General features: G+C 46.8%; 118 protein-coding genes, 1 pseudogene, 3 riboswitches and 1 other annotated feature (2 of these 123 cut by a window edge). Of the genes and pseudogenes, 49 read left to right on the plus strand and 70 right to left on the minus strand.

Annotated elements, in window-relative coordinates:
* From GI364_RS14340 to GI364_RS14355, 4 genes are all read right to left on the minus strand, one after another.
* Window positions 1-114, minus strand: the 5' portion of a protein-coding gene (locus GI364_RS14340; RefSeq protein WP_198849946.1) for a hypothetical protein. The gene continues 63 nt to the left of window position 1, outside the view; the window shows 114 of its 177 coding nt (coding positions 1-114); the start codon lies at window positions 112-114; the stop codon falls past the left edge of the window.
* Between the two features lie 193 nt (window positions 115-307).
* Entirely contained in the window at window positions 308-871 is a 564-nt protein-coding gene (locus GI364_RS14345; RefSeq protein WP_255524684.1) for a DsbA family oxidoreductase, read from the minus strand.
* A gap of 491 nt (window positions 872-1,362) precedes the next feature.
* A complete protein-coding gene (locus tag GI364_RS14350; RefSeq protein ID WP_198849948.1) occupies window positions 1,363-2,055 on the minus strand; it encodes a hypothetical protein in 693 nt (230 codons plus the stop codon).
* Window positions 2,052-2,594 carry a TlpA family protein disulfide reductase gene (locus GI364_RS14355; RefSeq protein ID WP_198849949.1) on the minus strand — a complete coding sequence of 181 codons (543 nt, stop codon included), beginning with the start codon at window positions 2,592-2,594 and terminating at the stop codon, window positions 2,052-2,054. The genes GI364_RS14350 and GI364_RS14355 overlap by 4 nt, the downstream gene beginning before the upstream one ends.
* A 131-nt stretch (window positions 2,595-2,725) precedes the next feature.
* On the opposite strand from GI364_RS14355, the gene GI364_RS14360 reads away from it, so the two are divergent.
* The 4 genes from GI364_RS14360 (at window position 2,726) to GI364_RS14375 (ending at window position 6,237) form a co-directional block, all read left to right on the plus strand.
* Window positions 2,726-3,022: a metal-sensitive transcriptional regulator gene (locus GI364_RS14360; RefSeq protein WP_198849950.1), complete on the plus strand. Its 297-nt coding sequence runs from the start codon at window positions 2,726-2,728 to the stop codon at window positions 3,020-3,022.
* 26 nt (window positions 3,023-3,048) lie between these two features.
* Window positions 3,049-5,478 (plus strand): heavy metal translocating P-type ATPase, encoded by a 2,430-nt coding sequence (locus tag GI364_RS14365; protein ID WP_255524452.1) that lies wholly within the window; start codon window positions 3,049-3,051, stop codon window positions 5,476-5,478.
* 59 nt (window positions 5,479-5,537) lie between these two features.
* Complete coding sequence (locus GI364_RS14370; RefSeq protein WP_198849951.1) at window positions 5,538-5,744, plus strand: heavy-metal-associated domain-containing protein; 207 nt, start codon at window positions 5,538-5,540, stop codon at window positions 5,742-5,744.
* Window positions 5,745-6,057: 313 nt separating this feature from the next.
* A complete protein-coding gene (locus GI364_RS14375) occupies window positions 6,058-6,237 on the plus strand; it encodes a hypothetical protein (RefSeq protein ID WP_198849952.1) in 180 nt (59 codons plus the stop codon).
* Between the two features lie 14 nt (window positions 6,238-6,251).
* Here the strand turns inward: GI364_RS14375 and GI364_RS14380 are convergent, their stop codons facing one another.
* Window positions 6,252-6,545, minus strand: a complete 294-nt coding sequence (locus tag GI364_RS14380) for a Dabb family protein (protein ID WP_198849953.1) — start codon at window positions 6,543-6,545, stop codon at window positions 6,252-6,254.
* Window positions 6,546-6,684: 139 nt separating this feature from the next.
* On the opposite strand from GI364_RS14380, the gene GI364_RS14385 reads away from it, so the two are divergent.
* Window positions 6,685-7,254: a hypothetical protein gene (locus GI364_RS14385; RefSeq protein WP_198849954.1), complete on the plus strand. Its 570-nt coding sequence runs from the start codon at window positions 6,685-6,687 to the stop codon at window positions 7,252-7,254.
* A gap of 36 nt (window positions 7,255-7,290) precedes the next feature.
* Here the strand turns inward: GI364_RS14385 and GI364_RS14390 are convergent, their stop codons facing one another.
* A complete protein-coding gene (locus GI364_RS14390) occupies window positions 7,291-7,611 on the minus strand; it encodes a hypothetical protein (RefSeq protein WP_198849955.1) in 321 nt (106 codons plus the stop codon).
* 295 nt (window positions 7,612-7,906) lie between these two features.
* On the opposite strand from GI364_RS14390, the gene GI364_RS14395 reads away from it, so the two are divergent.
* Genes GI364_RS14395 through GI364_RS14400 form a run of 3 tightly spaced genes read left to right on the plus strand, consistent with a single transcriptional unit; the run spans window position 7,907 to window position 8,699 of the window.
* Window positions 7,907-8,341, plus strand: coding sequence for a MaoC/PaaZ C-terminal domain-containing protein (locus GI364_RS14395; RefSeq protein ID WP_198849956.1), 435 nt, complete (start codon window positions 7,907-7,909; stop codon window positions 8,339-8,341).
* Window positions 8,338-8,472, plus strand: coding sequence for a hypothetical protein (locus tag GI364_RS25145; protein ID WP_255524453.1), 135 nt, complete (start codon window positions 8,338-8,340; stop codon window positions 8,470-8,472). Before GI364_RS14395 ends, GI364_RS25145 begins: the two co-directional genes overlap by 4 nt.
* Window positions 8,469-8,699: a hypothetical protein gene (locus tag GI364_RS14400; RefSeq protein ID WP_198849957.1), complete on the plus strand. Its 231-nt coding sequence runs from the start codon at window positions 8,469-8,471 to the stop codon at window positions 8,697-8,699. Before GI364_RS25145 ends, GI364_RS14400 begins: the two co-directional genes overlap by 4 nt.
* A 67-nt stretch (window positions 8,700-8,766) precedes the next feature.
* On the opposite strand, the gene GI364_RS14405 is transcribed toward GI364_RS14400, so the two are convergent.
* Window positions 8,767-9,954: a D-alanyl-D-alanine carboxypeptidase family protein gene (locus tag GI364_RS14405; protein WP_198849958.1), complete on the minus strand. Its 1,188-nt coding sequence runs from the start codon at window positions 9,952-9,954 to the stop codon at window positions 8,767-8,769.
* A gap of 139 nt (window positions 9,955-10,093) precedes the next feature.
* Window positions 10,094-10,178, plus strand: a riboswitch (cyclic di-GMP riboswitch).
* 74 nt (window positions 10,179-10,252) lie between these two features.
* On the opposite strand from GI364_RS14405, the gene GI364_RS25410 reads away from it, so the two are divergent.
* From GI364_RS25410 to GI364_RS14425, 4 genes are all read left to right on the plus strand, one after another.
* The gene (locus GI364_RS25410) at window positions 10,253-10,420 is read left to right on the plus strand and encodes a YgiT-type zinc finger protein (RefSeq protein WP_370541780.1); all 168 of its coding nucleotides are present in this window, start codon (window positions 10,253-10,255) and stop codon (window positions 10,418-10,420) included.
* Window positions 10,421-10,543: 123 nt separating this feature from the next.
* Window positions 10,544-11,497 (plus strand): GGDEF domain-containing protein, encoded by a 954-nt coding sequence (locus tag GI364_RS14415; protein ID WP_198849960.1) that lies wholly within the window; start codon window positions 10,544-10,546, stop codon window positions 11,495-11,497.
* 84 nt (window positions 11,498-11,581) lie between these two features.
* The gene (locus GI364_RS14420; protein WP_198849961.1) at window positions 11,582-12,370 is read left to right on the plus strand and encodes a trypsin-like peptidase domain-containing protein; all 789 of its coding nucleotides are present in this window, start codon (window positions 11,582-11,584) and stop codon (window positions 12,368-12,370) included.
* 110 nt (window positions 12,371-12,480) lie between these two features.
* On the plus strand, window positions 12,481-13,068 hold the full coding sequence (locus tag GI364_RS14425; RefSeq protein ID WP_198849962.1) for a thymidine kinase: 588 nt from the start codon (window positions 12,481-12,483) through the stop codon (window positions 13,066-13,068).
* Between the two features lie 238 nt (window positions 13,069-13,306).
* Here GI364_RS14425 and GI364_RS14430 read toward each other — a convergent pair whose 3' ends face one another.
* From GI364_RS14430 to GI364_RS14450, 5 genes are all read right to left on the minus strand, one after another.
* Window positions 13,307-13,918: a DUF2087 domain-containing protein gene (locus tag GI364_RS14430; protein WP_198849963.1), complete on the minus strand. Its 612-nt coding sequence runs from the start codon at window positions 13,916-13,918 to the stop codon at window positions 13,307-13,309.
* Window positions 13,919-14,148: 230 nt separating this feature from the next.
* Window positions 14,149-14,664: a ferritin-like domain-containing protein gene (locus GI364_RS14435; protein ID WP_198849964.1), complete on the minus strand. Its 516-nt coding sequence runs from the start codon at window positions 14,662-14,664 to the stop codon at window positions 14,149-14,151.
* 120 nt (window positions 14,665-14,784) lie between these two features.
* Window positions 14,785-15,825 carry a ribosome small subunit-dependent GTPase A gene (gene rsgA / locus GI364_RS14440; RefSeq protein WP_233095803.1) on the minus strand — a complete coding sequence of 347 codons (1,041 nt, stop codon included), beginning with the start codon at window positions 15,823-15,825 and terminating at the stop codon, window positions 14,785-14,787.
* A gap of 403 nt (window positions 15,826-16,228) precedes the next feature.
* A complete protein-coding gene (locus tag GI364_RS14445; protein ID WP_233095804.1) occupies window positions 16,229-17,176 on the minus strand; it encodes a DMT family transporter in 948 nt (315 codons plus the stop codon).
* A gap of 133 nt (window positions 17,177-17,309) precedes the next feature.
* A riboswitch (FMN riboswitch) is annotated at window positions 17,310-17,458 on the minus strand.
* Window positions 17,459-17,527: 69 nt separating this feature from the next.
* Window positions 17,528-18,421, minus strand: coding sequence for a DNA-3-methyladenine glycosylase family protein (locus tag GI364_RS14450; RefSeq protein ID WP_198849965.1), 894 nt, complete (start codon window positions 18,419-18,421; stop codon window positions 17,528-17,530).
* Between the two features lie 174 nt (window positions 18,422-18,595).
* On the opposite strand from GI364_RS14450, the gene GI364_RS14455 reads away from it, so the two are divergent.
* Window positions 18,596-19,177, plus strand: a complete 582-nt coding sequence (locus GI364_RS14455; protein WP_198849966.1) for a hypothetical protein — start codon at window positions 18,596-18,598, stop codon at window positions 19,175-19,177.
* A gap of 111 nt (window positions 19,178-19,288) precedes the next feature.
* Here GI364_RS14455 and GI364_RS14460 read toward each other — a convergent pair whose 3' ends face one another.
* Window positions 19,289-20,587, minus strand: coding sequence for a WD40/YVTN/BNR-like repeat-containing protein (locus GI364_RS14460; RefSeq protein WP_198849967.1), 1,299 nt, complete (start codon window positions 20,585-20,587; stop codon window positions 19,289-19,291).
* 79 nt (window positions 20,588-20,666) lie between these two features.
* On the minus strand, window positions 20,667-21,287 hold the full coding sequence (locus tag GI364_RS14465) for an FMN-binding negative transcriptional regulator (protein WP_198849968.1): 621 nt from the start codon (window positions 21,285-21,287) through the stop codon (window positions 20,667-20,669).
* A gap of 94 nt (window positions 21,288-21,381) precedes the next feature.
* Between GI364_RS14465 and GI364_RS14470 the strand changes: the two genes are divergently transcribed.
* Window positions 21,382-22,986: an APC family permease gene (locus tag GI364_RS14470; protein WP_198849969.1), complete on the plus strand. Its 1,605-nt coding sequence runs from the start codon at window positions 21,382-21,384 to the stop codon at window positions 22,984-22,986.
* Window positions 22,979-23,668 (plus strand): class II glutamine amidotransferase domain-containing protein, encoded by a 690-nt coding sequence (locus GI364_RS14475; RefSeq protein WP_198849970.1) that lies wholly within the window; start codon window positions 22,979-22,981, stop codon window positions 23,666-23,668. The genes GI364_RS14470 and GI364_RS14475 overlap by 8 nt, the downstream gene beginning before the upstream one ends.
* Window positions 23,669-23,764: 96 nt before the next feature.
* On the opposite strand, the gene GI364_RS14480 is transcribed toward GI364_RS14475, so the two are convergent.
* The 3 genes from GI364_RS14480 to GI364_RS14490 form a co-directional block, all read right to left on the minus strand.
* A complete protein-coding gene (locus tag GI364_RS14480) occupies window positions 23,765-24,088 on the minus strand; it encodes a hypothetical protein (RefSeq protein ID WP_198849971.1) in 324 nt (107 codons plus the stop codon).
* A 93-nt stretch (window positions 24,089-24,181) separates the two neighbouring features.
* The gene (locus GI364_RS14485; RefSeq protein WP_198849972.1) at window positions 24,182-25,213 is read right to left on the minus strand and encodes a DUF2332 domain-containing protein; all 1,032 of its coding nucleotides are present in this window, start codon (window positions 25,211-25,213) and stop codon (window positions 24,182-24,184) included.
* A gap of 36 nt (window positions 25,214-25,249) precedes the next feature.
* Complete coding sequence (locus GI364_RS14490) at window positions 25,250-25,807, minus strand: hypothetical protein (RefSeq protein ID WP_198849973.1); 558 nt, start codon at window positions 25,805-25,807, stop codon at window positions 25,250-25,252.
* Between the two features lie 533 nt (window positions 25,808-26,340).
* Here GI364_RS14490 and GI364_RS14495 point away from each other — a divergent pair.
* A complete protein-coding gene (locus tag GI364_RS14495; RefSeq protein ID WP_198849974.1) occupies window positions 26,341-27,561 on the plus strand; it encodes an MFS transporter in 1,221 nt (406 codons plus the stop codon).
* An 83-nt stretch (window positions 27,562-27,644) separates the two neighbouring features.
* On the opposite strand, the gene GI364_RS14500 is transcribed toward GI364_RS14495, so the two are convergent.
* The 4 genes from GI364_RS14500 to GI364_RS14515 form a co-directional block, all read right to left on the minus strand.
* Window positions 27,645-28,598, minus strand: coding sequence for a hypothetical protein (locus GI364_RS14500; RefSeq protein ID WP_198849975.1), 954 nt, complete (start codon window positions 28,596-28,598; stop codon window positions 27,645-27,647).
* The gene (locus tag GI364_RS14505) at window positions 28,588-29,091 is read right to left on the minus strand and encodes an RNA polymerase sigma factor (RefSeq protein ID WP_198849976.1); all 504 of its coding nucleotides are present in this window, start codon (window positions 29,089-29,091) and stop codon (window positions 28,588-28,590) included. Before GI364_RS14505 ends, GI364_RS14500 begins: the two co-directional genes overlap by 11 nt.
* A 268-nt stretch (window positions 29,092-29,359) precedes the next feature.
* Window positions 29,360-30,184, minus strand: a complete 825-nt coding sequence (locus GI364_RS14510; RefSeq protein ID WP_233095805.1) for an ABC transporter permease — start codon at window positions 30,182-30,184, stop codon at window positions 29,360-29,362.
* On the minus strand, window positions 30,181-31,200 hold the full coding sequence (locus tag GI364_RS14515) for an ATP-binding cassette domain-containing protein (protein ID WP_198854039.1): 1,020 nt from the start codon (window positions 31,198-31,200) through the stop codon (window positions 30,181-30,183). The genes GI364_RS14510 and GI364_RS14515 overlap by 4 nt, the downstream gene beginning before the upstream one ends.
* 301 nt (window positions 31,201-31,501) lie before the next feature.
* On the opposite strand from GI364_RS14515, the gene GI364_RS14520 reads away from it, so the two are divergent.
* Window positions 31,502-31,936, plus strand: coding sequence for a DUF4395 domain-containing protein (locus GI364_RS14520; RefSeq protein WP_198849977.1), 435 nt, complete (start codon window positions 31,502-31,504; stop codon window positions 31,934-31,936).
* Between the two features lie 964 nt (window positions 31,937-32,900).
* Here GI364_RS14520 and fetB read toward each other — a convergent pair.
* Together fetB and GI364_RS14530 are read right to left on the minus strand one after the other, a co-directional pair.
* Window positions 32,901-33,668, minus strand: a complete 768-nt coding sequence (fetB, locus tag GI364_RS14525; protein ID WP_198849978.1) for an ABC transporter permease — start codon at window positions 33,666-33,668, stop codon at window positions 32,901-32,903.
* Entirely contained in the window at window positions 33,665-34,492 is an 828-nt protein-coding gene (locus GI364_RS14530) for an ABC transporter ATP-binding protein (protein ID WP_233095806.1), read from the minus strand. The genes fetB and GI364_RS14530 overlap by 4 nt, the downstream gene beginning before the upstream one ends.
* A gap of 151 nt (window positions 34,493-34,643) precedes the next feature.
* Here GI364_RS14530 and GI364_RS14535 point away from each other — a divergent pair, with 151 nt between their 5' ends.
* From GI364_RS14535 to GI364_RS14545, 3 genes are all read left to right on the plus strand, one after another.
* On the plus strand, window positions 34,644-35,366 hold the full coding sequence (locus tag GI364_RS14535; RefSeq protein WP_370541781.1) for an ABC transporter ATP-binding protein: 723 nt from the start codon (window positions 34,644-34,646) through the stop codon (window positions 35,364-35,366).
* Complete coding sequence (locus GI364_RS14540) at window positions 35,363-36,394, plus strand: ABC transporter permease (RefSeq protein ID WP_198849981.1); 1,032 nt, start codon at window positions 35,363-35,365, stop codon at window positions 36,392-36,394. Before GI364_RS14535 ends, GI364_RS14540 begins: the two co-directional genes overlap by 4 nt.
* Before the next feature lie 103 nt (window positions 36,395-36,497).
* The gene (locus GI364_RS14545) at window positions 36,498-37,142 is read left to right on the plus strand and encodes a TetR/AcrR family transcriptional regulator (RefSeq protein WP_198849982.1); all 645 of its coding nucleotides are present in this window, start codon (window positions 36,498-36,500) and stop codon (window positions 37,140-37,142) included.
* A 189-nt stretch (window positions 37,143-37,331) separates the two neighbouring features.
* Here GI364_RS14545 and GI364_RS14550 read toward each other — a convergent pair whose 3' ends face one another.
* The gene (locus GI364_RS14550) at window positions 37,332-37,823 is read right to left on the minus strand and encodes a DinB family protein (RefSeq protein ID WP_198849983.1); all 492 of its coding nucleotides are present in this window, start codon (window positions 37,821-37,823) and stop codon (window positions 37,332-37,334) included.
* 371 nt (window positions 37,824-38,194) lie between these two features.
* On the opposite strand from GI364_RS14550, the gene GI364_RS14555 reads away from it, so the two are divergent.
* From GI364_RS14555 to GI364_RS14570, 4 genes are all read left to right on the plus strand, one after another.
* Window positions 38,195-38,611 carry an MBL fold metallo-hydrolase gene (locus tag GI364_RS14555; protein WP_198849984.1) on the plus strand — a complete coding sequence of 139 codons (417 nt, stop codon included), beginning with the start codon at window positions 38,195-38,197 and terminating at the stop codon, window positions 38,609-38,611.
* Window positions 38,612-38,697: 86 nt separating this feature from the next.
* Complete coding sequence (locus GI364_RS14560) at window positions 38,698-39,150, plus strand: MBL fold metallo-hydrolase (RefSeq protein WP_198849985.1); 453 nt, start codon at window positions 38,698-38,700, stop codon at window positions 39,148-39,150.
* A 204-nt stretch (window positions 39,151-39,354) separates the two neighbouring features.
* Window positions 39,355-39,756 carry a hypothetical protein gene (locus tag GI364_RS14565; RefSeq protein WP_198849986.1) on the plus strand — a complete coding sequence of 134 codons (402 nt, stop codon included), beginning with the start codon at window positions 39,355-39,357 and terminating at the stop codon, window positions 39,754-39,756.
* A 94-nt stretch (window positions 39,757-39,850) separates the two neighbouring features.
* The gene (locus tag GI364_RS14570) at window positions 39,851-40,342 is read left to right on the plus strand and encodes a hypothetical protein (protein ID WP_198849987.1); all 492 of its coding nucleotides are present in this window, start codon (window positions 39,851-39,853) and stop codon (window positions 40,340-40,342) included.
* 505 nt (window positions 40,343-40,847) lie between these two features.
* Here the strand turns inward: GI364_RS14570 and GI364_RS14575 are convergent.
* The 10 genes from GI364_RS14575 to GI364_RS14625 form a co-directional block, all read right to left on the minus strand.
* Window positions 40,848-41,312: a helix-turn-helix domain-containing protein gene (locus GI364_RS14575; RefSeq protein WP_198849988.1), complete on the minus strand. Its 465-nt coding sequence runs from the start codon at window positions 41,310-41,312 to the stop codon at window positions 40,848-40,850.
* 730 nt (window positions 41,313-42,042) lie between these two features.
* A complete protein-coding gene (locus GI364_RS14585) occupies window positions 42,043-43,239 on the minus strand; it encodes an MFS transporter (protein WP_198849989.1) in 1,197 nt (398 codons plus the stop codon).
* Between the two features lie 71 nt (window positions 43,240-43,310).
* A complete protein-coding gene (locus GI364_RS14590; RefSeq protein ID WP_198849990.1) occupies window positions 43,311-43,817 on the minus strand; it encodes an RrF2 family transcriptional regulator in 507 nt (168 codons plus the stop codon).
* Between the two features lie 193 nt (window positions 43,818-44,010).
* Window positions 44,011-44,265, minus strand: coding sequence for a DUF2164 domain-containing protein (locus GI364_RS14595; RefSeq protein ID WP_198849991.1), 255 nt, complete (start codon window positions 44,263-44,265; stop codon window positions 44,011-44,013).
* Window positions 44,266-44,515: 250 nt separating this feature from the next.
* The gene (locus tag GI364_RS14600; RefSeq protein ID WP_198849992.1) at window positions 44,516-45,301 is read right to left on the minus strand and encodes a sulfite exporter TauE/SafE family protein; all 786 of its coding nucleotides are present in this window, start codon (window positions 45,299-45,301) and stop codon (window positions 44,516-44,518) included.
* Window positions 45,302-45,376: 75 nt separating this feature from the next.
* The gene (locus GI364_RS14605) at window positions 45,377-48,367 is read right to left on the minus strand and encodes a molybdopterin-dependent oxidoreductase (RefSeq protein WP_198849993.1); all 2,991 of its coding nucleotides are present in this window, start codon (window positions 48,365-48,367) and stop codon (window positions 45,377-45,379) included.
* 141 nt (window positions 48,368-48,508) lie between these two features.
* On the minus strand, window positions 48,509-50,077 hold the full coding sequence (locus GI364_RS14610) for a 4Fe-4S dicluster domain-containing protein (protein WP_198849994.1): 1,569 nt from the start codon (window positions 50,075-50,077) through the stop codon (window positions 48,509-48,511).
* 176 nt (window positions 50,078-50,253) lie between these two features.
* A complete protein-coding gene (locus GI364_RS14615) occupies window positions 50,254-51,144 on the minus strand; it encodes a LysR family transcriptional regulator (RefSeq protein WP_198849995.1) in 891 nt (296 codons plus the stop codon).
* Window positions 51,145-51,159: 15 nt separating this feature from the next.
* A complete protein-coding gene (locus GI364_RS14620) occupies window positions 51,160-51,666 on the minus strand; it encodes a hypothetical protein (RefSeq protein ID WP_198849996.1) in 507 nt (168 codons plus the stop codon).
* Between the two features lie 15 nt (window positions 51,667-51,681).
* Window positions 51,682-52,269, minus strand: a complete 588-nt coding sequence (locus GI364_RS14625; RefSeq protein WP_198849997.1) for a hypothetical protein — start codon at window positions 52,267-52,269, stop codon at window positions 51,682-51,684.
* A 627-nt stretch (window positions 52,270-52,896) separates the two neighbouring features.
* Between GI364_RS14625 and GI364_RS14630 the strand changes: the two genes are divergently transcribed.
* From GI364_RS14630 to GI364_RS14640, 3 genes are read left to right on the plus strand one after another with little or no spacing between them, the layout of a single operon-like run.
* Entirely contained in the window at window positions 52,897-53,301 is a 405-nt protein-coding gene (locus GI364_RS14630; RefSeq protein WP_198849998.1) for a DsrE/DsrF/DrsH-like family protein, read from the plus strand.
* A 35-nt stretch (window positions 53,302-53,336) separates the two neighbouring features.
* Entirely contained in the window at window positions 53,337-53,594 is a 258-nt protein-coding gene (locus tag GI364_RS14635) for a sulfurtransferase TusA family protein (protein WP_233095807.1), read from the plus strand.
* A gap of 2 nt (window positions 53,595-53,596) precedes the next feature.
* Entirely contained in the window at window positions 53,597-54,745 is a 1,149-nt protein-coding gene (locus tag GI364_RS14640) for an MBL fold metallo-hydrolase (protein ID WP_198849999.1), read from the plus strand.
* A gap of 389 nt (window positions 54,746-55,134) precedes the next feature.
* On the opposite strand, the gene betB is transcribed toward GI364_RS14640, so the two are convergent.
* Genes betB through GI364_RS14660 form a run of 4 tightly spaced genes read right to left on the minus strand, consistent with a single transcriptional unit; the run spans window position 55,135 to window position 58,647 of the window.
* Complete coding sequence (betB, locus tag GI364_RS14645; RefSeq protein ID WP_233095808.1) at window positions 55,135-56,625, minus strand: betaine-aldehyde dehydrogenase; 1,491 nt, start codon at window positions 56,623-56,625, stop codon at window positions 55,135-55,137.
* A 27-nt stretch (window positions 56,626-56,652) separates the two neighbouring features.
* Window positions 56,653-57,009 carry a Rieske (2Fe-2S) protein gene (locus tag GI364_RS14650; protein ID WP_198850000.1) on the minus strand — a complete coding sequence of 119 codons (357 nt, stop codon included), beginning with the start codon at window positions 57,007-57,009 and terminating at the stop codon, window positions 56,653-56,655.
* Entirely contained in the window at window positions 57,006-58,097 is a 1,092-nt protein-coding gene (locus GI364_RS14655) for an amidohydrolase family protein (RefSeq protein WP_233095809.1), read from the minus strand. Before GI364_RS14655 ends, GI364_RS14650 begins: the two co-directional genes overlap by 4 nt.
* Window positions 58,090-58,647: a GbsR/MarR family transcriptional regulator gene (locus GI364_RS14660; RefSeq protein ID WP_198850001.1), complete on the minus strand. Its 558-nt coding sequence runs from the start codon at window positions 58,645-58,647 to the stop codon at window positions 58,090-58,092. The genes GI364_RS14655 and GI364_RS14660 overlap by 8 nt, the downstream gene beginning before the upstream one ends.
* 318 nt (window positions 58,648-58,965) lie before the next feature.
* On the opposite strand from GI364_RS14660, the gene GI364_RS14665 reads away from it, so the two are divergent.
* Entirely contained in the window at window positions 58,966-59,880 is a 915-nt protein-coding gene (locus GI364_RS14665; protein WP_198850002.1) for a glycine betaine ABC transporter substrate-binding protein, read from the plus strand.
* Window positions 59,881-60,076: 196 nt separating this feature from the next.
* On the opposite strand, the gene GI364_RS14670 is transcribed toward GI364_RS14665, so the two are convergent.
* Window positions 60,077-60,973 (minus strand): NAD(P)/FAD-dependent oxidoreductase, encoded by an 897-nt coding sequence (locus GI364_RS14670; protein WP_198850003.1) that lies wholly within the window; start codon window positions 60,971-60,973, stop codon window positions 60,077-60,079.
* A 279-nt stretch (window positions 60,974-61,252) separates the two neighbouring features.
* Here GI364_RS14670 and GI364_RS14675 point away from each other — a divergent pair, with 279 nt between their 5' ends.
* Both GI364_RS14675 and GI364_RS14680 read left to right on the plus strand, forming a co-directional pair.
* Window positions 61,253-61,744, plus strand: coding sequence for a dihydrofolate reductase (locus GI364_RS14675; protein ID WP_198850004.1), 492 nt, complete (start codon window positions 61,253-61,255; stop codon window positions 61,742-61,744).
* Window positions 61,745-61,817: 73 nt separating this feature from the next.
* On the plus strand, window positions 61,818-62,585 hold the full coding sequence (locus GI364_RS14680) for a MerR family transcriptional regulator (RefSeq protein ID WP_198850005.1): 768 nt from the start codon (window positions 61,818-61,820) through the stop codon (window positions 62,583-62,585).
* Window positions 62,586-62,765: 180 nt separating this feature from the next.
* Here the strand turns inward: GI364_RS14680 and GI364_RS14685 are convergent, their stop codons facing one another.
* From GI364_RS14685 to GI364_RS25415, 12 genes and pseudogenes are all read right to left on the minus strand, one after another.
* Window positions 62,766-63,602 (minus strand): bifunctional 5,10-methylenetetrahydrofolate dehydrogenase/5,10-methenyltetrahydrofolate cyclohydrolase, encoded by an 837-nt coding sequence (locus tag GI364_RS14685; protein ID WP_198850006.1) that lies wholly within the window; start codon window positions 63,600-63,602, stop codon window positions 62,766-62,768.
* A 67-nt stretch (window positions 63,603-63,669) separates the two neighbouring features.
* A riboswitch (ZMP/ZTP riboswitch) is annotated at window positions 63,670-63,748 on the minus strand.
* 124 nt (window positions 63,749-63,872) lie between these two features.
* Complete coding sequence (locus GI364_RS14690) at window positions 63,873-64,310, minus strand: DUF1330 domain-containing protein (RefSeq protein ID WP_198850007.1); 438 nt, start codon at window positions 64,308-64,310, stop codon at window positions 63,873-63,875.
* Between the two features lie 416 nt (window positions 64,311-64,726).
* Window positions 64,727-66,058 carry an MFS transporter gene (locus GI364_RS14695; RefSeq protein ID WP_370541782.1) on the minus strand — a complete coding sequence of 444 codons (1,332 nt, stop codon included), beginning with the start codon at window positions 66,056-66,058 and terminating at the stop codon, window positions 64,727-64,729.
* A gap of 89 nt (window positions 66,059-66,147) precedes the next feature.
* A complete protein-coding gene (locus GI364_RS14700; RefSeq protein WP_198850009.1) occupies window positions 66,148-67,506 on the minus strand; it encodes a hypothetical protein in 1,359 nt (452 codons plus the stop codon).
* Window positions 67,507-67,617: 111 nt separating this feature from the next.
* A complete protein-coding gene (locus GI364_RS14705) occupies window positions 67,618-67,935 on the minus strand; it encodes a hypothetical protein (protein ID WP_198850010.1) in 318 nt (105 codons plus the stop codon).
* 599 nt (window positions 67,936-68,534) lie between these two features.
* Window positions 68,535-69,332, minus strand: a complete 798-nt coding sequence (locus GI364_RS14710) for a hypothetical protein (protein ID WP_198850011.1) — start codon at window positions 69,330-69,332, stop codon at window positions 68,535-68,537.
* 419 nt (window positions 69,333-69,751) lie between these two features.
* Complete coding sequence (locus tag GI364_RS14715; RefSeq protein ID WP_198853857.1) at window positions 69,752-71,038, minus strand: IS110 family RNA-guided transposase; 1,287 nt, start codon at window positions 71,036-71,038, stop codon at window positions 69,752-69,754.
* 320 nt (window positions 71,039-71,358) lie between these two features.
* Window positions 71,359-71,604: a hypothetical protein gene (locus tag GI364_RS14720; protein WP_198850012.1), complete on the minus strand. Its 246-nt coding sequence runs from the start codon at window positions 71,602-71,604 to the stop codon at window positions 71,359-71,361.
* A gap of 166 nt (window positions 71,605-71,770) precedes the next feature.
* A complete protein-coding gene (locus tag GI364_RS14725; RefSeq protein WP_198850013.1) occupies window positions 71,771-72,310 on the minus strand; it encodes a DUF1572 family protein in 540 nt (179 codons plus the stop codon).
* A 178-nt stretch (window positions 72,311-72,488) separates the two neighbouring features.
* Complete coding sequence (locus GI364_RS14730; protein WP_198850014.1) at window positions 72,489-73,334, minus strand: arylamine N-acetyltransferase family protein; 846 nt, start codon at window positions 73,332-73,334, stop codon at window positions 72,489-72,491.
* A gap of 41 nt (window positions 73,335-73,375) precedes the next feature.
* Window positions 73,376-73,897 carry a hypothetical protein gene (locus tag GI364_RS14735; protein WP_198850015.1) on the minus strand — a complete coding sequence of 174 codons (522 nt, stop codon included), beginning with the start codon at window positions 73,895-73,897 and terminating at the stop codon, window positions 73,376-73,378.
* Window positions 73,898-74,215: 318 nt separating this feature from the next.
* A pseudogene (locus GI364_RS25415) lies at window positions 74,216-75,776 on the minus strand (spore germination protein).
* A gap of 148 nt (window positions 75,777-75,924) precedes the next feature.
* Between GI364_RS25415 and GI364_RS14750 the strand changes: the two are divergent.
* Entirely contained in the window at window positions 75,925-77,055 is a 1,131-nt protein-coding gene (locus GI364_RS14750; protein ID WP_198850018.1) for an ATP-binding protein, read from the plus strand.
* Between the two features lie 87 nt (window positions 77,056-77,142).
* Here the strand turns inward: GI364_RS14750 and GI364_RS14755 are convergent, their stop codons facing one another.
* Window positions 77,143-78,216: a GGDEF domain-containing protein gene (locus tag GI364_RS14755; RefSeq protein ID WP_198850019.1), complete on the minus strand. Its 1,074-nt coding sequence runs from the start codon at window positions 78,214-78,216 to the stop codon at window positions 77,143-77,145.
* A gap of 246 nt (window positions 78,217-78,462) precedes the next feature.
* Here GI364_RS14755 and GI364_RS14760 point away from each other — a divergent pair, with 246 nt between their 5' ends.
* Together GI364_RS14760 and GI364_RS14765 are read left to right on the plus strand one after the other, a co-directional pair.
* Window positions 78,463-79,131 (plus strand): Crp/Fnr family transcriptional regulator, encoded by a 669-nt coding sequence (locus GI364_RS14760; protein ID WP_198850020.1) that lies wholly within the window; start codon window positions 78,463-78,465, stop codon window positions 79,129-79,131.
* Window positions 79,132-79,202: 71 nt separating this feature from the next.
* Window positions 79,203-80,030, plus strand: coding sequence for an FTR1 family iron permease (locus tag GI364_RS14765; RefSeq protein ID WP_198850021.1), 828 nt, complete (start codon window positions 79,203-79,205; stop codon window positions 80,028-80,030).
* 7 nt (window positions 80,031-80,037) lie between these two features.
* On the opposite strand, the gene GI364_RS14770 is transcribed toward GI364_RS14765, so the two are convergent.
* Window positions 80,038-80,604, minus strand: a complete 567-nt coding sequence (locus tag GI364_RS14770; protein WP_198850022.1) for a hypothetical protein — start codon at window positions 80,602-80,604, stop codon at window positions 80,038-80,040.
* 61 nt (window positions 80,605-80,665) lie between these two features.
* Entirely contained in the window at window positions 80,666-81,937 is a 1,272-nt protein-coding gene (locus GI364_RS14775) for an APC family permease (protein ID WP_198850023.1), read from the minus strand.
* Window positions 81,938-82,051: 114 nt separating this feature from the next.
* On the opposite strand from GI364_RS14775, the gene GI364_RS14780 reads away from it, so the two are divergent.
* Complete coding sequence (locus tag GI364_RS14780) at window positions 82,052-82,954, plus strand: LysR family transcriptional regulator (protein ID WP_198850024.1); 903 nt, start codon at window positions 82,052-82,054, stop codon at window positions 82,952-82,954.
* Between the two features lie 317 nt (window positions 82,955-83,271).
* On the opposite strand, the gene GI364_RS14785 is transcribed toward GI364_RS14780, so the two are convergent.
* From GI364_RS14785 to GI364_RS14820, 8 genes are all read right to left on the minus strand, one after another.
* A complete protein-coding gene (locus GI364_RS14785; RefSeq protein WP_198850025.1) occupies window positions 83,272-83,505 on the minus strand; it encodes a hypothetical protein in 234 nt (77 codons plus the stop codon).
* A gap of 180 nt (window positions 83,506-83,685) precedes the next feature.
* Window positions 83,686-84,141 carry a DinB family protein gene (locus GI364_RS14790; RefSeq protein ID WP_198850026.1) on the minus strand — a complete coding sequence of 152 codons (456 nt, stop codon included), beginning with the start codon at window positions 84,139-84,141 and terminating at the stop codon, window positions 83,686-83,688.
* 131 nt (window positions 84,142-84,272) lie between these two features.
* Window positions 84,273-84,833: a DUF1697 domain-containing protein gene (locus GI364_RS14795; RefSeq protein ID WP_198850027.1), complete on the minus strand. Its 561-nt coding sequence runs from the start codon at window positions 84,831-84,833 to the stop codon at window positions 84,273-84,275.
* A gap of 59 nt (window positions 84,834-84,892) precedes the next feature.
* Window positions 84,893-85,549 carry a hypothetical protein gene (locus GI364_RS14800; RefSeq protein ID WP_198850028.1) on the minus strand — a complete coding sequence of 219 codons (657 nt, stop codon included), beginning with the start codon at window positions 85,547-85,549 and terminating at the stop codon, window positions 84,893-84,895.
* Window positions 85,550-85,821: 272 nt separating this feature from the next.
* Complete coding sequence (locus GI364_RS14805; RefSeq protein ID WP_198850029.1) at window positions 85,822-86,448, minus strand: alpha/beta family hydrolase; 627 nt, start codon at window positions 86,446-86,448, stop codon at window positions 85,822-85,824.
* Window positions 86,449-86,635: 187 nt separating this feature from the next.
* Window positions 86,636-87,163, minus strand: coding sequence for an MFS transporter (locus tag GI364_RS14810; protein WP_198850030.1), 528 nt, complete (start codon window positions 87,161-87,163; stop codon window positions 86,636-86,638).
* Window positions 87,164-87,488: 325 nt separating this feature from the next.
* Window positions 87,489-88,514, minus strand: coding sequence for a tryptophan--tRNA ligase (gene trpS, locus GI364_RS14815; RefSeq protein WP_198850031.1), 1,026 nt, complete (start codon window positions 88,512-88,514; stop codon window positions 87,489-87,491).
* 158 nt (window positions 88,515-88,672) lie between these two features.
* Window positions 88,673-88,933 (minus strand) — a binding site (T-box leader).
* Window positions 88,934-89,019: 86 nt separating this feature from the next.
* Window positions 89,020-89,178, minus strand: coding sequence for a hypothetical protein (locus GI364_RS14820; protein WP_198850032.1), 159 nt, complete (start codon window positions 89,176-89,178; stop codon window positions 89,020-89,022).
* A gap of 518 nt (window positions 89,179-89,696) precedes the next feature.
* On the opposite strand from GI364_RS14820, the gene GI364_RS25420 reads away from it, so the two are divergent.
* From GI364_RS25420 to GI364_RS14840, 4 genes are all read left to right on the plus strand, one after another.
* Entirely contained in the window at window positions 89,697-90,155 is a 459-nt protein-coding gene (locus tag GI364_RS25420; protein ID WP_370541783.1) for a CPBP family glutamic-type intramembrane protease, read from the plus strand.
* A gap of 79 nt (window positions 90,156-90,234) precedes the next feature.
* Window positions 90,235-90,672, plus strand: a complete 438-nt coding sequence (locus tag GI364_RS14830; protein ID WP_198850034.1) for a hypothetical protein — start codon at window positions 90,235-90,237, stop codon at window positions 90,670-90,672.
* A 160-nt stretch (window positions 90,673-90,832) separates the two neighbouring features.
* Window positions 90,833-91,438, plus strand: a complete 606-nt coding sequence (locus GI364_RS14835; RefSeq protein ID WP_198850035.1) for a hypothetical protein — start codon at window positions 90,833-90,835, stop codon at window positions 91,436-91,438.
* A 230-nt stretch (window positions 91,439-91,668) separates the two neighbouring features.
* A complete protein-coding gene (locus tag GI364_RS14840) occupies window positions 91,669-92,349 on the plus strand; it encodes a hypothetical protein (RefSeq protein ID WP_198850036.1) in 681 nt (226 codons plus the stop codon).
* A 192-nt stretch (window positions 92,350-92,541) separates the two neighbouring features.
* On the opposite strand, the gene GI364_RS14845 is transcribed toward GI364_RS14840, so the two are convergent.
* Window positions 92,542-93,132 (minus strand): TetR/AcrR family transcriptional regulator, encoded by a 591-nt coding sequence (locus GI364_RS14845; protein WP_198850037.1) that lies wholly within the window; start codon window positions 93,130-93,132, stop codon window positions 92,542-92,544.
* Between the two features lie 177 nt (window positions 93,133-93,309).
* On the opposite strand from GI364_RS14845, the gene GI364_RS14850 reads away from it, so the two are divergent.
* From GI364_RS14850 to GI364_RS14865, 4 genes are all read left to right on the plus strand, one after another.
* Window positions 93,310-94,164: an MFS transporter gene (locus GI364_RS14850; protein ID WP_198850038.1), complete on the plus strand. Its 855-nt coding sequence runs from the start codon at window positions 93,310-93,312 to the stop codon at window positions 94,162-94,164.
* A 742-nt stretch (window positions 94,165-94,906) separates the two neighbouring features.
* Window positions 94,907-95,128, plus strand: a complete 222-nt coding sequence (locus tag GI364_RS14855; protein ID WP_198850039.1) for a hypothetical protein — start codon at window positions 94,907-94,909, stop codon at window positions 95,126-95,128.
* A complete protein-coding gene (locus GI364_RS14860; RefSeq protein ID WP_198850040.1) occupies window positions 95,125-95,334 on the plus strand; it encodes a hypothetical protein in 210 nt (69 codons plus the stop codon). Before GI364_RS14855 ends, GI364_RS14860 begins: the two co-directional genes overlap by 4 nt.
* A 582-nt stretch (window positions 95,335-95,916) precedes the next feature.
* A complete protein-coding gene (locus GI364_RS14865; RefSeq protein WP_198850041.1) occupies window positions 95,917-96,846 on the plus strand; it encodes a tyrosine-type recombinase/integrase in 930 nt (309 codons plus the stop codon).
* Window positions 96,847-97,317: 471 nt separating this feature from the next.
* Here the strand turns inward: GI364_RS14865 and GI364_RS14870 are convergent, their stop codons facing one another.
* Entirely contained in the window at window positions 97,318-101,523 is a 4,206-nt protein-coding gene (locus tag GI364_RS14870) for an NACHT domain-containing protein (RefSeq protein WP_198850042.1), read from the minus strand.
* 668 nt (window positions 101,524-102,191) lie between these two features.
* On the opposite strand from GI364_RS14870, the gene GI364_RS14875 reads away from it, so the two are divergent.
* Together GI364_RS14875 and GI364_RS14880 are read left to right on the plus strand one after the other, a co-directional pair.
* The gene (locus GI364_RS14875; RefSeq protein ID WP_198850043.1) at window positions 102,192-103,322 is read left to right on the plus strand and encodes an SEC-C domain-containing protein; all 1,131 of its coding nucleotides are present in this window, start codon (window positions 102,192-102,194) and stop codon (window positions 103,320-103,322) included.
* A 690-nt stretch (window positions 103,323-104,012) separates the two neighbouring features.
* Window positions 104,013-104,978 carry a DGQHR domain-containing protein gene (locus tag GI364_RS14880; protein ID WP_198850044.1) on the plus strand — a complete coding sequence of 322 codons (966 nt, stop codon included), beginning with the start codon at window positions 104,013-104,015 and terminating at the stop codon, window positions 104,976-104,978.
* Between the two features lie 414 nt (window positions 104,979-105,392).
* Here GI364_RS14880 and GI364_RS14885 read toward each other — a convergent pair whose 3' ends face one another.
* Together GI364_RS14885 and GI364_RS14890 are read right to left on the minus strand one after the other, a co-directional pair.
* A complete protein-coding gene (locus GI364_RS14885; RefSeq protein WP_198850045.1) occupies window positions 105,393-106,808 on the minus strand; it encodes an ATP-binding protein in 1,416 nt (471 codons plus the stop codon).
* 137 nt (window positions 106,809-106,945) lie between these two features.
* A complete protein-coding gene (locus GI364_RS14890) occupies window positions 106,946-107,647 on the minus strand; it encodes a hypothetical protein (RefSeq protein ID WP_198850046.1) in 702 nt (233 codons plus the stop codon).
* Window positions 107,648-108,028: 381 nt separating this feature from the next.
* On the opposite strand from GI364_RS14890, the gene GI364_RS14895 reads away from it, so the two are divergent.
* A complete protein-coding gene (locus tag GI364_RS14895) occupies window positions 108,029-108,823 on the plus strand; it encodes a hypothetical protein (protein WP_198850047.1) in 795 nt (264 codons plus the stop codon).
* A 2-nt stretch (window positions 108,824-108,825) separates the two neighbouring features.
* Here GI364_RS14895 and GI364_RS14900 read toward each other — a convergent pair whose 3' ends face one another.
* On the minus strand, window positions 108,826-109,233 hold the full coding sequence (locus tag GI364_RS14900; RefSeq protein WP_198850048.1) for a hypothetical protein: 408 nt from the start codon (window positions 109,231-109,233) through the stop codon (window positions 108,826-108,828).
* A 214-nt stretch (window positions 109,234-109,447) separates the two neighbouring features.
* On the opposite strand from GI364_RS14900, the gene GI364_RS14905 reads away from it, so the two are divergent.
* Window positions 109,448-109,660, plus strand: a complete 213-nt coding sequence (locus GI364_RS14905) for an AbrB/MazE/SpoVT family DNA-binding domain-containing protein (protein ID WP_255524456.1) — start codon at window positions 109,448-109,450, stop codon at window positions 109,658-109,660.
* 407 nt (window positions 109,661-110,067) lie between these two features.
* Here the strand turns inward: GI364_RS14905 and GI364_RS14910 are convergent, their stop codons facing one another.
* Window positions 110,068-111,264, minus strand: a complete 1,197-nt coding sequence (locus tag GI364_RS14910) for an IS256 family transposase (protein WP_198850049.1) — start codon at window positions 111,262-111,264, stop codon at window positions 110,068-110,070.
* 321 nt (window positions 111,265-111,585) lie between these two features.
* Here GI364_RS14910 and GI364_RS14915 point away from each other — a divergent pair, with 321 nt between their 5' ends.
* Window positions 111,586-112,026 carry a hypothetical protein gene (locus GI364_RS14915; protein WP_198850050.1) on the plus strand — a complete coding sequence of 147 codons (441 nt, stop codon included), beginning with the start codon at window positions 111,586-111,588 and terminating at the stop codon, window positions 112,024-112,026.
* A gap of 18 nt (window positions 112,027-112,044) precedes the next feature.
* The gene (locus GI364_RS14920) at window positions 112,045-112,641 is read left to right on the plus strand and encodes a hypothetical protein (RefSeq protein ID WP_198850051.1); all 597 of its coding nucleotides are present in this window, start codon (window positions 112,045-112,047) and stop codon (window positions 112,639-112,641) included.
* 75 nt (window positions 112,642-112,716) lie between these two features.
* Here GI364_RS14920 and GI364_RS14925 read toward each other — a convergent pair whose 3' ends face one another.
* Both GI364_RS14925 and GI364_RS14930 read right to left on the minus strand, forming a co-directional pair.
* A complete protein-coding gene (locus GI364_RS14925; protein WP_198850052.1) occupies window positions 112,717-113,001 on the minus strand; it encodes a hypothetical protein in 285 nt (94 codons plus the stop codon).
* Window positions 113,002-113,122: 121 nt separating this feature from the next.
* The gene (locus GI364_RS14930; protein WP_198850053.1) at window positions 113,123-113,740 is read right to left on the minus strand and encodes a hypothetical protein; all 618 of its coding nucleotides are present in this window, start codon (window positions 113,738-113,740) and stop codon (window positions 113,123-113,125) included.
* Between the two features lie 694 nt (window positions 113,741-114,434).
* Here GI364_RS14930 and GI364_RS14935 point away from each other — a divergent pair.
* A protein-coding gene (locus GI364_RS14935; RefSeq protein WP_198850054.1) for an SIR2 family protein crosses the window boundary here: on the plus strand, window positions 114,435-115,343 show its 5' portion. It continues 252 nt past the right edge of the window; 909 of the gene's 1,161 nt are visible here — the first part of the coding sequence; the start codon lies at window positions 114,435-114,437; its stop codon lies beyond the right edge, outside the window.

Raw genomic sequence — 115,343 nt, forward strand, 5'->3', positions numbered from 1 at the left:
AGTCTTATCACCTTTCTGAAATTCACGTCTGATTGTAATGACATAACCCGTAACTAGGCCCGCAGTCACAAGAATGGTCAGTTTTTTCTTTTGATTGGATTTTTGACCAGCCACCTGTCACCACTCCCTCCTACAGGAGATGCGCTACAAGCAAAGATTGTACACAACGAACATCCTTGCACCATGTGCTTCGAGGTAAATGGACGCAGCCGCGAATGGAAACGGGCTGATCTGCTGCCATGGGAAATATGACAGCAAATCAGCCCTCAGGCAGAATGGCCACGTCCTCAAGATTTCCAGAAATCCATCATTGTGTGCCGGAGTTTTGTTCCAGTTGCCTAAAGGCCTGTCGAAATACTTCCGGCGGCTGTGCACCCACCAATTTGTAGGTATCGTTAATAATAAACGTTGGCGTTCCCGTAACCTCATACATTTGCCCTTCCTGTTGTGCCGCATACAAACGCTGTTCATAGCGCCTGTTGGAGAGAGCATTCTGCAACCTTGGGACATCTAACCCAGAGAGGCGCGCTACCTCGTACAACACTTCATCATCACCAATGTCCCTGCCATCCCGAAAGTAGGCTTCGAAAATCCGCTGATGGAATTCGTGAAACCGGCCTTCGTCGCGTGCAAACTCACTGGCTTGCAAAGCGTTTCTGGAATTCGCTAAGAGATTCAGCTTGCCAAACGTCAGACCGTACGGAGTCCCCATCTCTTGCAAACGTTGCGTCATCGCATCCGCTTGCTCAGGCGGGAAACGTCCCGACAAATCCGTTCCCTGTTTGGGGGTGTCCGGGTGAATTTCGTAACTAATCCATTCATCGGTAATGAAAAACTCTTTTTTCAATGACTCGACAATCCCGTTGCCGATATAACAAAATGGTCATATATAATCTGAAAAAACCTTGACTCGAAACTCCATCTTGTCACTCCTTAAGCTTGTACATTTCATTCCTTATACATTGAATTCTAAAACCGGCCATGTCAAATATGTGCACTAGCTTACTGTCGTGTCGCAACGATGAGGTTTGCCAGATTTCGGCCAAAACAAAACGGCGCACCGAATTTCGGCACGCCGTCCGCGGACATTCTCAGATTGAATCAGTACGCGGGAGTAGTTGTGCATGTAGTTGTAGTCCCGTAGGGAATCAACAACATGAAGAGCACAAAGATAATCAGGAAGACAATGGCCCAACGTGTATAGCCTCCCAAAACGCCTCCGTCATACATTCTGATTCCTCCCTCCGTGCCAAACTTACACACATGGTATGGCATCGTCTTCTCAGTCGACACGGCGTGAGCACAGAGGCAAGCAGCGGGTTCACGGAAAGATTGAACTGACACAGGTCTGGAGACAATCGGCTATTCGGCAGTGTTTGGTTGCGTCTCCGTTTTTCTGGTAAAGCCACGCACAAAGCCAATGTACCCTGCCCCCATCACACCTACATAAACCCACTGGGCTGGAGTAAACCACAGCCATACTACCGTTTGGGGAACAATCATGGATGACGCGAGCAACAACAGACTCACCCCAATCCAAACGAATCCGACAACATATTGTTTAGCGCTGCTCTTTAACGTAATGGCCCACATTAAGAGAAACCCAATTCCTCGGACAACTGCCTCCAAGCGAAATGGATGGAGTGAGGTGGCTGTGAGGAATGCAAAAACAAGTATGCCCCCAAAAAGGAATGCTCTCGAACCAAGTAGTATGACCTTCGCCTGATGGAGTTCCTTATTTCTATAGAACTTTAATGACAAGTACCCTGCAACAGCCAGAACTCCGATAAACCACCCGTACCTAGACGATCCGTTTACCATTGACAACACATCATTTTTGATATTGAAATCAAAGCCGACGATGAGTCCAGCGACAAATCGGTTGAACAACACGTACGCAAAAAACACATCCGACACTAGACCAAGAATCGGTCCAACTGGTTCGCTTGGACGCACTTTAGATAGCATCCTTAAATACAGCCAGACACTCAAACATCCAATTCCTAATGCTATCCAGTCAGCGGGGATTCTCTCATAGATTGAATACAGACTCACTTGGCTATCCTCTCCAGTTCCGAATAGAGGGTTTTGTGGGACAAGGGGCCCAAATTCTTCCCAACAATAACGCCGTTTCTATCGACGAAGAAAGACGCGGGCAATGCGACAATATCGTACTTTCTTGCTGCCGCCCCAGTTGTGTCCAGCGCAACGGGCCAGTTCATGCCGTACTTCTTCATAAATGCCTTTGCATTGGACAACGTATCTTGTGAAGTTGCATTAATGCTTAAGAAAATCACCTTGCTGCCAAACTTCTTGTACACTTGTGCAATATCAGGCGACTCAAGTCTGCAGTATGTGCACCAGGAAGCCCAGAAATTAATGAAAACAGGTTTGCCCTTTAAATCGTTCATTGATATGCTTCCGTTCGGAAGTTCCTTGAGCGCAATCGGCGGCATTTGATACCCTACTTTTGGTGCATATGCAACGGTAGTCACTTGTGTTTTCGAGACAGGTGTTCTTTCGGTTGTGCCCACCCACACAACAAACATCAACAGCAATAATCCTAACAATGTGGACATGACTTTTTTCTGCACGGGTTGCCCTCCTGAGATTCATGACAATTTCTCGAATACAAAGAAATCCCGCCTCGATTGTATCATAATAGCTTGACATACCATACCTTACGGGGGTACCGTTAGGGAAACCGTAAAAGTGAGGCGTAGCCATGGAACAGATACATGTAGGTCATTCATATGCGGAACAGAGTACCGATTTACAGAAGCGACTGCGACGCGTTGAAGGGCAAGTCAGAGGCCTTCAAAAAATGATTGATGACGGTCGCTATTGTGTGGATATTCTAGTGCAAATTGCGGCCGCGAAAAACGCCCTTCATCAGGTTGGGCTAACCATACTCGATGCACATACCCGTGGGTGCGTAGCTGACGCAATCACTAACCAAGAGAATGAGAAGCAAAAGATTGACGAATTAATGGACGTCATTCGCCAATTTACTAAGTCATAACTCCTGTCGCAAGAGGAGGCGATATCGTGCCTGATGTAAAAGCAGCAGAGAACAAACCCAATAAGGGATGGACAGTACCCGTTGAAGGCATGACATGTGCGGCCTGTGCTGCACGGATTGAGAAGACAGTTTCAAAACTGCCGGGCATCCAAGATATCAACGTCAATTTGGCCTCGGAGCGGGCCAGCTTTGTCCTGGATGAAGGGACTTCCTGGAAAGACGTGGTCCAGCGAATTGAAAAAACTGGATACTCCGTGCCTTTCCGAGAAGTGGAATTGGATATTCAAGGAATGACGTGTGCAGCGTGTTCAGCACGAATTGAGAAGGTTGTCGGTCGTCTCGACGCAGTAGAAACTGTAAATGTCAACCTTGCTTCCGAAAAGGCTCACATCCGGTATGTTCCCGGAATCATTGAAGAATCAGCTCTCATCGGAGCTGTTGAGAAAGCTGGATACAGTGCCAAACTTGCATCTGAGACGGCTGCTGAAGAAGAACGCCAACGTAAACAGCGAGAATATCGACGTGATGTACTCAAATTTTGGGGCTCTGTAGCCCTAACTTTGCCGCTTGTTATTCAATTATTTACTGCAATGTTTGGCGGTCCGAAATTCCTCCCGAACTGGTTTGGCTGGATTTTAGCCACTCCTGTTCAGTTCTATGTAGGCTGGAGATTTTACAAAGGTGCCTACCACTCCCTGCGCGGCGGTGCCGCCAATATGGATGTGCTAGTGGCCCTTGGAACTAGTGTCGCTTACGTCTACAGCGTCGTATTGACACTCGTGGGGAGCGCCAATGTGTATTTTGATTCTTCGGCCACTGTCGTAACCCTTATTTTCATGGGAAAACTACTTGAAGCAAGAGCTAAAGCAAAGTCAAGTTCCGCCGTGGAGAAATTGGCAAAACTCGGTGCCAAATCCGCACACCTTGTAGAGGATGGAAACGAGCGCGATGTGCCTGTTGAAGACCTGAAGGCTGGGGACGTTGTGCGGGTGCGTCCTGGAGAGAAAATTCCTAGCGACGGTGTGGTTTTAGATGGCTCAACAGCAGTCGATGAATCATTCCTCACGGGAGAATCTCTACCTGTTACAAAGCAATCTGGAGACAGCGTCGTTGGTGCTGCTGTCAACCAAAACCAAGTGTTTACGATGAAGATCACGAAAGTAGGGTCAGACACAGCTTTAGCTCAAGTCATTCGCCTTGTCGACCAAGCACAAGGATCGAAAGCACCCGTGCAACGCCTCGCAGACAAAATTTCGGGCGTGTTTGTGCCGGCAGTTCTTATCGTGTCTCTGCTAACCTTTGTCTTGTGGTGGGTATTCGTAGGTTGGTCCGCAGCCCTGATTGCTGCCGTCGCGGTACTGGTAATAGCGTGTCCGTGCTCACTTGGACTTGCAACACCAACTGCGATTATGGTTGGCACAGGAATGGGAGCAGAAGCCGGCATCCTTATCAAAGGCGGCGAACACCTCGAACTCGCCCACAAACTTACGACAGTCGTGTTTGACAAGACGGGGACCATTACCAACGGTACTCCTGAGGTCGTGGATACGTGGGTGGCTCCGACCGTAGATGAAAAGACAATGCTTGAAGCTGTCACCTCTCTTGAAGCACAAAGCGAACACCCATTGGGGTCCGCGGTTGTTAGACACGCTGAAACAGCGGGTATCCTCCCCCTCCCAATCACAAATGTTCGGGCGACTCCAGGAAAAGGTATCGAGGGGCAGATGGGTTCAGATGTCATTCAAGCCGGGAATAGAAAATGGTTAGAAGAAACCAGGGTAACAGGTTTCCCAGACGCGGTCGTCTCCCGCTTTGAACATGCCGGTCGAACGGCAATTACCGTTGCTCGAAACAAAATGGTGATTGGAGTACTGGCAATCGCTGACAAAATTAAGCCTGAGGCCGCCAGTACGGTTCAACAGCTGAAGTCCCTCGGCATTGAAGTCTGGATGATTACGGGCGATAACGAGCAGACTGCACAGGCAATTGCCAAGGAGGCTGGCATTGATAATGTTATGGCCGAAGTCCTGCCATCGGAAAAATCTGCGAAAATAGACCAACTGAAACAGAATGAACAAATTGTTGGAATGGTCGGTGACGGAATCAATGACGCCCCTGCCCTTGCTGCAGCCGACATTGGCATTGCCATGGGCACAGGTGCGGATGTCGCACTTGAAGCTGCTGATATTGCTCTCATGCACAGCCGGACACAAGGCGTAGTGGAAGCAATTCTTTTGTCCAAAGCAACCATGCGTAAAATTCGACAAAATCTATTCTGGGCGTTCTTCTACAATGTCTTGGGAATTCCACTGGCAGCTGCCGGTATCTTAAGTCCGATTATTGCTGGTGCAGCAATGGCATTCAGTTCTGTAAGCGTGGTGTCCAACAGTCTGCTCTTGCGCAGAACGAAACTTCGCAAGGAGGTGAATGCGGACACATCCCATACGGCGGCTTGATGCTTTTGTGAAGATATGAACGGCCCTAGACATCTATTTAAACAAAAGGAGATGTTCGTGTGACAACAGCGACAATTACGGTAAAGGGAATGACTTGCAACGGGTGTGTAAATTCCGTGACGAAGGCATTGACATCGGTGACAGGTGTTCAAGACACAGTGGTCAGTCTAGACGCAGAAAATGCCAAGGTAACCTTCGAAGAGACACAGACGAGTCTGCAGGCCTTAAAGGACGCTATTGAAGAGGCTGGCTACGACGTCGAATAAAATTCACCTGCCCGGCACCTATTGATGTGACGACTGCCCTCGTTGGGACGGACGCCATCATACGAAGAAAAAATTATAAACGATGAGCGGTTGTCCAAGCGGTCCTACAGGAGGACGCAGGGCAACCGCTCTATGTTTTGCTGCTTGTTCTCTTTGAGATGTTGGACTCCTCTTTGTCTTTCAATTTTTCCAGAATTGTTACTTCCAACAGTGCTTCCCCTTGCCGCTGCTGCCCGCTTCGTCATAACAGGTGAATAAACCTGTGACTGGCGGGAATCCTGAGTATAAGTCTTGTGCAAGGGAGTGAAGCCGAATGTTTTGGCCCTTTCAAAAACTGACCAGAGTGCCCATGGAGACTTCTCATGATGAGAGCCTGGAATCCTACATCAGTCATGCCACTGCCGACGGTGCATATTGGGACGAAGGTTCCCCATATGGAAATGCACAGCATGTGACTGACCCTGATAGTAGTAACAGCAAAACGACGTCGTAGACAGCAGAACCAAGCTAGACCTCAAAGTCCAGAGACATGCTTTCCTTCAAGCCAACCTCGGACATATATTGCTTGACGGCTTCATGTTTTGGATGCGGCGCATACTTTTCCAAAGCCGCTTTGCTGACAAACCGAGCACGCAGTCCAACATCGAACCCCTTGCTTCGCTCGGAGAAGTTATGTCCGGCATTGTAGTCGACAATTCCTGCAATCTCATCTTTCAATCCTACTAGTCTGCGAATCACCTCGTCTTTTTGTTCCTTGGTTGTGCTTTCGTCAAACTTGAGCCATACCAGATGTTCTATCACAGAAAATCCCCCTATCCTTCAAGATTCTTGCTGCACAATTTCTGCTGCGATTCTGGTCTTTTCATAAAACTAGGGTTGCCGCAACTTCTACCAATATATAATATCGTAGTTACATTGATAACGTAAGGATGGACACTAGGTGCCACAGCGCAAACTTTTTTTAAAAACGCTGCCTTTTCTAATCGGTGCGGGTGCACTTTTTGTTGCAGTAGCCGATACATTTAGTCAGCCCCAAGCTGCTCCTGTCAAAAGCCATTACAGTGTACAATTTTCAATTCGTCAGCCGCAAGCTAAAGGTGCCACATCTGGACAGACTGTGCAAACCTCTATTGAACTGCATATTAGGAAATGGGATCCAAACTATGACAAGACACGTTACCAAGTATTCCTTATTTTTACTTCTGTAAGTACAAATGTCATGGACGTTTATGACAATTCATCTGGTAAGTTTGTGTTCGGAGGGTGGTACAACTTTGGCGACATCAACAGAATCCTGAAACAGCACAAACTGAGTCCTGTACCAAACAATGAAGGCGAACATACGTGGCTCTATGTATCTTCACAAGCGCCCTTCTCCAGCCGTATCATTGCCACAACGCGAACAGTCCCCCAGGCAACGAATTGGAGAATTGCTGTCATTGCGGAACAACGACAGAATTCAAACATTTCCATCCTTTGGAGCAAAGTGTATCGCCCGGCGTCGCCATAGCAGGGCTGCAGAATGCTGCGCAGCCCTGCATCAGGCTTACCAGAACCAGAGTCCCCACAACACATAGATAATTAGAAACGAAACAGCCCAGCGACCCCAGGCACCGTAGCCGTAGGCTCCGCCGTATCCTCCTCCAGGATATCCGCCGCGACCGTAGCCGCCCCATGCCAATGCAACATCCAACTTTCGCTCGTCAGCGTCGTCCAGTGCCAAATCAACCGGGATATACTGTTTGGGACTCTTAATGATTGCTTTGGTTGCGGTAACTCGCTCAATAACACCGCGGTGAACTCCATACGGAGTTCGCAACTGGACCCATTTACCAATATGCCTTTCGCATTCCGCTCTCGTACACATACTGGTACACCCCCTCTTTGCTGACATACACCAGCATATGATTGGGGTCTGCCAATTTCGCGGGATGGACACCCAGGACATCTACCTGTTTCTCTTAATCGTCTACAGAACGGATGGGACACTTGTTATTGGCATATTCGGTCTGGTCTGCAGGCGTTAAAGCGTGACTCTAGAACTGTTCGAGCGTCCAAACAGTTATCGGTCCTGAGACATGCTGTGATTCTTTCTGTAGCAGTGAAGAAGTGGTAAGGTATGGTTACCAGTTAACTGCAATCACAAGAAAGGGGATAACAGCTTGTTTGTTGAAGAATTTAAAGCAGGGCAAACATTCCGGTTGAAACCAGTCTCGCTGACCTCAGAAGATATTAAGACGTTTGCGATGAAATACGACCCCCAACCCATCCACATAGATGAAGAATTTGCGCGGGAGGGACTGTTCCGGGGGATCATTGCTTCAGGGGTACATACACTGAGCGTCATATGGAGCGAATGGATTAAAACAAATCGATTTGGTACAGAAATTATTGGAGGCAAAGGACTTGATTTTGTGCAATGGTCAGCCCCAGTCCGACCGGGTGATATCCTAGATACTACTGTAACTGTCGTTGAGGCAACGCCATTTGATAAAAAACAGCGGGGGCTTCTTGTACTGCGATTTGACGCTGTAAACCAGCATGGAACAAATGTCCTTAGCACCCAAGCACGTGCCTATTTGAAGAGCCGATTATGACAGGCGTTACTGCTAAAGAAGTTACTGCTAAGGAAGTTACTGCTAAGGAAGTTACTGCTAAGGAAGTTACTGCTAAGGAAGTCAGGATAGACGCTACATACAGACACGAAAGAAGGAAAAACGCGGTATGAAAACACTAACAATTTCCAACCAGTACCTCAACCCGGTCTGTCTGCCAGGAATGGGAAGAAGCATTGAACTATCAGGACTAGATGAGTCAGAATTGATAGACATCCGACATGCCTACACATCAGGACAACTGTACATTCAATTCACAGAGGAACCCGACGAGCCACACCGAGTGATTAACTTGTGGGCAAACCCTCATTCACCCCAAATTACATTATTCATTAAATAGCAGGGGTAAACCTCCCTGCACTGTGGCTATCGTTAAGGTATCAATACAATCAATGTAATTAATGCAATTAATGCAGGATTCTCCACAACAAGCCAGGGTCTTTATAAGTTGACTCCGGCATTACTTTGACTAGGTAGCTGTTATTTGGAGTCTTCACAGTAAGTTGACCTGCTGTGACACCTTGGTGTAAGTGTCTGTAGTCGGTCTCTAGTTTGAGCGTTTGTGAAATATGCTCACCCGGAACGACACTGATTGTTAGGCTTTGTTCCGCCACAAGCACAATGCGTTGGCCCCATGGAAAGGTGATGTTCCCAACGCGTTGGCCCTTGCGGACAAGGGTTTTGCTGATTAAGTTTGCCTTAGCTATGTGAAGGAGTTTAGGAGTGACTTTGAAAACCTTCGCCAGTGGCGGTGAAGACCTTTGACCAAGAATGACACTAATTAAAAGTATAGACTTGTGGTTTTGACTCAAACGTTGTGCAGCCGCAAGGTTTCCTCCTGCTTGAGATGTATTTCCTGTTTTAATTCCAACAATTCCGTCCGTCCCCAACAACATATTGTAATTGTATACAGTCCCTGCCACGGGCACACTAGCACTCTTCTGGGACACTATCTCTCTCAAGACCGGAAATGTCATGAACTTTGCGGCCATAAGCCATTGGTCTTGTGCATCACTTATCGTCTTTGGATCCACACCACTCGTATCTGCATAGTGCGTGTGAATCATGCCCCAACTCTCCGCCGTTGAATTCATTTTGGCAACAAACTTGGGCACGCTGCCGCTCACCCACTGTGCTAGTTTCGTTGCAATATTGTCTCCGGACGGTATCAAAAGGGCTTCTAATGCCTGTCGTTCTGTCATTGTTTCCCCATTTTTAATTTGAACAACCGAATCTCCATTCGCGATATCACTGTGTAGAATTTGCACATCCCTCTGATTGAAGTGAATTGACGGACCCGATTGGTTCTTCCCTAAAGGATGAGCTTCGATAACAAGGACTGCCGTCATCATTTTTGTTAGACTTGCAATGGGCGCAGATGCCTGATTGCTGGATTTCATGAATACGCCTCCGAGACTTGGTACGCCCAGCGCATATTCTCCCTCTACAAGGACAGGTTTTGGTTTCTTTTGTTTCCAATCAATCTTCTCTGAATGTACATTTTGCTCTAGAGTGCCAGCGCGAACAGGCAAACTCACTTTAAACGTTGCCAGCAAAATAACAGCCAGCAGTAGCAAAACTAACCATCTTCTCATGTGCCTTATCATTACTCCTGTCTGTTCTTTTCATACCTTGGCTAAGCATATGTCATGTCATAGCATCGCGAGAGTCAAAATCGCATGTCTTGAATCATAGTATACCTATTGCAAAAATGGTACACTAAAATTACACAATCAGTTTCAAAGGTAAACCGTTCCGAAAGGACGGGACACAAAACCACGGGGCTACGGCCGTTGGCTAAGCTCGCCGGGTTGCCGTCAAACGGACGTGGTATGAGTGTATCCTATGACGGATGCACTCTTTTTTCAGTGGCATGCGTGAGAAAGGGGTATAATGGACCAACAATCGTGGTGCATCATCTGTAAAGAGCTCAATTTCAGTAGAAGTATGTCTAGAATATTTTCAACTGGGTATAAACGAATAAGGAAGACTGATTATCCGCTCGGAATATGTAAGCGGTGTAGTGAGAAACAAGCCATAAGAAACACTCGGGCAGATTAAAAGGCAGATTCTCACTTCCATGCAGTGATTGTGTTCGTCATCGACTCTCACGCCAAGCACCTTCACTTTGAAAACCGTACTTTTTCGACTGTAGCGAAAGGGTTGGAAAAAGGGGCTGAAAGGTTGGACCGGCTAAGAGACCTCATCGAACAATCCCGACACTGGGCGTCCGCAAATCGCGGACGTACACTGTTTAAACTCGTCGCCGAGTTTTTTCAGCAAACCTTCGGTCTTGACGCAGGACTGTTTGTCTATAAAAAGCAATTTATCCTTGAAGGCAATACCCCGAATCCTCAGATATATCATCCCTGGGGGCTCAAGTACTCGGCAGCAGAGTTGAGCTCTGTACTTGAAGAAAATGCCTGGATCAAGGAGGTAAATTGCCACTTCCGAGAAGGATGGAGACCCACGCATCAGTTACCAGACCCGTGGAGGTCTGTTTGGTCTGACTCACAAATTGAGTTTGTAGGGTCCTGGCCGCTTATTGTGAAAGGACACATCGCAGGCGATATCGTCGTTGGCCAAAAGTCTCCGTCCGCCAAGACAGACGAAAATCTCATGTCACTGTGCTCTACTTACGTGTCGTTCGTTCTTGAAATGCTGTCATTGCGTCGCATCGCCGAGTTTCACAGCCAACATGAACCCTTGACTGGACTGCTGAATCGACGGGGTTTTGAAGAGCGGTTTCACGAACTGGTCGGCACTAAAATGGTGGATAGTTCATTACTCATTGGTATATTAGATGTCAACAACTTTAAAGCCATTAATGACAACCACGGTCATATCAAAGGGGACGCCGTGCTCCAGGAAGTCGCATCCGTTCTAAAGAAACATATTGGCAGCAATGGCATGTGCGCTCGCTTTGGCGGCGACGAGTTTGTATTTGCTCTACACTCACTCCATGATGATGACAGTGCCGATTGTGTTGCTCGTGAAGTAACTGCCCTGTTTTCTCATAGAGACTACAGTGTCAGTGTTGGTTGTGCAGTATGGAACAAAGATGGAACCGACTGGTCATCATGTTTTAGAATTGCTGACAAGCGACTTTACAAAGGAAAAGCCCTCGACACGACCTAGCAACAACCTAATGACATAACCTTGTTAACACAACGACGGATAAGTCAATAGGGACTCACAAAGGGCTGATAGAGAGGGCTGGTAATGAAGCTTCCACTAAAGGAGAACAGCCAATTACAACGCTATATCGTTTCTTTTTACCGCTGGCTGATGATTATGGTTGTTGGAGGGCTTATTACGATAGTAACAACACATCTGACGGTGCAGAGTCATCACAGCCAAAAACCATATCAGATGTTAACTGTCAAACCGTCGGGCTACTCATGGGCGCAGGTGCGTAAAAGAACTGCCGATGCAGTCGTGAAAATCAAGACGTATACCAACGGGATGGGAGTTCCCGGTACAGATTCTAATGGGACTGGCTGGGTTACAAAAGGCGGCTATATCATAACTTGCTATCACGTGCTGAGCGATAAGCATTATACTATTACTATCTATCCATATCTAAATGGACACAATCTATCTGACAAAGTATGGTACCGAGCGAAAGTGGTTAAGGCAAATGAACGGACAGATCTCGCACTTTTAAAAGTGATTGGCCAGCCTTCAACCCCATTTGCAACCCTATCCACAGCCTCCGGAGTAAATGCTCCAGGAAGTCATCGTTTAGTTCTGGGATTCCCCCGCAGCAACTCCCTCTACTCTCTGATGACCCGTACCGGGCTTCCTCACTTTGTTTCAATGGAACCTCGACCGCCTCTTGTGTACGCTATGAATAACATGGATCCTTCGCAGGCTGCCGGTTTGTCCGGCGCTCCTGTGTTGAATCATTCAGGCAGAGTTGTTGGTATTGTGGACGTGAGACAAGGTAACAATCACAAGACAGTTAGCATGATTCCCGTTAAATACCTGAGACAGTGGAACATACATTGAGAGAGGGACTTGTCCTCCTCCACTTCTCTTACTTTCCTAATAGGTTGTGGTAACATTAGTTGCGAAATACAAAGAAACATGAAACACGCCACTAAGGGAGAGAAGAGCACGTGTCCAAGCTTTATTTTCGCTTTGGAGCAATGAATGCATCCAAGAGTGTACAACTGTTAACTGTGGCATATAACTACGAAGAGCAAGGAAAGAAAGTTTTGTGTTTTACTCCGTCTACTGACGACCGATATGGCCATGGCAAGATTACTTCAAGAGTGGGGATTTCGCGTGAGGCTCTGATTGTCCATTCAGAGACGGATATGTTTACGATTGTAGAACAAAATCCTGTTGACTGTGTACTCGTCGACGAAGCACAGTTTTTAACTCGAGAACACATTCAACAACTTGCGAATGTAGCTGACGACCTGAATACACCCGTCATGTGTTATGGGCTTTTAAAAGACTTTAGGAACCAGTTTTTTGAGGGCAGCGAGGCACTTGTATTACTGGCAGATTCCATTGAAGAAATCAAAACCATATGCGAGCACCATAACTGCGGACGGAAAGCAACAATGATTTTGAAAATCGAGAATGGTATGCCAATCTATGATGGGCGGCAAGTAGAGATTGGAGACGCACAGTACCACTCCGTCTGCCGATTTCACTACTTCCATCCTCAGGGAATCGTTACAAAGCAAAAACACTAGTTGACAGCTTCCCAATTCGCCCTTATTTCTTTCATGACCCATTTATGCCGCTATCCAAGCGTAGCTAGTGCCCATATGGCCCCAACAAGTCGGTATCTCTGTGATTTCTCGAGGTAACAGCGAGGCATGGGAAAGCCTCTCAATGAGCAAAGGCATCTGGAGCAAAGGCATCTCGCGTGCGGAGATAGGTATCATACCTATCTCTGTGCTGAGTGAGAATGTTCCCTTTCATTTAATGCTACAGTGCACGCCAATCCGTCCACATTTCTCTCGGATTTAATTCATAGACGTTTTTCTCCCTGTACATGAAATGGTTGATGATAAATTCCCTCCGAATTGTGCAATAATCCTCGTGAAATCTCTTAATGTAATCATTAATCTCGTTTTCCGCATACTTACGTCCCGGTTCTAGCTCTTTAATCATATGCTCAAAAACCACTAACTTTCTTTTACGCTGTGCGGGAATTTGTTTCAAGACGCCGTCCAGCGTGAAGAAGTTGTTTATCACAGAGCTTTCAAATTCACTGTTTTCGGCTTTTTTGTTTTCCATATCTTCATCCTCCAATTTCACAGCGGGATCACAAAAAAACGCTTTTAATATGGCCTGTGCGTTTTGTTTGAACAACTGCTCATTAAGCGCAAAATAAATGGTGTTCTTATCCCGTTTCTCCCGCACTATACCCGCGTTTCTTAACTTCATCATGTGATGCGTAATCGTCGGTGCCGAGAGGCCAAGTTTTCCTGCCAGCGCCTGCCCATGCAGTGGACCATTTCTTAACAGGAATAAGATTCGAATCCGCGTTGGGTCAGACAGTGCTTTGTGGTAGGTAACGAGTTTATCCAACTGCATGTGCCTTTTCCTCCTTGCAAAATCAATTTCACCATCTAAAAACTAATTAGCCATATAACTAATTAGAATAATATCAAATTTCAACATGGAAGTCAATTATGACGTTTTAGAACGAAAAAATGGCCGCCTTGAGCGGCTGACAAATCGTTGGAGGAAACTTTTCAAGAGTTATCCTATATAGGCGTGGATTCTCTCCGTCCTAAAAGCAGCGGCTTTTCAGTAGATGCCCACTAGTGGTGCAGCAGCTTGTTCCAGATATACGTGAACCATACAGAATGCCTTCCCTCATCGTGAGAGGCGTACATGAGAACTTGGCTTATACGAGCATCAGGAGCATAAGGACTTGTTTCCTGGTAGAATTTAGAGTCGTTTAACTCGTCTTGGATGGAGTCTTCAATCCCTGTCTCGAAGCTCTTTGGTAACGGCCTGTCTGTCAGCGACGGCCTGAGTCCTCTGGAGAGAGTTGCATAGATGTGTGACAGTCTTTGAAAATGGGTCGATTCGTCATAACGAATCGACTCCAAAATGTCCTTGAAATTTTCATCTCGCGTCATATTCACCAACGCACCGTACGTCCGCAGTGCGTTATACTCTCCGTCAACAGCCTTATCCAGACGACTCAGTAATTCAGCTGCACCACTTGTCATACCGTGTGCTGACGCTGGCCAAACAGACGGATCTCCATAACCGGACCACCCAAGTACGCCATACCGATTAGATTCATTTGAAATATCTCTGTATATCACCGTTCATTCCTCCTACCCGAATCTCTCCAGTGATATCAGCCTATGCATACCGCCGAAAGTGCGTGACATCCGCGTAGTCCACACCCGCCCTCACAGTTCTTGTCTCACTTGGTCAAGATTTTAGTGATTTCTCACTCTACAGTACTTTCCTTTCCCTTTCAGACGCTCAAGTCTTCTCTTTTTCTCTTCAGTCCTCTGCCACTCTCGTTCCATTTTGCTGTAATTCTGGAGTCTGGTCACAGAAAGAGTGCCAGATTCAATGGCTTCTTTCACTGCACAACCAGGTTCTGACTGATGAGTACAGTTACGAAATTTGCATTGTCCGGACAGTTTCTCAATGTCGGAAAACACGTTCTCCAAGCCATCACTCGCATCCCACAACTGCAGTTCTCGTATACCCGGCGTATCAATCATCATCCCGCCGTCCGGAAGTAACAGCAACTGACGGTAAGTCGTTGTGTGGCGTCCGCGTGCATCACGCGCTCGAGCAGCTTGAACAGTCTGTACGGGTCTCCTCATGAAGTGGTTGATGAGTGATGATTTTCCTACTCCGGAAGAACCTAATAGCACCGTTGTCGTCCCTTCCTGCAAGTAAGTGTTCAGTCGTTCCAAGCCTACCTTAGTTACAGAACTCACTGCATAAACAGGAACTCCGACAGCGACCTGCTTCACGTCATCAATTCTGTTGTCTACAGCATCACACAGGTCGGACTTCGTAAGAACGACAACCGGAGAAGCCCCGCTCTCCCATGCGGCCAATAACATACGTTCAATGCGCCGCACATTAAAATTGGCATCAAGACCTGTTACCACAAACACCGTATCCACATTTGTTGCAACAATCTGTTCTTCCGTCACGAATCCCGCCTCCTTGCGAGAAAACGTACTCATACGCGGAAGTATAGAATGGATGCGGGCAAAGGAAGCGGTTGTCACCTCGGAAGCTGTGACGACCCAGTCGCCCACCGCAGGAAAATCACCGCGATGCTTCGCCGTGTGCTGCAACTTCCCGGTAACCACTGCCTTCACCGGGCCACGCTCCGTATACAAATCATAGACACCTTTCTGTTCCGCAGCGACTCTCCCGACCTGGCCTTGCTCGTGAATCGTTTGAAATGCACGTTCTTGAACTTCAGACCATCCTAAATTCTTAAGATTCACACGTATTCCTCCATTAAAACAAAATAAGCCACAGGCAACACACCTGTGGCTGCAACTGTGGTGGCAAGGACCTCAGCTGCTTATGTCAATCCCGAAACGATACCTAAAGTACCTTCGCTACACGGCATAGCACAAAGAAAAGCCTCAGGCTTCATGCTGCCCAAGGCTCTGTACCTTGTGTTAACTTTTGTATGGGCAATGCAGCATGTTATGGCTGCGGTTCGCCATTGATTGCATTGCAGATCTCAAGGCAAGTCAAAATTTCTTTCACCCGTACAAGGAAAGCGTGGACAGCTGTATGAAATTCTCTAAACGTACGTATCGGAGATTTTTCATAGTCTACCACTTCCCTTCCTGAAACTCTGGCCTCATCATACAACACTACATTCATGCTGGCAACATTTCACGAGACTCCCTCGAGTTGGAGAGTTGCACCACGTTTTGCCGGCGTCTTAGATAACTGCAAGACCGCCAGCCATACAACGGCGAAACCGAGCCACTGTCCACCAGAAATGGATTGATGCAAGATTGTCCAGTTCAGCAACAGACCCACAGCCGGGAATGCCAGCTCTGCCAGCGTAGCATAAGACGCCCTTGTGCCCCGCAGGCCGAAGTAATAGATAAGTAAACTTAACAAACTAGGAACAAGCGCCTGAAAAAGAAGATTTATCCACACGGGTGGCACCGTGAATGCAAAGCCGACCTCTGGCCAGTGAGGGCTGCTCAATACGGTTAGTGTTGCAAGCAGCGGTATAGCAACAACAAAACGTAAACTCGTAACTGTCGTGAAGGATACTTTCGCTACCAAACGTTTGCCCATGACGGTTGAACCGCCCCAAAGAATGGCAGCACCAGCGGACAACACGGCACCCGTCATTTTATGTGCGCTCATACCAGTAGTGGGAATATGAAAGCCAAACGTCAGTAGATAGGCCCCACCCAAGGCCGCAATGAACACAGTCCAAAAATTCTTAGTTAGCCTCTCTTTCAACACTATGGCAGCCAAGAGCACCGCAAAGACCGGTTGCAGTTTTTGCATCAGCAACACAACATTGGCGTTACCAGTGTTAAATGCAGCCGTGAACAGTACAGAAGCGACTGCTGATCCGCCCCACGCGATGAAGAGCACCGCAAACCAGTCACCTACATTTAGTCGTCTCAGTTCAGTACGCTTCCATATAAGGACGGGCACGGAAAACACCATCAATAACAGGTGTTCAAACAGTACAATCTCGATGGAACTAAAGTGATGCAACAGGGCCACAATCAGAACTCCGTCCAATCCCCACATGCCAGCCCCTAAAGCAATCAGCCAGACTCCACTGTTTCGTGTATCTTTAAAGCCGTTCACCAATTCAAAAACCTCCCGCTAAAACGAGGATTTGAATTGAACCTCCTTCGAAGATCACGTCACACAAAAAACCCGAGTATACAGCACTCGGGGCGCACGTGGAAGACAGCGTGACACTTTTGTCACACTGCAACTTCACCTTCTCCCATCCGGACTATACCGTCGGCTTTGGAATTTCACCAAATCAGTCGTCTACAGACGTTCTCAGAAGACGAGTCGCGGGCTCCATTGCTGCGCAATGTCACCGCCGGTCGGGAATTTCACCCTGCCCCGAAGGTTCATATTCAACTATGTAAAGTGTAGCACAAGACAAGACACAGAAAATCGAATGATGATGAACATTTTTCAAACTCAAAGCAGGCTCTGCCACAGATAGTAGGTGGCATAACTTCGATATGGGGACCATTCTTCAGCAAATTCCCTTACTTCAACTTCCTTAGGCCTATAAGAAAGACTGTAAAGTTTCTGAAGGGCATTCTGAATTCCGATATCCCCCGCAGGTATTAGGTCTTCTCTTCCCATACCGAAGAGAAGAAAACACTCGACCGTCCACCGGCCAACGCCTCGAATGGCAAGCATTTTTGCGAAGACTTGCTCACTTTCCATTGACCACAGGTCATCCAAATCAACTTTTCCATCCACAACCAATCGCGCAAAGTCAATCACGTACTCTGCTTTCCGTTGGCTAAATGATTGCTGACGCAACTCATCGTAGGACCAACTTGCAACGGTCTCTGGCCCAGGGAATACGGGGATGACCTCATCGTGCCAGTTCACGGCTTCGTCATTTAGCTTTACGAGCCTTTCTACAAGCGTTGCCGCAAACTTCACATTCAGCTGTTGCCCAATCACGATTCGAACCATCGACTCAAACAAATTGCTATCTTGAATCGGACGCAAGCCGCGAAACCGTTTGAGTAAACCTTCCCATCGTTTGTCATGAGACAACGTTGAATAAAAACCGGCTAAATCAGAATCCATGGCAAATATATGTCTCAATTGCCGAACAACCTGTTTATTTTCGGCTTCAGATAAATCATCAGGGTACTCTGCTTGTAGCACAGTATTATCTATCGAACCCACTCCCCATACCGTCACAGGTATGAGTTTGCCTAAGAGCCTTAATACCGTGGTATACGAATTGGTCTCTGCATTAACTAAGGCAACCCCTGACGGACGCGACAGCGGCCGCTTCAGCATTTCAGAAAAGTGAAAAGGCGTGTCCGGAAGTAATTGCATTAACATAAACTCACCCGCAATCCAGTGAAATAGAGTATTTCATACGAGTCTCACAGAACTTTTATTGATAAACCGGAACAAACACAATTCTCAGTTGCAATACAAGGTCTCTAGCCAACTGTACGTTGCCGCTTCATTTGGAATTGCATCCTATACACGGAAAACAGGAGGGTGGAATAAATGATATTTGACATGATAAAGCGTTTCATGCGCAAGAGCGACGATGAGGCAGAGGACGACAGCCAGGAAGGGACTTCTGGTCTCTCTAGTGAAGGCAAGACGCCCCAGTCAAATCCTGGTTTTGCATTGCCAAACCAAGGTTCTGTTCTCCCTGTACCTCAACGCCAATCCGGTATACAGTCTCAACAACAGCTTCGGCAGCCCCAACGAAGGCCAACTTTTAAGGGACCTGCTCACCCCAGAAACTCTGCGTATCCAGGGCAACCACCAGTCGGCATCGAAGGCTCCCCTAGACAACGTCGACCACAGGGAGCCGGCGCAGGCGCACCGATGCACACAGGACCGGGAACGCAACCGTATCCATTAGCAGCACCCGTCACAATGATGCCTCCGCAAACTCTACAACCGCGCCGACAGCAATATGTAGACGCTTGGGGACGTCCAATCCCCGTGCAAAGACCACGCCCTGGATACCCTATGCCATTTCACCCTAGTCAGAATCTCCCTGGTTTGAGTCGCAGACCGCAAAGACCAAGACCAGATTTTCGCCAGCCTGGAGGCCCTCCCCAAGGACCTTGGTGACGCGACCAGTCCGACGCATCGCAGGATTATACAACAACATTGGGGAGCGTCACCAAACATATCTGTACTGTGTCTCGCCTTACCATTTGTTGAAGGTAGGTGGTTGAATTTTCAGCCACCGTGTTTGCCTTTGTACAGCACATTGTTTGGGTCAACTAAGTTGGCGAACTGCCAAGATGCGCCTTTGTCCAGTGAAATAAAACGTGCCATCACTTTTCCGCCTTCAAAGTCACCCTCCGGACCCTGGTTCACCAGCATCACGCCTTCCTGCCCATTGAAGGTCGGCATCTGCGCAACCGTAAAGACGCCTTGGTACTGCGGCGGGACGGGCACTGTAACCTTTGACCAAGTCTTCCCTTCATCGGTTGTTCGATAAAGGACAGGCATTGCTGGATTCCCGCGTGATCCGAACGATTCAAAACCAATCTGTTTACTAATAAACCCTCCGCCTGTCAAGAGATAGCCAACTGGCGCACCGCCCGTTTCGACCCAATGTCTACCGCCGTCGGTGGTTGTGAAGACAATGTTTCCTTCCTGACTCATCACTCGTCCGCCGCTGAGAATGACGTGACCGTCATTCTTGGATGTAAAATCTATCAACCGCATACGCACACCTTGAATGACTGCTGGCAGTCGTGATTTATGCCATGACATTCCCATATCAGATGACATCAGCACCCAAGAGTTTTTTCCGTCTGTAGCGATGAATGCTGTTCGCTTGGGTGTTATGATGTAGCTGCCCTTAATGAGTGCGTTTTTTGCGCCGCTGTAATCCCCAGCGTACAAATTCTGGTATTGAACCGGTACGGAAGTCCAATGCTTTCCAGCATCATATGTCACTGATAGATGTTGATGCGGAAACTTGTATGTATCCGTTCGACTTGGAACCTTGATGCCTGCTGCTTTTTGGTACTGGTATTTAACCGGCGGCAGACCCGCCACTGTTGACTGGGTTGGTTGAATCTGCTCAAGGGTGTATTGCTTTGGCCCTGTCTTATGAATGCGCAGCGTCCACTGAATGTTTTGGATTAACCCCTTCCTACTTACATGGCCCCAACTGTGATGAGTCGACCAGATGCCTGCCGTAACATTCACCTTGAATGTCACTCCAACAGCAAACGTATTCTGATTCCCAGCAAGGACTTGGATTCGAGTGTAGCCTGGGAACGTAATCTTTTGCCATCGGTTGGTACTAGCTTTCTCATATTGCTTCATATAGGCAAACCAAAGACGGTAGCCGACCCTCTCCTGCGACTCGTTTAACTTCGTAGTAACTGTCAAAGGAAGCGAACGATTCAAGTTTTCATGATAAAATTTCAAATAATAGATGACTGCCCCTAGCGTGGCCAGCAGCAGAATAGATGCAGCCGCAAAGAGTCTCTTCCAATGCTTACTCGACCTCACCATCAAGTTGAGAACCTCCAATTCCGCCGTGGGCCATACAGCTCCAGTAATGGAAAGTGGGGCTCAAGCTGCCGTGAAAAACTCCTCAAAACACCTGTGGACGATGAGTACGCATCCATTTTGCAACCTGAGTGGCGTCCTCGTTTTCCAATTTCTCAAGTTCTGTAACAATCGCTTTATAGTCCCGGTCATTCCGGTTTTGACTCATTTTTGCCGAAGACTGTATGGAAGTGATTTCAATTTCAAATACAACAATACCATTTATTTTATTTTGGAGATACTCAGAACCAAAGGTTTCCCAGGTTCTTCCGTGTGCTCTGGTAGATTCGTAACGTCGCAACAGGGATCTCATGTAAATTTCTAATTCGTCTCCACCGATAATGCGGGAAGTTCCATAGGCATGTACCGCCAAATAGTTCCACGTAGGCACATTCTCTGCTTCATACCAACTTGAAGAAATATAGCTGTGTGGGCCTTGGAAAATGAGTAAGACATTTGAGTTGCCTTCTAAGGTGACTTTCTGCTCGTTCCCGTAAGCAATGTGCCCTAAAGCGTAAGTCTTCCCATCTCTTTCACGAATTTCAATCGGAATGTGTGTCGCAATGGGACGACCCTCATCGAGAGTTACCAGTACCGCGAACGGGAACGACCTCATCATTTCAATTGCCTCATCATCATCAAGACGGTACGGCTTTGGTATATACATAAGTACGCCTCCAAATGAAATGTTTGTATATTATAAAAGTTAAGAATAATATATAATTTATGCATCCCACGAGTAAAGGAGTGAACAGACTACAGTGGACAATAAACAATACCTCAAGAAAAATCTAGGTTTCTGGTCATTGACTGCAGCGGCTCTAGGTGGAGTCATTGGTTCTGGCTGGCTGTTTGGCGCTTGGAAAGCAGCCCAGTTAGCCGGGCCTGAATCGATTATCACGTGGATTATTGGCGGCATTGCTATGCTTCTCGTCGGACTTGTTTTTTCTGAACTGGGAATGGTGAAACCTGAATCGGGGGGTCTCGTTCGTTATCCACAATACTCCAACGGTTCGATGGTGTCCGCAGTAATTGGCTTAGCCATCTGGTTTGGGTTTGTCGCAAACCCTCCGACCGAAGCGTCTGGTGTCGTTCAGTATGTCAGCAAGTTTTGGCCGGCGTTGTACGACAAAGGTAATGGGCACTTGACGTTCATCGGAATTCTATTAGCCATCGTACTCATGGCGGTGTTCGTCGTCATTAATTATTTTGGTGTGAAGCTATTTGGGCAGGTCAACACCTTTGTTACGACTCTGAAGTTTATCGTTCCCGTGTTGACAATTATCTCCCTTTTCATCGCGGGATTCCATGGCAGTCACTTTAGTAAATATGGTGGGTTCGCTCCTTATGGTGCTGGTGCCGGACTGAGCGCTGTTGCGACGGCAGGCATCATTTTTGCCTACACCGGATTTCGTAATGCGATTGATTTGTCTGGAGAAGTTCGTAATCCACAGCGTAATGTTCCACTAGCTATCCTAACTACCATTTTGATTTCTATTGTGCTCTACATCCTGCTGGAAATTACATTTCTCGGAGGCGTTCCTGCAAAAGATTTGGCTCACGGGTGGAGTGGTGTCAATTTGCGGTCTCCGTTTCTCGACGTGGCCTTGGGGCTTAATCTCATGTGGCTCTACTGGATTCTGGCAGCAGATGCTGTGGTGTCCCCGGCGGGATCAAGCTTCTCCTATACCGCAAGCAACGCACGTAATGTCATGGGCTTGGCGAAGAATCGTTTCTTTCCGCGTTTTTTTGATGACGTTAACCCAAAATGGGGCGTTCCCACTCGCGGGCTCATTCTAAATTTTGTTATTGGTTTGTTCTTTCTTGTCCCCCTAAAGAGCTGGTATGGAATTATTTCTTTAACAGGTGTCATTGCTGTGTATGCCTTCTCGGTTGGTTCTATATCAGTGATGGTGTTTCGGCGCGTCGGCCTGTCTAAGGGTAAGACTATCAAAGGCATGAGCGTATACGCGCCACTAGCGTTTATGGTCTCAACGTTAATTGTCTACTGGGACAAGTGGAGCAAACTCCAATTCTCCATCTACGTTCTCATTTTCTGCTTTATCGCCTATGGAATCTCCCATGTTTATCACAAAAACGATATAGCGGAGATTCGCGGCGGTTTATGGCTCATTGTGTACTTCATTGTGATTCTAGCATGTGCAGGAATTGGAAACTTTGGAGGACTTCATTTGATTCCTGAACCATGGATGTCCATCATTGTGGCTGTTCTGTCACTTGGCATTTATTATTTTGCTGTTGCGAACGGAGTTTGGTACATGAAGACGAAGAAAGGACTCGTTTCTCAGTTGGAGACCGAAATCAAAGCTGACACTTTCGGCGAAGGCGTGCAGCCTCATGTGTGAACTCCTCTACTTAGCCAAACATTCGCCCTTCCCGCTTGCCGATGTTTTGCCATGGGCAGTGTCCGTTGAACACTTCGGCATCGCTGGTTTTGGGTGGGGTGTCTCATGGGTTAGTCCCAATGGACATCTACATCACTTTGTTTCTGCTGGTACTTTAGAGGCGGAATACAAGAACCAGATGAAACTCGCACCAAAGGAAGCAGTCTCGTGCCTCTTTCATCTGCGTCGACCGTCCTTTTTTAAGACATTGACTCCGGAAAACGGGCAACCATACTTGGACCCTGGCCGCTTTGCCTTTGCTCACAACGGATTTTTTCAGAATCACAACGAGTTTAGAGACCAATTTAAAGACAACATTCAAGGCGAATCGGACAGTGAAATAGGCTTCCTGTTATACCAGAAATACTTGAATCACATGGGAACAATTGACGCGCTGGAGCAGGTTGCTTCAGAGTTGGTTGGTATCGGAAGTGCCAATGTTATGCTCTTAGACAGTGAGGGACGGGGATATGCCCTGGGCAGAAACCGGAGGAGAAATCGTATTTTCCAACTTGTTGGTGAGGGCTATTTTGGCGCTGTTACTGAGATGCACAGTCAGGACAGTGAATTGCTGCATCGGGTGTTCCCACAATTCGACATCACAGATGAAGTAACAAGTGCCGCAGAAATTCGCCGGAAGTAGAAGGGGAAGTCTGTAGTTTTCGGGCAATCATAAGACAGTGTGCCAACGTATGGCTGGCACACTGTCTTATGTCTTTCTAATCTGGTTTACAAAAAACTAGTAAAAGCCGCGGTGAACGGGCAATCCGGGTCTATGTCCGCCTGGAACTACGGGCCGTCTAGCACCTATGCCTGGAGGTCTCGTGTAGCCACCCGCGGCGCTCCCCGGACCCCCGAGTGGAGGAAGTCCTGTGACTGCACGCTGTGGACCCCTTCCATATGGTGTCCCAGGCCTAGGGACACGTGCACGGCCGGCCGCAGCGCCCGCTCTGTTTTCCTGAGCTGCGATGGAAAACAGGACAATTAAAGGTAGAATACACTGCTCGACCTCGGCGTTATCACTCGCCGAATGTGTGCCCAACAGCGAAATCTGTTTTGACATCTAAACCACCTTCCCCCTCGAATACCGTTAGTGTATTCCAGACACTGCTTGGCGGGTGGACTGAAGGACTGTCCGTGTGAGAAAGACGTCAGGCTAAGAACTGAAAGACCAGTCAAACCAGCGGCCGTGCCCATCAGTATCACCAACAATCTCGTGAGACTCGTTGCCGTCAATAAATGAATCGAGGTGCAACCTGCCCACATCCGTTATGTTGTTGTAGAGGTGAAGTACGTCTTGCTTGCCGCCGATATGCCGAACAGTATCTAGGAGTTTAGCTTTCTGTGCTTCAGAAAACTGATTTGCCACATGAGTATGGAAGATACATAGCACTGACTCGTCAGGGGATTGTCCGGCCACTCGCGGCAGTAAGGAAATGGCATCCCCCTCAATTAACTCTGCAGATTGAGACTGAAAGCAATCAGCCGCATTTTCAAAACACTCCATTCTGTCCGCGTGTTCCGGCCATATGAGCGCCTTTAACCATATGTACTCGTCTTCCTTTGATAGGTCGACTACATGCAAATCGATTCCAATTCTTGATACTACAGGCGGACTGGTTTTTGGTAGGCGAGGCAGCGTACCATTTCTCAATTTCGCAGATAAGTGAACCGACGAGTCCATGTCTCCATAGGTCTCTTCTGTGCCATAGGAGTAATTGTATTTGTCCCATAAGAGCTGTAATCCAGCACTTGTACCCAACTCTACAAGAGCCAATGGTCTTTTTACTTTCTCGTAAATAGAGCAAAAACTTGGATACAGATAAGTGCATCTTCTCACTTCGTTGGTTTGCACACGTCTGCTTTGAAGAATCTTAATAATTTCGCTACCGTGTTGCAGGCAAAAGTCCTTAAAGGGAAGAAACGAGCCCTCCGGACTACGTGGATTCTTAGCTAGACTCGCATAGTACTCTCCAAGTTCATGCTTCACACCTAACAACAATAGATAGTGCACAGAACCCAAAAACAAGTTGGGAACAGGTTGCCCGGAGGAGCAAAACGAACTTAGTGCGAGCAAGTCCCCATCTTCACTAATCTGTTGCGACAAGAATTCATATAGCGGTGATGACCCTTTACATTCATGCTCAGCAAACCGTTTGAATCTCTCAGCTAGTAACTTCTCATCCACTCAAGTTCCTCCTCACACAAAACAAGACGTTGACGCTTAGAAACCTGCATTCATCTTCGCATTTTTCAAGACCTCATTTGCCACCTCAATCACTTGTGATTTGCTGAATGCAGTTGGGGGTTCAAAGCATCTCATTGTGACAATGACGGATGGCCGGTGAGTCAGTCGGGTTGGAATAATGAATAACAGCTGCTGTTGTATCACCGCCTGTCCTCCCGATGTCGTAAAATAGTACCCCTTCAAACCTTGACTCAGCCCCACAAGGTCCTTTGACGACGCCGAAATACGTCCGTGTGGAGCTTTCTTCTCACGAATGGAAAGCGTGGTGTTCGCTCCAGAAGTATAGCCCGTTTTGGCATAGTCCAACAGGAGTTGCGATGATGAACTGGTGACACGTTTCAGCACCATGCCAGCAGGCAGTGCGTAAGGGACGTAAAACACGATTGGTGACGTTACGGAGGCCGATCCGGTGGATTCAATATGTTTAGCCGCTGCCTGATTTCGAGGACTTGGACTCTCTGTACATCCAACCATGGCAGCGCACGCCACGAGCGTTGCTGCTATTCCAAAAACCTTATTGTGCATGTTTCTCACGAGATGATCATTCCTCTCAGCGCAATCTACCAAGATACTGGTCTTCTACCCTTGTACCCTTTGGCCCTTGCGACAATCTTCCATATTGTAACACTGCTTGAGACGCGATTTTGGAATGGGCATAGAGAACAGAGCAAACTCTCCTCAAATTGTTGGACAGTCCCCTGGAGACGCATACTCTGTCTTGGAAGGAATGCTCAAAAGCGCGTATTGACACTCCAACGAGCATACGCTAGTCTAAACTGAGTATTGTAGAGAGGAGTGTTAAAGGGTGCTGATGAATCCGCCTGCGTGGCAGTTTTACATCCGCAAATTCGGACCGAAGTCAATGCCGAATGGGACAGATCTGCCCTGTTTCGGCGGTTCATTGAGCATGCTTGCACTCACCGGCTAATCTCCTGCAACGAGATTTTGGATTCGGATTACGTAAGCATTTAATGTTCAGTTGCCGTTCGGGGTATGTCCCTGAGCGGTTTTTTCATGGATAGGACAAAACAACCACGAAAATAGAACTGAGCGGAGGATACAGCAGGATGACACAACCGAATGACAGTAGTAAATTGAGCCGCAAGTTGACTAGAGCCCAAATTGGACGCAAAAACATCGCAGTTCTTTATACCTATTCCGGAATTTCTCACCTGTGGTTCGACGGCGGCCTCTGGGTCGTATATTTTCAGCACAAGGGTCTTTCCTTGTTTCAGGTGGGATTACTGGAGGCTGTACTTCACCTTGTGGCAGTTGCATCTGACGTACCCATCGGGATTTTTGCGGACAAAATTGGCTGGAAGCGCTCACTGGGTCTCAGCACTGTTGCCGGTATTATCTACACGGTACTCTGCCTCTCTTCGGCAAGTATTTGGCTCTTTGTTGCAGCTTTTGCAGCACGCGGTTTACAAATCACGTTGACCAATGGCAGCGATGCTGCGATTGCCTATGAATCGACTGTCTGGGCTGGCATGAAAGATAAATACTTGGCGATTTCAGGTCGACTGTTTGCCATAGGACTCATTAGCATGGGGATTGCAGAGGCCGTCGGCGGAAGCCTTGCAAACTGGTCCTGGTCTTCGATTTACGTGGCTTTCACTATTGCCAATGTTTTGTCTTTCATTGCTGTGTTGTTTATCCGTGAACCGTGGGAGGCTCGCATAGGTGCGAATGAAACGCGGCTGTCGGCACTGACCATCACAGTAGAGGCTGTGCGTTTTGCCCGACGCAGCAAAGCCTTTGCCAAATGGATTGTCTTTAGTACGATTCTTTCCGGCTTTACGGCCACTTTTTCCTTCTATGGACAGTCCCTGCTCCTGCACGCAGGGTGGAGCCTAATCGGTCTTGGCGTCTTGACGGGGGCGGAAAACGGAATTGGCGCAATTGTAAGTTGGATGACGCACCGGATTGTTCGCCGCTTCAGTGAACCTGCCACGATGACGGCGTCCGGCATATTGGCCAGTATTGGACTCCTGGCCTTTGCCTGGATTCCCGGCATGTTGTCCGGCGCAGGCTACCTGTTGGGCTCCGCCGCAGACAACCTGTCTTATCCCTTGATAGACCAAGGTCTCAATCGCATCGTTCCATCCGCGCAGCGTGCAACCCTTTTGTCTGCACATTCCACTGGATTCTCACTGTTCATGATTGCAGGGTTTCCACTGTTTGGAGCCGTTGCACAAAAAATCGGACTGGTTCACACGGCTTATTTGGTCAGCATAGTTGGTGCCGTCTGCATTCTCGGTGTCACATGGTGGTGGCGACGGGAATAGCGCCGTGCTCTCATTCACTGCCAGTCTCGAACCGAATGCTCGAAGGTCTATATCCCAAAGGAAATTGTGTCCGACCAGATGTGTTAATTAAAGGAATGTATCAATTTGCCCTTAGCATTGTAGCCCTGAATGTTTCTAAGTCCATACGTAGTTCCTGATTGGGGCTGGAGTTGAACGTAACTATACGCGTGGTCTTTGACGGGCACGGTGACCCTCTGTCCACTCTGCAGAGTGATAACTATCTGCGTGATGGCGAAATCGGGTACTACTCCGCTCCACCACATGAACTGATTCTTACGATTCGGAAGACCGCCGCCGTAACCAATGTGTTGGAAGTATTTATTGAATGTGTACCTAAGGAGCGACTGGGCTGTAATTGTTATGTCGGGCGACATAGATTTCATAACCAGTTCCCAGTTACCATTGGCCGCTTTTTGTGCGATGACATCCGCGACATGTTTTTGATTGTGTTTCAGATACGTACAAAATACAAAAGCGTAGTTGCCTTTGATCTCACTCCAGCGAATCACCAAGTGCGAAATGCTTGATGCAGCTTTGGAGGTCGACAATGCACCGTTGGGGCCTGTGGCGGAAGACTGCTCGCTCCCTGCTGTTGTACCGGAACTCGAGGAACTTCCGGCCGGCACAGTCACACTGCTGCTTGAATTTGAAGAGGAATGATAAGCAAAAAAATCGACGAGCATTTTCCGGAACTGAGGCGTATCCACGGGTGTTGGTATCACACTTCCACCAGGCCCGGCTTCGGTTTCGGTAAACATCGAATTGATTCTGCGAATTGCCCGTTGCTTATGGTAATACATGGTTCCTCCTACAACCGCGCCCAGCACAAGCACCGCTGCCCCGACCGTCAATGCCGTCTGTTTCCAACGTCGGAATCGCTCAAAATGACCTCTGCTGCGGCCTCTGCCGAAGCGCTGGTCTCTGGCCCGTGCCAATACCCGCATCCTTCGGTCCTCGGTCAACTCATGCGCAGGAAGAGATTGTATCTGTTCTTTCAGCTTATCGTCAAAGCTCACTAGCCAACACCTCCTTTTGCACTCGTTCCCCCAATTTCATTACGGCCCGGCGATACCTGGCTTTAGCGGTCACTTCAGGGATGTTCAAGACGCGGGCGATTTCTCTGAACGACATCTCCTGGTGCAATCTCAGTATCACTACTTCGCGTTGCGGGCGCTTCAGGGTCAGGACTGTTCTCCAGAGAGCATGACCTGTAATCGCCTCGATGGCACTCTCTTCTGCAGAAGCTGAGACGTCTGAAGCGTACTCCCGAAGCTGGTGATGTCCCACTGGAATGACTCGACGAATGAATGCAGATTTAAAATGGTCCTTACACCGATTTCGAGCAATCACAAACAACCATGTCTTATAGGACGACTTTCCTTGAAAAGAATCCAAGTGCTCATATGCACTAATAAAGACGTCTTGGGTCAGGTCATCAGCCGCAGTCACGCTGCCTGCAGTCGCATAGATGTAGCTCCAAATCCCGCTCCAATACTTTGTCATCAGCATATCTAAAACCGCATCGCTGTCACGATCCGCTCCGATGGGTTTTCACCCCTTCCGCCTGACTCTTCTTTTTATAGACGACACAGACCTTTGTTTGGATACACAATTTGCATCACTGTATAAATGTACATGAATAATCGAAAATCCCCCGGCAGACCTATACCGGAGGATAAACTGGGTTGCTCAGGTTATCAACTCGCAGCCGCACAAAGGACTGGCGTCTGCTCATCGAGATCGTCGACGCTTCATTCGTTCTCTTGTATCTTCATTCCTATGTTCGCCTCATATAGGCACGTACTGTGAGCGGTGCAAATATAGCCACAACAACGGCTGCGCCAAGAAGGGAAATGGATAAATCCGATCCAATCGATCCGGTATTCGTAAGGTCCCTCACCGCCGTCACCAAATGTGAGATTGGATTAATGTCCACGAACCACTGCAACCAGTGCGGCATGGTCTTCACAGGTACAAAGGCGTTGGATAAGAACGTGAGCGGAAACAAAATCATCATAGAAATGCCCTGCACACTCGAAGCGGTTCTGGCGATGACACCAAAGAAAGCGAAGATCCAGCTCATTGCCCATGAGCAGACAATAACAAGGATGCCTGCAACCACCACATGCCCCAAGCCGCCGTTGGGACGATAGCCCATCACATATCCCATGGAAAATGTGAGTGTTGTTGCAATGGCATATCGAACTGTGTCAGCCAACAATGCTCCCGCCAACGGTGAAATCCGTGCAATTGGCAGTGACTTAAACCTGTCAAACACGCCCTTATCCATGTCCTCTCGGAGTTGCACACCCGTTACGACGGAAGTTGTAATGACGGTTTGTACAAGGATTCCAGGAATAATCACAGGCAAGTAGCTTTGTACGTTTCCTGAAATCGCACCACCAAAGATATAAGTAAACATTACGGTGAAGATAATCGGTACAAATGTGACATCGAACAACTGTTCCGGCGTGCGCTTAATCTTTAGCAGTCCCCGGTAGGCCATGGTAAATGAGTGACGCAATGACAGCCCAAAACTTGCATGGTTTTTTAGTTTCCGGTCTCGTACAGGAACAATCCGCTGCGTGGTCTGCGTCGTCACGATAAAATCACCCCTTTGTCACTGGCTTCATCCGAACTCTTCTTCTCGTCTTCAACCCCGTGACCGGTAATACTTAGGAACACTTCATCCAGTGTTGGCTTTTGTACGCTCATCTCAGTCAAACGAATTCCTTCTTTACGAAGGGTAATCAATAAGTCAGCAACCCTGTCAGCGTCTTTCATGGGTGCCGTGATTCTCCCTGTGTCCGCATTGACAATAGCTGTGACACCCAACACATCGTAAACCGCTTGGCTGACTCGCTCCAGATGGGCGCTGTCCTCCACGTGGAGTTGTAGCGATGAGTCGCCAATGGAAGCCTTCAGTTCGTCGGCGGTGCCTTCGGCGACGACGCGACCGTGATCGATGACAGCAATTCTGTCTGCAAGTTGGTCGGCTTCGTCCAAATACTGGGTCGTTAACAATACGGTCGATCCGTTTTTCACAAGTTGCCGGATAGTCCCCCACATTTGTGCGCGTGTTCTCGGATCAAGACCAGTGGTCGGCTCATCCAGAAAGATGAGCGGAGGTTGCGCAATCAAACTCGCAGCCAAATCCAGCCGACGTCTCATACCGCCGGAGAATTTTTTCAGCGGACGCCGGGCCGCTTCCGTTAACCCAAACTCCTCCAGCAACTCTGCCGCTTTCTTCCTCGCTTCCTTGCGTCCGAGTCCAAGCAGCCTCGAAAACAGAACCAGGTTCTCTGTCGCACTCAGGGTTTCGTCAACAGACGCATACTGCCCCGTTACACCAATGAGCTGCCGAACCACATGCGGTTCCTTCAGCACATCATGTCCGAAAATCTTCGCAGAACCCCCGTCTGGACGCAACAAGGTTGTCAACATTCGAATCGTTGTTGTTTTCCCCGCCCCGTTCGGCCCAAGTACTCCATAAATCGTCCCAGCCTTGACCTTTAAATCAACGCCGTCCACTGCCCGATTGGTACCGAACACTTTTACCAGTCCGTTGGCTTCGACCGCCAAGGTCGTCTTATCAATTCCCGTTTGTTTCTCATGCAAGTCCAGTTGGTACGTGTCTTGAGTTCTCACCGTGTTCCTCCTTTTTGCAAAACCTTATCTATCGGCACGCCAAGTTAAATTACATGCGATACAAACAAGATACCCTCTTCTAATCTATTACACATCCGCCGACAGTCGAGTCGCATATCAGACTTTAGTCTGAGACATTCATTGTCTCTTGTAACAGGATAACCTAATTAATTTGTACATTGGAACCTGCTTTCCCATATTGACAAACGGAACTCGCAAATGGATAATCGGATCAATAATCAAATTAATCCGATATGTTAGGTGTGATTTAATGATGAAGACGGCTTCTATACCGCGACCGCTCGTCCGTACAAACCAATGGACAATCGTTTTAACCGTCGTGTTTTCTCTTACCCTGCATGTTTACTGGGTTTTGTTCATTCCTCTTTTGGCTGGACTTATGGGACTGGTATTTCACTTTAATCCAATTATGAGGGGCGCGAAATTATTCTTAAGGAAAGCTCCCTCAGACTATGTTCCCGAAGACGCGCAGCAACAGCAGTTTAACCAGTACATTGCTCTAAGCTGTTTGTTCCTTTCTCTGTTAGGCTTCACGTTCCACTGGATAATTGTAGGCTATACTTTTGCCATCCTAGTAGCATTAGCAGCGTTTGTAGCAATCCTCGGATTCTGTGTTGGGTGCTTTATTCGATTTCAGTGGTCACAATACCGTTACCGCCGTCAAGCCCGTGCACAGCAAGGCTGATTACGGTTTGCAAATTTGCCGCACACGTGACGTGCTACAAGGCTTACTTAAATTTGGGTGTCCAGTTTCCATGAAACAGCATGTTCCGCCGTATTGACCAAATGCCAGGGTGAGTCTGTATGAGTGGCGGCAGGAGAGGTGTAGGCTGCAGTTGCCGATGCTGGCAGAGATACACCAGGGTCATGCAGCATTCCTCTCATATCCATGGTCCCGGTCCTTGGTTAGTGATCCTTTCGCTCCCTATCGCAAGCCTGGTCAAATAATAGTGATCGATTCGATCACTATTCCAATCAGCCGTTCACATTAGGGATCCCGTTGCGCCCTATCACCCACGTCCCCCCTGCCTCCACCGATATTAGTGTCCATTCATGACACTAATATCTTTGCCAGGTAGCATTAGCGATCTTTGAGATCATTATCGCATCGCCACTTCGGCCGATAGGGATCTTTCGAGTCACTAATCGCCTCGCTGCCCCCTGACTCGCCGACGCCTGACCCGGCCAGCCAGCTTCGGCAGTAACCCAGCGGGACCCGCGAGTGCGAACGAGATCGGCGAAAAAGACATGCGGAAAAAAATGCTCTTTATGAACTCAAAACCCGCTAAAAGGATAAATGTGGCAGTCCCCAAGCAGCGGACATTGATGCGGTCGTGAATCTTGGCGAGTTCGTACCTCATGACGTTGGTTAGTGATCCTTTCGCTCCCTATCTCGAGCCTGGTCAAATAATAGTGATCGATTCGATCACTATTCCAATCAGCCGTCCACATTAGGGATCCCGTTGCGCCCTATCACCCACGTCCCCCCTGACTCCACCGATATTAGTGTCCTTTCATGACACTAATATCTTTGCCAGGTAGCATTAGCGATCTTTGAGATCATTATCGCATCGCCACTTCGGCTGATAGGGATCTTTCGAGTCACTAATCGCACCGCTGACCTAGCCTGACCTAGCCGGCTTGGCTTGCTAGGCCTCTTTTCGCTGCAACGACTCGATAACCTGCTGGTGCCGATTAAAGAGCGAATCTTGCGTCAAAATCCCTAGGGTTACACTGGTTAAAGCTGCGGCGCTCAATAAGGCGAAAATAATCAGCAATTGGTAACGCACCGCTTGAATTGGATCTGCACCGCCAAGAATCAACCCGGTCATGATGCCCGGAAGTTGCACAAGTCCAATGGTTTTCATCGTATCTATTGTAGGAATCATACTGGCCTTGATGGAATGCTTGACAACGTGCTGTGCAGCCTGATGAGGAGCAGCGCCCAGTGAGAGCAGCACGTTAATTTCCTCCTTTCGAGCACGGGTCTCAGAAGCCAGCCGATTGAGAAACAGAGATGACAGCACCATCGAGTTCCCTGTCATCAGTCCAGACAGTGGTATTACATATCTCGGTTGCCATGGAATGATATGCACAATCAGCAAAAAACCAACGGTAAAGACTGTCGTCAGCGTAATCGCAATAGCGAGTCTCCACCAAATCCCGCGAAGACCCTGCCCTCGATTTTTAGCGTTCATAACGGCTACCCCAATCATGAGGAGAACCATCAGAATGGTGTAAACTGGTGTTTTCGCAGTAAACACGAACTTCAGAATATAGCCGACAGCAAGCAACTGTATGGTCGCACGAATCACAGCTATCACCAAATCGCGCTCAATACCGAGTCGTCTCCACACAGCCACTATCAGGGCGAGGGCAACAAAGGCGAGAGTAAATCCCAGCGACACAAAGCTCATTTCATAGACTCCCCTTCCGATTTGAGTTGAGGAGTCTCAGCGGTGGTTGCCTCTGACTGTACATCATCCTTTGAGTCAACATGGCTGACATCTCCGCCATGTTGCTGCAGTAAGAACGTTCGAGTCCTGCCGTCCTTAGGGTCCGTAAACAGTTGTTCCGACGGACCCGTTTCCACCAATTCTCCATCTTCGAGGAACCAAGTCTCAGTACTCTGTCGACGTGCTTGATGTAAATGATGTGTTACCCATAAGGCAGTTCCTCCAGTATCTTTTCTCCAGTTCATTATCAGAGACTCAACAATTTGTGTCGAAGTGGGATCAAGAGCAGACGTCACCTCATCCAACAGCAGTATCTTCGGGCGGTTGGCCAGGGTTCGGGCTAAAGCAATGCGCTGCTTCTGCCCGCCTGACAGTTCTTCAGCGTTTCGTGACAGCCAATTCTGAGGCAAATCCAGTGCGTGAAGCCATTTCTGCGCGTCATCAACTTTTTCTCCGCGTAATTTGGGCCCCAAATTCAAGTTATCGTAAACTGTCCCGGGAAATACCGTCGCAGTCTGAAACACCATCCCCACAGTTCGTCTCAATTGCGGAATAGACCATTCGCGAATCTCTTTGCCCAGAACCACCACTTGGCCGGCATCGGGGGTCAACAACAGGTTGCATAGTGACAAGAGTGTACTCTTACCTGCCCCAGAAGGTCCTACCAATGCAAGTGTTTCCCCTTCAGGTACACTACCTGTTATGTTCTTAAGAACCAACCGAGTTGTCTCGCCCTCAACAAATTTCTTATCAACACCATGAAACTCAATCACTGATGATTGCACTATGTAACCTCCATCCTGCACAGTCCCACAAACCCTACTAGAATGTAGCATGACTCACGTGCGGAATCCATCTTGACAACTCCTTTGTCTTGCTGGTATGTTAGCAGCAAAAGTGAGTGAGTACTCACATTCTATAATGGGGCGTGATGGGGTGACGAAGAGTGTTGAAGTACGCCATGTACATCGAACATTCGGAAAGAAGGTTGTCCTTCGAGATATCAGTCTAGACGTCGACAAGGCTCAGATTTTCGGTCTTCTCGGACCCAGCGGATCGGGCAAAACAACACTTGTCAGATTGATTGCTGGATTAGATAAGCCGACTGCCGGAACGGTCTCGGTAAGCGGCGTGCTCATGCCAAAACTCTCGATGCTCAGAACCATCGGTTATATGGCGCAATCGGACTCACTGTATACGGAGCTCACGGCTATGGAAAACTTGAAGTTTTTTGCCTCCCTCTATGGCCTAAAGGGAAGTGCTAAACAACTGCGCATAAACGAGGTACTGGAATTAGTGCAATTGTCCGATGCCAAAAAGCAGCTTGTATCCGCCTACTCAGGCGGCATGAAACGGCGGTTATCCCTCGCTATATCCTTGCTCCATCGACCTCGAATTTTAATTCTGGATGAGCCCACCGTAGGTATCGATCCCGTTTTACGCCTCTCCATCTGGCACGAACTCCACACTATGAGTGAGACAGGTACCACAATTATTGTCACCACGCACGTCATGGACGAGGCAGAGAAGTGTGACAGGTTGGGGATGATTCGGGATGGGGAGTTGATTGCAGCGGGATCGCCAGAAAAGATGAAACAAGAAACAAACAGTGCATCCATTGAGGAAGCATTCCTCTACTACGGAGGTGTTCCGAAATGAGGGTATTCGCACTGGTTGCACGCATCTGGCATCAGTTTTTGCACGACAAGCGAACAATCGCCCTGATGCTTCTCGCGCCGATTCTTATCTTGACCTTGATTTCACTTGTCTTCAATGGCAACACGTATCATCCCAAAATCGGTGTTGTAAACGTTCCACCCCCCATCAAGCAAAGCTTGATTCAGCAAAAGGTACAGGTATCGTCCTACGCAACTGCTAAGAATGCCATGGAAGCCCTGAAGTCTCAACGGCTAGATGCTTACATCAGTGGCGGTGACGGCAGACCAACTGTTGTGTTGGAGGGCAGCGATCCTTCCAAAAACAAAGCAGTAATTCTTACTGTGCAAAAATCGCTGCAGATCCTCTCTGGAAACTCGGCGTCACAAGTACTGCCAAAAATACAGTACTTGTACGGGTCTGGTGACATGTCCTCTTTTGACAACTTTGGACCTGTGCTGATTGGCTTTTTTGCCTTCTTCTTTGTCTTTCTTGTTGCAGGAATTTCTTTTCTCAAAGAAAGAACCACAGGCACCTTAGAGCGCCTCATCGCCACACCCATTCGGCGATGGGAAATCGTCGCCGGGTACGTCGTGGGATTTGGTGTGTTCACTGCCATTCAAGCGATTTTAATTGCCTGGTTTTCAGTAGACGTGCTCGGTATGATGATGAACGGGCAACTCGTCTCATTGCTTGTCGTGACGCTGCTTCTGTCTATGAGCGCCCTCACATTAGGCATCTTTCTATCTTCCTTTGCAAACTCCGAGTTTGAGATGATGCAGTTTATTCCGCTCGTTATCGTTCCTCAGGTTTTCTTTTCCGGGCTGCTGAATATGGATAGCATGGCGACGTGGCTTAGATGGTTAAGCAAACTGATGCCGCTGTACTATGGAGCAGATGCCATGAGGAACATTATGATTCGAGGACAGGGCCTTCTCTCTTTGAAAAGGGATCTGATTGTTTTGCTGGCATTTTCAGTTGTTTTTATGACACTAAACGTCATCGCGCTACGTAAATACCGAAAAGTGTAGCACGTTTTTTGATAAACTAAACCAATGTAAGTACTATGCGGCATACGACCAGACAAACAATTAAGCGAAACCCGGAATTTACAAAAGGAGACCAAGCGCTAACATGGAAGAGTGGGTGTCCTCTCTGATTGAGAGCAATAAGGAAGTCAAAATGACAGAAAAGCAAGCAAAGATAATCGAAGCTGCCGTGGAAATGTTTGCGGAACAGGGGTATTCGGCAACTTCGACAAGCCAGATTGCCCGCAAGGCTGGAGTGGCCGAAGGTACCATTTTCCGTCACTACAAGACGAAAAAGGATCTCCTCATCTCCATCCTTGCTCCCACTCTATCGAAGTTTTTTGGCCCCTTTGTTATCCGAAACTTTAAAAAGGTTGTAGACACGGACTATGAGAACTTCGAAGACTTTCTACGGGCTCTCATGCGCAACCGATTGGAGTTTGCAGTAAAGAACGCAGCTGCACTCAAAATTCTGATTCACGAACTGCCTTTCCATCCCGAACTGAGAGCCGAGTTTACGGATCACCTGTTTCCGCGGGTATCTGGGCGGCTAGAGTTTATCATTCAACATTTTCAGGAAAGAGGAGAACTCATTGAGTTGCCTCCGTTCACCCTCATGCGCATGGCAGCCAGTACCATGGCAGGCTACATCCTGACAAGGGCAGTCATTATGCCGGAAAGTGAATGGAATGATGAAGAGGAAATTGAGCGAGTCGTGCAGTTTATCATGCACGGTTTAACGCCTCACTAACAAGACGGGTAAAAACAATCCTGTTCGACAAAAAATAGAGTGGTGGATTGGTAGAGCGGCGGATTCACATGATAAGAACTCCCTGCACTGCTGGGTGGAGAAACGAGAGTTCCTGTATACCTCGGATGCGGCGAATAGAATAGTCTAGCATCCCCACGCAATGCTTGAGTCGGGCACAGACGATTACAGTTACAGTCCGCCCAGACTGTCGTCAGCCGGCGGAGTGTATCCTAAGTATTTTGCCATGATGAGGATTTGGCCCTTATGATGGAACTCATGTGTCTGTACATGCGTGAGGAGATAAAGGGGTGTTACTACCAAGACCTCGTTCTGCCATGGCACTTCCAATGTAATCTCCTCAAACCATTTGCCATCGTATTCAGCCAAGAACCATTTGACTAATTCGTCTACCTTCGAAAATCGGTCACGAACACTTTGAAGGTCGGCTCTTTGAACTTCGTCCGTAGTCGCTGATTGATATGCGCCGGGATTCCGGCGCACCATCTCACCAAACCAGAACTGGTAGGAATCTGCCACGTGGAACTGGGTCGCGATGATTGTTTCATGGCCAAAGTATGGAACCTTCTGCTGTAATTTATTTAGCGGGATCCCTTCCAAAAACCCAAACATCCTACCACGCGCCTTGCAAATCCAATCATACTGTTGCCTTCCGATATCCATACCATACCGCTCCGTCCATAGCTTACTACGTATTGACGGCTCGCTCGTTGCGATAACCGCCATAGTGAACAATTGCGTCTCGTCCACCAACGATCGATGGCCTCAGCGCTTTGTCCGTAACCAATGCTGACCCACTTCATGCCCTAATTATAAACTATGCTAAAAATTCCACCAGAACTGTCATTGTAATTACCAAACTTGGGCATTCCAACATTCATTTTGGCGTGGTGCCTGACGTTTAAAACACAGGACACGACGATTCTCCATTCACAACTGATTTACTCTTTAGTCAAATAGTTGTTCCAGACCTTTCTTGACTATACGATGATTTGTGAAGCCTTGTAAACGAGTACCGATAGGAGTTGAGATCAATGACGGTATCTAAAGTTAAGGAAACAACTAAGCATTTTACGGTGTATCTAGTCGCCGACGGGGTGTATGCAGCCATCGCCAATCAGGGAACTGGAGCAATGGCGAATGCTGGATTTGTCGATACTGGAGAAAGCGTCGTAGTGTTCGACTCCATGAACACACAGCAAGCAGCTGCCGAGCTGAGACAAGTAGCGACTGTGTTGACAGGAAAGCCAATATCGCATTTGATCAACAGCCATTGGCACGGAGACCACGTTCGTGGAAATCAAGCATTTCGTGATGTCGATATTGTGGCTAGTAATCAAACAAGAGAGTTGATGCAGGAGATTCATCCCGCACGTATAGCTAAGCAGCAAACCGGTATTCAGGAGTTCAAAGACTATGTTTTACACTCGAAGCAGAACGCGGGAAGCTGAGGAATGAAGCAGAGTCAGAAGAGCTTAGAAACCAGATTTCTACGCTGCACGAGATTATACAGTCTCTACCGACACTGCAGCTTGTGTTGCCCACAGAGACGTTTGAGTCTAAGTGGTCATTCCAAGGGACTGCCCGTGAAGTACAGTGTCATACTCTTGGCGGCGGACATACTGCATCTGATTCACTTCTCTATTTACCCAATGAAAGAATCTGTTTTGTTGGTGATTTGATTGCTATCCAGAATCACATGTTGGTAGTAGACGGAGATATTCACTATTGGATTAGCATTCTCGAGAAACTGAACCAGTGGGACATTGATACAATTGTCCCGGGACACGGACCTGTTGGAGGAAAACAATGGATCTCGCAAGCGCAGGTCTACCTCCAGCATCTGTTGGACCAAGTGAACACGCTGAAACAAGAGGGGCGTTCGACGAAGGAATTGAGTTCTACTGTTATGCCTGAAGCTTACCAAGAGTGGTCTGCTAAGGAACTGTACACTAAAAATCTTCAACATCTAGGTGAGAATATAAGTTGATTAGCTGTAACACGTAAGTGCTTCTCGACTTTACGTTGCGCTTCATGAAGAAGGACCATTCGTCATTCCTGAATAATAATGCATTTTGGAATGATAGCCTTTATTGGAGTTTCGGGCAGCATAGTTGAGGATGCATGCGGAAGCAGACATTAATGGACATGGTTGGCGAGCAATCATTCGTTACTCATGGGGGAGTGACTGAGTTTGGATATGAAGAATATTAAGACAAATGGATTCTTTCCGCCACAGTTCACGGATATATATCTGCTCGATGGGTTGAGCAGTATTTCGTATACTGTCGAAGTTAGAGATGGAGAGGTAACATTGGTTCAACTAGACACTACCAATGAGATAAGGCGAGAGGCATTGAGCAGTATTGGAACCATACTACCCGTTTCGCTTATCAACGACCAATACTTGTATTTTATTTTGCAAGGTAACGATCGATCGGACATTTGCCGCATTTCACATAGTTCCTTACTCGTTGAGAAATGGTCAAATACAGAACTCCTTCAGGATTTCGATATGTTTGAGGCGACCGATGACCGGTACATCATCTTTCGTTCGGAAGAGTCCGAGCGTCAAACTGCCCCCCTCCGGGGGTGAGTCGGCTCCGGCTCGGGCTTATTCTACAGATCAACCTGTCACGTTTCTTGACTCAATATCGTCACATTTGTAGCACTAATCAGAGGTGATCAATGTGAAAAAGAGGTTAATTACGCTTAGTTTTTCTGCTGTTGCAGCCTTGTCGCTGGTCGGATGTTCAACGACAAATAGTTCAACGCAGGCATCCAATAGCACAACAAAACAAATGACGGTGAAGACTGACAGGTCCTTGGCGATGTTGCCAAACAGTTACTTTCAAGCCAATGCAACTGTCGATAAATTCTTGAATGATTGGTTGACTCTCGATTCCAAGGACGGTATCGCATTATTAAACTCAAAGGCCAAGCAAGGTAAAACTACTACTCAATTAGAGCAATACTTTGCACAGGTGCCTCCTAGTCATTTAAGCTATGAAGTCGTTGGATACAAAAAAGTGTCTGATACCGAATATCAATTCAATGTGTGGATGTACGGTTATGCCCCAGGGACTTATGGACCGAAGGGACAACCCCGTCCAAGTCCCAGAACACTTACTGTGGTGAAACAAAACAACAAGTGGTCTGTCAACAATCTGCCTAGATTTTGAGTAGAGTTTACTGAACAAAGATTCCTACTATGATGAGGCACTACGATGCGTTTCCTTTGTTCATCTCTCTATTTTAAGCCCGTGCAGTGGCTCAACTGGATGCTAATGGCGCTGCCAGGCGGGGTCACTGGAGCAGTCAGGCAGTTAGTGACTGGAAAGATCCCTATTCGTTGAAGTGATGCGGCGATTGTGATCCCGATGATCCCTAAAGCAACTTGCGCAAAACCTTAGTGTCATAAATGGGCACTAATATGGGGAGGCACACGGTGGGACGTTGGTAATAGTGAGCGACGGGATCCCTATTTCAGGCGGCCTATTGGAATAGTGATCGCGATGATCCTAATCGCTTCGTGCACATCGTGATAGGGAGCAAAAGGATCCTTAAGCAGCGAAACCCTAAATTCATGACGTCGAGTGCGCCACAAGCTGATGGCGGATTAGCTGGGGATCTACTCCTTGGGGTACCCGTCCCCAAGCTTGCGGCTAGGGCGTCACGAGAGTCCTGTTATGATTGGTTTGTGAACTCGCCGACTGAAGACAAAATCCGCCCAATAAAAGTTGGGTTACCCCACAAGATGTAGCGTCCTTTTTTGGTGTCCTTATCGTAGAAGTACTGTGATTTCGCTGGACCGTAATCGTGGTCTTCATTCATATGTCTCATGACAATCTTGGCTATCTCAAATGCTTCCTCTTTGTCATCTACGTGGCAATCGAGAACGGCACAAACTTGAAGTTTTCCTGTTACTTGTCCGTTAAAACCGTCAATGTACGATTGTACGTCATCGATAGCGTTGTCGTGCAACTCTTTCGCATTTCCTCCCATAAACATGTCTGCATCCTCCTTTCGAATTCTCCATTCTCTGCCCACCTTAGTGGCTCTGAGTTGTCCTTCTCGAATATAGCGTCGAACCGTTCTTGGATGCATGTGGAGTACCTGTGCAAATTGATCAACCGTGAAGAATTCGTTCAATCACCACGCCTCCTAATGTTCATTTGAACATATTGTATCTTATTATTACATATTGTATCTTATTATTACATATTGTTCTATAAAATTTTCTGAAGGGAATAAAATGTATCTTTGAGGTATCAAAGGGTATCTGGAAAAGACGTAGGGAGATGTATGCCTATGGGACATTAGGGACTTTAGCGACACAAGGTTTGAGAAACGGGCACCTCCAAGCAAGATGGCAACTAACATGATGATGCGAAAGGCGGGTGCCAAAATCATCACTCCTTAGCAACGATGAAATGATATACATTACATATGTAAATCATATAAATACTACCATAATATACGACAATACATGTGCGGCAAATCCTACTCTATGAACGGGCCTATTCTTCAGTTCCAATAGCCCGGTTTCTCATCTAAGTTCTAGGGGTAGAATGCAAGTATGGCCCAGATACCCATCGTGCCAAACATCAAGAACAACACGGCGGAGAAATACGCAGACACCCGCTGTGAACGTGATCCGACCGTGATGCCCCAGTGAATGAAGAATGACCATAACCCGTTTGAAAAGTGAAATACAGCCGCCACGACACCGATAAGCATGAACCACAGCCCAAAAGGATTCTCGACGATACGATGCATTAGCTGAAAGGTTGGCGGGTGTCCGCTAAACCTTGTTGTAATAAGGTGATAAGTGATAAAAACAAAATGTCACCTCAATTCCTACCGATTAACCTGGGTAGTTCTATTCATGAGAAGATGGAAGCTCAGTTGTCACAGTGTCCTTCCTTCTGACAAAGATGAGCAACCCGCCCGTTAATGCAATGACAGCGCAAATGAGTGGAAGTACACTGAAAGTCCATTTTGTAATGACCCAACCGCCAAGCAGGGACCCCAGTGTAATTCCAGCATAAAGGGCCGAGTTGTTCCAGGCCATTGCCATACCTCGTCGTTCTGAGAAGCGTTGCGCTAGCCAGGACTGAAATGCAGGAAAGAATGCATACCCGGCAAATGCCCATAAGAGAAGAAGTGGAAATAACCATACCCTCGAATGAAATAGCAGTGCTGCCAACCCGAGCAAGAGTCCAAGGCCAACTAAACTGATGGTCGAAACTCGTCCTGCACCCCATCGGTCTGAGAGACGACCTCCGGACAAACTACCTATCGTCGCACCAACGCCGTATACGATGAGGGCAACTGCAATCAACCCAGGTGAAAAGTGAGAGAAGAGTCGCAACCCCGTCCCCAAGTATGTGTATAACCCGTATACGGCTGTCCCCCAAAATGACATGATAATTACGTCACCTAAGACATTTCGCAGTGTTCCGCCAGTTGTACTTTTTGAGAGGGATGGTTGTCTTGGCTTGCGTTTGCTCGCTGGCCAGATTCTTTGATTGAACAAAACCAGTGCCAGACTGATGACCGCCAAGCCTGCAAAGATGACTTTCCATCCGGTGACCTGAGAAACGAGCGTTCCAATGGGGGCCCCTGTCCAGAGCGCCATCAGCAGGCCAGAACCGACGATGGCGAGCCACCCTCCCCGGCGCTCTGCCGGAGCCACATCTCCTGTAATTGCATAAATGGAAGGTGTGACGGCAGCTGCGCATAGTCCAGCTAAGACGCGACTCATAATAAGCAATGCAAATGACGGAGCTAAACTCGTGAGTACATTCGCTACGGAGAAGCCCAGCAACCCAATAACAATCGTCTTTCGTTTTCCGAACCAATCGGATAAAGTACCCAACCATGGGGCACTCACCGCATACATGGTGGAAAAAGCCGCAACCATCCAACCAGCTTCACCAGGGGTGACAGAAAACTGTTTGGAGATTGAAGGTAACAAGGGTGAAACAACAAACAAATCGGTTCCAACCATAAAGAGTGTCAACCACCCGGTTGCAATCCTCAAACTCTGAATCCTTTGTTCCATCCTTTGTTCCATCCTAGTTGCCTCCTTGAAACGCTGTTATTATAGATATTTGTTATCTGTAATAAGAGCGAAAAAAAGCGGGATCACCGCCGTATGATTGCCTGCTGAAACCAGCGCGATGTAGCTTCTTGACGCTCACGGGGGATTTTTTCATTTAATTCTTTTTGCAACCAAGCAAGAGACTTCCCCTTCAGATACTGTCTCATTTGTTCCTCCGCATCAGTCATAACCACTTTAATGGCACAGGGAGCGCATCTAATGTAATCTGGCATCTCTTCACCCTGCAACAACACGCAATTTTGCCTGACTTCCTGACATTGAAAGATGGGCGTTGAACCTTCAATGGCCTCGACGACGTCCCAAAACGAAATATGCTCAGGACCCCTTGCAAGCTGATAACCACCTTTAACACCTGGCATGGAGCGAATGATACCTGCTTTTGCCAATTTAGTGAAAGACTTCGATAGATACGTCTCCGAGACGCCCTGGTAAGTTGCGAGATCCTTGATACTGATGCTTGACCCACTTGGGAGGTCGATGAGATATGTTAAGCAATGGAGTGCATATTCGACACCGACACTGTACTGCAAGACCATCACCTCATCATTACAGATAACATGTATCTATAATAGTTCTATTCAAAAAGGAAGTCAATGAGTCAACGGTAACCGTCTTCTCTTCTCCTCAAAGGGCACACCCTCAAGAGGCGCTGCATTGTTAAGCCGAAACCCGGTCCATTAGGTGGTTCCTACTGCGAGTAGCAGTCTGTACAGATATCGAAGTTTACCTGGTGCCTTCTACCGGACGGCGCAATGCGTAGACTTCTTCCTCGACCCGCTCCATCTGGTCCATCACGACACCCCGGGCATCGTCCAGCGCCCGATTGTAGATGAACGGTCCAAGGTGTTTTATCATAAAATCCAGCAAATTATCTGCAGCCAGTTCGCCGATTTCTTCTGATCTTTCTGTTTCAAAGTAGGACTGAATGCTTTCAATTAAAGAACGCCTTTGTTCAGGAGACAATTTAAGCAGTACCATAAGTTTTTCCTCCTCGCAGGGTCCACATATCTCTGCTATGAAACACCAAGGGTGGATACATGCATTCAACATACCACATATGTTCCAAAACTAGTGTTGGCAAAAAAGGGACAACAATAAAAAGCTGTCCACGCCAGGTACAGGCGACTTTGGACAGCTTCTTTCCCATGGCATATTGTTTTGTTCCCCATGTTGCATTGTTGGCATGTTGCATTGTTGGCATCGCGGCGACACATGTCGCTTCAGGCTGTTACAAATGCAGTACCTGGACCCACACTTTTATCGTGGCAGCTACAATCAACAGGCTTAGCACCCCTCGGAGGACGGAGACATTCATCATGCGGCTCAGTCTGACCCCAATCGGAGCAGCCGCGATGCTGCCCACAATCACAAACAGGCTGGCCAGCAAAGAGATGTGCCCGGCGAGAAACTTGCCGGATGTTGAGCCAAGGGCTGCGAGAAACGTGATCATTAGAGATGATCCGATAGCAACACGGGTTGGAATCTTAAGCACCTGCAACATGATTGGGACCAGCAAAAACGCTCCCCCTAAACCCGCAATCCCACCTGCTCCGCCCACCAGCAGGGCTGCTATGAAAGCAATCGGCTTGTTAAACTGAATTTCCTCCATTGGCAGACTTTCCACCGTGCCTCGCCTTGGCACAAACATTAGTATGGCTGCAAAAGTGGCCAATACTGCGTAGACAATGTTGACAACGTCGCCTGACATGTAGCGTGCTCCATAGCCTCCAGCAAAACTGGCAATCAGCATGGTAATCCCCATAATCATGGCCAGCTTGGGATGAACTACCTTGTGTTTTCGCTGGGCAATCACGCCTGACAGCGTTGAAAACATGACTTGTAGTGCGACGATACCTGCAACAAGGTGCGGAGGATAGTTTCCGACCCCGAGAAGGCTAGGGAAAAACAGTAACATCGGATAACTTACAACAGCTCCGCCAATACCGAGTGTTCCGGACAACAATCCTGCGATTATGCCAATACCAATGAGGGTGGCGATTAATCCAGCGGTCATTGTATCCTCCCTTTGCCGCGACGACGACCCCATGTGGTCGCCCGTCGCAGCTGATTGACAGTTTGCCTTTCACTGTTACTCAACCACATCCCGCATACCGACCGTGCCCTCCGGCATCACATACGCATCCGGATGAGGCTTCAACGGGCGAAGCATCCATACCGGTCGATAGAGTCCCCCCGGTCCTGGGGCAGGCCGAGTCAATTGCAACCACTTCTCAAAAGCTTGATAGGCCTTCTTTGTATCCACTTGAATCTCTCCATAGTGCCTGCCGCCGCTGACCTTCTCGATGTGAATTCGCTGATGCCAGCACATCATACCGCTGATAGGATCCGGTTGTACGGGAAAGATAATGTTCTGGTGCACACCGCCGTCTGTCCACCAGACGCGCTGTGTATCTGGATCGGTGCTCTTCCATGGCTGAGGCCCATGAATCTGCTGAATTTGCCAATTTCCATTTGTACCTTCGTTCATCTTGACTAAAGCGGAGTTCCACCTGTCACTGCCCGTTGTTTCATGAAGCCTCCAGCGACCGAGGTGGTGAGACATGGCGATGACGCCTGGTTTAATCCCTTCGGTCACCCATACTTTGTCAACCAAAGAACCGATTTCCGTTGTAATTCGTACCTCGTCACCCGTCGTAACGCCCAACTTCCTTGCGTCAATGGGATTGATCCACACCGGATTGGTATGAGCCGTTTCGTGGAGCCATTTCGCACCATTCGTCCGACTGTGTATCAAAGTAGGCAAACGGAACGTTGGGAGCAGCATGTAGTCGCCCTTATCATTGTCAATGCTCTTGTGATGGACCTGGCTGACAATGTGAATCATCTCATCCCGTTCCCGTTTGTCCCTCGGATAGATAGGAATGGCGTATTCCGGCCAGCCCCAATCGCGCAGAGTGGTTGAGAAAAACTCCAACCGCCCGGAAGGCGTAGGAAATCCTTTGACTGCATGCCCATCAACCATGACACCGGCACGAAACTGGCCTTGCTGATTTTTAAAGGGTCCTGGCATGGGCGCATGATTCGCGTTATGCGGCGGCTTGTCGACCCAGACTCCCGGCTCGAGACCCGCCATGCTTTCGCCTTCCGGCGGCTCAGGCCTGACGTCGGCATCCTGCAACACATCATCGTCTAACTTACGTCTGTGTACAGCCAGAACATCCTTGGTAATCTCGAACGCTGCATACCGTTGCATGTACTCCATTGGAGTCATGTCTTCTGCCGCGGCAGCTTCCGGCAGACCAGGAACTGCATTTTCAAAAATCCACTGATAGTATTCATAAACCGTAATTTTCTCACCGGGACGGTAAGGTGATTCGAAGTGCTGGCGGATGCCGAGTTTTCCGTCGGGGTCGATGCGCCAGGACAATTCAATCCAAAACTCATTTTCCTCCCACACCTGACCTGGATTCGCGTCCCGAGTATCATGAATCTCCTCGCCGCGCCGTTGCTTTGCAACCCGCAGCACCGGCTGACGAAAGCCAATCCACTGGGCCGCATGGGTCTCATAACTGTGCAGGTCATGGCGCTCCGTTGCCAGGCCCATGGGTAATACGTAGTCTGAGAACTGGGCTGTTTCCGACCAAACAGGAGAAAGTGTCACGTGACAGCCGACTTTGTCTTCATCCTGAAACATTTCAATCCAACTGAATCCATCAGGGAATGTCCAGACCGGATTCATAACGCGGGTGAAGTAGACTTCCATCCGCTTTTTGCGCTTCTTCAAAATATGGGGCAGCATAAAGCTCATTTCGAAATAGGACAGGGGATACTCACGCGGCCAATGGTTTTCATTCCACTCCCGGATTGGCGCCGGGGCAGTGTTCCGAGCCGGAACGAATTTGACCCAGGTATTGGGTATCGTGCTTCCCTCTTCCCCCACGGCACCCATCAATACGTTCAGAAACATGAGCGATCTCGATATCATCCAACCGCCTCGGTGCCCAGCCGCGGCATTGCGCCAAATGTTACTCGCGAACGCAGTTCCGGCTTTCGCAATTTCATCCGCGATGTCGCGCAGTTGCTGAGCAGGAACCCCAGATTCCTCAGCTGCCCACTCCGGTGTGTAATGGCTGTAGATCTGCTTTATGACATCCACGAAATCCTCGAAGGTCTGCGTCTGTGGAATCGCCTGAAGGAACTGGCGCCGTTTTAAGTCCTGTAAATACTGGCGATCCGCTAAGAATTCCCTCCAGTTGGTCCACTGCCGCACAAACTCGTGGTTAAATCTATCTGTTCGAATCAACTCATTTGCAATCGCGAGCAACAAAGCAGCTTCCGTTCCCGGATATGGAGATACCCAGTAGTCTGCCTTTGACGCCGTGTTGGACAAACGCGTATCCACAGCCGCTATCTTCGTTCCCTTCTGCTGTGCCTCGATAATACGCTGCGCATTTGGGTTGAAATAATGGCCCGCTTCAAGATGAGAGCTCATCATAAGAATGAATTTTGCATTGGAGTAGTCCGGAGACGGACGGTCCATTCCCATCCAGAACGCATAGCCGGTGCGCCCGCCTGATGAACACACATTGGTGTGCGTTGAATTCGCGTCGAGTCCCCATGCTTTCAAAACTCGTTCCGTATATTCATCCTCTCCAGGCCGCCCCACGTGGTAGACGACTTCATCCTTTCTCCCGTCCAGAATGCTTTTGCGAATCCGGGCTGCAATATCGTCCAGGGCCGCTTCCCAAGATACCCGTTCCCAGTTGCCTTCTCCCCGTTTACCAACACGTTTCATCGGATGGAGAATTCGTTCCGGATTCGTCATTTGGCTGACAGTGGCAGGCCCTTTGGCACAATTGCGCCCGCGGCTGGCTGGGTGCAGCGGGTGCCCTTCCAGCCTTCTCACTTCTCCTGTTTCCTTATCGATATACGCCAACAACCCGCAGGCTGCTTCGCAATTAAAACAAACTGTCGGAATTAGCTCATAGTGATGCACTTTCCTGCGCGGCCACACCTTGGCGTCCAGTTCCTGCCAATCATCCCAATCCGCCGGCTCAGGGTGTGACCTGAGGTGACCAAAACCTTTTGTCAATTCACGATGCTTTTCCTGAATACTCAAACGTACACCCCCGTTCTGACCAACTCCGCGGTAAGCCTATCGCTGCAAGTCGATCAATCATCCGTTTCTACGACCGTTTCTGCTATCCGCGCGATGCCTGCTCGCAATTCTGTTGCGCGCGTGTCCGATTTACCAAACCTGTTAACTGAGCGGTACAGATTGCCCTGCCTGCACGTACGCATGTTCGTAAGCCAGCAATCCAACTAAGGCCAAAATTGCTGCAACCGCCGGCAAAGCCATGGATGTCACAAATATTCCGAACAGTGTGGGCAACGCCGCTCCAACAATAAATCCAGTCCAATAGAATCCCTTATACTTGCCTGCAAGCATCTGCTTGGCGGCCCGTCTCGCGTGCTCAGTCGTATGAGGTATCATCAGTTCACTGAGAACAAAGCCCAAGTGTACGACCACAGACGCAAGCAATGTGGCATGCACAATGGTGACACCAGCAGCAGACAGCGGGATAAACAGGGCGAGAATAGAGTATGCTGCGGAGCCGGCAAGGGCTGCCTGCGAAACGAAATGAATGGGGAGAGCGGGATTCTGCCAAAGGTCACGTCCCTTGGCCTGAGACAGCAAAAATGCAGTGTACATGGCTGTCAGTGCACCCAGTACAATCCCGAAAATAGAGACGCCAATGTTGGCTGAGGTGATACCGGCAATTCCCAGAATAAACTGGACCAATAAGACCAAGCTGTAGGCCATAATAATGAACGAGCCCTTGACCAACCAGGATTTCCACTGCGGTCTCGTGAAAATTCGGATAAATCTCATTGGATGCTGCAAGTCAGCAATTAGCAAAACGCCTGTAACAGCCAGGAAGAAGCCGCCTATGACAGATGACGCAAGTTCCCACATTGGCGAAAGCGCCTGCCCTGAAAACGCGAGAATGGCAAACATGATAAACACACCCGAGGAAATCGATTTCGTCCAGGTGTAGGTTGAGACTTCCCAATGCCAAGGGGAATTGTGCGGTACATCGTAGGCCAAGCGCGCTGCGGCCACGGTATGCTTCGGTTGTGCAGCTTTGGTGGAATGAACCGGATAGCCTTCCTTTTCTTCTGCAGAGTAGTGCATGCCTGTGTATTCCGATCTCGTCGGATTCAAAGTATAGTCACTAGCATCCACATAAAAGACCTTTGGATTTGTACCTTTTTCCGGTTTGCGCACCTCTGCTTTATTACGACTGATAAGCTGCAGCACTTCGCTGTCCGGGTCATTTAGATTCCCGACAACAATGGCTTCAACCGGGCACACAATGACACAGGCTGGTTCCAAGCCCTGGTCGATGCGATGTGCACAAAAGTTACACTTTTCAGCACTGCCGACGTCAGGATTAATATAAATGGCGTCATAAGGACATGCAGCGATACATGCTTTGCAACCAATGCATACATCCCTGTCAAAATCAACAATCCCATCGTCTCGTTTAAACATTGCTGTCACGGGACAAATGGGAACACACGGGGCATCGTCACACTGATTGCAACGAGTGATTTGGAATTGCCTGCTCACTTCAGGATAGGTTCCAACTTCAACCTGTTTGACATAAGTGCGGTTCACACTAAGCGGTACGTCATGCTCCATCTTGCAAGCAATGGAACAAGCGTGACAACCAATACACGTCTCTTGGTTAATCACTTTTCCCCATCGAATTGGGGCCTCGTTGTCTGTGGTTGCAGCGGAGTTTACAACGTCCAGTTCTACCACAGCACTCCCTCCTTTTGGACTATCGTGGGATGGTTCAAGCGTACCACTGTCCGTTTGAAGGGAGGTAATGCAAAGGTTGCATAGCGGTATTCCACTGCAATGTGCGGTCAAATACGAGGGCTGTTCAAATACAAGTGCGGTTCACATACAAATGGCAGTTACATCCAAAGTACGGGTCAAACCTGACGCTGATAAAGGAGTGTGAGCAAATCCTTCACAAGGTACTTTTCATACCGTTCCTGCCGTTCAACTACGTAAAGAAACCGAGAAATTCGAAAATCTTGAATGGAAACCTCCTTGAGACGTCCGGCTTGGAAATCCCGAGTGCTGGCCAACTTGGATAGAAATGCAATTCCAAGGCCCTGTTCCACTGCTGATTTAATCGCTTCTGTGCTGCCGAGCTCCATGGCAATCGTGAGCGACGACAATATCCCGGCCTCTTCGAGAGCGGCTTCTGTCACCTGCCTTGTGCCTGATCCTTCTTCACGAAGGAGGATGGGTTGACCAACCAGGTCTTCCAGTTGAATGGACTCCCGCTGTGCAAACACATGTTCACGCCCGCACAAGAGTACGAGTTCGTCTTCTCGCCACGGATCCACCTTCAGGTCATTGACGGAATCAACCAGTCCCTCGATGAGGGCGACGTCGATGCGGTGGCGAACGAGATCGTCCAAGACATCAGCCGTATTGGCAATTCTCATTCGAATTTCGGCCTGGGGGTGCATCCGCAGTACGCCGCCCAGAATTTCCGGCAACAGATACTCTCCAATGGTCAGGGTGGCACCAACGGAAATTCCACCGCCTTCACTGCGCAGACGCGAAAGTGCGTCCTTCGCGTTATCGTGACAGTTGAGCATGTCACAAACATAGGGATACAGAGTTCGCCCAAGGGTAGTTAGTGACAGACCGGTAGCACTGCGTTCGAGCAGTAATCCGCCGTACTCATCTTCAAGTGCCTGCAGATGCCGACTTGCCGTGGACTGGGTCATATGCAGAAGTTGGGCTGCCTTTGTAATACTTCCGTACTCAATGGCGGTACGGAAGACTCTGTGACTCTCTAAGTGCATTTCTGTCTCCCCCTGTCAATCGGCAGATTGAGCAGTCTCTTCTAGACACGACGCCACACGCAACAGCAATTCCTTTGGCATGGATGAATCGGCTTTGCCGCCCGCAGGCTCTGCTTGCGACGTTGCAGGCAGTGCCGCATCCTTGAACAGACGCAACTTATCCACAATATCCTCCCCCTCTGAAGCAGGCAGAAGAAAGGTCACTTGCTTATTTGTGTCAGCAGGAGATGAACCGTATCTCACCTTAATCAGTTCCGGTCTCCAAGCACAAAGGACTTTCCACACTTCAACGGCCTCATCCGGTGAAGTCGGCAGTTGTTCCGGCAAATAGAGTTCTGCTACCTCCTGCTTAGAGAAGAGATATAAGACCAGACAGTCTTCCTGCTCCAGAGAACCAACTCCCCAGCGAATCTCATCAACGACATTAGCGGATAAGGGCCACTTTGTACCGATTTCCGGTGTTTCCTCCCAGAACACAAGAGCTCCGTCTGACTGACCAACTGCATCTGGAACAATTTTCATCCCACTACCTCCGTTTCAGTTTCTCTCTTGCCCAAACAATTGCTCTGATTCAAAGCGACGAATGTCATACTCGTCCCTGTCGGTTTTAATGCGTGCTTCGTAAATCAACGTGTAGATTTTCTGCTCACTGCCAGACCCAAGGCTGTCCAAGTCATTGCCCTTTAGCAGGCTGCTTGCAGAAAACTCTCCTCCTCCCCCGGTTCCCCCAGTGACCCAGATATCCAACGCGTATAAATCATCGCGACTGGGTTTATGTCCCTCGAGGGCTGCTTCATTCACATCCGGCGGAATGCGAAAATACGCCTTCGCCATTCGCACATTTTCTCTCACCAACTCAAAATAGTACTCCCGTCCCTCAAACGGAGGGGATAAATACATAGCATGTTGGAATAAGTGCAATTGGACCGGCGTTGTAGAAATCTGCGCATCCTGATTGTGTTGCTGCAGAATGTAACCGTTGAACAGCGTCGCCTTGACGCCGAGTTCAGCAAACATCCCGCGCCATTCTTGATAGCCAATATCCGACCCTAAATCGAATTCCATAAAACCAGCATCCTTGTTGACAATGGCTTCCGTCCTGGACTCCATTGGTACAAATGACATGACAGCAGTCCTCCCAACAACTAGTGAGTGCGCACATTCTGCTGTACAATCACTTACAGAACGCGCCAGTCCTACATACGTGCTACACAAGCACTTCAAAAGCACCAAAAAAGCGCGAGTAAAGTACTGAAAAAGATGGAGATGGAAAACGAGAGAGATAAGAGATTTACCAGTCACGACAGCATTGACATGTAGCTAGAACCTTACTGGAATTGTACATCAAACTCTTCTGACATCACAGCATTCCACTCATCACTGACCTGATACAAATACCCAAGGTCGTTTATAACTTAACATTATAACTGGAATGTTTTCCTAATCAATTATGAAATACCACGTTCAGCATTTCGAATTTATGTAATAGTATATACCTAAATTTCCTTGACATCGCAGTTTCAACCCACCTCAAACTGTTACCTAAGTCTGAACTAGACTTCTGTGCGATTTTTCTCGCGGCATAAAATACCCTACCCAGCAAGGTATTTACAAACTAGAGCAAGGTATTCCCGCAAGATTCCTCGTGCGGAGCGAAAGGGGGATAGAGCAGACCGGCCAAACTCTGTAAACGCTTACAGTTTGTCCAACTCGCTTACGCTTTGTCCAACTCATTGAAGGGGGCACTATGCCATGTCACAAAAGAAAAGTCGAGTCGCGATGATTGCTTCTGGTGAAGGACTTGAAACTGCCTACAAAGTTCTGAATGTTGCTACTGCAGCAGCAGCTAGTGACGCCGAAGTGACAGTGTTTTGTACGTTTGACGGTTTGATGATCATTCACAAAAACGCTTCAGAGTTGCTGAAACTGAGTCCCAGTCATGAACACTTGGCTGAAGGCTTTAAAAAGGCCAACATCCCGCCTGTGTCTGACATGTTGGAAATGGCGAAAGAATCCGGTGTCACGTTTATTGCTTGTCAAATGACGATGGATGCAATGCAAATTACGAGGGATGACCTGATTGACGGAATTGACGTGGGAGGCGCCGCTGCGTTTCTGGACTTTGCCTTTGACGCAGATATATCTGTCACTTTTTAATCTATCTTATCTTTCGAAACTACGGAGGGATTACATTGACACAGTCCAATTACACAGTCGCAAAGAGTGTCGATTGCAAAGGTTTAGCGTGCCCGATGCCGGTAGTTCGTGCGAAAAAAGAGATACGAGGACTGGGGAACGGTGACATTTTAGAGATATTAGCCACAGACCCCGGGTCTGTCAAGGATATTCCTGCATGGGCCAACCGGGTTGGTCACGAGTTCCTGGAGACAGTAGATGAGGACGGTCTCTTCAGACATTATGTGAAAAAATCGCAGAAGGAGGAGGCGTAGTCATGACAGAATCTACATCCACGCAGAAAATGCCGGTGCCAAAGGTTTTTGAAGAAATCATGGACCACAAACCGTTGTTTATCCTCGACGTTCGCAATGAGGAAGATTATGGCGATTGGAAGATTGAAGGCGACGCTGTTACCTCCATCAATGTGCCCTACTTTGATTTGCTGGACGATCTCAAACCGTTGGACGAGAAGTTGCCGGAAGACCAGTCGGTGCTCGTCGTATGTGCGAAAGAAGGATCATCAGAATATGTGGCAGAACAGTTGCGCGAAGAAGGTCGAACAGATGTCTTCGTGATGGAAGGTGGAATGAAGGGCTGGAGTCAATACCTCCACCCCGTAAAAGCAGGAGATTTGCCCAACGGCGGCAGTCTATACCAGTTTGTCCGTGTCGGCAAAGGTTGTCTGTCTTATATGATTGTGTCAGGAAAGCAGGCACTGGTGGTGGACGCAGCTCGAATGACAGATGTCTATGAGCACTTCGCCAAAGACCTCGGAGTTTCCATTGAGCATGTCGTCGATACGCATCTCCACGCCGATCACATTTCTGGCGGTCGAAAGCTAGCTGCCAGCACTGGCGCACGCTACTGGCTTCCGCCGGGGGATGCAGAGCGCGTCACGTACGACTACACCCAGCTGGCAGACGGAACGACTCTCTCCGTTGGGTCTTCAGGCGTAAAGGTTCGTGCACTTGCAACCCCCGGACACACGTCAGGAAGTACCAGCATTGTCGTCGATGACAAATATCTGCTGTCAGGCGACACGCTCTTCGTACAGTCTATCGGTCGCCCCGATTTGGCCGGTAAAGCCGGAGAATGGGCGCTAGATTTGTACTCTTCCTTGCACGAAACCTACCACAATTTAAGTCCAGATTTACATGTACTTCCGGCACACTTTGCTACTACGGGCGAACTCGATGACAGCGGCCGTGTGATGGCGAGACTAGGGACATTGTTTGAGCGCAACAGTTCACTCGGTGTCGACGACAAAGCTGAGTTTGAACGCATGGTGACTGAGAATCTGCCGCCTCAACCGAATGCTTACAGAGAAATTCGCGAAGTGAACATGGGACAGCTTGAGGTAGACGACTCGGCCAAGTTGGAGGAAATGGAAATCGGGCCAAACCGTTGTGCCGTCAGTGATTAGCCGTCAGCGCTTAGTGCGTGTTTAAAACGAAAAATCATTTGAAAAATCATTTAAGGACATAGGCTTCTATACAGGCGCCTGCATACCAGGGGCATATGTTACTATGTGTAAAAATTCGCTGAGGAGTGCGTTTTAGATGAACATGATGTACTCCAGGTTTTTCAAACTGATGGCCGTCGGCTTTTTTGCAGTAGCCTTTGCTCCAGTGATTTATTCGTACTACCGCAAGGCGTAGAAGGTTGTTAGGACGCAGTCACTCGGCATTGGGAGGCTGGGGCAACCGAGTCCCTCTAACGGCAAACGCAGAAAGCAGCGTGGTCTTTAGCACGCTGCTTTCTGTCCGTTTCCCCTTCATTTCACAAAGAGCGGCTCTGTGATCTGCCCTACGCCTACACGCCAAACCAATTCATCGGCTTTGGTGCATGATTTTGAAAAACATGTTTCAGCTCCGTGTATTCGTCAAGTCCGGAATGTCCCAACTCACGACCAATCCCAGATTGCTTGTAACCTCCCCACGGTGCTTGTGCGAAGTAGGGGTGAAAATCATTAATCCAGACCGTTCCCATGCGCAGTGCGTGTGAGACACGCTGCGCTCTGTCGGCGTCAGTCGTCCACACTGCTCCTGCCAGTCCATAGATGGTATTATTCGCTTTTCGCACAGCGTCCTCCTCGTCGACAAACCGCTCGACTGTGAGAATCGGACCAAAGGTCTCCTCCTGCACGACCCGCATGGTTTCTTGGCAGTCTATAAACAGAGTCGGCTCAAAGAAGAATCCGTCCTTCAGTTCCGGAGATTCGGGTCGCTTGCCGCCGAGTACCAGAGAAGCACCTTCTTTCTCAGCAATGTTGACGTAGTGCTCAACTTTGTCCAAATGTTCCCGGGAAATAAGCGGACCCATTTGCACAGTATCGTCAAATCCGTCTCCTAGTCGAATCTTAGGAATTCTCCGTTTTAATTCTTCAACGAACCTGTCGTGAATTTCATTTTCTAATAACAGTCTTGCACCAGCAGAGCAGACTTGACCTGCATGAAAAAATACTGCGTTTAACGCGTAATCCACTGCCGTGTCAAAGTCCGCATCAGCAAACACAATATTGGGATTCTTTCCGCCGAGCTCCAAGGCAATTTTCTTAAAGTTTCCGGCCGCAGCCTTCATAATTTTCCGGCCCGTGGCTCCGCCGCCGGTGAAAGAGACCAAGTCGATATCGTCCGATTCAGACAACGCTGCACCAACGGAATGCCCAGGTCCCGTAAGCACGTTAAACACACCGCGAGGGATTCCTGCCCGCTCCGCTAACTTGGCCAGTTCGAGAGATGTCAGGGGTGTCAGTTCACTGGGCTTGAGAATCACGGTGCAGCCGGCAGCCAGGGCTGGAGCAATTTTCCACGCGGCCTGCAGCAATGGGTAGTTCCAAGGTGTGATTTGGGCACAGACACCAACCGGTTCACGTACAACCATACTACTGGAATGCTCAATTGGAGACGCAATCGCTTCTCCGCCCGATTTGTCAGCCAAACCGGCGAAGTAGCGAAACACGTTAGCAATATCCTCCATATCAGCGAGACTTTCCATCAGGGTCTTCCCGGTATTGAGCGTCTCTATTTGCGCAAACCTTTCTCGCTCTTCTTGCAGCAATTGTGCAAGGCAAAACAGCTTACGACCCCGTTCTGCGGCCGGTAAATGGGGCCACTTTCCTTTGTCAAAGGCCTGTCTCGCTGCCTCCACTGCAATCTGGACATCTTCCAGGCCAGCTTCTTCTACCTGACCAATCACTTTCTGGTTAAAAGGGTTAATGATGTCCCTCTTCTCACCCGTTTTTGCACAAATCCAGTCTCCGTCTACATACATTTTCGCTTCGATTTCATCAATTGTTACCATATCAGCACTCCAAACTATTAGACAGGTTTATCGAACTACAACGACACGGTCATCTTCAATTTCAATTTGGAAGCGCGGAAGGCAACGAGCGGGGTCGGCCAGCATTTGACCCCCATTTACAACATCAAACTCTCTTCCGTGCCAGGGGCAGCGGAGAATTTGTCCTTCACGTTCATACCTGTACTCTCCAGGTGTATCCGTTGGCACAGGCGCACCACAAAGCATTCCGTCAGCTAATGAAGCACCTTGATGCAGACACCGGTTGGAGAATGCATAGAATTTACCTTCGAGAGTACGGCACAAAACAATTGGCAGTTCACCAAATCTTGCCTCTTGCATCTCTCCAGGGTTCACGTCTGAAGTTTTGCAGACCACCTGCCTCACTGCCTTCCACCCCCCGGTAATTTCTCGTACATCGCCTTCGCGTTGGTTGAATATATTTTTTCTTTCAATGGAAAGTCTAGAGACGGTAACGCGCGAATAGGAGAATCGTAATCCCAGTGTGGATAGTCGGTCGAAAAACAAATCATATCTTCCGACTCCAGTCCCTCAATGACCCGCATAAAATCCTTGCGGTTCATTTCATCCATTGGCTGAGTCGTAAATCGAATATGATTGCGAATAATTTCACTTGGCATCCGCTTAATCCAAGGCACTTCGTGCCGAAGGTGCCGATACTGCTCATCCATTTTCCTCATTAGAAAAGGGGCAAATGTAAATCCGCCTTCAATCATCAGCACTTTTAAAGCTGGAAATTTCTCAAACACACCGTTAAAAACCAAATTAGTGACCTGCATCATATGGGCAGTCGGAATCATAGTGTGCCATTCGATAAAGTACCGCGGAAATTTTCCATAGTACACCGGCGGTTCATTGTGATGCATCCCGACAGCGAGCCGGTGCTGTACCGCAGCTTCAAAAATTGGGTGATAATAGGGGTCTCCCCAAAGGGTGTCATCTAAAGGAAGCAAAACCTGCACCATTTTGGGATGTGACCCGACACGATGAATCTCGCGGACGGCGGTCTGTACATCCTTTGCGGCAATATGCACTGAACCGTACAACCTTTCATCCCGTTCCAGCCAGTGTTCAATCTGCCAATCATTATAAGCAGAGGCAAGTGCGGCTCCCATCTCGTACCATCCGTTCATTGACGACGGAGATGGGTCCAACGCTCCGGTTAAAATTCCAAACTCATGCCCGCCCGAATCCAACAGTTGCTGTTTCATGAAGTCCAAATCAGACCCCGCGGGCCGCCCGTCACTGAGTCTCGCGTCCGCCCGGTCCAACCCTGCAATGGCCGGCTGGGTATAAGGCAAATGCTTCTCCTGCTTCCACTCACAATCCAAAATGTAGCGACGCCATGGGTCTTCCAAATAGGGAAGCAAATCCGCGTATTGCACGCGCTCATGAATGTCAGTATCCACCAGGCGTATTCCTTTTGGTTTTTCCAACATTAGTGCTTTACTCATGGTTGCTCGCCTCCCCGTGTACCGCTTGAGTTGGAATAGGTACATTGATATCCCCGCGTTCAAACGCATCAGTTAACTCTCTCAGCCAGAGATAGTATGTGGTTGATTCACTTAGTATTTTCAAATCTTCCTCTGCACGAGTCTGAAGTTCCTCATTATCTGTATCCTGCAGAATCTTCCTTATCTCAGCCTCACTTTGACGAATTGCCCTTAAGTTCAATTCCGACGCTCTTCTCCAGAGTTTCGTGAAGTATTCAATGAAGGAAGTAAACTGACTCCTCTCCACTTCATACAGGTCTTTGCGCACTCCGGGCCGAAATGCCTTTCTCACAAGCTGTAAACGTGCTAGTTCTCGAACACCAGTGCTCATGCTGGTCTTACTCATTCCGGTCTCTTTACACATGTCTTCTAAGGTAAGAGGTGCCTCTCGAAAAATCATTGCGCCGTAAAGCAAGCCCACAGATTGATTCAACCCGTACATACCCATCGTTTCCGCCTGAGCTTGCGAATAGTGGCGCCTGGCGTGTTCAAGTTCGTCAAATCCCGCCATCTACTATCACCGCCAATTTTACAAATCAATTTGTACAGTATAAACTGTATGAACAGAATGTAACATGGTGTTTTAGGAGGTGCAAGAGCAAACGGAGTCATCTTTCGAAAATTAAGTGAATATAAAAATGTTGTGACTACAACCATCGTGAGGCTACAACCGCGACGATTTGCTATGTCGTTTGCCAAAGGTAACCTTACAAACGTAGGGTTTCCACAATCACCTATTATTACGCAGAAGCATGATTGACAAAGGATTCATCAACAGAAGACAGGAAAATTGAATGGATAACACAACACAAAGGGGTATTTGTACAATATGAACAGAAAGTTAGGCTTAATTTTGTCCGGAACAGCGCTCTGTGCCGTTGCAGTCACAGGATGCGGTACACAGAACCAGACATCAAGTCAAAATTCTTCCGTTCAGCAAAATTCGGCGCAGGGCTCGTCAACGGGATCGGCTAGTAAATCCATCACGATTGGTTACATCAACTGGTCTGAGGACGTCGCAACCACATATCTTTGGAAATACTTGCTTGAACAAAAGGGCTATCAGGTTCACCTTAAGACTGTATCTTTAGGTCCGATGTTTGTGGGCTTGTCTAAAGGCGGCATCGATCTCTTCTTCGACTCTTGGCTCCCCGAACAAAACCAATATATCAGCAAATACAAGTCTAACCTTGCAACCATTGGAAAATGGTACAAGGGCAAGACAAGAGAAGGTTTTGTGGTACCGACCTACATGAAGAATGTAAACTCCATTTCGGATTTGAACAAAGTCAAATCAAAGCTTAATGGGAGAATTGTAGGGATTGGTTCAGGTGCCGTAGAGATGAAATTGGCGAAGAAGGCCGTAACCACGTACGGGCTTAAGGAGAATCTGATTTCTAGTTCTGCCCCGGCTATGCTGAGTGCCTTGAAAAAAGCATACGGTCAGAAAAAAGACGTTGTTGTCACACTCTGGAGTCCGCACTGGGCATTCGCAAAATATCATTTGAAATACTTGTCTGACCCGAAGCAAGTGTTTGGGAAACCCGGATGGATCCAGGGAGAAACAAATAAAAAGTGGCTCAACTCACACCCGCAAGCAGCGAAGTGGCTGAAGAACTTTAAGATTACGCAGAAGCAACTGGGAACTTTGGAGGAAGACATCAACAATTCGAAATCCAAAAATGCGGCTGTGAAAAAGTGGGTTAGCAACAACCAGTCTCTGGTAAAAAGCTGGATGAGCTAATCTGACAACCTTACTCATTTCCGAATCATCTTCGCGACGCAAGATGTCGTTGGACCAGTACCGGCCCAACGACATCTTTTTCACTAGGGCCATATTTGTCTTGCTCTCATGTCGAGAAAAGATAGTCCAATGTTGATGGGTTGCCTTTCCCCTCTTGATACACGCATGGTCGCTCATGCAAATATGTGAGATGGTATTACATTGACACGGCGATTTGCTTTGCAACCACCATTCCTTGACCACCGCAAGCAGCGATGCTGGAGAACTGCGAAGAAATCATGGCGTCTCCTATAGCAAACACCCCTCTGTATTTTGTCTCATAAACTTGGTTTGTCTCAATTCGTCCTTCCGTGTCGAGCGGCAACTTGTCATGTAAAAAGGATGTGGTGGGCTGAAGACCAATCGTTATCACAATTGCATCCGCCTTCAGCAGTGTCTCTTTTCCGTCCATTTCCACTTTCAAACCTTCTACTTTCTGAGAGCCAACAATTCTTGTCGGTGTACAGTTAAATAAGTACTCACACCCAGGTACTGTTCGCAGCAAATCCGTCATGCCCCGTCTGGCAGTCAAATTGTCTCCCCTATGTACCAAAGTCACGTGTGCACCGCCTTTGAGGAACTGGTATGCGTTTTCGACAGCTCTGTCCCCACCACCAACGACAATCACCGGTTTACCTTTCATCTGAGAGGCATGGACTGAACTGCGGTAGGTTTCACCTCTTGCATACATTTCTTGCTCTCCAGGAATTCCAAGCTTACGCGGCCTGCCGCCTGTTGCAATCACAATGTTTCTCCCAGACACCTGGTGACCGTTCACGACAATCGTGCGTTGAACGGGATCTAAATCGGAAACATGACTATTCAGTACGATCTCCACACCCATGCTGTCTAACCGATGGACAATTTTGTCACGCAACTCGGGACCTGAGCAATCTACGCCCGGATAATCCTCAATTTCTCCTTTGATGAGATTCAATTGACCCCCTGGAATCGCATCTTGTTCATACACCTGCACACTAAGTCCCAGACGACGGGCCCATACGGCAGTTGCCATACCAGCTGGTCCTGAACCGATAACCAGGATGTCCTTCAACAGAGTTCCTCCTTCACTTTTGCAAATCGCAACGCAAGATGACGCTGCGGGAATTTTATTCAATATTCATGTAAACTGCTATGGTTATTATACATGACTTGAACGCGGCTCCTTACCACGGCTTGTACCACCGACACGGCGCGGTGTTATCATCAAGCAAACACGACGGAAATGACGATTTGCAGAAACACAGGGCATATAAGTTTCCTGATATAATGTTCTGACACAAAAGACACCAAATTGATACATCTTAGCAGAATCCCCTTTTGGAGGTTGCGCATGATATCAATTCTTCTGGCAAAATCACGAAACGGGGTCATTGGCAAGAATAACGGCATGCCCTGGCATATTCCAGAGGACCTTCGGTACTTTAAGAAGCTCACGACTGGAAAGAACATCGTAATGGGGAGACGCACGTATACAGCCATTGGCCGTGCTCTACCGCATCGCATCAACTACGTCGTCACTCGTGACACATCATTTACAGCCCAAAATGTTCATGTCCTGCATCATATAGACGCTATCACCCGCATTCCGGGTGACGTTGTCATCATTGGAGGCGGCTCTATTATCGAGCAAACCATCCATCTGGCGCAGGTTCTGTATATAACCGAGATTGACGCCGTTATAGAAGGAAATACCACTGTCGAAATCGACCTGTCAGACTGGGTACTTACGTCAAGTACTCCTGGAAACCAAGACAAGAGAAGTCCGTTTGAATACAGTTTTAATGTCTACGTTCGCAAACCCACAAATGCTGTTTCGAACTGAAACTATCACATGCAATGGGTCTTGACTTTAACGTTGCGTAAAGGTTTACAGTTACCCTGTGAGGAGGTGAACGATGGAATACACAATCCAGAAGTTCGCAAATATAGCCGGAATCAGTACCCGTACGCTTCGGTACTACGATGAGATTGGACTCTTGAGCCCGGCGAGAACCAGTTCATCAGGGTACCGAATTTACGGCCAATGGGAAGTCGACCAACTTCAGCAAATTCTGTTTTACAGGGAACTGGGTGTAAATCTTGAAGTCATCCGCAAAATCATAACAGACCCGACGTTTGACAGAATTCAAGCACTGCAGAAACATCTTAAGCGACTCCTTGACAGGCGAGAACAATTGGATTTATTGATAGCCAATGCGGAACAAACAATTGCATTGGCAGAAGGGAGACGAACCACCATGAGTGACAGAGAAAAGTTTGAGGGCTTCAAAGAGCGGATGATTGATGAAAACGAGACAGCCTATGGGAAAGAAATCCGCAATAAATACGGCGATGACTCCGTTCATAAATCAAACAAGAGGCTTCAGAAAATGACTGAGAAAGAGTATGAGGATTGGACCCACCTCGGGAATGAGGTGAAAGTCACTCTGGCAAAGGCATTCCAGACTGGGAATCCAGCCAGTGACATTGCACAGAAAGCGGCAGCACTTCATAAACGATGGTTAGCATTTACCTGGGATAAGTACACGAGTGAGGCTCATGCGGAACTTGCTCAAATGTATGTCGATGATGAACGATTTAAGGCGTTTTACGATACTGAGCACCCAGGGACAGCCGAGTTTCTCCGGGATGCCATTCACATTTATACAGGATTTAGGGTGTGATTTTCGCTTACAGTCGCATCTGGCCTTAAGAGCAGAACTCCAATAAAGTGCTGGTTCTGCTCTTCTCTTTTTGAACTTCGCTCGTTAGTTTCAGCCAATTAGTTATGGCTTGAAGAGACGCATGCTTGTTACCAAGGGTCATGCCCACGACTCAGCGTCGGACCGTTTTGTGGTGCTTAATTAGCGCAAAGTCTGTTCAGCAGCTACAACTGTATTCCTGAGAAGATTTGCAATTGTAACTGGACCGACACCACCTGGAACGGGTGTTATCGCGCTAACGACGTCTAGACATGCAGCATAATCAACGTCCCCTGTGTTTTCACTGTATCCCGCGTCAATGATGACAGCTCCAGGTTTGACCCACGAACCTTGCACAAACTTATTCTTTCCGACCGCCGCTACCAGAATGTCGGCTTGTCGCACTATTTCATCGATGTGTTGAGTGTGTGAATGACAAGTAATGACGGTCGCATCTCTATTTAGCAACAACATGGATACCGGCTTTCCCAATATTGGACTTCGACCAAGCACCACTGCCCGCTTTCGTTTAATGGGAATTTCGTAATAGTCTAAGATATTCATGACCGCTTCAGGGGTACAACTATGGTAGCTGCTTAGCCCGAAGGACATGCGTCCGAAACCCCAACTTGTCACACCGTCAACATCCTTCTCCGGCACAATGGCCTCAAATGCGGCTCGTTCTTCTATATGTCGAGGAACTGGATGCTGCAGTAAGATGCCATGAACTCCTGGGTCGATATTCAAGTTCTTAATAACGTCAATGAGCGCAGCTGTATCAGTGGTTTCAGGCAAGTGAATCTGTCTTGACTCTAATTGATTTCGCTCACACGCCCGTGCCTTCATGCGGACGTAGGTCGTTGACGCCGGATCATTGCCAACCAGTATCGTGGCAAGACATGGCTTAGTACCCTTTAAAAAGAGTTTCTTGACTCTTTCAGACAAGGTGGCTTCCATCTCTTGAACGACAGGCTTCCCTCTCAATAAAGTTGGCTCCATGAACTTTTTCCTCCTATCACATAGGTTAGTACGACTGAATATTAAAGGGGTAAGAACTCTTGGTCCTTACCCCTGCCCAGGCGAGCGGCACTATTACTTGTGGCTCCCCCGTAGTTAATCTACGTTCGCCAGTAACCACAAATCCATTCTTTTCACATACAGAGTATCATCTTTCTACAGGTCTCCGTCAATATCGCAGGTCTTTATGACGTACACTTCGTCAGCGTACCAGTATCTATTTCAAAAGACAATGACGCTGCTCTCCTCATATTACATTGGTTTTGCAAGCTCTACCATAGGTAGGAGGCGTGAATCCTCTATTGCCGCAGTCCGATGCCCGATACCGGCTAAGTAGTCTTGATGGGTTGAAAAAGCAAGAAACGATTGCGCGCTGCTCTGGCGTATCAGCATGACAAGGTCCCATCTTTCGTCTTCCGGACCGATAAGAAACTCTCCACCCTTACCCAGAAACATGACGTCACCGCCGCTTTTTCGCAGAAATGGCAGTGTGTGCTCAATGTAGCGGTTGAACGCTTCGGCACCAGTGATTGGAACCTCCGATGCAAGTTCAGGATGGGCTGAGTAATCGGCAAATTCGCGAAAACGCAGCAGATTCAGCATGATGACGCTACCATCAATGCCACGTTGCATGAATCTCATGCCAGCGCGTTGAGATGGTTCGATGTAGCGACCATGTTCAAAGTCCATCGTAGTGTCTCCTTTCAGAAAACATTCTCTATTTGGGTTGACAGAGAACTTATCAATAAGTCTCGGTAGTATTATACCCGGATAAAATATAAAGTCAATATTACCCGGATATAATACCTACATTATTGATTATGCAGAGATCAATAAAAAAACTGAATTGCGTAGAGACGAGGCTATTGACAGCCACTCAAGGATGTTCCTGGCCCCTGCAATCAAAGTGCCAACCTGTGTGTCAAGATTCTGAACAAGCCTACGTTCTTGATGCGGCCCAATTAAAAACAATCTACCTGGAGTGCTGCGGGAATCTGTCAAGGCAGCTTGTCCGCAATTACCGAGTCGCTGCCCTGTTTAGACATTTGAAGGTGAATTACTGTGTTCGAGCATTGGCGGACATGTGTCGCACGGCACTTTGATACCTACACGTCATCGTCGTGAGTCCTTTCATGACCGCTCGTGGGCCGCGTCCAAGATAAAACAAAAACTATAGTAGCGGAGAGCAATACACCGCACGCCTGTAAATCCTGTCGTGGTGTAGAACTAGAACCAATTGCAGCAATCAAAGCGGTGGCACCTATTCCCGAGAATTGACCTACAATATCCAGCGTGGAAGACACCCTTCCAATTACTCCAGGGGACGAGTGCTGCATGGCCATTGTCGACAGCCCAATAGATGCCATGCCATCGCCGAACCCAGCTAATAGACATATCCACAATGCATACCAGAAATCGCCTATCACAGAGTAAGAAAAGAGCGCCATTGTGCGAACAAGTAAACCGCCAATGACCAAGTAAGCGGAGTTCAGCTTCCCAGCACGAGGAACAATCAACAGTCCTGCCAACAAGTCGCCTAGTCCGGAAGCAGCCCATAGATACCCCACCGCTTCGCCGGGTACACCGAGATAGGTCCCTACATAGAACACGTCGACCGTAAACCAAATGAACCCTACAAGTGTCAATATAGCGGTAACGACTGCTACAACTACAAGTCGACGACTCTCCAACAAGTAATGAAATGCCACCATGACGTCTGCCTTTATGGAAGTCTCACTCGAAGGCAGAGTCAACTTTTTACAAACTGCCAATCCGTCCGTCCCCTGACGAATGTCGAGGAGAAGTAGCGTTGAAAGGATGAACGTTCCGGAGTCTGTAATCACCGTCGGAATGGGACCCATGCTAAGAATCAGCGTTCCACCTAAGGCAGGCCCTAGTGCCAGAGAAACGCTGGAGGCAACGTGTAGTACGCCTTGGGCTTTCTGGATGTCCTTGTCCCGGATTGTTTTCCGCACAAGAACGGATTGTGCAGGAATAAAGAGCCGGGTTCCAAAACTTAGCAGGAAACTAACAATGTACGCAAGATAAGCAGTGCCGGCCCCGTGAAATTCGAGGAGCAACAGAACTGCAAATGCTCTAAACAAGTCCGTCAGTACCATTATAATCTTCGGATTAAATCGCTCAGCAATCACGCCCGAAAGTGGACCAACTAAGATTGCAGGAAGTAACTCTGCCGCTGCAACACCCGCGACCTGACTGGATGATTTCGTTACTAACCCGACCCATACCGGCAGCGTAACCTCCAAAAGTGCATCTCCAAACTGTGAAACACCCTGAGCCAACCACAAATTCAAAAATTGGCGACTTAATCTATAATGCTTCGATATGCCATCCTTATCCCCCTTTGTTCTGAAAATTAGAGAAGGAAAAGGGGGACTTCTGGACACACCAAAGCGCCGTCGAAAATATCTTTCCACGGAACCACTATGTTTAGCTAATGTGGAGGAACTGCGTTAGAAAAACGGTTGCATGCTTTGTCACTCCTTATAGTCACATCAGCACGTATTTACATTGATTTCATTGGCTTCCACAACGACAAAATGGCTTTTCCTGCAGGACGCTCGGTTGCGGCGGTTTCTGCAATCACTCTTGCACCGCCAGACAGGTGTCTCCAGGATTGTTGTCCCAACTGAGAGTATTCTGTCTCTTGAAGCAATCCCCAAATCATTTTTACATTGTGAATCGCATCGAACGGCCCGGATGTTGTTAGCGCCACCTCCATCAGAGTTCGAGCTAATTCCCTAGGACTCCCGCCACTAAGCAGGTAGTTCCCAGCTGCCTGCGCGGACAGCTGACCGCCGTCATCGTTTGACACAATATTTTTGAGTTCGGTAAGTGTAACTCTAGTGCCACTGACGTGTAATGGTTCTCTCCAATTCTGCCGACTTACCTTTTGTCTACGGCTGCGTTGACTTGACAATGCTAGGTGTCCTGCCAATGTCCGAAGATCAGAAGGTACGTCTTTCCCACGCATTAAATCAAGTGTACAGTGAACGCCAGTTACGGCATGGGCATCGAACTGTGACCTCCTCAACATCTCCGATGATGAAAGGGCTATCGCCTCATACAGTGTACGACCTTTGATTCCTTGACGTATCAACTCATCGATGAGATCGGGTTCCTCTCCATACGGAACCTCAATTAATCGTTGTACGACGTCCGTGACTTCGTGCTCTGATACCATCCCTTCTTCCGGCCATGTCAACATTCTTTCTTTAATTCTGTTGAACAGCGTCGTATCCGGACGAGATGCAAGATACTGTACAGCCGGACGAAATATAGGCTCTGCATATGCCCACCCGCTTAAATCATCTAAAAATTGAATGGCACGATGCACAATTAACAGCCGATGCTCATTTTCTGGGTATTGGCGGAGCGCAACTTGGGTCAGAAGCCATCTCAGGTCTGAGTTCTGGTGTCGCAATAAGCCAACCAGTCTGTGTTCGGACAACAATACTGTGTTTCCACTCTCAATGTCGTGTAAGAAAGCCTGTTGAGACTCTTCTTCTGTAGTCTCAGTGACAGGTTCCATTTCCATCAAAAGATAGGGGCCGTACCTCGGGTCCGCCAGAAGATCCGTTACGTATACGGCCGTCTGCAGTAGAGCTAAATCCTGAAAATCACTGCTCAACAGAGAAGACGCACGAAGCAAAGGTCCGCCGTTGAAGGTTCCGTGGCCAATGAGAGGCCCATGGTGGTCGACGTATCGTGCCGATGCTAAAGCGAGTAACAGATAGATGTCAGCGTTGGAAAGTCCTTCAGAACGAGACTTGTCTATCCAATTCATAGTCTTGTCTCGTGTCAAGGATTCAATTTCACGTGTTCGTACCTCCATAGAAGGCTGCCACGAAAACTCATTGCGCACGTCCATCACCCCTAATGTAGACTTGTCTTGAGGATCGTAACACGCCGTCGTCTGGAATATCTATACAACGTTGGTCTTAAGACCATGGGATAGCAAGGCAAAACAAGAAGATTAACTGAATAATGGAGTCATTCGTTTGATCCACAAATACCGATTTCGTCCAAACGTTATAAACCAGATTACAGCGAGCACCTTAAAACCGTTTAATCCTCCACACTTAAAATCCAAGACTTCATCATTTTTAACCTCAAATTCCAGTTCATTACTTCTGCACCAATCAATTTCCAGATGGATTTTGTGATACCCAGCATTGAGCGAATACTCAAAAGTATCTCCGGGTCCTACAGAGCCAATCTCCGTTCCATCTAAAACCACATGATAGTTTCTGAGATTATCCGAGAGGCTGACTGCTCGCTTGATCCTAATCATCCTATATCCCTTCCATTTATCAATATGCAACTACTACTCGTTGTTTCATTGGCTCTGTTGTGACAGAGTCCGCCAAAAGTCTAGCGAGGTTGGTGGAACGGTACTGAATGAATAGTCGACCACTGTATTAATTGAGTTCTCAATTCCCTGTGCTCCGTTCCCCAGAGCCTGATGCGTAGAGGCTTTAGTGGGAACTTAAAGTAAACTCCCAGGTTTATCCGTGTGCCTATTGGCATTGAAATGGACTCTATGGATTCGACTGCATAGGAAATTCTCCCAACCAAGATTGCAGTATCAGTGAGAGTTAGAAAACACGGAAAGAGCCGATTCCACAGCCACGAACCAACAACCCAGCCCATCACGGACCATAACAAGGCAACGATAGCAGTCAGCCACCAAGGACGTCTATGAAATAGACTGCTAAATATAAACTCACCTACCACAATTCCTAAAAATGAAAACCAGTAGTTCTGTCGTGTAACTCGAAACTTCACCACATCACCCGCTCACCGAATTCTCACATATCTAGTAAATTTCTATACTTATTCTAAGTTTATTTCCAGTTCAATGTAACCTCAATCGTACTGAACATTGTAACGTTAAAAACAGCAACTTTGGCCACGACTTATACATTTGTCTGCCAAGCTGCGGATTTCCTCAGCTAATCTCTGGTTAACCGGATATACACTGGCTACATAATCCAAAATATGAAGTGCTGACTCGGGTACACGGTTATACCCAAGCACCATCTTCCCTACTACTTGTGAAAAATTGGGGAACCTCACTTCCAGCCTTCTCTCATTTACGAACGGATCCGGAAAGTATTTGTTCTCCTTCTCGAGCAAATGGAGAACGGAAATGATGCTGTCCACCGCATAACCCTGAATAAACCGAGTGGCAGACATTTTCTCTCCCCTTGCATATCGAGTAAGTCCGACATAAAGATTGGTCAAAGCTTCATTTAGAGGATGATCCAGAGAATCTATTCGTACCTTTTGCTCCTGTCTGAGGTTTGCACCGACGTCTGTATTCTTATACAAGGGGTCTTTCCAGACAACTCTGCCATGTACATGTGGAATGTTCCTGAGATCTCGTTCCTCAAACACAGCGTACTCTCCGTAAATTCCGTCGTTAAACATGATTTTGGACCCATCCGCCGTATTCTGAAACGAATAGACAAGAGGACGAACCTGTTCCAGCCAATCCAAATTCTCTATATATCTGCGCTTGTATCCTGGCGCCACAATGACGAAAAAATCCAGATCTGAATAGTCATCCAGACGGTCAGTCTCAACGCCCACAGAACCCAGTCCCAAAAGCAGGAGTGCTCCATTCATCTTCGCCAAGGATTCTCCTATTTCGTCCAGCCGTTTCAACAGTTGATCTTTTTTATTCATAGTAATAACCCCTCCCACTATAAATTAATGTTTTCTCCTATTTACTCTCTTATTCTCACGATTACGTACCTTGACAATTTGAGAGAGATTACCAGAATGCTAGATGTGCCAATTTTCAAACGGGTAGTCCGTAGCAGGAACAGAGATTGGTGCTATTTTACCAATACATGGAACATAATTATGTTCGCACATTTGGATGTCCACACGTTCCCTTGCGGTTTACCCTCCCATGTCACACTGGGTCTATGCCCTCACATTCCTTCGTACTACCTCTCAAGGGGTGGATGCCGTTTCTTGCTCCTTTACTGGGTCGTTGCCCTTATGGTGTAGATACTACGGCTTATCCGTGCTTCTGTTTGTCTTGGCGATTCATCGTGTACAAGCGAGTAAATCGAACTGACGAGTTTGAATCAAATCGGTTAAGCTGCCACCTGTAGTTGGGACCTCCGAAGTGGCCCCAGTAAATCCTCAGCGTTGTACTGAACTTGCTTTGTCCCCAATGTGTGTAGAACACGAATGAGTTTTCCACACAGCGCAATCAGTGACTGTTTCTTCTTCAAGGGATTGCACGTTCGGGTCGTGTAATAATCGTGCAACGCCTTGAACTCGGCGTTCTTGGCAACCATCGGCAATATGGCTCGAAAGAGTAGTGCCCTGAGCCGGGAGCGACCCCGCTTCGAGATTCCTGTTTTCCCTTTCCTCTTGCCAGAACTGTTCTCTTTCAGATTCAGTCCAGCGAGCCGGATAATCTGCTGTCCATGGTCGTATCCCCGTAGGTCGCCCACTTCAGCCAGGAATCCGGCAAGTGTGGTGACACCCATCCCTGGTACGCTCAGCATCTCTTCAGTGCCTGGAATCTGGTTCAGCAGTTGCTCCACCTGAGCCATGATTTCATCACGCTGCCGAGTGAACATCTCATACTGTTCTAGCAAAGCCATTAGTTCCAACCGAGCTGCCGTAAGCCCCTCTTTCAGACCAATAGACTTTTTAGCGGTACTCACAAGCCGTGTTGCTCGCTTCATACCGACAGCCCGCTTCACACCGCCCCTTTTCCACTGACCCACAATCTCGCTGGCGCCGAGTGAGACGAGGTCCTGTGGAAACGGAGACTTACGCAGTGTGATGAGTGACGTCTTACCTTCCCAGTCCTTAAACACCTGGGTGTATTCCGGAAAGAACCGGTCGAGCCAGTTCTGAATCCGCATTTGCACTTGCCCCAGATTCACCACGACCTTCTCTCTCAGGTTCATGAGGATTCGTAAATCCGCATAGATACCTGTTGGGAGTTTAGGCTCGGTGTACTTGCCGTCCTTGACGAGATTCGCAATAACCTTGGCATCCTTGTAGTCGTTCTTCGTTGGCGAGTTATCTTCCAACTCTTTGCTCTTGTTGACGTGGTGCGGATTCACTAGCACGAATCGAACGCTCAAGCCTTGCATGAAGGCACCTAACGGAAACCAGTAGTGTCCGGTCGGCTCAACACCAAAGACGACATCCGTCTTGCCGTGCAGCCGTTGCAACTCCTTCATCCACGTTACGAGTTTCGTCAGGCCCTCATCGTCATTGTTAAAAACACACTCTTTACCGAGCTCAATTCCACGGAAGTCAATGGCTCTCGCCACATGGGTTTGCTTCGCAATGTCGGCTCCCACAATGATGGTAGCGTCGGTAATTTGTTGAATTCGTTGATTTTGCTTCTGTTGGATCTTATACTTCACGTTGAGCGTCCTCCTCAATTAGGGAATGAATGTGTCTGCATTCGGAACCCAGCATACAGGAGGCGCTCTTTTTGTTACAAACCCGAAATTAATTCATTACAGGAATGGCTCCTTATGGTAAACCAAAAAAGGTTCAACCTCCGTTTGCACGAGGTTGAACCCTGCGGTTACATTGCCCTTATGTTGTCCTTAGAACTTAATCCATCATACCACGCGTGCCGTATCCAGCCAGTTTGTATTTGTGTATAAAATACGAACTACCAATAGACGTCCTGTATGTCGACTTTTCGATTGAGAACTGGCATATTTCAAGACTCACCCTTGAAAAAACCGAGAATCCCAACAACAAGTCCAAGTAACACAAGAGCTACTCCCATTGATGAGACACGGATGATGCTGCTAATGTTAGGGTTCAGCGAAATCGCAGCCCCAGCCGTAATGCACAGTAATCCTAACATCATGTGCTCTATCCGACTTCTGTGAAGTTTAGTTAATGAAAGACTAACTGCGATACCTAGAATCAAAGCGACCAATGACAGTACCCGCAACTGCAATACCCGGTTCCCCTTTCTTACGTTGAAAAAATTTTCTCCAGTGTCTTCACCGTGTAGTGACAAGTCGACCTTTCTACCGACGCTAAACAACGAATCTTTATATGTACCTTAACACACTCTTGTACCATGGTCTTATAGAGTCCCTCTTGTCGTTTGAGTACTCACCTTATTTCCCCTTGAACTTTTTGTCCATTTCCGCAAGAAATTCTTTTGACTTCCCTCTCGGGATAGTCAGGGTTTTCCACTTCGAATTACGTATTTGCTTAGCGACGTACACAATTTGCCCGGTATGGTAAGAGAGGTGATAGATCTGGCGTTCTATTGCCTGAACAACACTGTGGGGTTCCATCCGGATGTAAACAATCTTGAGTAAATCTTCGGATTTCAACTTACTTATTGTCCCAAACAAGCGATCCCAGCCAGCTTTCCAGTCTTCCATCATTTCATCCGTGGAAATGTAACTGTCTTCAAACTCCGCATCCCGGTCTCGAGTAGATTTTTCACCGTCAGATGTTAGAAAATCAGTCCATCTAGACGCCATATTTCCAGCCATGTGCTTCACTATGTGAGCAATGCTGTTGGATTCTTCTGTTGGGCAAAACTGTAGTTCATGAAACTCTAACTGTTTCATGGCCCGCTCCGCTGTCGCCTTCATGTTCCGAAAGTTATTCAGCACCGACTCTAAATAGACGTCTCCTAACGGCATCAGACCCGCTCCTCTCCACGTGATTCTGAAATAAAGTCGTCATGCAGACAGAGGCATGCACACATACTCGACCCAATGACAATGAGACGAAACGCAATCCTTGTTACAATTTATACCAGCTACTAAGTTGCATGGTACACCTTTTTGTCGTCTTCACTACGCCTCTTTGTTATCTTTGCTACGCCTCTTCCTCATCGAACGGAGTCTCATCAATCCCGAAATATCGCTTTAGTAAAATCACACGCTCTGCCTCGGATTGAATAGCACTGCGTGTCTTGTCCGACCCAATAGTTTCTATTAGAACGTTGCCGGAGATAGTAAGCCGGCCAGTCAGTGTTGCGACAGAACAAATAAGATTCTGAGTGAAGTGGGAGTCCAGTGAGGTTTGTTGATAGACATTCATGACTTGGAACTCATCGAGTCGACGGGGTCTTAGCGTAAAAGCGTACTCTGACGTCCAGTCTGTTCCCGTTTGTTTTTGAAAGTAGAGGACACGACGATTCGTATCGTTTTCAATTCGGTAGGAACCGCTGATATCTGTCACGATTTCACCAGATAGAGGCAAAGGGCTCCGAACTGAATCGCCAAATCCAACATCCACCACGTAGTCCATGCCGTTTAAATTTACAAGTAAAAGCATGTGATCGAACTCTGGACCAAACTTTCCATCCTCCCGCATGACGCTCGCGGAGAGCATGGAAACGGAAAATCCCAAAGTTCGAAGAAGCCAGTATAGCAGTCCATTGAGCTCATAGCAGTATCCCCCGCGTCCCTTTACAATAAGCTTCTCGTACATAGACTCATACTCCAGTTCGATAGGCACACCCGCTGCAATATCCAAATTTTCAAACGGCACATGGTACATATGCTCACTTTGAATCAGACATAGAGACTCGTAGTCTACGGATACTCCTTCAGTAATATTAATCCTCCGTAAATACTCGTTGTGGTCCATCGCACAACCTCTCTCCTCACATTCTGAAATGGTACCGCTTTCAAACCAATCCATGTTCACCTTGTCCACCTAGGTAGACTCCAACACCGTATCGTCCTCTCTTGGCACATTCAATCGGCAAGCAAGGTTTCCAGCCGGTGGTGCAGTTCAATGGGCAGCGGCTCTCTACAGAGCAGGTCCACGATGTTTTTCGTGACACCCGTACGTTGTAAGTGTCTAAACAAGAGTTCGGATTTCTCGATTCTACCCATTAAATTGTACGCGACCGCCCAGACCTCCGGACTTGCTATAGGGATGTCGTGCCATAATCGTCCAAAAACACTTGGCAGTCTGCAGACGTCTCTTTCGCATCTGATAGCGTAGCCTCCTATAATCTCTATCTTTGCTTCCGGAATGGCAAGAACGTAATCACTGCAGAATACCAGTGATTGATGTGGTGTCTCAACGAGTTGGAATTCCTGTAAACACTCTGTCACCGCTTGCTTCGACGCATTTGTTGTCAAGTCCCAATCATTCACAACCGCACTCAGTCCAAAAGCATAGAGAAGTCCACTGCCACCGAGGAATGCGTTTAAGTGACAAGTCTGCAATGTAGACAATACCGAGCGTAAAGCCCGTGTTTCAGGTATCATACTGCCATCCCAATTCCCCACAACAAATTCAGATGCTTCAGAACTTTCCGCTATCTACAGTGTACCCGAATGAGACTTTATGCGGTAGTCACCACCAGCATTTTTTGGATTGTGCTGCCAAACATCTACAAAATTTCCTCCTCAATACACCGCATAATATCTGCTGCACCAGTTCCATGCACAAAAGTCCTACTTTCAGCAATTCTATCATTATTCAGAAAGTAAGGGAATTTATGTTTGCTAACGGGAGTTGGTCCCTTGTGAGAATATCCGATGCTCCCAGGAGCAAACAAAATGGTTGCTAAAATTTAGTGAATATCACACTGCAGGCCTCCTTTTCCATTTTTCAGCGACGAAGAGAATCAATGGGATACCAATCATGTTAAGCGGCAGTACACAATTCACAAAAATCGTATCTCTAATGATGCTAGTGAAGTGTGTAAGATGCAACGAGAACAGAATACAGGCAAACGCTGTGATGGTAACAAAAGTCGATATCGCAATCGTATTTGAGAAAGTCCAAACGAAGGCCGAAAAGGCATCAATGCTCTGGATGAAATCCAAAATACTGATGGATTTTATATACGTGATCCATGCATTTGTACACCGAGGGGCCAGATGAGCTCCGACAATACTGATAATTGGACCCATTTGTCCCGGTAACCGTATCCCAGCTTCCTGCAGCCCGTCGAAGATAAACTCCATCAGTGTGGTCTCAATAACGGTTGGAAACGGAGAAAGCTCCCGAGCGGTTGCGATGCTTCTCATGAGCTGCGCTGGCAACATTGCCGAATTATACGTAGTCAATGCGACATACGCAGCTGGTAACGCGACAGACAGCAAGGCCATAGCGTAACGAACGGTTAAACACCGCATACTCAAATCGTTCGTAATGGTCATCTGCTGCTTGTAAACCCGCCCAAAACGTCATTGGAACAATCAGGGCAAAAGGGCTCCCGTCAACGATGATGACAACCTTGCCCTCAAGGATGCTGGAAGTCGCAACGTCCGGTCGTTCGGTATTTTGAACCTGAGGCCATGGTGACCAATGCGAATCTTGAATGTACTCCTCGATGTAGCCAGAATCTACGAGGTCCTTGAAAGGGATATCACCCAGTCGACGTCGGACTTCTATAAGTGCGGAATGAACGACCAAATCACCTAAATACGCGATAACCACATCAGTGCGTGTTCGCTCACCCACGACGAACAATTCCATCTTAAGATTCGGATTTTTCATCCTGCGTCTCAAGAGAGACGTATTCGTCCTGAGTGTTTCGGTAAAACAATCTCTGGGACCACGCAAGCTCGTCTCGTTATCTGGTTTATCAACGCTTCGTTTTTCTGCACCCTGAGCACGAACAATCAGCGCCTCATGCCAACCCTCAACCATGATGCTCGTATTGCCCTGCAAGATCCGTCGAATCACATCGCGAAGGGCTGTGGTTGTTTCAGTATCTGCGATGGCCACCAATTGTTGCGCCAGTGCTTGACGTATTTCACCGGTTCTTCCCTTATCTCGTGGTCCATTTACAGATAGCAGCGGCCGGAGAAGCGATTCATTAATGGTTTTCGTATCGACGAGTCCATCCACATATATCATGAGAAGAGCGGATTGACGATTGAGCGGTATCTTACGAAACACAACATCCGAAGAATTCGTAAAGATTTTGCGCAACAGTTGCTCGTTTTTCGCAAGCCTGGTATCTAACGACCCATCAGCCGCAGCCATTGTTGTTAGATCAATCGAGAATTCACGTTTGTTCTTGTGAGAAAGTGCTGGAAGAATCCCACACACGCACCCCCCGCCAACATGTATTTGCTTATGTTGTGCAAAATTGGTAATCCCATGCCTTAGCAAGAGGGGTGTGAAATGCATTGACAGCGAAATTGCACGTCTGCAAATTTCCTTTAGGAATTGCTTTCTCTTCGCAGTCGGTTTGATTTTTTGTTAAAATTAGTAGAAAAGGACTATGGATATTCACCTAAAATGACTATGGACGTTCCTCATAAAGGAGATTGATGAAGTGCTGCGTGAAAGTTTGGCAAAGCTGGAATCCACCTTAGACCACTCTGGTGTTCCACAGGCAGATTGGGAAGACGCCTTACTCAAACTCAAAGAAATAAACTTTGCACTTGATGAAGCACTCATCGTTGCGATTACAGATGTAAAAGGAAACATTACCTTCGCAAATCGAAAATTCTGTGAGATATCTAAATACAGTAAAGATGAGCTAATTGGTCAAAACCATCGAATCATCAACTCTGGTTACCATTCAGAGGCATTTTTTCGCGAAATGTGGAGAACAATTTCCAACGGAAAGATATGGAGGGGTGAAATTCGAAACAAAGCCAACGATGGAACACTCTACTGGATGGATACAACCATTGTGCCCTTGCTCAATGAAAGAGGTAAACCGTATCAGTACATTTCCTTCCGCAACGACATTACGGACCGAAAGAACACCGAAGAAGCGTTACGACGAGCAGATAAGGTGTCGATTGCTGGACAGATGGCGGCTGGACTGGTTCATGAAATACGAAATCCGCTTGCAGCAGTCATGTGGTCTTTGCAACTTCTGCGCTCAGACATTCCTGAGCGACAGGGAGAATTTGATGCTATCCTAGAAGAACTGGATAGGGCGGACGGTATTGTCGGTGACTTGCTGACACTGGCAAAACCCCATGACGTATGTTTCGAACTGGTTCACATATCTGACATTCTTAAACCGCTGGTAAACATGGTCCGTAACGAGGCCCGCCGTCAACAAATAGACTTACAGTTACTCATTGCTGAAGATGTGCCGGTGACTCAATGTGATCGGAATCAAATTAAACAAGTCGTCCTGAACCTCATAAAAAATGCTATCGAATCCATGGTGCAAAAAGCGGGGACGATTACAATTCGTGCGAGTCGCTCTACTCTGGATGGGGTTGACATTGAAATTGCAGATGAAGGATGCGGAATTCCAGAAGAAGTGATTGCAAAGTTTGGCGAACCCTTCGTCAGCACGAAGAAGTTTGGAACAGGACTGGGAATGATGACGTGCTTACAGATTGTGCAAAGCCATCAGGGAAGCATTGACGTAAAGAGTGAACTAAATGTTGGTACCACAATGACAGTCAGATTGCCAGGAGTTGTTTCAAAGGCTGTTTGAAGCGAAGCGGGGCTGTCGGGATGGGATGGATTTGGCGCCCCAGACGGCTCCCGTATCTTTCGAACCAAATAATATTGCTACACACTGCTAGGTGGTTAGTTCGACCCTGTTTCTCCCCAGTTTTTTGGATTTATAGAGTGCATCATCCACCCTTTTTAACAGTAAATTGAGGTTGTCTCCCCATTGAAACTCTGCAACGCCAAAACTCGCGGTAACTTGGCCGACGCGAAAAGCATAGGTTTCCATGGACGCCCTAATCCGCTCAGCAAACCTATAGGCATCCATAGCGGCACAATCGGGTAAAATGACCACAAACTCTTCCCCGCCCCAACGGCCAAAATCATCGACGGACCTGCTATATCGTGATATTAAATTAGCAACTTCCACCAGCACTTCGTCGCCGGTATTATGCCCGTGTCTGTCATTTATTTCCTTGAAGTGGTCGATGTCAATCAAAACAATACTAAATGGCCTCGCTGCTGCATTTTCTACTCTCTTTTCTAATTGAACCTGAATCGATCGGCGATTCGGCGTCCCTAATAAGACATCGGTGTGTGCGAGCATTGCCATATGAGAAACAGATTTTTGTGAACGCAGATACAGCCGTCGCAATCTGACAAACAGAGCCATGAAAATGATGACAATACAGTGGATGCCATAAACCTGCGAAAGCACAACAAGTGTCTCGCGCATGGGCACAGTCTGCCAATAAATTGTCATATACAAACCCGTGAGCACCATCCAAAGCCCGAGCATGACCAATGCTAAAACACAGGCAACCTTCCTTCGAAAAACTACAAACGGAGCAATGTACGTTAGTAGCATCAATGCGCTTAACCATAAGAGTTGCAGGTCAAACTGAGGCTGAGGCACAAAGAGATCGTAAATAAGATTAGCGGTAATTCTGAGGATTAGGGAAAGAAAAATTATTATAACCGCTCGGCGCAGTAACTGAGGCTTTTGCCAAAGCAGGAGACTCATGGACGCCAAAAATGGAATTGCAATCAAAGTACCCCCATCAGGAAAGATGACTTCTCGATATGAGTGCAACGAAAGGGCTAGGCGAATACAATTAGCCAACAAGGCGACAAGAACGGTCGTTAAGACGAATTTATAAACCCACGGATCTAAAGATGCATCTTCAAAGACAAAGCGTTCCACGCTAAAAAGCCTTCTCACAAAACAGGAGCTCCTTTTGCAACATGCTGAAGTCTACGGCTAATTATAGTCTTGGTAAAAATAGATTTACCACGGGTCCATTCAATAATTTAAATTTTATCACTGCTTGGATAAAAGCGACTACCACAAAATGACTTGAACGGACTATGCCATTTGGTCAATGCGTGTCTGTTTTACCAAAGGGTCAATTCGTTATATTTGTTCCAATTACAAGGGGAGGCGTCAAAAATGCTTGAGTTCTTTCGCGCATTGCCAATGTTTTCAGATGTCCCAGGTTCTGCACTAGAGACGCTATGCCGACTGAGCCAGATACGCCACTACAAGAAAAACGATGTTTTGGTCGAACAAGAAACAGATACAAGTACCGTCTTCTTCGTGAAATCCGGTCTGATAAAGCTGGTTCACATTGATGAAGAAGGAAGAGAATGTATTCATCGAATGGTTGGCGAGGGATTTGTGTTGCCTGGAACTAGTCTGTTCTACCACGATCCGCTCCCTGAATTTGTATATTCCGTCACCGATACCACAATACTTGAAGTTTCCCAAACGGAATTCGAAAGATGGATTGAACCCTACTCAACCGCGCTAATTCAGCTGGCTGGAGAAATGAACCGCCGACTCTATCACATGTACGAATGGAGCCACCAATTGGCCGTGTCGGACGCAGAGCAACGAGTTCATTACTTTCTTGAACAACTTGTCTCGAACTTTGGTCGCATGGAATCTGACGGAGTCCACATTAATCTCCCAGTTACTCAGACTGAAATTGCACAGATGGTTGGCGTGAGACGGGAATCCCTGAATCGTATTCTGAAAGAGTTGCAGCGAAAAAAAGTGCTCCATCTTCGACACCAGGCCTGGGTCGTCTCACTTGACTGGCAAACACAGATTTGCTAGATAAGCGATGCAGTATGATGTAACGAGATGGATTGGATGCAAGCGCACATGTATGTATTGGAGGTCGTAACATGGTTCCTTCTTTCCTAATTTTCTTTAGAGAATCCCTTGAAGCATCTATGATTTGCTCCATCATGTTAGCGTACCTGAAACAAATTGACCGTCGCGATAGGTTTAAGGATGTCTGGTTTGGCATTGGAGCAGCGGTTGCCGTTGCAATCATTGGCGGCATCGTCGTTTTTACGACACTTCGCAGTTATGATGGTTCCCGTCTTCAAACGATGATTGAAGGCATTACCTACTTCATCGCCTGCGGGGTTCTAACGTATATGACTTTCTGGATGAAGAAACAGGGGAGAAATCTCAAGAAAGAATTACATGCGAAGATAGAGACGGCTGTAGGGACGGGATCGGTCTTCGCCATTGCCCTCATTGCTTTCATCACAGTTGGACGTGAAGGTCTAGAAACGGTCGTATTTATGATCGCGATAGCCTTTCATACCAATCCGTTCATGCTTGGGGTGGGAGCCCTCGTGGGTGTCGCTGTCGGCTTGATTCTAAGTTATGCGATTTATGTCCTTGGCAAACGAATCAATCTACAGCACTTCTTCAATATCATGGGTACTTTGCTCATGCTGTTTGCAGCGGGTCTTTTGGCAGATGGCATTGAGAATTTTCAACAACTTGGCTGGTTTCCGAACGGCCGCGTAATCTGGAACACGGCCTCAATCCTAAACGAAGACAGCACATTTGGAGACGTCCTGCATTCCTTCTTCGGATACGCGTCAAGCCCCACCGCGTTGCAAGTTGTTGTGTATGCTTTATTCCTGGTAGTAATGGTGGGGTTGTTTTGGAGAATTGGGAGACCACAGAGACAACAACAGGTTCCGACACATTGAACCTCGACTAAAAGGAAAGAAAAAGGTGTCTAAGACCTTCTCCCGTCATGGTGGTCAAGATTGTCGAAGCAAAGACGCCGAAGAGAATGGAGAGAAGAATAAGTACCGTGTTGAAGCGCAGCGTCACGCCTACACCTACGCTAACTTCAATCCCTGCAGTGGCAGACAAGGGAATCAACAGCCAAACGCCATACTTCTTGTACTTCTCGCTAACCTTGTCGATGTGCGCAAGCTTTCGTTGAAACCACTTCCAGCGCTCTACCAAATCATTAAAACTAAACAGGAGGAACGGTAAAAACGAGAGATGTGTCAAGCTGCTGATAATGGCTCCCACCCAAGGACCAAAGCCTGCCACAACGGCCGCCGTAGCACCAGCGACTGCATTTACAATGCTTGTTGACATCACGGACAGAGTGAGGAGACTCCCCCGCAAAAAGAATCCAACCAAGAAAACAAAAATATTAACCGCGATAGCAATGCTGAGTGTTATCATGGCAGTCTTATAGGGATTCCGTGTAGAGACTTCCCCATTGCCATCTAGCTGCAGTTTTTTTGAACCTTCTATATCCGACAACTTCAACCCTACCTTTTGCAATCAACTGTCACAGTTATAAAGGAACCATGTCAAACCTAGTTCAAAGCCCGATACTTCCGTATCGTGCATTATGGCGGGTCACCAGCCACCCTGCACATGCAAGCAAAACCGGGTACACCATGGCCCATCCGCTCAGTGGATACAATCCCACACAAACCAAGAGTGGAATCAGGGGAACCGCTCGCTGGCCAAGGCTTCTGTCCTTCATTAATCGCAGTGCAGCCATCATGGCAATTCCATACAGCACTAAAAACACTGTACTTGGCCACTTAATAAGAGTGCCAAGATTCACATGAAACAGTGTATAGGTTCCGAGTACTACAGCGAAATCGACGGCCAGTGCTGCAAGTGATCCCGTTGGCGTCTGATTGCGTGGATGCAGTTTAGCAAGAAACGATGGAAACACACCAGACCGCGCCTGTGAAAAGAGCATTCTGGAAAATCCAGCAACATTGCCGTGAATCGCTACCATCGTAATGAACAGGGCCATGGTGCCGGTTATCTTTAATCCAGCTGCGCCAAATCCAATTCCTACAAGTTGACTTAGGGGCGCAAGTCCATCTGCCGTGCCATAGGCATGTGTTCCCACCGTCACAATCGAAAGCGCCACGTACAATCCACCAACCAAACTTGGTGCAAGAATAAAAGTTCGGCGCAAATCCCTTTGAGGTTCCTGAAACTCCTCTGTCAGATGTCCTACCATCTCCCATCCGACAAAGCACCAAAAGATTTCGATGCTAGCGGTGCCGACTGACAACCAGCCATGGGAGACAAACGGCTGAAAATTCTCGGCGTGCATATGTGATGCTGCAGCAACAATGGAGGCAACCAACAAAACAGCGATGAGAACCAGAATAAGGACTTGAACCCAGGATGCAATTTGTACTCCTTGCCGATGGAGTATCAAGGATACCAGCAGCATGATTGCGGCCATTGAAGGTATAGTCCAGTGGGGTAGCCCAAAAGTGCTCTCGACGTAGCTCGCTCCAACCAGTGCAATGATGGGTACGCCAACTGGAATTGTTCCCACAAAGAGCCAAGCCGTAACGCGGCCTGCTGTCTCTCCAAACGCCAAACGTGTGTATTCAACAATACCCCCGGCATGCGGATACTTTGCTCCGAGCCGTCCCAGTGTTATTGCAAGGGGGAATGCCAGAAGAGACATCAGCAGCCATGAGAGAAGCGAGGCAGGTCCCGCCATCTGTGCCGAAATGGCCGGAAGAATGAGAATACCGGATCCCAAGACTGCACCAATGGCCACCGCCGTTCCCTCAACCCAGGTCAGTGTTCGTTTAAGACTTGATTCTGCCATTGCTTGCACCCCAGTCGATAAAATAGCTTCTCCCTCAGGGTACACGCGTGGTACTATCTTGTCATACGATTATTGTGATAGAGATAATCGATTCAACCGATTGGATGGATGACGATGGAACTCAAACAGTTGCAGACATTCAAAGTTTTGACGGAGGAACTCAATTTCACTCACACGGCAGCACGCTTGAACTACGCTCAGTCTAGTGTAACAGGACAGATACAGGCTCTGGAACAGGAATTGGGTGTGCAATTATTCGAGCGCCTGGGGAAACAAATTCGCCTCACGGAAGCGGGAGCGCGATTGCTGCCGTATGCGAAACAGATATTGAGCCTCGCCGAAGAAGCACACCTGTCTGTACCGGATGACCGTCGTCCGAGCGGAACACTCACCATCGGTGCAGTAGAGAGTTTGTGCACATACCGCCTCGCGCCTGTACTCATGGAGTTTCGAGCGCAATATCCAGATGTCGAGTTGGTTTTCAAAACAGGTATCTGTGCTGATTTACGCAGACAGGTTCTGCAGGGGGATTTAGACTTGGCCTTCACATTGGAAGAAGCCGGACATGATGAGAGATTAGTCTTCGAAGTGTTGATGCAGGAACCCATGTTGGTTCTAGCCCGCAAGGGCCATCCCCTGGAAAAACTGAGCCAAGTGATGCCTTCAGACCTGAAAGGCGAAACCCTGCTTGTAACGGAGCCAGGGTGCAGCTATCGTATGATGTTTGAATCTTCACTGGCCGCCGATGCCCCACAAAACCCTAGAGTAGAGTTTGCCAGTGTAGAGGCCATTAAACAGTGGGTTATGGCAGGATTGGGCGTGGCACTGCTACCTCAAATGGCAGTAGAAAAGGAACTGCAAAACGGAGAACTGGTGTCCATTTTGTGGGCCGGTCCCGATTTTCCCGTTGTGACGCAGATGTGTTGGCATAAAGACAAGTGGATGTCTCCTGCAATGCACAGTTTTGTTGGTATCGTCCAGAATGATATTGTATCGCAGGACCAAATCAGCCCTTAAACTGGCCCGTCACAACAGCGACCGTTGAAATCTGCCCTACATTTGCAATAAACAACTGGAATAACTTTCAAAATGCGTAGGACGGAGCCCACTCATGTAAATGAGTCTGCAATGACAGCATTGCGTATATCTCCATCTGAGTATGCGTGATGAAAAGCTTAGGTTGCACTAGTGGAAACGATGCTTGAATGCACTTGAGCTCCCCACAAGTCTGACGATGCGGCAGCATTCACTTTATGTTGCAAACCACAACGACCACACACCAACGATTGGCACAAAGAGAAGCTCAAAATAGAGTACAGAACCGTTATACTCCATCACATATAATTTAATGGATTAATGAATTGGAATAGGACATCAAGAAGGGGAGTATTTTTTGAGTCCAATAAGTTAAAGTTTTTTAATTCAAATTCCTCAACACGAACTTCGTACTCATTGGCTTGATAATGAACTTCTAATTCAGTTTTCTTTGCCTCACACTCTTCTTGCGTATCGTGGAGAAAAGCCTCGATTAGATTGTTATCTTTCCAAACCTGGACCCGCCACATCACTGGTATCCCCTCTCAACAAAATAATTCTTGGTTCTTCTTTCATGGTAACTTCAGCACCTGTATAGAGCTAGATTCCAAATTGATACTCAGTATCCTGTATCGACTCTTGATATTAATGCTATTTAATTGGGCCCTAAGTTTAATAAACGACGGCGACCCGTCGTTCCAGAATCGTCCCCGTTAGAGCCTCGCGAATGTGATGTAATCAACCTGGACCGGCTCTGCCGACTCGTTCCGAAGTGCCCGGTTGATCTGTCCCCGATGATATTGCCCATGTAAGAGGACCTGCGACAGAATGTCGCGGACGGACGTTCGGAACGGAACCCCACTCTGGTTCGCATAGTCAACCATCTCATCCAACTCCGACTCCTTGAGTCCTTCGATATAGACGCGATAATGTTCGGCGTTTTCTTCGAACATCATCCCAATGTCTTTCAGGTCTTCCGCTTCCTCCCACAACGAATACTGCGCACTACCTTTGTCCTGTAATCGCGACAGCCATACTCGTTCTGCAATCGCAACGTGCCTAACCAGCTTCAGAAGGTCCTTATACTTCGTCTCACTCTCCTGAACCGCGTCCAAAATGCGACCGTCCGCCCAGTACAGGTGCTCCATCATGCGCTTGAGTGTCTTCATTTCCGGTTCCTCCTCTTCATTTCATTTATTTATATGGAACATTATTTTGCTGTTTGATCCTGTACTGCTAAGACTGAGTATAAAGAATTTCCAATGGCTTCTTCAGTACTTTGAATAGCCAGGTCAATACTTTACGTTTCCATGGATTTTGCTAGAACGTTGAGTTTATTCATGGTTTTCCAATTCCGTACGGTAGAAGGGGTTTTTAGGCGAATTAGACTGTTCGCAAGCTTCGAATTCCTAATACCTTGGCGAAGTAATAGATATACCTCGCGGCCTCGCACCCGAAAGTCGTCTATTTCAGAGCGCAATCCATTCAATTGGTCAATGTCTTCAGGAGCGGGAGAGTCAAGTAATAACGAAACATAAAAGGTCACTGCGTCCGTAGATGCTTCTGCTTCTCCTCGCTCTTCTTCCGAAAATGGGCAGTCTGTGATAATCTGTTCCAATTCAACAGAAGTCCTTAATTGAATCGTAGTTGACACGGAGAAGGTCTTCTCCAGTTCCTGTTCGATCCGCTGCCTCAGAGACGTCACATTCTCATCAGAGTCAAATAGCACATTGCCGCTTTGAATATATGTCTGAACTCGATTGATCCCGACTGACTCAAACATTCGCCTCAAATCAGCCATCTTAATTTGATTGTGACCCCCAACGTTTATACCCCTTAACAGTGCAACGTAAATTGTCATGAAATCAATCATTCCCTTTAAAGGATTTTACCTACCACGGTGGTCACTCGTATAGCCGCCTAGTTCGTTCGCATCTGACCCGTACTTACCATAAATTTCTTAAAGTCCTTACTGAACACCCCAACATCGAGTCCTGATAAGTGGCTGAATTGGTCATTAATTTCCTGAACAGTTGTTACAGACCTAGGCATTCCTGTCAAGATGTTGTCTGTCACTTGAGCATGCATAAAATTCCGGTCAGCCACCAGTGTCTTCATAGATGTGGTCACTTGGTAGCTCCCTTTTGCATAGGTCCCAGGGTCATACATTCCCTCGATTTCCTGACTCAATTGGGACGCAACGCCGCCTAAACGACTAAAGGTTCGTGACTGTTCTCCGTTTGACAAACCGGATACGCCGTTCGCAAGTTCAGCGGCCATATTCATGTATTTATCAGCCATAAACAGCGCAGTGTTGGGAGGTTCTAGGAACGCACCTTTCCTAGGCTTCTCACCCCTGCCTTCAGAATTAAGATAGGAATTACCGATTAACATTAATTGCATCCACTGATTGTAATCTTGAATTTCCATTTTTCTATTGGCTTTCGTGGCATGATACGCGCTGTAAGCGAACCAAATCGCTGTAGCGCTTGCGACAATACTAATGACCGTCAAAACCTTTGTTACAGTAATGCTCTTCATCACACTCATACTCTTCATCGAATCACCTACCATCATCAGAAACAGAGTCTCGTGCATCGTCTACATTATACTAAACAACCATTGGGTTCCTTGGTATCGACGCGGTCTAAGTCTGTCCTTCTCAACCGCTGTAACGCTCAGAGCAGGAGATTGCCTTCTAAACAACGAAAGTGTGGAAGGTGTGTCAGATACTGAGAGGGTGTAAGGTGGGGCTCATAAGTGTCTCTCTCGGGGTGATAGGAGTCATCCTTATGATTTTTGCGTGGTTAACGCACGTGCTTACTCACTAGTGTAAACCAATGCACATGTCACAGATGTTTACAGAAGCCGCCGCACAGCATAGCGGTGGTTTTAAGAAGATCAATGGACTCTCTGTAATTGTCGGTTTCGAGCTGGTGATTCGCTCCCGACAGGACATGTAATTGGACATTTGGCAAGTTCGCCACTTCACTAATATCAGAGCTATTAAATAAACTATCATTGTCTCCCACAACGACGAGAGCATTTTCTGCGTCGCGAATCGAAGGGATGACTTTGCGCAAAGGCGTTAGAAACACGTGGTTTTCAACCGAGAAGCCTATGTTCCGCGCGACTTCAGTTTGGATAATCGTACCTAGACTCTTGCCGATGAATACGACATTAGAATACTGCTGGCCGATATTGTTCTTTAACGCAACGACGATTTCATCGACCAAATAGCTCTGGTCCTCTTCCTGAAGGTCCGCCCTGTTAGCTTGATAGCCATACTCAACTCCGAGCACGTCGCAGCCTGAGTCATAAGCGGCGGATGCGGCATACCTCATAAGGGGAGCATCTAAAGGATAAGCAAAACCTGGAAACAAGACCGCAAGTTTGGACGAACTCGGCGTCTGCTGTACGAAGGAATAGCTGGCAGGTATGGCACCCCACCTTGTAGGTACATGAATCGTCGACAACTCCCTCACCCCACTCGATAGATTTCATCACATCAACATGCCGATGCTGAATTACGTGAAGTATACCAGCAAAACTGATGGAATAGCTAGCACACCGTGTTGTCGCTGCGGATGTTGTTGCTGACACCAAATTATGCCCTTAAGCCACAACTTGTATTTTCAAAACATCATTTGCCCTTCATTCATTTCATTTGCTCGTTGGCTTCCACAACAGTGCACAGCCAATGAATAACAAGTATAGAACAGCTATCGTCCAAAACAACCCGCCAGGACCCAACCAGGTCATCGTCAAACCGCCAACCACGGGTCCTGTCATGAGGCCAAGACCGAGGTTGGTGACGGCCAACTGATTGGCGGTGGGAAAATTGGTTGAGCCAACGAGATCGCTGAGATAACCCAGACTCAAACTGAACAGTGTATCCAGAAACGCCCCGACGACAAAACACAGGCTGACAAATAACATGGTCCATCCGGTTGCCGCCGGAAGCAAGCTAAACAACACCACACCAACTGCTGAACATGCTATCAGGACGGCTTTACGCCCAAGGCCATCACTTAGATGTCCAAGTGGAAACTGGAACACAAGACTCCCAATGACGAACGCTGCGAGTGACGCAGAAACAGCCCCCAGAGACAATCCACCCCGTTGTGCGAAGAGCGGCAAATCGCCAGTCAGGGCGGATTCCATAAAGCCGAAAACTAATGGAAAAGCCACCACTGTACGTTATCAACCACTACAAACAGACAGATAGTAAAGATACCGATGACCAGCGCCCATGTAAGCAAACTACGATACCTACCCGCCGAGAAATCCGTCCCACAAACACCATAGCAACCACTAGACCGGCGTAGGTATCACTGGTGCTGAGACTGTTCATGAGAGGAGAAATGTGTCCTGTCTGAACCGATGCCATCCACGGAATCATGAGACCCTGACTATAGGTTACCGCCATTGCGGCACAGATAAGGGCGATGAAAGTGCGAGTCTGTCCCGGAGGGATAATTCCGCTATCGATCCGCTTCGATTACCACCACCCCCATCAACCGCGTATCCCGTCGTTGTCGAAATTGTAATTCAACCCCATTGCCTCACGCACTTCACGCATCGTTTCCTTCCCAATGTTCCTCGCTCTCTCCGTGCCGGCAATCAGTATTTCATCAACCTTGTGTGGGGCCGATTCGTACATTCGCCGAGTCTCACGCATTGGCTCTAACAGATTGTTAATTCGCTTGCCAACTCGCTCCTTGCACTCGACGCAGCCAAGAGTGCCGGAGCGGCATCCAGCGGCAATTTCCTCGGCGCCCTCTGATGCAAACGCCTGATGATAAGTGAAGACAGGACAGACCTCTGGATTTCCTGGGTCAGACTTATGGATACGATTGGTGTCCGTAACGGCAATCCGAATCTTCTCTCGGACGTCCTGCGCAGAAGCATCCAGCGTGATTGCATTTCCTAAACTCTTGCTCATTTTGCTCCTGCCATCCAGCCCAATCAGCCGCGGAACTTCGCCCACAACAGCTTTCGGTTCCAGCAATACCGGTGCATACAACTCGTTAAAGCGGCGGACAATTTTTCGCGTTTGCTCAATGTGCGGCAACTGGTCGTCCCCTACCGGTACCAATGTTGCTTTACAGAAGGTGATATCTGCTGCCTGACTAACCGGATACCCGAGGAACCCGTAATACAGCTGGTCGTAGCCGCGATCGGCAGCCTCTGATTTGACAGTCGGGTTGTGGCGAAGAGCGTTGACCGTCACAAACATGGAGTAAAAGAGTGTAAGTTCGGCAATTTCGGGAACAAGGGATTGGACAAAAATGGTGACCTTTTCGGGATTGATTCCCGCCGCCAAATAGTCGAGTGTTATCTGACGCAGATGTCGTCCCATTTCCTTCGGAGCTTCAAAGTGCGTGGTCAGTGCTTGCACATCTGCAAGCAGGATGAAAGTGTCGTACTGGTATTGCATGTCAATACGGTTCTTAAGGCTTCCGACATAATGGCCCAGGTGAAGCTTCCCGGTGGTACGGTCTCCGGTCAGCACCCTGTCCACCTGCTGATTGCTCTGCATTCAAATCACTCCCGTTTTGTAAATTAGAATCCCTTTTGCACCACCAACCATCACTCATACCACCACCTCCTTGTTTCACGGGACCAGCTAATGCCTATCATCATCGGGCCTCTTTCCCCTTCTGAGTCAAAATTGTATATAAAAAGGCCCCACATCCCCCAAGGGACGTGAGACCGCGGTGCCACCCTCATTCGTCGGGGGTATCCCCGACACACTTTCCGGTACAGAGACGAGTCATTCATCTCGATACCTGCCTCTTGGTAACGGAGAGGCCCTCCCGACAATGCATACTACCGACGAAACGGTTTCAGCAAGCGACTCAGAAGTCCATTCAGCACCCTGTGCATATCGGCTCTCACCAACCGCCGATTCTCTGCAATGCACGTGGCATGCGTACTCGTCTTCGTCAACGTCTTTCCGATAGAATTTGTCTTATAATACACAGAACGGAACGAATCCGTCAATCAAGTACTGAATTATTAGGGAAGCCACTAAAGAAATGGTTCTATTTTTGATATTTCCCTTTACTTGCAACAGTGCTGACCTCTTGACTGGCTGTCTTTAGTTCATCGGCAGCTATCGCCAGCGTTTGAGTGAACTCGCTCAAGTATTGCTCATCGTTGGTCTTGAGATACTGTGTCCCATATTTAAGAGCTTGTAACATATCAGTGTAACCTCCAACCAAGTCCGTGTTCACACCGCTGACATCACGTCTATGTGGAAATGTTATTGCATTTGCATGCCTTTCCCATATACTACACTTATTGGCGTTGCGAACGACACTAAGGATGGATGTTATGAGATACAGCCAGGAACTCGTACAAACTATCAATTTTTCGGGGATATTAAAGAGCAAGTTTCTCTATGTGTACGCGGTGTTATTTACGCCCATGTTAGTCTTGAATGTTATCCCACTACCCACGTCCAATGTCTTTACTGGCATTATGGAAGTCTACGCTGTGACACTGTTAGTTCTCTCTATCATTGCCATGTTCAAACTCGCACCCCGGTTTACCCGTGTTCTTCAAGGACCAGGGGCTCTCATGTTGCCGGGGAAGAAGCTGGGACGCCTCCTATCCAAGACGCTTCTTCTGCTATTTTTCATATGGATTTCTGGTTGTTTTGATGTGATGGTTTTCTGGATTGATCCCCGTCTCCTTCAGTCCGAAACCATAAAGCCTGGTGTCGGAGTTGCCATTGTCTCTCTTTTTGCCGGACCCATGGAAGAAACCTGGCGTTGGTCGTTCATCATCATCCTTGCTTTTCCTTGGAACGAAATACCTCCATCGAATACACCCGTCTACTCTCTTTTGGGCCATTGTAGTCATCAGTTGCGTTCTGTTCGGCGTGGGACACATCGGGCAGCTCAAAGGCCACGATGTCGCCACATGGTTTATTTTGAGTCTCATGGGATTTTCTCTTGCCATGTATGCCTACTTTTCGCGTTCATTTTGGATCGCGTTGTTAAATCACTCTCTATATGATTTCGCCGTGTCCATCCACGCGATCTCCACATCCTCCTATGCCTGGTGGCCGTACTTAGTGGTCTTCTGGATAATCCTTGTATTCCTTTACTACAGATGGCGCAGGTCACGAGTGATTACAAATTTCAGGAACAATGCAGCGGAGGTATCGCAGTGAATGGCGCACAGCCTTCTCCGGAAAAGGAATTCCTGCATGTCCGTAACATCCCTCATCACATGCATAGAAGAACGAACCGATGAATCAATTTGAAGTACTGTTAAAAGTGAGGTTGGAGACCATGCTGAAAGCCGAACTCTGGTCCATAGCGGCGTTACTAGGTGGATTTATATACTTGAACCTTCCGTTTATCGGACGGTCCTTCGTAGAAGGAGACAATTTTACCGTGAAGATAACCAACTGGGCTCCAGTAATTATCCTCATCGTCGCCTTCATCTTGTATTTTACCCGACTATCCATGTTATCGAAGAATCGTAAAAATGTACTTTTCTATCCGCTTGTCTACCTAGCCAACTTGTTTGGCCTTTGGATTGTACTCGTCCTCCTGTCTCAAAACCACTTGGCCTTTTACAGTCATTACTATGATTGGTTCTTATTTGATGTACTTGCCATATTGTTGCTACAAGTCGTCAGTGTGTTTGTAGGCAGTCTTCTCGGAGTGCTGTTCCCAGACTAGACAAATTAACAAATCCACGTTACCACTGTACCTACCCCAATTTAATCAGCTTACTACCTTGCGTGTTGACCACTGCACGTTGGTGAAGGAATTAGTGGGCAAAGGTCCACCACTATTGGCAGGTTAGCGGAATAACAAAATCTAGAAATAGGAGGTTGAAATGAAAAAAAGAGAGTTAGTTCTTCGATTGTCTGCGATTTTGATATTGGCTGGAGGAAGTGCTTTCCTAGTTAGCAGAGGTCGGTCCAGGACTGAGGACCACGTTCCTTACAACGGTAATTTTAACACTCCAACGCTTAATCATATCTGGAAAGACATCTCTCAGTGGAACGTACGGACCCGGGTACAAAATCACAAAGTTTACGTTATAACGGGCGGATTGGGTGTTTCAAACCCAAAAATCATGCAAGCAGATTCCAATGGGAATTTTACATTCTCAGTAGGGGGCTCTCCTGGCGTTCAGTACAGGTTTTATGAATTAGGGCATTCACCAAATAACTGGATCCACACTGGCAGCGAAATCATCACCGCTCCCGGCAACATTCCCCCACAGAGTCAAAAAGTCCCCTGGGTGAAAAGAGCAACAGAGTCTGGGCAAACATACTTTGAGTGGGATATGTCCAAGTCATCGAAATACTACTACTTCAGACGAGGAAATACCTACATAACCCTCTATGAATGGACAACCGATTCCAGTACGTCCGTCCCGTCTTTTCCTGCCGATGTATTTACTCATTTAACTACCTTGAATAATCCTGTGAGTTAACTAAACTGTAAGTCAACACTATGATAAGACTCGCTTTTGAATGAATAAGCATTGACCCTTTGCAAGCATTAAGTCATCAAAGGGAAGCTATGTTCAATTAGACAGTGATAACAGATTTCGCCTCTCCAACGTCTATTTAGCAAAGGAGGGTGTCCTGAATGCATGAACACATAAAGCAAACCTCTGATCTTCTGCATGAGTGACAGGTACAAGCGACAGGTGGTGAATCGGTGAAACGTATACTCATACTACTAATTGTCACTGTGCTGACGTTGTCTATATTCGAGGTTGTCTTTGGTGGGCTTTGGCACATCGTAGGTTTCAACGATTCGGTCTCCCATTTAGCAGTGAGCTTTCCTGAATTCCTGATTAGGAACGTTGCGCTTCCGGTTCTGCTTACCATGCTCGTGGCACGCATGAAACCCCCTGTCTCCAATAAGTATTGGTCATTAGGTGCATTCCTAATTTGCCTGATACCATTACTGATGAGTACATCCGTTGGTTTGTATGTTGCTGAGTTTGCCTCTGGGCGTTATGAAGACTATCAAAGACAGAATATCCTTGGATTGATCCTTTCTACGTACTTCGGCTATATAGTGACTGGCACTGTACTTATAGCTTCCTTCAAATGGAAAAGTATGTTACCTAAGTTTGTTGTAGACCGTTTCTGGTACGGAGTTGTTGGTTTTGTCTTGGGTACGTTGGTACAGATCTACGTAGGAGCAGGTAGGCACGAGTTGATGAGGGTCGTTGTTTTCCAAATTGTCATGGGAGTCATTATTAGTATCGTTAGACGAAGGAAAAACTTGTTGATGTTGGTGGCAACAGGCACCATTGGTCCTCTGTTCCTTTGGTTTGGACAGGTTATGTGGTTAGTAGAGATGGCTGCATACCATCCTCCGAAGTTCTAAGAGAGTATAAGGTGTCCCTTTTTGCGCAAGGACACGTGCCTGAAGGGAATTCAAAAGTCTTCTTCAGGTCACAGGGGCGAATGCGACAGAAGCCTAGTCTCGGAAAATCGTATAAAAACACCGAATGCGGTATATTCACAACTGCGTTTCTTAATGTTAGCGTAGGAAAAAACGAAGATTCGAATCCATAAATTATTGTCTTAGCGTGGGCTTTGCATCATTTTGTTGGCGGTACCCCCATTTATGGCTTCGATCCAGAAGCATATAAAGTTGGTTTGCATCATCCTCGGCTGGGTAAGGCATCGAATGAGCAAGCCACCATTCCATTGTGCCAACAACAGCCGAAGCCAGAAAATGCACCGTCACTTCCCTGTTTATGTCTCCGTTTACCTCGCTTTTATCAACTTTCTTGGCAAGCCCCTGTCGGATCATAGTCAGCAGACAGTTTCTAAAAGCAGGGGCACTTTTTTTGACCAGCATGGCAGAATAGAAAGATTTATGTTGTTCCAAATATTTAAATATACGAAGCAACCCTCCTTCGCAAGGAAAATTACCTACGTCTCCGCTAGGTAGACAATTTGCAAATAACTGGTTTAAATGATTCTCTACGCACTGATTTAGCAGATCATACTTGTCTGTATAATGCAAATAAACGGTTCCCCGGTTGACATTTGCTTCCTCCGCAATTTCATTAATCGTAATCATTTCAAAATCCTTTTCCGACATGAGCTTGATTAAAGCATCCATAATCGCTCTCTTTGACTTGTAAACACGTCGATCCATACATGAAATTCTCCTTTAGCGCGCAGAGTTTTGAACACTAGGATAAAGGTTGTTGATTAATGAACAAATCCCTTTCAATTAACCATTGAGGCAGACTTATGATGTTGATATGTTAACTTTAGTAAACACATGTTTGATTTTCAACACGTGTCTTATTGGCAGAAGGGAGAAGGTGTTTTGAGAAACAACAAAGGGACTGACTCAAAAACGAATCTGGTCATTTTTATACTTGCCATAGGGTTGTTTGTTGTCGGGACAGTTGAATTGGGTTTTGCCGGTATTTTAAAGGTGGTATCTTCTGACCTCGGAATATCGATCGCTGCGACCGGACAGCTTGTGACCATTTACGCTATTATTTACGCTATTATTTACGCAATAGGCACGCCCGTCTTCACGTTGATAACATCCCGGATAGAAAGAAAGAAACTGTTACTGCTCTCATTAATTGTTTTTATCCTTAGTAATGTCATTGCGACCGTTAGCCCTAATTATTTGATTCTGATGAGCTCCAGAATTATTGGAGCAATCAGTTCCGGAATATTTAGCGTGTCTTCGGTTGCATTGGCGGCCAAAATTGTCCCTTCCTCCCAGGTGGGCAAAGCTATAGGAAGAACAATGATGGGATATACTGCTTCATTGGTATTAGGAGTGCCTTTTGGAACATTCGTTGGAGAAACATTCGGATGGAGAATAATATTCGCTTTAGTAGCACTGGTCTCCCTCCTGCCTCTGGCAGGAGTTTGGCTTTTTGTACAAAAAGTTGAAGGGGAGGAACCAGTCCCTTTAAAAACACAGTTCTCAATTATGCGGAACCCCGCAATGGTCATGGGTATGTTGGTGACTGTATTTATTCTCATTGGCCAATTTTGTTTATACACCTATTTAACGCCATTTTTGCATGCCCTGGCTGATTTTCATACGAAAGGAATAACGGCATCATTTTTTGTTTTGGGGATATTTGGGGTTTTGGGTAGTTTTATAGCGGAAATATCGTTGATAAATTGGGTGCCAGAAAGACGGCGTATGGAATGATAGGAGGCAGAATACTTGCATTTTTTTACTTCCATTGGTTGTAAAACATCATTTTCTTTTATTCCTGATCATGATGGTATGGAGTACAGCGGGCTGGGCGACAACTCCTGCTGTTCTAGCCTATCTTAGAACATTGGCTCCAAAAATGGCACAGGTAATTATTTCTGTTAATGCTTCCTTTATGCAATTGGGTATTGCTTTAGGATCGACAATAGGTGGGTTAATCATTAGCAGTCACTATTCTTACGCCTCGCTGAGTTGGTCTGCAGGCTTGATTTCCATAGTTGGCTTAATTTCCCTTATTTTTTCCATCACCATTTCTCACAGACAGAGCAATGCTCCGGGAAAATAAACATTTCTAATCGAAACCCGAATTGCCAGTTCATTTCAATACACGACAAGAATTCTGAGATTCATTGTAGCGGAGTCTCGACAAGGCGATATATTTCCCGAGTCCCTTTGTTTTGATGCTGCTAGAATTCGAGACACATTTGCGTTGGTTCATGTTTTGAAACGATATTTCAGCCAATAACCACCAGAGTGTGATGTGAGCAGCTCCCGTTATAAAACTTGGGTATACTAACGCGCACTTATTGGGCCATGGAATTAAGAAATGACGGTTGAAGCGCTGGATACTCAGATTTACGATCTGGTTTATCCTCCTGCTGGTGATTAGGCATCGTCGGATTTGTATTTACGCATAAATGGTCCAAGTTCTTCTTCCCGTTGGGGATGTTTTGTATTGCCGTACTGGTCACTCTATTTGGATAGTACTTATGTATTAGCGTATATTTTCTTTAAAATGTCTGCGGTACCCCTTATTGCGTCTACACAGGTATCTAACGCGGGGGCTGTGTTTGACAGCGTTTTGGAACTGACTGAACGCAATTTTGACGCCACTCAAGGCAAACCATTTATCGTGTCCTTCGTCTGGCGTCGGATAAGTACAACGTTATACCGATGAACGACGAACGTGCTGAAAGACGTATTGCCGGTAGGCGTTGGGACTGGTTTACACGTAATCCACTTTACGTACACCGTAATTACGATGAGTTCCTGGCAATCGCTGAGAAGATGAGCGCTGAACTGTGCCCACTGATTGAAGCGTTGAACTACAATGTACCGTTAGACGACGCTATGGAAGGTGCTGGTCTAACGTCGAAGATTTAAGAAGAACACGCTTCCCGTTAATTCGGTGAGGGCGTTTCTACATCAGACGTGAGTTTCATTGAAAAGTGTTGACAGTCACTAAAGAAATTGACACAGTCGATTTATTTGAGTAAAAAGGACAGAAGAAGGAACGACATAACTCGTCTCAAAGCCCGGCTGTAACGGAAGTTCTGTCTCAAGAGCTTTACGAAAGACGCTAATTTCGTTGATGTAGCGCGGAAAATGAGCCCAAAATATAGTTTTAACAGAAAACGGAATTGTAGACAAATCGATACTACCCTTAAAAACATTCGAGTCATCATATCCCCTAGTGGTATCACGACGATTGACGTTAAAAACCGCACCGCCACGGGGTTTATCCCAGCGTGACGGTACGGTAGGTAAAGGGGTATGTAACTGCAGAAGAAGCAAGCCTGTAAGCCGAGGTATACGTTCACCAAGAGTCAAAACCTCTCAATGCCTTGTGCTGCAAGGTTTCCCGGGAACACAAGTCAGATAGGCCTGGGTGAAATGTGCGATATCCCACTTATGCGTCCTTCAATTGATGCCTGAGTTACAGGCTACAAACGGAGGATGAGTTATATGCTGTTAGTCGATTGTCACAAAAAGTTTCTTTCGTATCTACGGCTTGAAAAAGATTACTCAAAAGAAACGGTGAAGAGTTATAGGATTGATTTTAACCACTTCTTAAAGTTCCTCGACAAGGAAAATGCTGAGCCAGAGCTTGAGAAAGTGACTACACCCATGATTCGAGATTTCATTACTTACATGGCACACGATCTAGGATTTCACCCAAACACGATTCGCCGGCGAATCCACAGTCTAAAGAGCTTCTTCAAATTCTGCATGACCCAGGAATACATCGAAAAAAACCCTACCCTCGCTGTATCAGTTCCAAAGAAACGACAAGCTCTACCCATCTATATTTCCCAGGACGATTTGATGCAGCTGATACAGGCACCGCTTGAGTATGGCGGTCAACGTACCCGAATCAGAGATTGGCTTATGTTACGGACCCTCGCACTAACAGGGCTGCGCCGCCAGGAGTTGCTCAATCTTCAGTGGAGGGATGTATGCTTGCGGGACAGTAATATCCTTGTGCGTAATGGAAAAGGGGACAAGGACCGACTCATTCCGATTCCGTCAGCCCTTGTTGATGATTTACGAATGTATAAAGATATGCGTGTTACAACTGACTATGCACCAGTATTTCCAAGTGTTAGTGGCAAGAGATTGGGTCCCAGACCTCTCAGTTCGATGTTCACTAAGTACGTCCACCTTGCCGGCCTCGATGGCAAACATTATAGCCCTCACAAGATACGGCATTCGTTTGCGACCTTTTTACTTCAGAAGAATGTCAGCTTGATCGAAATACAGGAGTTGTTAGGACACGCCGACATTACTTCGACTCGTATTTATCTGCACACCAACTCTAATCGCTTGAAAGACGCTGTGATGAGTAATCCTATTCTGGAACTTAACATGGAAAGCGGGTTTACTGCAGCTTTCTAAACGCAATCCTGTTCGATGCATGAAAGCGTAACGTTTTAACTCCACGGAATATCAAGTTCAAGGGCTGCATCGATTGCGTAGATACAGCCCTTTTGTTCTATCGTCTTGTAACAGTTCAAGGCGACAGAGGTTCTTAGTCATGATACAGCAAAGTGCAATCGTCTTCGAGTCTAGCCACAGTATCCCATAGCAAGCAATGCGATACGGGGCCAACCCTCGTGGAACCCTATTGACTACTTGCTACTCAGCGATTCTTCACTCCTTATCTTTCCGGAGTTCAATAAAATTCTGAACAGCTTCATCCGGTTTTTCGGAGATTAACCGGATGCATCCAGCTTCTATGGAGGTATCTTTTGTATACGTGGGGCAGAGGTACAAAATCATCCTCTGTATTCGTCATCTATGGACAGACTACTGGAAAACAACTCACTTAAAAGCTGAGGCTGTACAAACCTATAAACATCGACAAAATTAGAACTGTAATGGCCAATTGTCTTCGTCATATTTCCAAATCACGTCTACTCCTTCATCTTGTAGCCTTGCAACAGTTCTCCATTGATGAAGTTCCCTATTTGCAACCTTCTCCACGAAAATATCCCAGATGAGCGCCAGTCCTGTCTGGTGCAACATCTCTTCAAGAGATGTCCTTTCAATAAAAAGGCCCGTGTTATATCCTTCTAAAGCATTATCGAAGCAGATAACCTCCCCATCTGAGTTTACCCAATAACCCTCTCTTGTTTGTCTCAAGCTAAGCTGGTTAACAACAAACTCTGAGGGTATCAAGTAACGTATAGAGCCATCAATGGACTTATCATACCCCGTTCCCCAAAGATACTCCATTGTTGTCTCTTTCAATTCTCGTTCGGTTTCTTCATCGAGCTCAACGTCCAATTTTCTATCTACAAATACAGGATGCCAAAAATACTCTCTCGAAAACGCATTGTACTCTTCAGCCCAGTAATTACGATAGGAATAGTTATGCACTGCCTTACTCCTCGCATAATAATCTACTTTACCTTCTGGAACTAGTAATCCAGTTGCTTTCACAAATAGTTCCTTTTTGTCCTTGTAATCATCCTCATCCCTTCTTTCTTGCCACGAAATATAGGAACTCAACAACACAAACTCCTTCTCTGATTTCCTTATCAGTGTGATATCCTCAAGTGGTGGTATGCTTCTGTAATCATGAACCCACAGGTCCAAATTCTCTTCTGGAAGCCTGTACATCCCATTGTAGAAGTTGCGGGAGTTACCATTCTTCCTAATCAACATTGTCGGATCTATGTCTCGTACAAATGGATTCCAGGGCCCATTGAATGCAATTTCTTTATATGTCCTCTTTCCTGTTCCTGCCCGACGTGAATCATAGTCGATTTCACCCATTGTGTAATTATCAGATAATCTAGCTAGCAACTCATGAAAAGCTATCCACTGATATTTCTTTCCAATTCTCTCATTTGTATGTTCATGTCTATTGTCATTTTGTGTATATTCGGTATCGTATTCCCCGTGAAGTTCCACATTGTAACCAAGTTCAAATACTCTCTTCGTTGCAATATTGCTCAATGCTTGGGGGTCAAAATGGTTTTCCCATGACGAAACGACACTTTGAAAGACGTATCTTCCAAAATCCCCATACATTCCCGTTCCATACTCAGTCATCATCGACCTAAGAACGTTATTTTGACCCCAATATTTTTTCTTAAACCCTTCGGAATTGTAATCAAATTTATAGTGGTCAATATCCGCCAGTGTCGGAACGTATTCATACCACTCGCTCCTATAGGGCGGTCTCGCCTTCGCAATATCAACAGCACCATCCTCCATCCCTAAATGGAAGGAAAATTCCACGATCCCTCTTGCATAGTCTCTCAATAAGATATGGGGATAGGTCTGTTCCTTAGCAAAAATGGTTTTATAAACATACTTGCAAAGAATGTAAATATCTTCTTTGGATGTAGCTCTTAAAGCACACCCATACGCTGCACCATACAGCCTCTCGTATACATAAGGGTCATTCACTGCTTCAAAAGCTACCAATACGTCTATCAAAACCCCAATTCTGTCTTGAAGCAGACAAACTAAGGCCTTGGTTGCTGCATCTCTTAGTGGTCTGTTTGGACTCGTCAAAAACCACGAAATAATTATGGCTGATAGCCTTACCGATTCATCAGAAATATAAGTGCGATCTTCAGTTGTCCATGACCAATCAATGACCCTTTTGACACCTGTACTTTCTGAAAAGTGCGTACTGATGTATGGTGTCCACCACGCATCTCGTTCCGAAAGAGATTGTTTCATCAACATGCTATGTACTCGATCTGCATTGAAGAAATTTCTGGGGCTAGTTGCAGTAAGTATTATTGAATCCCAAAATTTATCGAAGGTGCCTTTTCTCCTCAATACTTCTTTGTTCACGTACGGCAGTACCTTCTCGCTGATGGTGTCCACCTTTCTCCAAATCAGACTACCAACAAAAGCTTCCACCACTGGATAAAAGGATTTACAATAAGGTGCTACCTCATATAGTTCCATCCCAATGGCCTCTGGCAGTTGAATAGTAAGTGCTTCGATAAGCCCCTTATTGATTTCACACGATCTTTCATCTTTCACATAACCATGTAACTCTTGCCCTTCTTGGAAGGATAGACCCGGGTTATCCTTAATTAAGTAGTGCTGCAGCAAATACGATACAGAAATGTGATCATCAAATCTTTCATAAGCAAAATAAACCCCAGTTACGTACTCTTGGCCATTGTAAAATAGGTTTTCAGTGATAACACCTTCATTGATAAGTTCATCAAGGAACCGTCGCCAATCACTTGTGTAGTCTCTAGTTTCATCACATACAAGTTTGTTTGCATCCTTATAAGGAACATAACCTAGTTTGCTTTCCATTTTCCTAGCAATCAGTGACATCACGGCGCTTCTCACTAAATTGATATTAGACGGATAGTCGAGCTTAGAGGCGGTACTTAACCTTTCATTGATGCTATTTACATAAAAATCCAAGATTTGAGATATCCCCTCCAACCCCTCGGGAATCACCGTAAGTCCTGAATTATACAGTCCTTCACAAAATATCTTTAGAAACAACGGGTTTTGAAATTCTGGATGGAGTAGTGGGACACTCGGTTGTTGAATGTTATAACTATCAAAAAACAGTTTTGAAGCTTCATACTCTACTTCCGCAAAGCCATAATGTGTGACCCTTATGGCAACGTCATTGGTAATAATATCAGAAGGTAAAAGCAGTGTTTCATAGGACGTTCTGACACTAATCACCAATCCTATCCATTTATATTTCCTGACAGTTCTTATAAACCCTCTGATATGCTCCGTCCAGAAAAACCTTCCTCGACCTTCATTTATGGCGTCGATCATAATCAATGCCCTTGAACCAATAGACTGAGCCTTCGCATTTATTGCTCCTAAAAACTCCTCTTCGTTCATATCTACTCTAAGTTGGTTGTTCAGAATTTGTGTCCATGGGTTGTCATCGTTGGTGAAATGCTGTCCCAAGAGTAGAATGGTTGGTATTCCCAACTCAGCCTTATGTTTTGCCACGTCTGCGAGCATATGCGACTTTCCAATCCCCGCTTCACCTTTCAATATCATTATCGGTGTGTTGGCAAGTAAGGAACTTGGTCCGGTCAGAAAATCGTAAAGCTCCGTTAAAGCAACTTCCAACTGCCTTAACGAATATAGCTCCGAGTTGAATTGATTACTTTCCAACGAATGCATATTCCCTTTGTTATCTTGGTTCGCCTTGCCTTCTTTGCCTCTATTTTTGTAGTAATATTCAACACAAATTCCGACTGAATCACTCATCTTAAGACAAATATTCGCCATTTTCGTTAATGGAACATCATTCATTTCGCTTAAGACAATGCCATCAAAGGCTTCCCTAAGAGTTTTTGAAGCGTCAGAAATGGCCTCAGCCGCCGACCTTAGGGTGTCTTCCCTCACTCCATTCACTATACTCTTAATATCCTTTTGAACTTGACGATACAGATGTTCAAATTGCTCACAGAAGGTCTGCTCTCTGGTAATCCCGTCAAAAGTCCTTGATAGATCCAACTCGAAGTTCAGCTTAGGGGTGTACCTTTTGCCTAGTGAATCAATGCTCACATCTAATCTGTCTCTAAACCATCCCTCGGAAAAGTCCTCAGCAGCAAACCAGAAAAACCTTGTACCAACATGCTTTTCTTGAGAGAGTCTTGAAAGCAATTCAGAGCTGCCCCAAAACTCGAATTCAATGTGTCTACCCTGAGCAGCAGCATGTTCTGTCCACGTTTGGACGTGTTTATTCCACTTATCCATAAACCACTTTTCGTTATCAATTCTTGGGTCCTGCCTGTCCAACGGAATACAAATGTAGTATTTCACCAAGCTCGAGTGCGTCCGAAATGCAGTCTTGAAAGACTTGTCCAATTGTTTCCACTGAGAATCTCCCATTGAATCAAAGTATTTAGCTTGCCAACCATATTCTTTACCATTCTTTAATCGACAGTATGCTTCTACACCCCCATCCGGTGCTCCCACTCTTATAAACGAGATTTTTCCCCTGATTTCCTCTCCACGAGCGATTTGACATACCAGCTCTTCAAACGCATTATTTTGTGAATTATTATAACTTCTTATGTTTCTCCAACTAAATTGCGTAATTGGTATCACCCTCATTTCGAACAAGGAGTACGGGCTATGAATCCCAAAAGGTCCAGACAACGTCTGCTGTACCCTCACGTTCCAGATACAGTCAATTGCACACCGACTAGCCGGACCCTGGCTAACCACTTATCTAGGTCTTCGTCAAGGAAGAGATCGCATGACTATAATTTATCAGAAGTGCTATTAGTAAAAAAGTTCCTATAAATATCACGAGCATTGGTGTAAGAGTCTTAGCAGTGTTTCTCCGAACCGACTACAACAAGACGAAGCGTTCACAACCTTGACAAACCCTAGAATATTCTGGGCAACTAGTCCTCCAGCATACAAATACTTCTGCATCTTCCACATCTCAAAGATACAAAAAATGCAGCGTTCGGATATGCTTGCGCTTCGATTATTTCTTGCAGATCCTAATCGAAGTATGTGTCATTAACGCCTCCTTATTCGCCAAATAGATTGGATACGCTTCCCAGTAACGGGTCAAACGGAAAATTATCCAAGCGACCAATCGACCTCATTCATCCTGATGTATAATGAAACCACGAAAGATTTCGGACGATTGTGTTCGTCAAGCAAAAAGTTGACCCACCTCGGCGTGGTCAACTATTAGATTAGCGAACACAGACGATCCCTATATACCACGTGAATCTTTATAATCTAAGGTGGTTTTGCAAATGTTTGTACCGATGAATGAAGCAAAAAAATATCAGTTCAAACCCTATGAAGAGTGCCCTTGTGAGAGTGGACAGAAATACAAGTTCTGTTGCTACGCTAAAAGCAGAAATTCTAAAGTTGATTTCAGAGACTATAGCGCTACTCGGATTACTGCGGAAGGGCGCAGATTATTAAAAGATACTGAGTTTAAAATGTGCTTTGCGTTTGACACATCTGAGTGCAGCAAGGACTTAATTGGCGCCCACTCAATCCAAAACAATGGGGTATTAGACAAGATCTCCGTAGAAAATCATGTTTACGCCTTGAGTTCGGAAATTGATCAAAACACAATGTATCCTCAATTGGAATTTACGCCTATCGGTAAAAACCAGGCTAGTATATTTTCGGGGTTTTGTAAAAAGCATGATGAAGATTACTTTAAATGCATTGAAGACAAGGATTACGAAGGAACACTTGAACAAAATTATTGGTTTGGGTTTAGAGCCTTATGTTTTGAACTGCACAGAAAATTAAGGCTGAAGAAGAGCTTTGCTAATTTTTTCAAAAAATACCCCGGAGCCACTAGGACACCTTCCATTTATACAGAGTATTACAACACTAAACTTAGCATTAGGGACTCATGGACAGAGTATGAAAGATTCAAGAGTGCGTATGCTAAGAAATCCTTCAATAACTTGGAATCCATTGTTAAAGTGGTGCCATTTACAGTTGGATTTACAGCTACAACTTCTGTGGGTGTAGGTATGGACATGGAAGGCAACCTAGCAGCAGACATTTATAATTACAATGACAAGCATTTCATCCCTAACTTATACGTTTCTGTTATTCCTAAAGAAAACATGACGCTTATCATTATTTCAAGGTTTCACGAAGATAACTGCTATAAAAATATCCTATCGCAATTAAATGGTAACGAAAATGATGAGAAACTATTTCGTTATATTAGCTTTTGCTTAGCCGAATACAGTGAGAATGTCTACTTCTCTCCTGCTGTAATTGATTCTTTGAGTGAGGCCAACAAGAGGAAAATAAAGACTGCCTTCATGGGAGTATTAAGTCCAACACCTGAACTAAGACTTCGTAATCTTTATGCGACGACATCGTTGAATCTGTTCGACTTAAAACTGTAATACTCCCGCTTAAGCCGGTAAACAAGTGATTTTTTGGAAGTTTCATCTTACCGGGACATGATCCAACCCCGTGATAGAATCTCCCACACTGTCTTACCACCTAATTCACGTGGCATCTTGACTGTCCTCACGAAAATGTGCCCACGTCCTCTAATTGTCCTTGACACTATTCCTCCCAGATCAACGTTTAAGAGCTCGCTCACTGCAAGTCCCGAATTGATTCCGAGAACAAACAGTACATAAGACCGCAAACTACTAGCTCGCAAAATTTTCCTTATGGGTTCACTCTGTGTGCGGTCACGAATGAGTTGGACTAATTCCATCAGAAAGCCTCCCTTATACGAAAGATATATAACATCATCTCAAAGACTAGTTTTGTTTCATTGAATAATAGCAGCAGTAAACCCTAGACATGAACATCGCCTGAAATCCCAAGAGAGGCACAGGAACACAGTGATTTGGCAAATGATACACAATTCTATTGTGTATCATTGAACTCCACTGTTTCTCTATCACCGAAATACGAACTTGCTATCTGCCTCTAATCTTGTTTAGAATTTGACAAAATGGCATCGTCGTAGTAATCTATAAATGTAAAGTTCGATAGTAGTATAATGGTTATATTTGTGCGTTGAAGTACAGTGATTATCTTGTTAAACTGGCCTCATTCTATCGGATGGAGGTCTATTTGTGATTATACATCAGGTTGTCCGTATGAAGGAAACTGGAAGAGTCGTCTATTCAACTCACACCCCCTGCTCCATGATCTTTCCCCTGGTCGTAGTTCGTACCGTCGAAGTAGCTCTGGGATTTCAACGAATACGAGACAAAAAAAAGATATCCTCTATTTCCCGGTATTTACGTCAGCCCTTCACGCCCCTACCCGAGCTTACGATGGTTTGTGACGGTGAAGTTGAATTTATTCCCTACGATTCGAGATATCCCGACTATGGAGCGCTTCATGTATCGGCACTGGAGTTGCTTGATGGGCAGCACCGTCTGTTTGGTGCAGAGCTCTTGTACCGAAGGTCAAAACATAGCTACGATACAATGCTAAGAATGAAAGTCTACCACAATCTCACTCACGATGAAAGGATACAGGTGTTTTGTGACCTCAACGAGTATGCGACTAAACTACCACAGAGCCACATTCGACTTCTGAGGGACAAATCGTTCGCAACACTTGAATCCATAAGACTGGAACAAAGTGAAAATTCACCTCTCAATGGTCTTATTGCTCTAGATGGAAAACGGGGCAAGGCGTTTGGAAAATTTATTACCCTTGAATCCTTTGCTCGGGCTATTGAGGAGATTTGTAAATCACCTAAACTTGGTGCATTACAATCCGAAAAGCGTTCAGAACTCATAGAGATGTTTTTCACATATGTGTTTTCAGAGCTAAGCGACTTTTTAACACCTGAGTATCGACTTCTCAATTCTTACGGGGTTGCATTCCTTGGTGCTGTAGGCAGGGAATACATGCAAGAGTGTCTTAGAAACGGGGAACTGGACTCTGACCGTTTTCAGGGTCTTATCACTCTCCTGCGTCGGCATGAGTGGAGCAAGGAAAAAGGAGTGACAGGTATGGTTTCTGGTCATCAGCATGCACAAAAGTTTCTTCGTGACGTGGTGTTCCGGGTAAATGCGGCCGGCTAAGCCACTAACAGGCGCAAAATATGGGTTCTGTGTTGGGAACTTAGAGACCTTTCCTACGGGTTGCTGAGACAGTCATTTAAAAAGGCAATCAAGCCCCTGTAGAGAACAGTGGCTTGATTGATCGAAAGGGATACTTGTGTGTTGCCTCTTGGTAAACGTCATAGATCAACATCCTTGTGCCTTCCCACCAGTTTAGCTTCTTCTCTCTCAAGACAAGAGAGGTAAGCAGTACCACTAATCTCGATCATCGGGGTACCATGAAATAGTTTAGAAAGGGTATCGAATCGCAATGATGTTCGAACTCCAGGACATCGGCCGGCGGCCACGTCTACTAGAATAAAGAGTGCTAGTACGACCAAGATCTATTGCCATCATTATCGAGATCACGTCCTTTAAGCCCACATTGCCAATACACTACTTACCAGAGACGGACAGCATCTCTCCAGCCACTTTTCCTAGCAAAACGGTCAATCCGTGTTCAAACTCCAGCGATTCATCATCTGTCCCGGTAGTAGCGTGACACAATTCATGCAGCAAGGTTCCCGCAAAGTCATGTAACGTGGCCAACTGGTCTCTTCGAATAACGATCATCTCTCTTGCGGGGTCCCACAGACCCAGAGCCTGATTGTGGTCATAGCTGTTCATTCGCATCGTCTCAGAGATTTTGATAGCTTTAACTCTCTTTGCGTTACGTCCAACAACTTTGACGAGTCTATCTCTGTATGCAAATACAGCCTGCTCCTTCTTGGATAAAGCTTCTGGTTCAATGAAATTGAACTGGAAACTATCGTTCCACTGATTACGATATTCCCCTAAATCAATAATGGGGTTACCTTCAAAGTCACGAATCCTTCCAAACTTCGCTGCAATATCCTCCGGTACAATGATGATACGTTTTCCGTCGTCTTCTGCGTGTGATACCAGGGAACCACCGGTTCGAAGGTCTTCAGAAGTAAGAAATATCACATTGTCTGTGGAGTTAAGAATTTTACAGGCATGCAAAGCAACATCGGTCCAGTCTAACTCGTCGTGCATAGTTCCTCGCTGAAAGTTTTGCAAGTCGTTTGCGAGGTCATCGGCAACTGACGATGAACTACAGGCTAACAGAATCGACTTTACCCGATCCGTGTAGGCGGAACGTCCGACATTCGTTCTCTCTCGATTCAACGCCTTTCGCAGCTTGGCGGACGGTGAGGTAACATTGTACGAAAATAAGAAATTATCCTCTTCAGCGATACACAAGCCATTTACGTATATCCTCCCCTTCAGCCTTGGCTGTCTACGAATCACGCTACCTTTGGAAGTTGTCTCCAGAACTTCTTCTTCGCTAAACTGGAGAAAATATGACTTGGCAGTCTCGATGTCAGTGTCTTTTACTCCATCCATAACAAAGTCCGTTCCTATAAATGCTTTGTCAGACGGTGCTGAAATGTATGCGTGCAGCGTGGCGACGTCGGAAAACCCATGCTTGCCTGCTTTAGCAACTGTGATATCCCCATGCTTTGAGAAAATTGAAATTTTGACCTTGTGACGGTCAAAGGTAGCGAAAGCATCCTTCAGTCCAAATCCAAATTTACCAATCACAATATCTTTATTCTTCAACTTTTCCTTGTTCTCGTTCTGTGTTAAATGCTCATATTTGAGTCCTCGTCCAAAGTCACGAAGGTGCCATTTTCCTTGGTCGTCTTTGAAAATCTCTGGTGGTTGTGTCTTGGTTAAAACTTGCTCGTCCAATGCATTCGCAAGTATCTCACGAACAGCGTACGCAACCGACCAATGTTCAAGAACCTTCTCAATATTCAGGTCAAATAACCGTGCTTCCCCTGACATAGCCCCACCCCCATGTGGTTAATTCTACCACGAGATGGAAATTCAAATCTATTCCAGTAGGGAAATAGTCGACCTAACGTGCACTTTAACCACCACCGGATTATGTAGCGGGGACTGCCAGTGCGGTCCCCAAATTATCATTGCACCTTCCAAGTCAATGCTCGTACATGACTGTCAATCTGCGGTCGCACCAGGTCAATTACGTTTTGTCTTGTCGACCGATATGTTCTCACGACCTCATCCCAGGCAGCGTCGATGTTAAACCGATTGCCATCAACTACGATTGTCCATGCGAGTTCCGCATTTAACGGTATCTCGATCTTGTTCTCTCTGCAGTACAAATACCCAATGTCTGAAGGATATCCATCTCTCAGACCCTGTACGTAGGCCGTCAACTCCCTGGATGACCAATACTTAATAGTGCCTAACTCGGCCGCTACTAGCGTCATTTCCCAATCCTTCAGCCCTTCCTCACGGCTGCCAACATAATACACCACTACGCCATCGGAGAGAACAGCACTCTCCAGGTGATCAAATGAGCAACCATCTTTCAGTAGCGAGTCTCTCAAAAACTGACTATTTGTTAAACCCCGAATGGGAACAAAACCGGTCGGGCCAAGTGGGCAGTTGCCACCGACATCACTGTGTCTATGCATACGTGTGTACTGTGCGGGTGTTCCTGCAATCTCAAAAGCCTCTTGTAATGCTCCTTCCCACAAACGGCGGAATTCAGGGTCCATCCACTGTGAATGCCGATCCTTTCTATCCGTGTGTTTTCCGAACCAAATAACGTTTTCCACGCCTTCCAGCGTAGGAACTGGCCCTCTGGTTGAACTCATGATCAAATCCCCTTCTATTCGGCCTGTCGCCGTTGATGCCAGACAGCCTATAAAAGGTTGTCCCGATAATGCAAGCATCTGGGGAGTGTTTCTTGCTAACAGGCGCACTATTTCATACTCATTCACACAGGCAGAATAGTCCTTAGACTTAGATAAACCGTGGTACTCACGGCATGAAAACTGTGCGAGACAGTCCTATTCCATGAAAACTCCGTGCTCTAGTTCACTGTTTGAATCAATAACCGGAATGGGTTGGTCACAGATTAGTAAAAATCCGCCAAGAAATTGGACAGGATTGCCGTGAGACTCAGTGGAAGATTTCGCACAGGTATTTTCTCCAACCAACAGGATATTCAAAGCGATATAGGGAGGGGCTTTAACATGCCCATAAGTCTATTCAAGGATGGTCATCAGAAGTTCGAAGACCGCTGCATCCCATTGGTAGAGGCGATTGAATGCGATTTCGGTTTTGATGAAATTAGGTTGCCAGATATGAGCCAGGTGAAAGAGGCCAGCGAATTATTGGGAATTAACCCCCTACTTCTGTTTGTTCAAGGCTCGAAACACATGCCCTATTTTTATTATCACGATCATGTGATGTGTAACCTGAGAGCATTACAAACGGACTATCTCAAACACATAGAGGCTGACGTATTCATCAAAACCTCACATGCATCCATGACACAGTCTCTTCAAACGAGCGACTTTGAACGAGCCTTTCTCCGGATGAACAAACGACACCTGTTCGATTCTTATCAGGAACTGTTTGACGTGATCCCGGATCATCTTAAGTTTGATGTTTTCATCGATGCTTACCAGATGTCGGAATACGGGTTCAGTCAGATCAATCAAGAAGCAGTAAAAGAGGTCGCCACCTACTGTGCGTACTCCCACGTAAAACAGATAACGAGGAAAAAGCTTAAGTCGAAGACGCAACGAGGGGGCTTCATTACCTTATATCGTGGCGCAGGAGACCTTTCATCTCCGTTAAACGAGGCATATTCATGGACGACAGACAAAAAAGTCGCTTTGTTTTTCGCAAATCGCTTTGGAAAAGGCCGTCTCTACCGTGCCAAAGTACACATCTCAAACGTGCTGGCTTATCTTACGGATAGAGATGAGAGCGAAGTGCTGGTACTGCCAGAAGATCTGATACATTTTGAAGAATTGATATAGGGTCAATTTGAAGCTACAACTTTACTCCATTCCTTAAGCGCAGCTTTGCGGCTGCCATTGTAGTATACTGCGATGCCTTCTCTCACCTTTACACTGTGTAGGTGGGCGCAGCCTTTTCCTAAAATTGCGTCTCTCAGCAATCGGCTGTTCAGATGTCCCGAGACGGGAAACAGATGCCTGATAGCATCTGATGGTGCATTACCAATATCACTTCCTTGCTTCATTTGTCGGTATTGCTTTGGATTCTCTGCGACTTCAAATGCCTCCCGCAGTCGTTTTATCCAAACGGCATAAAATTGCATGTCCATCCACTGTGTATGCCGAGTCCTGTTGTCCTTGCTCTGGCCAAACCACACTACGTTTTTCAGTTCTGCCAGTGTCCCCACTGGTTGTTTCCCTGACTCCATCATCAAATCCCCTCTCGGCCTAATGCCGTTGATGTGTGACAGCCTACAAAGGGTTGATCGGATAGTGCAAGTCACAGGAAACAGTTTTCTTTACTATTTTCAAAATACGGTCAGATTCTCCTGAACGGCATGTCGTTTAATGCAGATTTGAGACATACTGCTGCTGAAGGAGTTTGATAATATCGAGCAAAATCGCATCGTTCGACGAATTGATACCTTGGGACGAGTGGTTCTTCCAACGGAAATGAGGAAAACTTTGGGAATTATTGAAAAAGACGATATAGAAATCTTCATGGAAGAAGAAAGCATCGTGATTGCATCATATTCTGCCGTGTGTCTGTTTTGCGGGTTTTCCGAGGAACTAATAGACATGAAGGGAGGGCCTGTATGCACACATTGTGCACATGAACTCCAATCCTGGGGAGTATGAGAACTTGTACACTATATCAGAACTGAGTCTTATCCGGTGAAAGAGGAGTTTAGCATCTGGATGTTTAATTGAAATAAGTTAGATTTTCTCAGAAAGGAGTCGCATATGACTCTTGCAGAACTGCATGGAAAACTAACAGCTCAAGAAGAATCCGAAGACCTGTTAACGTCGGATGTCTTCGGAACGTTCAAGTACGTCAGTCCAGGTAGAGGGTAGTGTCAAGAAGTTTGTGTAATTTCTTTTCAGTAGGGTTATCCATCGAAGATGGATAACATCATTATTTGGTTTGTTTTGGTAGGTGGGGGGTACCCCCCACCGAAAATTAGAACTTTATCCCTCTTGGATTGAATATTCAGAACTAATATCCTTGTTGAATTGCTGGACTGTCTCGGAATTATTTTGGATAATTATTCCTTGTCGAGAGTCTCGGAGACAGCTGGGTAACGCTCTTCATACATTCGCTGTAGCCCGGCTTTTGTTTCCTCATCGCCAAAGCCTCGGATGACCCTGGTACTCCATTTCTCGTTGTACGCTGTGACCTCCAGATAGATAATTTTCTCAGCAGCGTCCATATTTGTTAAGCTGTTCATCGGTCTAAAACGTTTGCGAAGTTCTTTGTTCGTCCGCTCGATGGCATTTGAAGTATAGATTGCGTGACGAATCAGCTTCGGATATTTGTAAAACGTCAGGAGCGTTGAAAGTTGGCCTTCCCAGGACTGAATTTCTTTCGAATACTTTTTCCCCCACTTATCTTTGACGGTGTCGAACGCAGCTACGGCCAAGTCCTTGTCTGGTGCGGTGTACACCGTTTTGAGATCACTGAGAAATTCCGTCTTGTCACCGACTCGGATTTTTGGGAAGGTACTTCGCACTTTATGTACGACGCAGTGCTGAACGTCAGCCTTTGAATAGATTTCTCGAAAGGCTTCTTCGAGACCAGGGAGCCCATCAAATACACCCAGTAACACTTCGTGTACTCCACGGTTGTATAGGTCCTTGAGCACGTCCTTCCAACCGTTGGCACTTTCTTTGCCGCCCACGTAGAAGCCGAGTATTTGTCGGTATCCGTCTTCGTTGATACCCATCGCCAGGTAGACGACTTCGCTGTCCACCGTAGTACGTTTTAACTTGATGTAGATGCCATCTAGGTAGATGACCGAATAACGCTTTTCTAACGGACGCTGCTGCCATTCTTCTACATCTTCCAAAACGGTCTTTGTGATATTACTGATGGTCGTTGGCGAGTACTCTGTGCCAAACATCCCTTCGATAAATTTCGCGACATCCCGGGTACTCATACCGCCTTTATACATGTGAATGACAGCCTCTTCTAGCCAACCTTCCCGGCGTTGGTATGGCTCAAACAACTGAGTCTGAAAGGCGTCCTTACGGTCTCGGGGAACCTGTAGGTCCTCTATCTCGCCATACCGCGTTTGTAAGGAGCGACCATAGTAACCATTTCTACTCGGGCGGCGCCCCTCATACTCCACATTCAGGAAATGCTCAATTTCTTCTCGCATGATAAACTCGAGTTTTTCCTTAACAAAGCCTTTCACGAGATTTTCCATTAGATCTCCAATACTCTGTTCATGTACACTATCCATAGGTAGGGCTTCCTTTCTGGTGATGTCGCAATCCCGAGGATACCCTACCTTTTTGTTATCTGAGAAGGATCCAAATTCTCCTACACAAACAATTTTACTTCATCAGGTAGAGGCCTTATTCCATTCCTCAGAACTAGTAAAAATCTCCTCGGAGAAAGTTTCAGAGAGAACGGCCCTATTGCTGATGCCGAGTATTTGTTCTGGCCGAAGACTACAGGGTTTCACCGGGAACCGGATGTATTGTGCATTCTTACTGCGCAGGATGGAACCATTACGACAATCATGGTCGAGTGTAAATACACGTCGCCAAAGAGTAATAGTTTGGACAGACATTCGTGGTCACATGGGGATCAGTTGGCCGAGCAATACTACGATTTGGTGACGAATCGTCTTAATGTTAGTGATGCCAACTATAAGAAAATCTCTTCCTCAGAGCGAAAGTATCTCTTTTATGTAACCGCTCACTATGCGCTTCCCAGGGCTGACATCCAAGAATCTGCTGAACTTCTTCGAAACAAAGGCGTGAATGAATCCTACAATTGCCTTTTTTGGACTTCTTGGAGAAAAGTTAGTTCCATCATCGAACCCCAAATAGCAGATTCGGAAACCGATACTATGACAGTTCGGCTACTAACCGACCTACGGTTGCTACTTCACAGGAAGAGACTCGTTCCCTTTCAGGGATTTAAGGCAGTCGATTCATTCGACGCTGATGGACTAAACCGGCCATTCTTTTGGCGCCAAGCAGGGGCAGAATTTTAAGGATGAGGAGATGCGTCTTTGATAACAGGAAAAAGAATGAAGGAAATCTATATGGCGATGACTGCAATTTGTGAGGAAGTATCCATGCTTCTCAACTCGATAAACGATCAGCTTGTTGAGCTGGGCTATGCGGCAAACGGTACTGGAGTCATGTGGGACCGCTCAAATAGTTGGCATGGCCCTAGATTCTGGATGCCATATTTCCAACAGAAGATATGGATCGGCTCGCAGCGGAAAAACGAAGGGATTGGCGTCAACATCTTATTTGACTATGCAGACTTTAATAACCAGTATCCCGCCATCACCTGTGCCTATCTTAAGGCAGAAAATGAAAGTTCATTCCATAGGTGTATACCGTTGTTTAACGCTGGGTATGGAGCTGAATCTGATTATAGGGAGAACCTCCATACTAAGTCGTACCACAACATCGACGACGGCGTGGAAATGTGGTACTACTTCCTGCCGCTCGAGACTGTAAGTAGAGAAGAAAAAGTGCTCGAATACATCATTGAACCTCTCCATCAACGCTTTCAGTCACAGGGAAATAACACGGCCAAAATCAAATCTCTAGGCGACGTGGTTAAAACTGTTGAAGAGATTGTTGAGGGAGATTAAGTCTACTCATTGGCGAACCGGTGGCCACCTATTAAATCCGCCTTGAAATTCCCGCAAGTATTTCTGCACTTCCCCTCATGGCTTAGACATGGATGCGATCGACCTGCTCACAACTTCTCTGAGTTCTGCTTCCTTGAAATTCTTGATATTTATCCACCCCCGAGCATCCGTTAAATAGTCTTCCATGTACCGTCCACATACGAAACCGTTGCCACTGTGATACAATTCACGGGCGACGGTTCTGCCCGGTTTCTTACTGCCAGAGAAGGTGAAATTCACGAAACGACCGTTGCTTATCGATTCCTCACGCAGTTCAGGAAACGACCTCAGTATCTCACGCTTGTGTTCAAAGGAAAGCATTTATGTCCCCTCTCTCACATTGGGATTATCTTGAAGCAGCAACATGTCTAGCGCATACTGCCCTTGTGGTGAACACATGATCAAGTGTTATCTATCTTTTAGTTTATTCTGTCGCAAGATGTCAATCCCACTCCACACTGAATTCGGCGTATTGTTCCGCTCTAGTTTCTAACTCATTGTCGATCCATGCTTGGATACCATCTAGGAACGACTTTACTGTCTCAATTTTCCTTGATAACGATGTATACCCAATCAGTTTCGTTGTATCCGTACGGAAAAACTTACCCTCAGTGCTTTTTATATAGCGGAATGCTTGCCCGGATTTATCCAATCTATGTAGATCAACAATTGTCCGACGTACTTCTTTTAGAGATTCTCGGTCGGACGTTGGCCATTGGGCAGAAATCCACTTCCACAGGTCTACGTAAAGGTGAGTATCTAACCCGTGTCCCTCTAGGATTCTTGGATCTACTTCCTCACCATCAACATCTTTCCACTTCAAATAGATGTCCTTTAGGGAGAGTTCAACATAGTGTCTAAACAGATAAAGTGACGGGTATAACCAAGTATCCCTTTCATTTTCTTCGTGAGCATGGCTGGCGAGATAAAGCGCAGCAGAACCATATCCTTCAATCATGGCCCATGATTCATGACCAATGTCTCCTCCAAAATATGCATTTGAAACGCCGGGATCAGAATCAACGATCACATTCTTGTTTCCTTTCTGTTTCTTATCCATTAGGTGTCGTCCTTTCAACACAAATCTAGCTTCCTTGCCAAAAGACTGAAATCCATTTTAATTATACAATATATCCCTAAAGAAGGAAGCGGTTGAAAGGCAGGCTGGTCGACTTAAACAATCCGTATGACAATCTGGTTTAAGTCTCTTTAGTTTCAAAGTGAAAGAGAGGTGGCCTCTTAGGAGCGATTCTTACTTGTAACACTAGTAGCGGGCAAACAGTACACCACTAAGCGGACTGTGAGTGAAAGCTATCAGCCAAAAGAACGTCGTCATCAATATTTGTGAGATATTACTGGCGAGAAGATCGTCGGAAATATCATTGTCATTCCTTCGACAAAGTCTATCTGCCCATTTGAGAGATGGCGAATTGTAGCAAGCTGAAGTTCACAAGAATTAACCTCCAATTTTCAGTCACAAGTTACATTTAGGGGTCGAGCACTGTCTCTGCCTTACTACCATTGCAAGTCCCCCTCTTCACAACAGATCCCGGGTTTAGGTTCTTAATCAATTTGAGAAATAAGGTTCCAGCGGAATCTCAATTTAAGGAGTAATTTACCTTGTGCATTTTCTTGCATGAGATGAGAGAAGCACGAAACCCTAAAAATCGACAAAAGGTTTATACTAGAGAGTACCTAAGTATAAAATTTACATAGTTTCCTGTTGTAATTTAGGTAGGGAAGGAGATGGGTTGATGGATCCAATCGACTACTATGAGCAAAGGATTTTGGAATTACTCTCTCATACTCGTCTGTCATTTTTGATAGGTGCCGGCTGTAGCAGGTGTGCAGGACTACCTCTAATGGGTCAGCTAACAGACGAGGTTTACAGCACACTAACTGACAAGGAAGAGAATAATCAGAACAATTTGCCCTTAAAGCTACTTACCGAGATTAAAAGACGATATGAATCCGCTCATAATGCCACAATTGAAGACTATTTAAGTGAACTCCAGGATATCGATGCCATACTTGAAAGGCAAGAAGCCCGAGGAGTCACGGATACCGTTTACCCACCTGGGTATGGACCTTATACACGACAGCATACTCAACAGGCTCTTAGGTTAATTAAGACGAAAGTTCGTGATGTCTTATCTAAGGAAATTTCGAGCATACGACACCATCGAACTTTCTGTCGTGCGATACAGTATCAATTAAGGGACGGAAGAAATGCCCATCCAGTTAATTATTTCATATTAAACTACGACACTTTGATTGAAGATGCTCTCGCACTAGAAGGAATAGCGTTTAGCGACGGCTTCGTTGGAGGCGCCACAGCGTGGTGGGATCCTACCCCGTTAAATGGCGAAGAGTTTGACTTGGTGGGACGTCGGGGACTAGAAGCTAGAGTCCTAAAATTACACGGGTCGATTGACTGGGTCAAAACGCAAGAGCACGACTTTCCCATGCGACTACGGAATACACTACCTCATGATGAAATTATAGGAAGTGGAGAGTCAGTCGTCATTTACCCGGCATCAGCAAAATACAGGGAAGCACAATATGATCCCTTTTCACGAATGATGATCAGTTTTCGGCATTCCTTATCATCGCAAATGGATCAAGTTCTCGCAATTTTAGGATATAGCTTTGGCGATGCTCAC

Source organism: Alicyclobacillus sp. SO9 (assembly GCF_016406125.1).
Taxonomy (GTDB): domain Bacteria; phylum Bacillota; class Bacilli; order Alicyclobacillales; family Alicyclobacillaceae; genus SO9.

Coding starts and splice junctions, on each gene's coding strand:
- GI364_RS14400 (WP_198849957.1), top strand. CDS start 8,469: ATGAAAACACTAACAATTTCCAACCAGTACCTCAACCCGGTCTGTCTG.
- GI364_RS14800 (WP_198850028.1), bottom strand. CDS start 85,549: ATGATGGTAGGTGATTCGATGAAGAGTATGAGTGTGATGAAGAGCATT.
- GI364_RS14430 (WP_198849963.1), bottom strand. CDS start 13,918: ATGCAGTTGGATAAACTCGTTACCTACCACAAAGCACTGTCTGACCCA.
- GI364_RS14820 (WP_198850032.1), bottom strand. CDS start 89,178: ATGTTACAAGCTCTTAAATATGGGACACAGTATCTCAAGACCAACGAT.
- GI364_RS14555 (WP_198849984.1), top strand. CDS start 38,195: ATGACGGTATCTAAAGTTAAGGAAACAACTAAGCATTTTACGGTGTAT.
- GI364_RS14455 (WP_198849966.1), top strand. CDS start 18,596: ATGATATTTGACATGATAAAGCGTTTCATGCGCAAGAGCGACGATGAG.
- GI364_RS14585 (WP_198849989.1), bottom strand. CDS start 43,239: ATGGAACAAAGGATGGAACAAAGGATTCAGAGTTTGAGGATTGCAACC.
- GI364_RS14465 (WP_198849968.1), bottom strand. CDS start 21,287: ATGTATATACCAAAGCCGTACCGTCTTGATGATGATGAGGCAATTGAA.
- GI364_RS25145 (WP_255524453.1), top strand. CDS start 8,338: ATGACAGGCGTTACTGCTAAAGAAGTTACTGCTAAGGAAGTTACTGCT.
- GI364_RS14925 (WP_198850052.1), bottom strand. CDS start 113,001: ATGCTTTCCTTTGAACACAAGCGTGAGATACTGAGGTCGTTTCCTGAA.
- GI364_RS14790 (WP_198850026.1), bottom strand. CDS start 84,141: ATGAAGACACTCAAGCGCATGATGGAGCACCTGTACTGGGCGGACGGT.
- GI364_RS14450 (WP_198849965.1), bottom strand. CDS start 18,421: ATGTTAATGCAATTACTTCCGGACACGCCTTTTCACTTTTCTGAAATG.
- GI364_RS14760 (WP_198850020.1), top strand. CDS start 78,463: ATGCTTGAGTTCTTTCGCGCATTGCCAATGTTTTCAGATGTCCCAGGT.
- GI364_RS14835 (WP_198850035.1), top strand. CDS start 90,833: ATGAAAAAAAGAGAGTTAGTTCTTCGATTGTCTGCGATTTTGATATTG.
- GI364_RS14520 (WP_198849977.1), top strand. CDS start 31,502: ATGATGAAGACGGCTTCTATACCGCGACCGCTCGTCCGTACAAACCAA.
- GI364_RS14930 (WP_198850053.1), bottom strand. CDS start 113,740: ATGGATAAGAAACAGAAAGGAAACAAGAATGTGATCGTTGATTCTGAT.
- GI364_RS14775 (WP_198850023.1), bottom strand. CDS start 81,937: ATGGCAGAATCAAGTCTTAAACGAACACTGACCTGGGTTGAGGGAACG.
- GI364_RS14600 (WP_198849992.1), bottom strand. CDS start 45,301: ATGACCGCTGGATTAATCGCCACCCTCATTGGTATTGGCATAATCGCA.
- GI364_RS14765 (WP_198850021.1), top strand. CDS start 79,203: ATGGTTCCTTCTTTCCTAATTTTCTTTAGAGAATCCCTTGAAGCATCT.
- GI364_RS25410 (WP_370541780.1), top strand. CDS start 10,253: ATGGACCAACAATCGTGGTGCATCATCTGTAAAGAGCTCAATTTCAGT.
- GI364_RS14420 (WP_198849961.1), top strand. CDS start 11,582: ATGAAGCTTCCACTAAAGGAGAACAGCCAATTACAACGCTATATCGTT.
- GI364_RS14375 (WP_198849952.1), top strand. CDS start 6,058: ATGTTTTGGCCCTTTCAAAAACTGACCAGAGTGCCCATGGAGACTTCT.
- trpS (WP_198850031.1), bottom strand. CDS start 88,514: ATGCAGAGCAATCAGCAGGTGGACAGGGTGCTGACCGGAGACCGTACC.
- GI364_RS14665 (WP_198850002.1), top strand. CDS start 58,966: ATGAACAGAAAGTTAGGCTTAATTTTGTCCGGAACAGCGCTCTGTGCC.
- GI364_RS14655 (WP_233095809.1), bottom strand. CDS start 58,097: ATGAGTAAAGCACTAATGTTGGAAAAACCAAAAGGAATACGCCTGGTG.
- GI364_RS14545 (WP_198849982.1), top strand. CDS start 36,498: ATGGAAGAGTGGGTGTCCTCTCTGATTGAGAGCAATAAGGAAGTCAAA.
- GI364_RS14865 (WP_198850041.1), top strand. CDS start 95,917: ATGCTGTTAGTCGATTGTCACAAAAAGTTTCTTTCGTATCTACGGCTT.
- GI364_RS14595 (WP_198849991.1), bottom strand. CDS start 44,265: ATGGTACTGCTTAAATTGTCTCCTGAACAAAGGCGTTCTTTAATTGAA.
- GI364_RS14795 (WP_198850027.1), bottom strand. CDS start 84,833: ATGACAATTTACGTTGCACTGTTAAGGGGTATAAACGTTGGGGGTCAC.
- GI364_RS14480 (WP_198849971.1), bottom strand. CDS start 24,088: ATGTCAAAACAGATTTCGCTGTTGGGCACACATTCGGCGAGTGATAAC.
- GI364_RS14845 (WP_198850037.1), bottom strand. CDS start 93,132: ATGGATCGACGTGTTTACAAGTCAAAGAGAGCGATTATGGATGCTTTA.
- GI364_RS14675 (WP_198850004.1), top strand. CDS start 61,253: ATGATATCAATTCTTCTGGCAAAATCACGAAACGGGGTCATTGGCAAG.
- GI364_RS14885 (WP_198850045.1), bottom strand. CDS start 106,808: ATGTCAGGGGAAGCACGGTTATTTGACCTGAATATTGAGAAGGTTCTT.
- GI364_RS14615 (WP_198849995.1), bottom strand. CDS start 51,144: ATGCACTTAGAGAGTCACAGAGTCTTCCGTACCGCCATTGAGTACGGA.
- GI364_RS14630 (WP_198849998.1), top strand. CDS start 52,897: ATGTCACAAAAGAAAAGTCGAGTCGCGATGATTGCTTCTGGTGAAGGA.
- GI364_RS14620 (WP_198849996.1), bottom strand. CDS start 51,666: ATGAAAATTGTTCCAGATGCAGTTGGTCAGTCAGACGGAGCTCTTGTG.
- GI364_RS14625 (WP_198849997.1), bottom strand. CDS start 52,269: ATGTCATTTGTACCAATGGAGTCCAGGACGGAAGCCATTGTCAACAAG.
- GI364_RS14710 (WP_198850011.1), bottom strand. CDS start 69,332: ATGAATAAAAAAGATCAACTGTTGAAACGGCTGGACGAAATAGGAGAA.
- GI364_RS14390 (WP_198849955.1), bottom strand. CDS start 7,611: ATGTGTACGAGAGCGGAATGCGAAAGGCATATTGGTAAATGGGTCCAG.
- GI364_RS14475 (WP_198849970.1), top strand. CDS start 22,979: ATGTGTGAACTCCTCTACTTAGCCAAACATTCGCCCTTCCCGCTTGCC.
- fetB (WP_198849978.1), bottom strand. CDS start 33,668: ATGAGCTTTGTGTCGCTGGGATTTACTCTCGCCTTTGTTGCCCTCGCC.
- GI364_RS14890 (WP_198850046.1), bottom strand. CDS start 107,647: ATGAGTTCAACCAGAGGGCCAGTTCCTACGCTGGAAGGCGTGGAAAAC.
- GI364_RS14725 (WP_198850013.1), bottom strand. CDS start 72,310: ATGCCGTTAGGAGACGTCTATTTAGAGTCGGTGCTGAATAACTTTCGG.
- betB (WP_233095808.1), bottom strand. CDS start 56,625: ATGGTAACAATTGATGAAATCGAAGCGAAAATGTATGTAGACGGAGAC.
- GI364_RS14705 (WP_198850010.1), bottom strand. CDS start 67,935: ATGATTAGGATCAAGCGAGCAGTCAGCCTCTCGGATAATCTCAGAAAC.
- GI364_RS14910 (WP_198850049.1), bottom strand. CDS start 111,264: ATGGATAGTGTACATGAACAGAGTATTGGAGATCTAATGGAAAATCTC.
- GI364_RS14405 (WP_198849958.1), bottom strand. CDS start 9,954: ATGAGAAGATGGTTAGTTTTGCTACTGCTGGCTGTTATTTTGCTGGCA.
- GI364_RS14680 (WP_198850005.1), top strand. CDS start 61,818: ATGGAATACACAATCCAGAAGTTCGCAAATATAGCCGGAATCAGTACC.
- GI364_RS14640 (WP_198849999.1), top strand. CDS start 53,597: ATGACAGAATCTACATCCACGCAGAAAATGCCGGTGCCAAAGGTTTTT.
- GI364_RS14875 (WP_198850043.1), top strand. CDS start 102,192: ATGTTTGTACCGATGAATGAAGCAAAAAAATATCAGTTCAAACCCTAT.
- GI364_RS14495 (WP_198849974.1), top strand. CDS start 26,341: ATGACACAACCGAATGACAGTAGTAAATTGAGCCGCAAGTTGACTAGA.
- GI364_RS14735 (WP_198850015.1), bottom strand. CDS start 73,897: ATGATACCTGAAACACGGGCTTTACGCTCGGTATTGTCTACATTGCAG.
- GI364_RS14690 (WP_198850007.1), bottom strand. CDS start 64,310: ATGGACTTTGAACATGGTCGCTACATCGAACCATCTCAACGCGCTGGC.
- GI364_RS14685 (WP_198850006.1), bottom strand. CDS start 63,602: ATGGAGCCAACTTTATTGAGAGGGAAGCCTGTCGTTCAAGAGATGGAA.
- GI364_RS14895 (WP_198850047.1), top strand. CDS start 108,029: ATGCCCATAAGTCTATTCAAGGATGGTCATCAGAAGTTCGAAGACCGC.
- GI364_RS14660 (WP_198850001.1), bottom strand. CDS start 58,647: ATGGCGGGATTTGACGAACTTGAACACGCCAGGCGCCACTATTCGCAA.
- GI364_RS14860 (WP_198850040.1), top strand. CDS start 95,125: ATGAACGACGAACGTGCTGAAAGACGTATTGCCGGTAGGCGTTGGGAC.
- GI364_RS14780 (WP_198850024.1), top strand. CDS start 82,052: ATGGAACTCAAACAGTTGCAGACATTCAAAGTTTTGACGGAGGAACTC.
- GI364_RS14830 (WP_198850034.1), top strand. CDS start 90,235: ATGAATCAATTTGAAGTACTGTTAAAAGTGAGGTTGGAGACCATGCTG.
- GI364_RS14540 (WP_198849981.1), top strand. CDS start 35,363: ATGAGGGTATTCGCACTGGTTGCACGCATCTGGCATCAGTTTTTGCAC.
- GI364_RS14360 (WP_198849950.1), top strand. CDS start 2,726: ATGGAACAGATACATGTAGGTCATTCATATGCGGAACAGAGTACCGAT.
- GI364_RS14900 (WP_198850048.1), bottom strand. CDS start 109,233: ATGATGGAGTCAGGGAAACAACCAGTGGGGACACTGGCAGAACTGAAA.
- GI364_RS14550 (WP_198849983.1), bottom strand. CDS start 37,823: ATGGATATCGGAAGGCAACAGTATGATTGGATTTGCAAGGCGCGTGGT.
- GI364_RS14505 (WP_198849976.1), bottom strand. CDS start 29,091: ATGCTGATGACAAAGTATTGGAGCGGGATTTGGAGCTACATCTATGCG.